This window comes from Microbispora bryophytorum, from assembly GCF_006874465.1.
GTDB classification, from domain to species: Bacteria; Actinomycetota; Actinomycetes; order Streptosporangiales; family Streptosporangiaceae; genus Microbispora; species Microbispora bryophytorum.
This window is the reverse complement of record NZ_VIRL01000002.1, coordinates 135,358-247,970: the sequence shown is the minus strand read 5'-3', so window position 1 is coordinate 247,970 and position 112,613 is coordinate 135,358. Positions and strand designations below refer to the sequence as shown.

At 70.0% G+C, this 112,613-nt stretch carries 111 protein-coding genes and 3 tRNA genes (2 of these 114 only partly in view); 51 read left to right on the top strand and 63 right to left on the bottom strand.

Annotation, left to right across the window (positions count from 1 at the left end; translation table 11 throughout):
* On the top strand, nt 1-1,499 hold the 3' portion of the coding sequence (locus FLX07_RS05440; RefSeq protein ID WP_142568334.1) for a helicase-associated domain-containing protein. It extends 889 nt beyond the left edge of the window; 1,499 of the gene's 2,388 nt are visible here — the last part of the coding sequence; its start codon lies off the left edge, out of view; the stop codon is at nt 1,497-1,499.
* Nucleotides 1,500-1,516: 17 nt separating this feature from the next.
* Here FLX07_RS05440 and FLX07_RS05435 read toward each other — a convergent pair whose 3' ends face one another.
* A complete protein-coding gene (locus FLX07_RS05435) occupies nt 1,517-2,767 on the bottom strand; it encodes an ArgE/DapE family deacylase (protein ID WP_142568333.1) in 1,251 nt (416 codons plus the stop codon).
* A gap of 94 nt (nt 2,768-2,861) precedes the next feature.
* Between FLX07_RS05435 and FLX07_RS05430 the strand changes: the two genes are divergently transcribed.
* Nucleotides 2,862-3,917, top strand: a complete 1,056-nt coding sequence (locus FLX07_RS05430; RefSeq protein WP_142568332.1) for an endonuclease/exonuclease/phosphatase family protein — start codon at nt 2,862-2,864, stop codon at nt 3,915-3,917.
* 31 nt (nt 3,918-3,948) lie between these two features.
* Here the strand turns inward: FLX07_RS05430 and FLX07_RS05425 are convergent, their stop codons facing one another.
* Complete coding sequence (locus tag FLX07_RS05425) at nt 3,949-4,311, bottom strand: hypothetical protein (protein WP_142568331.1); 363 nt, start codon at nt 4,309-4,311, stop codon at nt 3,949-3,951.
* Between the two features lie 102 nt (nt 4,312-4,413).
* Here FLX07_RS05425 and sigJ (FLX07_RS05420) point away from each other — a divergent pair, with 102 nt between their 5' ends.
* The 3 genes from sigJ (FLX07_RS05420) to FLX07_RS05410 all read left to right on the top strand — a co-directional run bounded on the left by sigJ (FLX07_RS05420) (nt 4,414) and on the right by FLX07_RS05410 (nt 6,433).
* Nucleotides 4,414-5,385 carry an RNA polymerase sigma factor SigJ gene (gene sigJ, locus FLX07_RS05420; protein WP_142568330.1) on the top strand — a complete coding sequence of 324 codons (972 nt, stop codon included), beginning with the start codon at nt 4,414-4,416 and terminating at the stop codon, nt 5,383-5,385.
* A 156-nt stretch (nt 5,386-5,541) separates the two neighbouring features.
* Nucleotides 5,542-5,862, top strand: coding sequence for a hypothetical protein (locus FLX07_RS05415; RefSeq protein ID WP_142568329.1), 321 nt, complete (start codon nt 5,542-5,544; stop codon nt 5,860-5,862).
* Nucleotides 5,863-6,241: 379 nt separating this feature from the next.
* On the top strand, nt 6,242-6,433 hold the full coding sequence (locus FLX07_RS05410) for a hypothetical protein (RefSeq protein ID WP_142568328.1): 192 nt from the start codon (nt 6,242-6,244) through the stop codon (nt 6,431-6,433).
* A 362-nt stretch (nt 6,434-6,795) separates the two neighbouring features.
* On the opposite strand, the gene FLX07_RS05405 is transcribed toward FLX07_RS05410, so the two are convergent.
* Together FLX07_RS05405 and FLX07_RS05400 are read right to left on the bottom strand one after the other, a co-directional pair.
* Nucleotides 6,796-7,242, bottom strand: a complete 447-nt coding sequence (locus FLX07_RS05405; protein WP_142568327.1) for a hypothetical protein — start codon at nt 7,240-7,242, stop codon at nt 6,796-6,798.
* Nucleotides 7,243-7,333: 91 nt separating this feature from the next.
* Nucleotides 7,334-7,618, bottom strand: a complete 285-nt coding sequence (locus tag FLX07_RS05400; RefSeq protein WP_142568326.1) for a hypothetical protein — start codon at nt 7,616-7,618, stop codon at nt 7,334-7,336.
* Between the two features lie 480 nt (nt 7,619-8,098).
* Between FLX07_RS05400 and FLX07_RS05395 the strand changes: the two genes are divergently transcribed.
* Both FLX07_RS05395 and FLX07_RS38810 read left to right on the top strand, forming a co-directional pair.
* The gene (locus tag FLX07_RS05395; protein WP_142568325.1) at nt 8,099-8,407 is read left to right on the top strand and encodes a Rossmann-fold NAD(P)-binding domain-containing protein; all 309 of its coding nucleotides are present in this window, start codon (nt 8,099-8,101) and stop codon (nt 8,405-8,407) included.
* Between the two features lie 131 nt (nt 8,408-8,538).
* A complete protein-coding gene (locus FLX07_RS38810) occupies nt 8,539-8,778 on the top strand; it encodes an Ada metal-binding domain-containing protein (RefSeq protein ID WP_142568324.1) in 240 nt (79 codons plus the stop codon).
* On the opposite strand, the gene FLX07_RS05385 is transcribed toward FLX07_RS38810, so the two are convergent.
* A complete protein-coding gene (locus FLX07_RS05385; RefSeq protein WP_142568323.1) occupies nt 8,667-9,227 on the bottom strand; it encodes a DUF1349 domain-containing protein in 561 nt (186 codons plus the stop codon). The genes FLX07_RS38810 and FLX07_RS05385 overlap by 112 nt on opposite strands.
* Before the next feature lie 356 nt (nt 9,228-9,583).
* Here FLX07_RS05385 and FLX07_RS05380 point away from each other — a divergent pair, with 356 nt between their 5' ends.
* From FLX07_RS05380 to FLX07_RS05370, 3 genes are all read left to right on the top strand, one after another.
* Nucleotides 9,584-10,195 carry an RlpA-like double-psi beta-barrel domain-containing protein gene (locus tag FLX07_RS05380; RefSeq protein ID WP_142568322.1) on the top strand — a complete coding sequence of 204 codons (612 nt, stop codon included), beginning with the start codon at nt 9,584-9,586 and terminating at the stop codon, nt 10,193-10,195.
* A gap of 62 nt (nt 10,196-10,257) precedes the next feature.
* Nucleotides 10,258-10,578 (top strand): GroES family chaperonin, encoded by a 321-nt coding sequence (locus FLX07_RS05375; RefSeq protein WP_142568321.1) that lies wholly within the window; start codon nt 10,258-10,260, stop codon nt 10,576-10,578.
* 27 nt (nt 10,579-10,605) lie between these two features.
* Nucleotides 10,606-11,778 (top strand): M20 metallopeptidase family protein, encoded by a 1,173-nt coding sequence (locus FLX07_RS05370; protein ID WP_142568320.1) that lies wholly within the window; start codon nt 10,606-10,608, stop codon nt 11,776-11,778.
* A gap of 3 nt (nt 11,779-11,781) precedes the next feature.
* On the opposite strand, the gene FLX07_RS05365 is transcribed toward FLX07_RS05370, so the two are convergent.
* From FLX07_RS05365 to FLX07_RS05345, 5 genes are all read right to left on the bottom strand, one after another.
* Nucleotides 11,782-12,204 (bottom strand): TIGR02611 family protein, encoded by a 423-nt coding sequence (locus FLX07_RS05365; protein WP_229689622.1) that lies wholly within the window; start codon nt 12,202-12,204, stop codon nt 11,782-11,784.
* A gap of 60 nt (nt 12,205-12,264) precedes the next feature.
* Complete coding sequence (locus FLX07_RS05360) at nt 12,265-13,443, bottom strand: acetate/propionate family kinase (RefSeq protein WP_142568318.1); 1,179 nt, start codon at nt 13,441-13,443, stop codon at nt 12,265-12,267.
* A 23-nt stretch (nt 13,444-13,466) separates the two neighbouring features.
* Complete coding sequence (gene pta, locus FLX07_RS05355) at nt 13,467-15,524, bottom strand: phosphate acetyltransferase (protein ID WP_142568317.1); 2,058 nt, start codon at nt 15,522-15,524, stop codon at nt 13,467-13,469.
* Nucleotides 15,525-15,742: 218 nt separating this feature from the next.
* Nucleotides 15,743-16,363, bottom strand: a complete 621-nt coding sequence (locus FLX07_RS05350; RefSeq protein ID WP_223852724.1) for a hypothetical protein — start codon at nt 16,361-16,363, stop codon at nt 15,743-15,745.
* Between the two features lie 131 nt (nt 16,364-16,494).
* Complete coding sequence (locus FLX07_RS05345; protein WP_142568315.1) at nt 16,495-19,263, bottom strand: cellulose binding domain-containing protein; 2,769 nt, start codon at nt 19,261-19,263, stop codon at nt 16,495-16,497.
* 202 nt (nt 19,264-19,465) lie between these two features.
* Between FLX07_RS05345 and FLX07_RS05340 the strand changes: the two genes are divergently transcribed.
* Nucleotides 19,466-20,293 carry a patatin-like phospholipase family protein gene (locus FLX07_RS05340; protein ID WP_142568314.1) on the top strand — a complete coding sequence of 276 codons (828 nt, stop codon included), beginning with the start codon at nt 19,466-19,468 and terminating at the stop codon, nt 20,291-20,293.
* A gap of 188 nt (nt 20,294-20,481) precedes the next feature.
* Here the strand turns inward: FLX07_RS05340 and FLX07_RS05335 are convergent, their stop codons facing one another.
* Both FLX07_RS05335 and FLX07_RS05330 read right to left on the bottom strand, forming a co-directional pair.
* Nucleotides 20,482-20,679, bottom strand: coding sequence for a DUF2795 domain-containing protein (locus FLX07_RS05335; protein WP_142568313.1), 198 nt, complete (start codon nt 20,677-20,679; stop codon nt 20,482-20,484).
* Nucleotides 20,680-20,770: 91 nt separating this feature from the next.
* Nucleotides 20,771-21,409 carry a LysE family translocator gene (locus tag FLX07_RS05330; protein ID WP_142568312.1) on the bottom strand — a complete coding sequence of 213 codons (639 nt, stop codon included), beginning with the start codon at nt 21,407-21,409 and terminating at the stop codon, nt 20,771-20,773.
* A gap of 564 nt (nt 21,410-21,973) precedes the next feature.
* Here FLX07_RS05330 and FLX07_RS05325 point away from each other — a divergent pair.
* From FLX07_RS05325 to FLX07_RS05300, 6 genes are all read left to right on the top strand, one after another.
* Entirely contained in the window at nt 21,974-22,624 is a 651-nt protein-coding gene (locus FLX07_RS05325; RefSeq protein ID WP_142568311.1) for a CDP-alcohol phosphatidyltransferase family protein, read from the top strand.
* 72 nt (nt 22,625-22,696) lie between these two features.
* Nucleotides 22,697-23,776, top strand: a complete 1,080-nt coding sequence (gene sat / locus FLX07_RS05320) for a sulfate adenylyltransferase (RefSeq protein WP_142568310.1) — start codon at nt 22,697-22,699, stop codon at nt 23,774-23,776.
* A complete protein-coding gene (gene pyk / locus FLX07_RS05315; protein WP_142568309.1) occupies nt 23,773-24,864 on the top strand; it encodes a pyruvate kinase in 1,092 nt (363 codons plus the stop codon). The genes sat and pyk overlap by 4 nt, the downstream gene beginning before the upstream one ends.
* Before the next feature lie 156 nt (nt 24,865-25,020).
* On the top strand, nt 25,021-26,358 hold the full coding sequence (locus FLX07_RS05310) for a cation:proton antiporter (RefSeq protein ID WP_142568308.1): 1,338 nt from the start codon (nt 25,021-25,023) through the stop codon (nt 26,356-26,358).
* Between the two features lie 105 nt (nt 26,359-26,463).
* Entirely contained in the window at nt 26,464-28,137 is a 1,674-nt protein-coding gene (locus tag FLX07_RS05305; RefSeq protein WP_229689621.1) for a sodium:solute symporter family protein, read from the top strand.
* A gap of 9 nt (nt 28,138-28,146) precedes the next feature.
* The gene (locus tag FLX07_RS05300) at nt 28,147-28,386 is read left to right on the top strand and encodes a hypothetical protein (protein ID WP_142568307.1); all 240 of its coding nucleotides are present in this window, start codon (nt 28,147-28,149) and stop codon (nt 28,384-28,386) included.
* Nucleotides 28,387-28,395: 9 nt separating this feature from the next.
* Here FLX07_RS05300 and FLX07_RS05295 read toward each other — a convergent pair whose 3' ends face one another.
* Nucleotides 28,396-29,373: a substrate-binding domain-containing protein gene (locus tag FLX07_RS05295; RefSeq protein ID WP_142568306.1), complete on the bottom strand. Its 978-nt coding sequence runs from the start codon at nt 29,371-29,373 to the stop codon at nt 28,396-28,398.
* Between the two features lie 278 nt (nt 29,374-29,651).
* Between FLX07_RS05295 and FLX07_RS05290 the strand changes: the two genes are divergently transcribed.
* A tRNA-Ile gene (locus FLX07_RS05290) sits at nt 29,652-29,728 on the top strand.
* Between the two features lie 410 nt (nt 29,729-30,138).
* Here FLX07_RS05290 and FLX07_RS05280 read toward each other — a convergent pair.
* The 7 genes from FLX07_RS05280 to FLX07_RS05250 form a co-directional block, all read right to left on the bottom strand.
* Complete coding sequence (locus tag FLX07_RS05280) at nt 30,139-30,462, bottom strand: DUF7701 domain-containing protein (RefSeq protein WP_142568305.1); 324 nt, start codon at nt 30,460-30,462, stop codon at nt 30,139-30,141.
* Nucleotides 30,459-30,965, bottom strand: coding sequence for a RipA family octameric membrane protein (locus tag FLX07_RS05275; protein ID WP_208762089.1), 507 nt, complete (start codon nt 30,963-30,965; stop codon nt 30,459-30,461). The genes FLX07_RS05280 and FLX07_RS05275 overlap by 4 nt, the downstream gene beginning before the upstream one ends.
* Nucleotides 30,920-31,303 (bottom strand): TIR domain-containing protein, encoded by a 384-nt coding sequence (locus FLX07_RS05270; protein WP_142568304.1) that lies wholly within the window; start codon nt 31,301-31,303, stop codon nt 30,920-30,922. The genes FLX07_RS05275 and FLX07_RS05270 overlap by 46 nt, the downstream gene beginning before the upstream one ends.
* A gap of 45 nt (nt 31,304-31,348) precedes the next feature.
* The gene (locus FLX07_RS05265) at nt 31,349-32,728 is read right to left on the bottom strand and encodes a toll/interleukin-1 receptor domain-containing protein (RefSeq protein WP_142568303.1); all 1,380 of its coding nucleotides are present in this window, start codon (nt 32,726-32,728) and stop codon (nt 31,349-31,351) included.
* A 313-nt stretch (nt 32,729-33,041) separates the two neighbouring features.
* Nucleotides 33,042-33,743: a tyrosine-type recombinase/integrase gene (locus FLX07_RS05260; RefSeq protein ID WP_142568302.1), complete on the bottom strand. Its 702-nt coding sequence runs from the start codon at nt 33,741-33,743 to the stop codon at nt 33,042-33,044.
* A gap of 435 nt (nt 33,744-34,178) precedes the next feature.
* Nucleotides 34,179-35,648 carry a helix-turn-helix transcriptional regulator gene (locus tag FLX07_RS05255; protein WP_142568301.1) on the bottom strand — a complete coding sequence of 490 codons (1,470 nt, stop codon included), beginning with the start codon at nt 35,646-35,648 and terminating at the stop codon, nt 34,179-34,181.
* 2 nt (nt 35,649-35,650) lie between these two features.
* Nucleotides 35,651-36,496, bottom strand: coding sequence for a hypothetical protein (locus tag FLX07_RS05250; protein ID WP_142568300.1), 846 nt, complete (start codon nt 36,494-36,496; stop codon nt 35,651-35,653).
* A gap of 438 nt (nt 36,497-36,934) precedes the next feature.
* Here FLX07_RS05250 and FLX07_RS36310 point away from each other — a divergent pair.
* Nucleotides 36,935-37,002, top strand: a tRNA-Leu gene (locus FLX07_RS36310).
* 314 nt (nt 37,003-37,316) lie between these two features.
* On the opposite strand, the gene FLX07_RS05245 is transcribed toward FLX07_RS36310, so the two are convergent.
* Nucleotides 37,317-37,709, bottom strand: coding sequence for a hypothetical protein (locus FLX07_RS05245; RefSeq protein ID WP_142568299.1), 393 nt, complete (start codon nt 37,707-37,709; stop codon nt 37,317-37,319).
* A gap of 54 nt (nt 37,710-37,763) precedes the next feature.
* On the opposite strand from FLX07_RS05245, the gene FLX07_RS05240 reads away from it, so the two are divergent.
* The 3 genes from FLX07_RS05240 to FLX07_RS05230 all read left to right on the top strand — a co-directional run bounded on the left by FLX07_RS05240 (nt 37,764) and on the right by FLX07_RS05230 (nt 39,457).
* Nucleotides 37,764-38,210 carry a MarR family winged helix-turn-helix transcriptional regulator gene (locus tag FLX07_RS05240; RefSeq protein WP_142568298.1) on the top strand — a complete coding sequence of 149 codons (447 nt, stop codon included), beginning with the start codon at nt 37,764-37,766 and terminating at the stop codon, nt 38,208-38,210.
* A 240-nt stretch (nt 38,211-38,450) separates the two neighbouring features.
* A complete protein-coding gene (locus FLX07_RS05235) occupies nt 38,451-38,987 on the top strand; it encodes a GNAT family N-acetyltransferase (protein WP_142568297.1) in 537 nt (178 codons plus the stop codon).
* Nucleotides 38,988-39,061: 74 nt separating this feature from the next.
* Nucleotides 39,062-39,457, top strand: a complete 396-nt coding sequence (locus FLX07_RS05230; protein ID WP_142568296.1) for a DNA-binding protein — start codon at nt 39,062-39,064, stop codon at nt 39,455-39,457.
* A 47-nt stretch (nt 39,458-39,504) separates the two neighbouring features.
* Here the strand turns inward: FLX07_RS05230 and FLX07_RS05225 are convergent, their stop codons facing one another.
* The 3 genes from FLX07_RS05225 to FLX07_RS05215 form a co-directional block, all read right to left on the bottom strand.
* Entirely contained in the window at nt 39,505-40,491 is a 987-nt protein-coding gene (locus FLX07_RS05225; RefSeq protein ID WP_167748126.1) for a DUF4232 domain-containing protein, read from the bottom strand.
* 98 nt (nt 40,492-40,589) lie between these two features.
* Entirely contained in the window at nt 40,590-41,042 is a 453-nt protein-coding gene (locus tag FLX07_RS05220) for a GNAT family N-acetyltransferase (protein WP_142568294.1), read from the bottom strand.
* A 29-nt stretch (nt 41,043-41,071) separates the two neighbouring features.
* Nucleotides 41,072-41,755: a TetR/AcrR family transcriptional regulator gene (locus FLX07_RS05215; protein WP_229689620.1), complete on the bottom strand. Its 684-nt coding sequence runs from the start codon at nt 41,753-41,755 to the stop codon at nt 41,072-41,074.
* A gap of 209 nt (nt 41,756-41,964) precedes the next feature.
* Between FLX07_RS05215 and FLX07_RS05210 the strand changes: the two genes are divergently transcribed.
* The gene (locus FLX07_RS05210) at nt 41,965-43,359 is read left to right on the top strand and encodes an MFS transporter (protein WP_229689619.1); all 1,395 of its coding nucleotides are present in this window, start codon (nt 41,965-41,967) and stop codon (nt 43,357-43,359) included.
* Nucleotides 43,360-43,866: 507 nt separating this feature from the next.
* On the opposite strand, the gene FLX07_RS05205 is transcribed toward FLX07_RS05210, so the two are convergent.
* From FLX07_RS05205 to FLX07_RS05195, 3 genes are all read right to left on the bottom strand, one after another.
* Nucleotides 43,867-44,436 carry a hypothetical protein gene (locus FLX07_RS05205; RefSeq protein ID WP_142568292.1) on the bottom strand — a complete coding sequence of 190 codons (570 nt, stop codon included), beginning with the start codon at nt 44,434-44,436 and terminating at the stop codon, nt 43,867-43,869.
* A 167-nt stretch (nt 44,437-44,603) separates the two neighbouring features.
* Nucleotides 44,604-45,374, bottom strand: a complete 771-nt coding sequence (locus tag FLX07_RS05200; protein ID WP_223852725.1) for a class I SAM-dependent methyltransferase — start codon at nt 45,372-45,374, stop codon at nt 44,604-44,606.
* Nucleotides 45,375-45,423: 49 nt separating this feature from the next.
* Entirely contained in the window at nt 45,424-46,944 is a 1,521-nt protein-coding gene (locus FLX07_RS05195) for a CynX/NimT family MFS transporter (protein ID WP_208762087.1), read from the bottom strand.
* 309 nt (nt 46,945-47,253) lie between these two features.
* Between FLX07_RS05195 and FLX07_RS36895 the strand changes: the two genes are divergently transcribed.
* Complete coding sequence (locus tag FLX07_RS36895; RefSeq protein WP_142568291.1) at nt 47,254-48,501, top strand: discoidin domain-containing protein; 1,248 nt, start codon at nt 47,254-47,256, stop codon at nt 48,499-48,501.
* A 280-nt stretch (nt 48,502-48,781) separates the two neighbouring features.
* Nucleotides 48,782-50,734 carry a Xaa-Pro dipeptidyl-peptidase gene (locus FLX07_RS05180; protein WP_142568290.1) on the top strand — a complete coding sequence of 651 codons (1,953 nt, stop codon included), beginning with the start codon at nt 48,782-48,784 and terminating at the stop codon, nt 50,732-50,734.
* 89 nt (nt 50,735-50,823) lie between these two features.
* Here FLX07_RS05180 and FLX07_RS05175 read toward each other — a convergent pair whose 3' ends face one another.
* A complete protein-coding gene (locus tag FLX07_RS05175; protein WP_142568289.1) occupies nt 50,824-51,996 on the bottom strand; it encodes a transcriptional regulator in 1,173 nt (390 codons plus the stop codon).
* Between the two features lie 166 nt (nt 51,997-52,162).
* Between FLX07_RS05175 and FLX07_RS05170 the strand changes: the two genes are divergently transcribed.
* On the top strand, nt 52,163-52,876 hold the full coding sequence (locus tag FLX07_RS05170) for an FMN-dependent NADH-azoreductase (protein ID WP_142568288.1): 714 nt from the start codon (nt 52,163-52,165) through the stop codon (nt 52,874-52,876).
* Between the two features lie 517 nt (nt 52,877-53,393).
* On the opposite strand, the gene FLX07_RS05165 is transcribed toward FLX07_RS05170, so the two are convergent.
* The 10 genes from FLX07_RS05165 to FLX07_RS05120 form a co-directional block, all read right to left on the bottom strand.
* On the bottom strand, nt 53,394-54,611 hold the full coding sequence (locus FLX07_RS05165) for an FAD-dependent monooxygenase (RefSeq protein WP_142568287.1): 1,218 nt from the start codon (nt 54,609-54,611) through the stop codon (nt 53,394-53,396).
* A 203-nt stretch (nt 54,612-54,814) separates the two neighbouring features.
* Complete coding sequence (locus FLX07_RS05160) at nt 54,815-55,141, bottom strand: antibiotic biosynthesis monooxygenase family protein (protein ID WP_142568286.1); 327 nt, start codon at nt 55,139-55,141, stop codon at nt 54,815-54,817.
* Nucleotides 55,142-55,482: 341 nt separating this feature from the next.
* Nucleotides 55,483-57,108: a flavin-containing monooxygenase gene (locus FLX07_RS05155; RefSeq protein ID WP_142568285.1), complete on the bottom strand. Its 1,626-nt coding sequence runs from the start codon at nt 57,106-57,108 to the stop codon at nt 55,483-55,485.
* Between the two features lie 41 nt (nt 57,109-57,149).
* Entirely contained in the window at nt 57,150-57,785 is a 636-nt protein-coding gene (gene phzG, locus FLX07_RS05150; RefSeq protein WP_142568284.1) for a phenazine biosynthesis FMN-dependent oxidase PhzG, read from the bottom strand.
* Nucleotides 57,786-57,912: 127 nt separating this feature from the next.
* Nucleotides 57,913-58,776, bottom strand: a complete 864-nt coding sequence (locus tag FLX07_RS05145; RefSeq protein ID WP_142568891.1) for a PhzF family phenazine biosynthesis protein — start codon at nt 58,774-58,776, stop codon at nt 57,913-57,915.
* Nucleotides 58,777-58,778: 2 nt separating this feature from the next.
* Complete coding sequence (locus tag FLX07_RS05140; protein ID WP_142568283.1) at nt 58,779-60,668, bottom strand: anthranilate synthase family protein; 1,890 nt, start codon at nt 60,666-60,668, stop codon at nt 58,779-58,781.
* Complete coding sequence (locus tag FLX07_RS05135; RefSeq protein ID WP_142568282.1) at nt 60,665-61,288, bottom strand: isochorismatase family protein; 624 nt, start codon at nt 61,286-61,288, stop codon at nt 60,665-60,667. Before FLX07_RS05135 ends, FLX07_RS05140 begins: the two co-directional genes overlap by 4 nt.
* Before the next feature lie 26 nt (nt 61,289-61,314).
* Nucleotides 61,315-62,487 carry a 3-deoxy-7-phosphoheptulonate synthase gene (locus tag FLX07_RS05130; protein WP_142568281.1) on the bottom strand — a complete coding sequence of 391 codons (1,173 nt, stop codon included), beginning with the start codon at nt 62,485-62,487 and terminating at the stop codon, nt 61,315-61,317.
* Between the two features lie 134 nt (nt 62,488-62,621).
* The gene (locus FLX07_RS05125; RefSeq protein WP_142568280.1) at nt 62,622-63,110 is read right to left on the bottom strand and encodes a PhzA/PhzB family protein; all 489 of its coding nucleotides are present in this window, start codon (nt 63,108-63,110) and stop codon (nt 62,622-62,624) included.
* A 109-nt stretch (nt 63,111-63,219) separates the two neighbouring features.
* On the bottom strand, nt 63,220-64,272 hold the full coding sequence (locus tag FLX07_RS05120) for a ParB/RepB/Spo0J family partition protein (RefSeq protein WP_229689618.1): 1,053 nt from the start codon (nt 64,270-64,272) through the stop codon (nt 63,220-63,222).
* Nucleotides 64,273-64,939: 667 nt separating this feature from the next.
* Here FLX07_RS05120 and FLX07_RS05115 point away from each other — a divergent pair.
* Both FLX07_RS05115 and FLX07_RS05110 read left to right on the top strand, forming a co-directional pair.
* Nucleotides 64,940-65,875, top strand: coding sequence for a sigma-70 family RNA polymerase sigma factor (locus FLX07_RS05115; protein WP_142568278.1), 936 nt, complete (start codon nt 64,940-64,942; stop codon nt 65,873-65,875).
* A gap of 25 nt (nt 65,876-65,900) precedes the next feature.
* The gene (locus tag FLX07_RS05110; RefSeq protein WP_142568277.1) at nt 65,901-66,296 is read left to right on the top strand and encodes a VOC family protein; all 396 of its coding nucleotides are present in this window, start codon (nt 65,901-65,903) and stop codon (nt 66,294-66,296) included.
* Nucleotides 66,297-66,341: 45 nt separating this feature from the next.
* Here FLX07_RS05110 and FLX07_RS05105 read toward each other — a convergent pair whose 3' ends face one another.
* Complete coding sequence (locus FLX07_RS05105; protein WP_142568276.1) at nt 66,342-66,938, bottom strand: sigma factor-like helix-turn-helix DNA-binding protein; 597 nt, start codon at nt 66,936-66,938, stop codon at nt 66,342-66,344.
* Between the two features lie 413 nt (nt 66,939-67,351).
* Here FLX07_RS05105 and FLX07_RS05100 point away from each other — a divergent pair, with 413 nt between their 5' ends.
* Nucleotides 67,352-67,897, top strand: coding sequence for a hypothetical protein (locus tag FLX07_RS05100; protein WP_142568275.1), 546 nt, complete (start codon nt 67,352-67,354; stop codon nt 67,895-67,897).
* Nucleotides 67,898-67,964: 67 nt separating this feature from the next.
* Here FLX07_RS05100 and qcrB read toward each other — a convergent pair whose 3' ends face one another.
* From qcrB to sigJ (FLX07_RS05085), 3 genes are read right to left on the bottom strand one after another with little or no spacing between them, the layout of a single operon-like run.
* Nucleotides 67,965-69,605: a cytochrome bc1 complex cytochrome b subunit gene (qcrB, locus tag FLX07_RS05095; RefSeq protein WP_142568274.1), complete on the bottom strand. Its 1,641-nt coding sequence runs from the start codon at nt 69,603-69,605 to the stop codon at nt 67,965-67,967.
* Nucleotides 69,602-70,753 (bottom strand): cytochrome bc1 complex Rieske iron-sulfur subunit, encoded by a 1,152-nt coding sequence (qcrA, locus tag FLX07_RS05090; RefSeq protein ID WP_142568273.1) that lies wholly within the window; start codon nt 70,751-70,753, stop codon nt 69,602-69,604. Before qcrA ends, qcrB begins: the two co-directional genes overlap by 4 nt.
* Before the next feature lie 27 nt (nt 70,754-70,780).
* Nucleotides 70,781-71,743 carry an RNA polymerase sigma factor SigJ gene (gene sigJ, locus FLX07_RS05085; RefSeq protein WP_142568272.1) on the bottom strand — a complete coding sequence of 321 codons (963 nt, stop codon included), beginning with the start codon at nt 71,741-71,743 and terminating at the stop codon, nt 70,781-70,783.
* 212 nt (nt 71,744-71,955) lie between these two features.
* Between sigJ (FLX07_RS05085) and FLX07_RS05080 the strand changes: the two genes are divergently transcribed.
* From FLX07_RS05080 to galK, 11 genes are all read left to right on the top strand, one after another.
* On the top strand, nt 71,956-72,717 hold the full coding sequence (locus FLX07_RS05080) for a DeoR/GlpR family DNA-binding transcription regulator (protein WP_142568271.1): 762 nt from the start codon (nt 71,956-71,958) through the stop codon (nt 72,715-72,717).
* Entirely contained in the window at nt 72,714-73,679 is a 966-nt protein-coding gene (locus tag FLX07_RS05075; protein WP_142568270.1) for a 1-phosphofructokinase family hexose kinase, read from the top strand. Before FLX07_RS05080 ends, FLX07_RS05075 begins: the two co-directional genes overlap by 4 nt.
* 213 nt (nt 73,680-73,892) lie before the next feature.
* A complete protein-coding gene (mtlA, locus tag FLX07_RS05070; protein ID WP_142568269.1) occupies nt 73,893-75,077 on the top strand; it encodes a mannitol-specific PTS transporter subunit IIC in 1,185 nt (394 codons plus the stop codon).
* Between the two features lie 4 nt (nt 75,078-75,081).
* Nucleotides 75,082-75,390, top strand: a complete 309-nt coding sequence (locus FLX07_RS05065) for a PTS sugar transporter subunit IIBC family protein (protein ID WP_142568268.1) — start codon at nt 75,082-75,084, stop codon at nt 75,388-75,390.
* Entirely contained in the window at nt 75,383-75,850 is a 468-nt protein-coding gene (locus tag FLX07_RS05060; protein ID WP_142568267.1) for a PTS mannitol transporter subunit IIA, read from the top strand. Before FLX07_RS05065 ends, FLX07_RS05060 begins: the two co-directional genes overlap by 8 nt.
* The gene (locus FLX07_RS05055) at nt 75,847-76,887 is read left to right on the top strand and encodes a zinc-dependent dehydrogenase (RefSeq protein WP_142568266.1); all 1,041 of its coding nucleotides are present in this window, start codon (nt 75,847-75,849) and stop codon (nt 76,885-76,887) included. The genes FLX07_RS05060 and FLX07_RS05055 overlap by 4 nt, the downstream gene beginning before the upstream one ends.
* A 49-nt stretch (nt 76,888-76,936) precedes the next feature.
* The gene (locus FLX07_RS05050) at nt 76,937-77,224 is read left to right on the top strand and encodes an HPr family phosphocarrier protein (RefSeq protein WP_142568265.1); all 288 of its coding nucleotides are present in this window, start codon (nt 76,937-76,939) and stop codon (nt 77,222-77,224) included.
* Nucleotides 77,225-77,375: 151 nt separating this feature from the next.
* Nucleotides 77,376-78,293 (top strand): helix-turn-helix domain-containing protein, encoded by a 918-nt coding sequence (locus tag FLX07_RS05045; protein ID WP_142568264.1) that lies wholly within the window; start codon nt 77,376-77,378, stop codon nt 78,291-78,293.
* On the top strand, nt 78,290-78,712 hold the full coding sequence (locus tag FLX07_RS05040; RefSeq protein ID WP_142568263.1) for a VOC family protein: 423 nt from the start codon (nt 78,290-78,292) through the stop codon (nt 78,710-78,712). The genes FLX07_RS05045 and FLX07_RS05040 overlap by 4 nt, the downstream gene beginning before the upstream one ends.
* Nucleotides 78,713-78,951: 239 nt before the next feature.
* The gene (locus tag FLX07_RS05035; RefSeq protein ID WP_142568262.1) at nt 78,952-80,613 is read left to right on the top strand and encodes a catalase; all 1,662 of its coding nucleotides are present in this window, start codon (nt 78,952-78,954) and stop codon (nt 80,611-80,613) included.
* A gap of 114 nt (nt 80,614-80,727) precedes the next feature.
* Nucleotides 80,728-81,849 (top strand): galactokinase, encoded by a 1,122-nt coding sequence (galK, locus tag FLX07_RS05030; protein WP_142568261.1) that lies wholly within the window; start codon nt 80,728-80,730, stop codon nt 81,847-81,849.
* A 66-nt stretch (nt 81,850-81,915) separates the two neighbouring features.
* Here galK and FLX07_RS05025 read toward each other — a convergent pair whose 3' ends face one another.
* From FLX07_RS05025 to FLX07_RS05015, 3 genes are all read right to left on the bottom strand, one after another.
* A complete protein-coding gene (locus FLX07_RS05025) occupies nt 81,916-82,683 on the bottom strand; it encodes an enoyl-CoA hydratase-related protein (RefSeq protein ID WP_229689617.1) in 768 nt (255 codons plus the stop codon).
* A 78-nt stretch (nt 82,684-82,761) separates the two neighbouring features.
* The gene (locus FLX07_RS05020) at nt 82,762-83,916 is read right to left on the bottom strand and encodes a nitric oxide synthase oxygenase (RefSeq protein WP_229689616.1); all 1,155 of its coding nucleotides are present in this window, start codon (nt 83,914-83,916) and stop codon (nt 82,762-82,764) included.
* Between the two features lie 337 nt (nt 83,917-84,253).
* A tRNA-Asn gene (locus tag FLX07_RS05015) sits at nt 84,254-84,326 on the bottom strand.
* Between the two features lie 262 nt (nt 84,327-84,588).
* On the opposite strand from FLX07_RS05015, the gene FLX07_RS37490 reads away from it, so the two are divergent.
* The gene (locus tag FLX07_RS37490; protein ID WP_223852726.1) at nt 84,589-84,891 is read left to right on the top strand and encodes a YtxH domain-containing protein; all 303 of its coding nucleotides are present in this window, start codon (nt 84,589-84,591) and stop codon (nt 84,889-84,891) included.
* A gap of 170 nt (nt 84,892-85,061) precedes the next feature.
* Here FLX07_RS37490 and FLX07_RS05005 read toward each other — a convergent pair whose 3' ends face one another.
* The 4 genes from FLX07_RS05005 to dnaG form a co-directional block, all read right to left on the bottom strand.
* A complete protein-coding gene (locus FLX07_RS05005) occupies nt 85,062-85,565 on the bottom strand; it encodes a hypothetical protein (protein WP_142568258.1) in 504 nt (167 codons plus the stop codon).
* Between the two features lie 197 nt (nt 85,566-85,762).
* Nucleotides 85,763-86,491, bottom strand: a complete 729-nt coding sequence (locus tag FLX07_RS05000) for a VOC family protein (protein ID WP_142568257.1) — start codon at nt 86,489-86,491, stop codon at nt 85,763-85,765.
* 298 nt (nt 86,492-86,789) lie between these two features.
* Complete coding sequence (gene rpoD / locus FLX07_RS04995) at nt 86,790-87,929, bottom strand: RNA polymerase sigma factor RpoD (protein WP_142568889.1); 1,140 nt, start codon at nt 87,927-87,929, stop codon at nt 86,790-86,792.
* 146 nt (nt 87,930-88,075) lie between these two features.
* Nucleotides 88,076-89,995 (bottom strand): DNA primase, encoded by a 1,920-nt coding sequence (dnaG, locus tag FLX07_RS04990; protein ID WP_229689615.1) that lies wholly within the window; start codon nt 89,993-89,995, stop codon nt 88,076-88,078.
* Nucleotides 89,996-90,142: 147 nt separating this feature from the next.
* Between dnaG and FLX07_RS04985 the strand changes: the two genes are divergently transcribed.
* Nucleotides 90,143-90,997, top strand: coding sequence for a M23 family metallopeptidase (locus FLX07_RS04985; protein ID WP_142568255.1), 855 nt, complete (start codon nt 90,143-90,145; stop codon nt 90,995-90,997).
* A 9-nt stretch (nt 90,998-91,006) separates the two neighbouring features.
* On the opposite strand, the gene FLX07_RS04980 is transcribed toward FLX07_RS04985, so the two are convergent.
* Nucleotides 91,007-91,792, bottom strand: coding sequence for an SDR family oxidoreductase (locus FLX07_RS04980; protein WP_142568254.1), 786 nt, complete (start codon nt 91,790-91,792; stop codon nt 91,007-91,009).
* 70 nt (nt 91,793-91,862) lie between these two features.
* On the opposite strand from FLX07_RS04980, the gene FLX07_RS04975 reads away from it, so the two are divergent.
* Entirely contained in the window at nt 91,863-92,717 is an 855-nt protein-coding gene (locus FLX07_RS04975; RefSeq protein WP_142568253.1) for a LysR family transcriptional regulator, read from the top strand.
* Between the two features lie 69 nt (nt 92,718-92,786).
* On the opposite strand, the gene FLX07_RS04970 is transcribed toward FLX07_RS04975, so the two are convergent.
* Nucleotides 92,787-94,118, bottom strand: a complete 1,332-nt coding sequence (locus FLX07_RS04970) for a deoxyguanosinetriphosphate triphosphohydrolase (RefSeq protein ID WP_142568252.1) — start codon at nt 94,116-94,118, stop codon at nt 92,787-92,789.
* 155 nt (nt 94,119-94,273) lie between these two features.
* Nucleotides 94,274-96,949, bottom strand: coding sequence for a pyruvate, phosphate dikinase (gene ppdK, locus FLX07_RS04965; protein WP_142568251.1), 2,676 nt, complete (start codon nt 96,947-96,949; stop codon nt 94,274-94,276).
* A gap of 503 nt (nt 96,950-97,452) precedes the next feature.
* Between ppdK and FLX07_RS04960 the strand changes: the two genes are divergently transcribed.
* Nucleotides 97,453-98,910, top strand: a complete 1,458-nt coding sequence (locus tag FLX07_RS04960) for an alpha/beta hydrolase (RefSeq protein ID WP_142568887.1) — start codon at nt 97,453-97,455, stop codon at nt 98,908-98,910.
* Nucleotides 98,911-99,011: 101 nt separating this feature from the next.
* Here the strand turns inward: FLX07_RS04960 and FLX07_RS04955 are convergent, their stop codons facing one another.
* The 4 genes from FLX07_RS04955 to FLX07_RS04940 all read right to left on the bottom strand — a co-directional run bounded on the left by FLX07_RS04955 (nt 99,012) and on the right by FLX07_RS04940 (nt 101,087).
* Entirely contained in the window at nt 99,012-99,614 is a 603-nt protein-coding gene (locus FLX07_RS04955; RefSeq protein ID WP_142568250.1) for an ATP-dependent Clp protease proteolytic subunit, read from the bottom strand.
* Nucleotides 99,615-99,812: 198 nt separating this feature from the next.
* Complete coding sequence (locus FLX07_RS36890) at nt 99,813-99,974, bottom strand: YciI family protein (protein WP_223852727.1); 162 nt, start codon at nt 99,972-99,974, stop codon at nt 99,813-99,815.
* Nucleotides 99,971-100,126, bottom strand: coding sequence for a hypothetical protein (locus tag FLX07_RS36885; RefSeq protein WP_208762084.1), 156 nt, complete (start codon nt 100,124-100,126; stop codon nt 99,971-99,973). Before FLX07_RS36885 ends, FLX07_RS36890 begins: the two co-directional genes overlap by 4 nt.
* Nucleotides 100,127-100,508: 382 nt before the next feature.
* Complete coding sequence (locus FLX07_RS04940) at nt 100,509-101,087, bottom strand: hypothetical protein (protein ID WP_142568249.1); 579 nt, start codon at nt 101,085-101,087, stop codon at nt 100,509-100,511.
* A 104-nt stretch (nt 101,088-101,191) separates the two neighbouring features.
* On the opposite strand from FLX07_RS04940, the gene FLX07_RS04935 reads away from it, so the two are divergent.
* The gene (locus tag FLX07_RS04935; RefSeq protein ID WP_142568248.1) at nt 101,192-101,401 is read left to right on the top strand and encodes a hypothetical protein; all 210 of its coding nucleotides are present in this window, start codon (nt 101,192-101,194) and stop codon (nt 101,399-101,401) included.
* On the opposite strand, the gene FLX07_RS04930 is transcribed toward FLX07_RS04935, so the two are convergent.
* Together FLX07_RS04930 and FLX07_RS04925 are read right to left on the bottom strand one after the other, a co-directional pair.
* Nucleotides 101,391-102,776, bottom strand: coding sequence for a glycine--tRNA ligase (locus FLX07_RS04930; RefSeq protein ID WP_142568247.1), 1,386 nt, complete (start codon nt 102,774-102,776; stop codon nt 101,391-101,393). The two genes, FLX07_RS04935 and FLX07_RS04930, sit on opposite strands and share 11 nt — an antisense overlap.
* Before the next feature lie 163 nt (nt 102,777-102,939).
* Nucleotides 102,940-103,257 carry an antibiotic biosynthesis monooxygenase family protein gene (locus FLX07_RS04925; RefSeq protein WP_142568246.1) on the bottom strand — a complete coding sequence of 106 codons (318 nt, stop codon included), beginning with the start codon at nt 103,255-103,257 and terminating at the stop codon, nt 102,940-102,942.
* 191 nt (nt 103,258-103,448) lie between these two features.
* On the opposite strand from FLX07_RS04925, the gene FLX07_RS04920 reads away from it, so the two are divergent.
* The 3 genes from FLX07_RS04920 to FLX07_RS04910 all read left to right on the top strand — a co-directional run bounded on the left by FLX07_RS04920 (nt 103,449) and on the right by FLX07_RS04910 (nt 104,963).
* Complete coding sequence (locus FLX07_RS04920) at nt 103,449-103,871, top strand: DUF6703 family protein (RefSeq protein WP_229689614.1); 423 nt, start codon at nt 103,449-103,451, stop codon at nt 103,869-103,871.
* A gap of 55 nt (nt 103,872-103,926) precedes the next feature.
* Nucleotides 103,927-104,337, top strand: coding sequence for a Fur family transcriptional regulator (locus FLX07_RS04915; RefSeq protein ID WP_142568245.1), 411 nt, complete (start codon nt 103,927-103,929; stop codon nt 104,335-104,337).
* Nucleotides 104,338-104,414: 77 nt separating this feature from the next.
* Nucleotides 104,415-104,963 (top strand): CGNR zinc finger domain-containing protein, encoded by a 549-nt coding sequence (locus FLX07_RS04910; RefSeq protein ID WP_142568244.1) that lies wholly within the window; start codon nt 104,415-104,417, stop codon nt 104,961-104,963.
* A 96-nt stretch (nt 104,964-105,059) separates the two neighbouring features.
* Here the strand turns inward: FLX07_RS04910 and FLX07_RS04905 are convergent, their stop codons facing one another.
* Together FLX07_RS04905 and recO are read right to left on the bottom strand one after the other, a co-directional pair.
* Nucleotides 105,060-105,878, bottom strand: a complete 819-nt coding sequence (locus FLX07_RS04905; protein WP_142568243.1) for an isoprenyl transferase — start codon at nt 105,876-105,878, stop codon at nt 105,060-105,062.
* Nucleotides 105,879-105,978: 100 nt separating this feature from the next.
* The gene (gene recO, locus FLX07_RS04900; RefSeq protein WP_142568242.1) at nt 105,979-106,746 is read right to left on the bottom strand and encodes a DNA repair protein RecO; all 768 of its coding nucleotides are present in this window, start codon (nt 106,744-106,746) and stop codon (nt 105,979-105,981) included.
* 266 nt (nt 106,747-107,012) lie between these two features.
* On the opposite strand from recO, the gene FLX07_RS38290 reads away from it, so the two are divergent.
* Nucleotides 107,013-108,620 carry a CDP-alcohol phosphatidyltransferase family protein gene (locus tag FLX07_RS38290; RefSeq protein ID WP_142568241.1) on the top strand — a complete coding sequence of 536 codons (1,608 nt, stop codon included), beginning with the start codon at nt 107,013-107,015 and terminating at the stop codon, nt 108,618-108,620.
* Nucleotides 108,617-109,327 carry a DUF5941 domain-containing protein gene (locus tag FLX07_RS38285; RefSeq protein ID WP_142568240.1) on the top strand — a complete coding sequence of 237 codons (711 nt, stop codon included), beginning with the start codon at nt 108,617-108,619 and terminating at the stop codon, nt 109,325-109,327. The genes FLX07_RS38290 and FLX07_RS38285 overlap by 4 nt, the downstream gene beginning before the upstream one ends.
* 156 nt (nt 109,328-109,483) lie before the next feature.
* On the opposite strand, the gene FLX07_RS04885 is transcribed toward FLX07_RS38285, so the two are convergent.
* On the bottom strand, nt 109,484-109,981 hold the full coding sequence (locus tag FLX07_RS04885) for an ATP-binding protein (RefSeq protein WP_142568239.1): 498 nt from the start codon (nt 109,979-109,981) through the stop codon (nt 109,484-109,486).
* 223 nt (nt 109,982-110,204) lie between these two features.
* Between FLX07_RS04885 and FLX07_RS04880 the strand changes: the two genes are divergently transcribed.
* Nucleotides 110,205-111,107 carry a helix-turn-helix domain-containing protein gene (locus tag FLX07_RS04880; protein WP_142568238.1) on the top strand — a complete coding sequence of 301 codons (903 nt, stop codon included), beginning with the start codon at nt 110,205-110,207 and terminating at the stop codon, nt 111,105-111,107.
* A 5-nt stretch (nt 111,108-111,112) separates the two neighbouring features.
* Here the strand turns inward: FLX07_RS04880 and FLX07_RS04875 are convergent, their stop codons facing one another.
* Both FLX07_RS04875 and FLX07_RS04870 read right to left on the bottom strand, forming a co-directional pair.
* The gene (locus FLX07_RS04875; RefSeq protein WP_142568237.1) at nt 111,113-112,012 is read right to left on the bottom strand and encodes a LysR substrate-binding domain-containing protein; all 900 of its coding nucleotides are present in this window, start codon (nt 112,010-112,012) and stop codon (nt 111,113-111,115) included.
* Between the two features lie 78 nt (nt 112,013-112,090).
* Nucleotides 112,091-112,613, bottom strand: partial view of an ABC transporter permease gene (locus tag FLX07_RS04870; RefSeq protein ID WP_142568236.1) — the 3' portion only. The gene runs 206 nt beyond the window's last position; the window shows 523 of its 729 coding nt (coding positions 207-729); its start codon lies off the right edge, out of view — the gene reads right to left on this strand; it ends in the stop codon at nt 112,091-112,093.

The following is a 112,613-nucleotide window of genomic DNA, read 5'->3' as shown; positions in this document are numbered from 1 at the left end:
CGCTGCTGAAGAACGGCGGGGTCGGCGTGCGGGAGATCAAGCGCCTGGCCAGGGAGACCGGCTGCGCCGAGGACGAGACCCGGCTGCTGCTGGAGGTCTGCGCGGTCGCCCGGTTGATCGCGATCAGCGAGGAGGCGGGCGGGCTGACGCCGGCCGGCCGGTACGACGCGTGGCGGCTGGAGGAGGCGCCCATGCGGCTGCGCGTCCTGCTGGCCGCGTGGTGGCGGATGGAGCGCTCGTCGCTGCGCCTGGTGGACGGCCGCCACCCGGCCGCGCTCGGCGACGACCCGGCCGGCGAGACGATCGCCAGGATCCGGTGGGCCCTGTTCGCGGCGCTCGCCGAGATCCCCGAGGGCAGGGCCTTCGCGACGCTGCCGGAGCTCGTGCAGCGGGTGCACTGGCGCGCCCCGCTGCTCGACCGGGAACTGCTGGACGGCTGCGCGGCGGCCGTGCTTGAGGAGGCCCGCCTGCTCGGGCTCGTGGCCTGCGACGCGCTCACCGGTCTCGGCCGGGCGCTCGCCCCGCTCGCGGCCGCGGCAGGCGACGAGAGCCGCGAGTGCGCGCCCGAGGTCGAGCACGACCCCGCGCTGGCGAAGGCCACCACGCACGCCATGGCGAGCGCGCGGCGCACGGCCCTGTTCGGCGCCGACCTCACCGCCGTGGTGACCGGCCCGCCGTCGGTCGAGCTCGCGGCGCTGCTCGACCGCGCCGCCGACCGTGAGTCGCAGGGCTCGGCGTCGGTGTGGCGGTTCGGCCCCGCGAGCGTACGGCGGGCCCTGGACGGCGGGGAAACGGCCGACACGCTCATCGCCGACCTGTCGGAGGCCGGGACGCTTCCCCAGCCGTTGACCTACCTGATCAGGGACGTGGCGCGGCGGCACGGCGAGGTCACGGTGTCGTCGGTCGGCTGCATCGTCCAGGGGTCCGACCCCACGCTGCTCGCCGAGATCGCCGCGCACCGGAAGCTGGCCAAGCTGGGCCTGCGGCTGCTGGCGCCGACCGTGCTCGCCGGCGCGGCGCCCGCCGCGGTCACGCTGGCCGCCCTCAGGGAGGCGGGCTACGCCCCCGTGCCGGTGGACGACACCGGCGAGATCACCATCCGGCGCGAGCCGCCGGGCGGGCGGCTGATCCTCCTGCCCGGCGGGCGGGTCGCCGAGCTCGAACATCCCGGCCCCCCGCTGGAGCCCCCGCCGGACCCGCGCGAGCACGCCAGGCGGCTGCTGGTCAGCGGCGGCCCGGTGGCGGCCGCGGCCCAGCCCCGCCAGACATGGGCCGTCATCGGGCGCATGGCGACCCGGCTCCCGGCGGCCCAGCAGTCGCTGCTGGGCTTCGTCGTGGACCGCGAGGTACGCGCGATGATCACGCTGGCCGACGGGGTCACCGCCACGGTGAGCCACGGCGAACTGCGCAGCGGCGTGCTCGACGCGTGGTGCGAGGAGGCCGGCGACTACCTGGAGTTCCCGCTCAACGAGATCTCCTCGGTCACCGCCGACTGCTGACAGCCGTCACAGAAATCTCAGCGGACGCCGCAGCGGCGCAGGACGAGCAGGGCCAGGGCGCGGGTGACGTCGCGGAGCTCCCGCAGGTCGACCTGCTCGCGCGGGGCGTGCGCGAAGCGGACGTCGCCCGGCCCGTAGTGCAGGGTCGGCACGCCCGCACCCGCGTACAGGCGCAGGTCGCTCCCGTACGGCGCGGCGGTGCGGCCCGGCCGCGCCCCGGTCACGTCGGCCACCGCCCGGGCCGCCTCCTCCGCCAGCGGGTGCCCCTCGGGCAGCCGGCCGCTGGCGAACTGCCCGCCCGGCCAGGTGACGCGCACGGGATTGTCCCGCAGCCAGGGGTCGTCCAGATCGGCGAGCGCCGTCTCCAGAGCGGCGCGGGCGTCGGCCGGGTCCTCGTCGAGCCGGACGCCCAGCCGTCCCTCGGCCACGAGCAGGTCGGGCACGGTGCTCGCCCAGTCGCCCGCGCGCACGGTGCCGATCTCGATCGGGTACGGCAGCGGGTTGTCCGCGAACAGGGGGCCGGGATCGGCGTTGCGCGCGCGTTCGAGCCGCCTGACGGCCTGGAGCACCGGCACGAACGCCTCGACGGCGTTGACCCCCTCGTAGCGGGTGGCGCCGTGCGCGGCTCGGCCGGCGACCTCGAGGCGGAAGGTCAGCGCGCCGGCGTTGGCGGTGATCAGCTTCCCGCTCGTCGGCTCGGTGATCACGGCCGCCTCCCCGGTGTGGCCCCTGGCCAGGGTGGCGAACGCGCCGAGCCCGCCGTCCTCCTCGCTGACGACGCAGTGGACCGCGAGGGGACGCGCGAGCCGTACGCCGGTCGCGCGCAGCGCCTGCACCACGGCGAGGTTGGCGGCCAGACCGGCCTTCATGTCGCAGGCGCCCCGCCCGTGCAGGGTGGTCGCGCCGAGGCGGGCGCCGAACGGGTCCTGCCCCTCCCACTTGCCCGGGTCGCCGATCGGCACGACGTCGGCGTGTCCCTGGAGGATGAGCGCGGGCGTGCCCTCGCCCTCGGTGACGCCGACGACGCCGTATCCCTCGGCGCGCTCCGCCTCCATGCCCGGGAACCCCTCGCGGGAACGGAGATCGTCGAGGTCGAGCTTCCACATGTCGACGTCGAGGCCCCATTCGGTCAGCATGCGGCCGCACCGGTCCTGCAGATCCGACTCGGCGTCGGTGCCGGTGATGCTCGGCACCCTGACCAGATCGGCCAGCAGGCGCACGGTCTCCGCCTCGTCGAGGGCGTCCAGGACTCTCGCTTCCACATCCATGCCGGAGACTGTACGGCCTGCCCCGACCGGCGTGGAGCCCCCGAATGCACGTGCAGACCGTCGTACGGTGGATCTTTCAGGAAGGAGTCCGGGGATGGCGAGACTGACAGCCGGCTGGGCGGGCCGCCCGGGGATCTGGCGCGGCCTGCTCGCGTGGCCGGCGGTCGCGCCGTTCGCGCTGTGGGCGCTGCTGCGGCTGGTGCCCGGCGACGTCGGCTTCCGGTGGGTGCAACTGGTGGCGTTCACGCCGTACGTCGCCCTCGCCTCGGTCGTCGCGCCGCTGGTCGCGCTGCTCGTGCGGCGCCCGGCGGCGCTGGTCGCGGGCCTGGCGGTCACCGCGACGCTGGCGGCCTGCGTGCTGCCCCGCGCGCTGTCGGACCCGTCCTCGCGGGCCTCGACCGGCGCGGGCGCGGGCGGCGCCGCCGCCCTGAGCACATCGAAGACGCAGACTCCGGCCCTGCGGGTCCTGTCGGCCAACCTGCTCTACGGCTCCGTGCCGCCCGCCGTGCTGGTGGACCTCGTGCGGCGGCTGCGTCCCGACGTCCTGACGCTGCAGGAGCTGACCCCGCAGGCCTCGGCGGGCCTGCGTGCGGCGGGGCTGACCGCGCTCCTGCCGTACGCGGACGACCGGTCCCGGGAGGGCTCGGACGGCTCCGGGCTCTTCACGCGGTTCCCCCTGCGGCCGGAGGGGTTCACGGCCGTCAACGGCCGCCGGCAGGCGGCGGGCGTCATCGATGTTCCCGGCGCGGGGCCCGTCGCCGTCGTGTCCGTGCACCCGTGCGCGCCGCGCTACGCCTACCGGTTCAGATGCTGGTCGAAGTCGCTCGCCTCGCTGCCCGACCCGGGCGAGCGCGTGCAGATCCTGTCCGGGGACTTCAACGCCACGCTCGACCACGCCCGGGTCCGGCGCCTGCTCGACGCGGGTTACCGGGACTCGGCCGACGCGACCGGCAACGGCCTGGCGGGCACCTGGCCCTACCGGAGGTCGTCGGACTTCAACGGCCTGCCGGTGCCGCCCGTCACCCTCGACCACATCCTGGTAGACCCGCGCGTCACGGTCCGGGCGTTCAGCGTCCACCGGCTGCCGATGACCGACCACCGGGCGATCTTCGCCGAACTGAGCCTGCCCTCCACCGCGCCTTCCGGCTGATCCCGGTGTGCCCCGGGACGTCGGCGCCGCGTCAACGCCGCGTCAACGCCAGCAGGCTCAGCCCGAACATCAGGACGCCCAGGGGGAGATGGACCGACGGCACGTGCGCGATGCCGAGCACGACCTGGACGGAGGCGAGGACGAGGAAGCCGGACGCGTGCCAGACGGGCCGGGGCGAGCCGCCGCCCGGCTTCCACGCCAGCACCGCGGCGAGCACGTACAGCAGCGACGCGCCGTACATCACGCGGGCTCCGGCACTGTGCAGCGTCTGTCCGTAGGACGAGGTCAGCAGCAGTCCGGCGGAGACCGCCTGAACGAAGATGGTCAGAGTCTGCAGGCTGATCGCGATCCGCAGAAACGAGAAGCCGCGCTGTGCCGTCGCCTGGGTGGCCATGCCGTGTTCCCCTGTTCCGCCCCCGGGGGCAGTCGATCGATAAGGTCTCACCAGCCCGACGACGCGGGCCCGCGAAAGGTAAGGCGAGGAGGCGCCGGGAGCATGGGGACGGCGGGGACGAGCACCGATGAGACAGCCGGGGAACGGCGTCGGCTGATCAACGTCGCCTACCGGTTGCTCGGTTCGCTGGCCGACGCCGAGGACGCCGTGCAGGAGGCCTACGCGCGCTGGTACGCCCTGCCGCGAAGCCGGCAGGAGGAGATCGTCTCTCCTGGCGCCTGGCTGACGACGGTGACCGGCCGCATCTGCCTGGACGTGCTCGGCTCGGCGCGGGCCCGGCGTGAGCGCTATGTCGGTGCGTGGCTGCCCGAGCCGCTGCCCGGGTCACGGTCGGGGTCGCTGTCGGGGTCGCTGCCCGAGTCGCTGTCGGGGTCGCTGTCCGGGCGTGCCGGGCGGGACCACGGCCCCGGCACCGACCCCGCCGACCAGATGGTCCTGGACGAGTCGGTGGCCATGGCCTTCCTGGTCGTCCTGGAGTCGATGACGCCCGCCGAGCGGGTGGCGTTCGTCCTGCACGACGTCTTCCGTTACCCCTTCGCCGAGATCGCCGGAGTCCTCGGCCGGACCCCTGCGGCCTGCAAGCAGCTGGCGGCCTCCGCCCGGCGGCGGGTGGGCGTCGCGCGAGCTCCCATGCCGGCGGCGGGCCAGGCCGACATGGTGCGGGACACGGTGCGGCGGGTCAAAAAGGCATGGGAGACGATGGACATCGCGGCGCTCGTCGACCTCCTCGACCCGGCCGCCGTGATGACCGCCGACGGCGGCGGCGTGGCCGGCACGGTCCTGCGCCCAATCGAAGGCGGCACGCGCATCGCCCGGTACATGCTCGCCATCGCCCGCACGGCTCCGGGGCTCGAACTCCTGGAGCGCCCGGTCAACGGTGCGCCGGGCCTGGTGGCCGAGCATGCCGGCGGTGTCGTGACCGTGGCCTCGTTCGAGGTCGCCGACGGCCGCGTCACCCGGATCTGGGTGGTCCGCAATCCGGAGAAGCTGCGGCTGTGGGCGCGGGACGGCTGAGCACGGCTTCCCGGCGGCACGGCCCTCGGCTCATCCATCCGCCAGTCCGGTTCGCAGTGATCGTGGCCGTTTCATCCCAGGTCACGCCGAGGTGTGTTCGCCGAGTGACCGCTGGATTCCGCCCGAGGCTGTCGGCGGTCTGTCACGCTGTGTGACGTGCTGTTGGCGTACGCGGATGAGAGCTTGACCTGTGACCGCTACTCCATGGTTGCGCTGCTGGCCCCGAAGGACCAGGCGATCTTCCTGACGCGCACCCTGGACGAGGTCGTGGCCGGGGCCGCGCAGGCGTACGGGGTCGTTCCGCCGGCGCAGTTGCACGACATGGACCTGTCGCACGGCAACCGTGGCTGGGAGCCGATCGTGAAGACGCGGCGGGTGATGATCGGGGTCTACCATGCGGCGTTCCTGGCCATCGCCGACTACGAGGCGGCTACGGGCCCGATCCCGAGGAGGCCCGCGGGGGACGATGCCGCGTGAGGGCGAGCACCGCGTGGGCGGATGAGTCGTTCCAGGAGCACGACACGACCGGCTTCTACATCATCGCTGCCGTGATCATCCCTGCTTCCGCGCAGGAGTCGGCCCGTGCGCAGATGCTGCGGGCGCAGGCCCGGCACGCCCCGGCCAAACTGCACTGGGTCGCCCGCGATGACAAGGAGCGGTTGGAGCTGGCCTACACGGTGGCCGAGATCGAGGGGTTGCATGTCGTTGCGGTCGGGTCCCCGGTCCACCAGCGTAGACAAGAGCGCGCCCGCGCCTACTGCCTTCACCAGCTGGTGCTCGAGCTGCACGGGTTCGGAGTCGAGCAGCTGTTCATGGAGGCCCGCCAGCCAACGCTCAACACTAGGACATCACCACCGTGCAGCACGCCCGATACACCCTGCCCAAGGGCACTCACTTCCGTATCGATCATCTGCCCGGCGCGGGCGAGGCCCTGCTGTGGGTCGCCGACATCGTGGCCGGCGCCGTCCGCACCGAGAAGCTGGGCGACCCTCGCTACCGGGAGATTCTCGGCGACAGAGTGATCGACTTCCCCGTGAGGGTGCTCTGATCCGAACCCTGAAACGCGCCAGGCCAGGCTCCCGGTCATGCCCCAGGTCACCTGGCCTCACGGCTTCCAGGAACCCGCGGTTCCCGGCGTCACCGACAGACTACCTCGGGTGACTACGTCACCGGAAGCGCAGCAACTCAGCCGGACCCTCAGCCGCTACAAATCAAGCGAGCCCTGGATGACTTCGATCTTTCGGCGAACACTACGGTTGACGCTGGTCGCCGGCGCGGCACGAGTCTTGAACATCACGCCTCGGGAGTTCCCGGCCCACCGGACGCTCCCCTCGCCCGGACGCAGGCGTGGGAGCGTCAACCCGGCCTTCCTGTATCTGTGCTGACCAGCGCCGTCAGATTGTGAAGATGTCAAGGTTGGCGGGAGTCGTCGCGATCGCCGGGCGCGGCCAGCCGCTGCCGCCAGTGGACTCCTCCGGGTGCGGGCCAGGTGTCTTCCGCTACCCGCCTCTCCCACCGATGCACGTAGTCCCGGAACCCGGTCTCCGTACCCGGCATGTCCAGCCACTCCTGGGCCGCTAGTCTGAACTCGCGCACGGCCAGGGCATCGGTGCCGGCGCCGTAGTCGACGGGCCAGCCGTCGAGGATGTCGTCGATTTCCATCCAGGCGCGGTAGAGCCCGCCTACCCCCCACAGGTGCTCGAAGTACGGCCGCTCCGTACAGTTCCACGCTGCTTCGAGGACGAGGCCGCGTATCTGCTCCACATCCCCACGGACGAGGACGCCCTGCATTAACGGATCAATCTTCGCGGCGAACCCAGCGAGCAACTTCAGATTCACAGGCTCGAGATCGCTCATGACTCCAGCATCGCAAGAGGTGCTGAGCTGCTTGCGGTCGGCGCGGCCAGGCCTTGGTGATCGATGGGCTCACCGGCTATGAGCTGCGATTTCAGGATGGAAGAGGCTTGCGGATGTGCCAGGTCTCTCCCTGGCACATGGGCCGTCCGTAGGTGTAGCGCTTTCCGGTCTCCGTCGTCGCCGTGAACCGGTCGTCGGGCAGTGGAGTGACCCGGCAGCGGTTTGGCGGCGGAATCTTCTCGATGGATCCGCCGGGAGGAAGGCTGGCGTACAGGTCGCCCCTGTTCCAGGTGACCACGACGTTCTCGCCAGTTTCGTTGACGATGTTGAAGATCTCGTCCCGGTAAGGCTGGCACGCAGCCAGGGCGACTGTCACCAGGACCACCGCCCCGGCCAGCGGCCAAATGCACATGCGGCTCGCGCCTGGCACCACTTGTCCTCGTCTCCGCCGACTATGTATGTCCGGGGTTCTTGCACCGCGCCGAGTTCCGTAGAGGCTCTGATGCGGCTCGGGCTCCGCCGCGCACGCACCGTTGCTCCGCACATTCGTTGCACGACCGCGCCCGGTCGTAGGACTCCCACCGCCCGATCTGCGGTCCGCGGCGGGAGCCGCGGACCGCGTGATCCACACCGGCTTCGACCACGACGACATGCCTGGCGGCCTGCGCACCGAGCTCGCCGCACTCGCGGCGTTCGGCGACGCCCTCGAAGGCTCCGGCCGCCCCCTCGTCATCAGCTCCGCCACCGGTCTGCTCACCCCCGGCCGCGTCGGCACCGAGACCGACGGCCCGGACCCGGCGGCGCTGCGGCGCCCACCGGGGCGAGGCGGAGCGGGCCGCGCTGGCCCTGGCCGGCCGTGCACCGCCTCGACGCCGCCCGGCTCTACCGTAAGGCCCTGGAGTCGGCCGAGGCCGGTGCCGTCCTGCACGCGGCCGCCGAGGAAGGCGTACCGCTGCGGGCCGTCGCCGAGGTCATCGGCCGCCGCCTCGGCGTGCCGGTGGTCTCCCTCGGCGAGGAGGAGGCGGCCGCCCACTTCGGGTGGATCCTGCGGTTCGCCCGCAACGACAACCCGACGTCGAGCACCGCGACCCGGGAGCGCTACGACTGGCACCCCCGGGAGCCCGGCCTGCTGGCCGACCTCGACCAGGATCACTACTTCGCCTGACCCACCGGGGACCGGCTCCCCGGCGGGCCGGACCGCGCGCCGGGTCAGCCGATCTTCGTGTCGGATTCCCGCCGGCATCGGCCACCCGCGTGGCCGATGCCGGACGCATACAGAGACGCATACAGAAAGGGATGCACCTCTACCGCGAGCACTGCGTACGGGCCGTGCAGTCGAGGGACGCGCGGTTCGACGGCCGACTCTACCCGGCCATCCTGACCACCCGCATCTACTGCCGGCCCAGCTCACAGGGCATGGTTCGTCAGACACCACCTGAATCCAGCGACACGCGGCTGAAGCGGGTCTCGAAGCCCTTGCCGGTCGGGGCGGCGCACATGACCCCCGCGAGGGCCGGCGCCTGCGGCGGGAAGTAGGCCAGGCGCAGCAGGTGCTCCGGCTCCGCGCCGTTCACGCCGTACCGGACCGTCACGGCGTCGCCGGCCCGTTCGAGGTCGAACGTCGCGGAGACGAGGCCGCCGGGCGCGGGCGTGACGGACCAGTCGGAGAAGCCGCGGGTGACGACGACGCTGAGCTGGTGGCCGCCGTCGACGAACTCGACCCCGGCCTTGATCCAGTTCTCCTCGTCGATCCGCAGCACGGCCCCGGCCTGGTCGTACTGCTCGGCGTAGTCGGCGTCGAACGTCACGGTCAGGCGCGCGTCCCCGGTGACCTGCCGGCCGAACATGTGGGCGGTGTCGTAGGAGTAGCCGTAGTGGGTCTTCTGCCACAGGTCGCTCTGCGCGCCGGCGACGGCCCGCAGGCCGTCCCCGGTTTGCGACCACTCCGCGGGCTCGTTGATCCACCTGAAGTCGTCGAACGCCATTGCGGCCCCTTGCCGTCGCCTTTACCGATCTTGCCATGAGAGCCCTTGGCGCCCTCCTGCGTCAAGGACGATCTACCTGGTATTTAGATCGATTTGTCCACTTTACTTGCTCTTTCCCTATACTCGTGCCTCACATCACCTTTTGCCCCCGTAAATCCCGTATATCGCAAAACCGTCGTATCCCTTCCCCAGGGAACGCGCGACCCGCTTCCAGGAGCCGTCCCTCCCTCCCCTCCGAGGGCCGCTCCGCCACACCCGGGCGCGCGTGCGGAGCCCGCCGGCCAGCCGGGCCTCCCCGCCGACGCGAGGCCCTTCCCCGAGGGCCACCCCCCAGCGACCGAGACGAAAGGAACCTCATGCGCAAGCGAGCCCGTCAGGCGGTCACCATGGCGATGGCCGGAACCACACTCGTCGCCGGTGCGGCCACCGCCGCGCACGCCTCGGTGATCCCTCAGGCTCCCTCTTCCACGCCGCTCACCCGGACGGCGCCCGCCGCATCCCCCGCCGCATCCCCCGGCACCACCCGCCCGATCCCCACAGACCTGGCCGGGCTGGGCGCGGCCTTCAACGCGGCCCTCCGCACGGCGTACGCCAAGATGAAGAAGGACGCCTCCCTGCCCTCCGGCGTCTCCACCGCCACGTCCTTCTGGGACGCCGAGACCGCGTCCGGCAAGCCGATGCGGTACCGGACCGTCGCCAGCCCCTACTGGCCCCTCGGCACCAAGGTGCGGATCACCTACAAGGGGAAGAGCGCGATCGGCGTCGTCGAGGACTTCGGCCCGGCCGAGTGGGCCGTGGCCCAGCACGACATCCCGGCGATCGTCGACCTGTCCGAGAAGATGATGGCCGACCTGACGGGCGTCGCCTCCAACACCGTCCACGTACGGTTCCAGGTGCTGAAGTGGGGCAAGGGCGGCGTCTACCGCCACTCGGGAACGGGCTACCACCTGGCCATGGGCCGCCGGTGAGCCCCCGCCGCCGGTGAACCTCCGATGACGGTGCCCGAGGCCGCTGCGCGTACACTGCCAGCGTGGCTGACCCGAAGTTCGAGATCCAGATGCTCCACGACCGCGTGATGGTCAAGGTTGAGCGGGAGCTTGAGGAACGGCGCAGCAGCGCGGGCATCGTCATCCCGGCCACGGTCAAGATGGCCAACCGCCTCGTCTGGGGCGAGGTGAGCGGCGCCGGCTCGAACGTCAGGTCGGTCAAGAGCGGCGACAAGGTCCTGTTTAACCCCGACGACCAGTACGAGGTCGAGGTCCAGGGCCAGCTCTATCTGGTGCTGCGCGAGCGTGACCTGCACGCCGTGGCGACGCAGCAGACCGACCACGGCACCGGCCTCTACCTCTGACCTCCCGACCTCGCGCCAAGGTGGACCATGACCCTCCAGGATGATCTCGTCGAGCTCCGCCGCGCGCTGCACCGGGAGCCGGAGATCGGCCTCGACCTGCCCCGCACTCAGGAGAAGGTGCTCGCGGCGCTCGACGGCCTGCCCCTGGAGACGACCACCGGCGAGCGCCTGTCGTCGGTGACCGCCGTCCTGCGCGGCGGCCGCCCCGGCCCCGCCGTGCTGCTGCGCGCCGACATGGACGCGCTGCCGGTGCACGAGAAGACCGGCGTGCCCTACCGGTCGCGTTTCGACGGCCGCATGCACGCCTGCGGTCACGACCTGCACACGGCCATGCTGGTGGGAGCCGCCCGCCTGCTCAGCGAGCGCCGCGCCGACCTCGCCGGCGACGTGGTGCTGATGTTCCAGCCCGGCGAGGAGGGCCAGGAGGGCGCCCGGCTGATGATCGAGGAGGGTGTGCTCGACGCGGCCGGGGCGAGGCCCGTCGCGGCGTACGGCATGCACGTCTTCTCCACGACGATCCCGCGCGGCCTGTTCCTGACCAAGGGCGGGCCCGTGCTGGCCGCGGCCGACACGCTGACGGTGACCGTGCGCGGCCGGGGCGGCCACGGCTCCTCCCCGCACCGCGCCCTCGACCCGATCCCCGCGGCCTGCGAGATCGTGACGGCCCTGCAGACCCACGTCACCCGCGGCTACGACGTGTTCGACCCCGTCGTGGTGACCGTCGGCAGCTTCCACGCCGGCACCACCGACAACGTGATCCCGGAGGAGGCCGTCTTCGAGGCCACCGTGCGCACGTTCTCGACCGGCGCGCGCGACCGCGTCAGGGAGGGCCTGGTCCGGCTCGCCCGAGGCATCGGCGAGGCACACGGACTCACCGTCGACTGCGCGTTCGGCATCGGCTATCCGGTGACGGTGAACAACGACGCCGAGGCGGAGTTCGCCGCCCGGACGGTGCGGGAGACCCTCGGCGAGGACCGCTACTTCCCGTTGCCCACCCCGGCGACCGGCTCGGAGGACTTCTCGTACGTGCTGGAGCAGGTGCCGGGGGCGTTCCTCGTGGTCGGCGCCTGCCCGCCCGGCATGGATCTCGCCACGGCCCCGGCCAACCACTCGGCGGAGGCGGAGTTCGACGACGCCATCCTGTCCGACGGGGCGAGGCTGCTCGGCGAGCTGGCGGTCCGCAGGCTGGCCCGCGCCTGACGGTCAGCTCAGGAGCTCGCCGGCCTCCTGGATCAGGTCGACGCCGAGGGTCAGCCGGACCGACACCCAGACGATGGCCGCGGCGCAGAGCAGGGTGAGCGCGCCCGCGACGATGCGGACGAACCAGTTCTGCCGCTTCAGCCAGTCGGTCGCCGCCCTGACCCTCGCCTTGGCGAACTCCAGCAGCCGGGACGCCCAGGAGAACTCCGTGGCCAGGACGGCGAGTCCGGCGAAGACCACCAGCCAGCCGGGCCCCGGAAAGGGCACCATGATCAGCCCGGCGACCACGAGCGCGGTGCCGATCACCCCGATGACGATCCGCAGCGTCAACCGGCCCGCCGGAGTCGCCCGGATCCGGTCCAGCCAGCCCGGTGTATGGCCGGCGTCCCGTTTCCCACCCGTACGACTGTCCTCAGCCGTCGCCACACGGCTCACCCCCATTCGCTGCCCACGATAGCCAGCCCGCGAACGCGCCGATCGGCGGGCTCACGCGTCCCCGAGGCAGGCGACCGTCTGCTCGGCGATCTCCAGTTCCTCATTGGTGGGCACCACCAGCACCGTCACCTCGGCGCCCTCCGGGGAGACCACCCTGGCCTCCGCCGACTCGGCGGCGTTGCGCTCGGGATCGATCTCGATGCCGAGCCTGGTGAGCCCGTTCACCGCGAGCGCGCGGACACGGGAGCTGTTCTCCCCCACCCCGCCGGTGAAGACGAGGGCGTCAACGCGGCCGAGCGCGGCGTAGTAGGCGCCGATATAGGCCCGCACGCGGTAGCCGTAGACGTCGAGCGCGAGCCGGGCGTCCTCATCCCCCGCGTCGGCCAGCCGCCACACCTCGCGCATGTCGTTGACCCCGCACATGCCGAGCAGGCCGCTCTCCTTGTTCAGCGCGGCGTCGACACCGGCCAGGTCCATGCCGGCGACCCGGCCGAGGTAGGCGCCCAGAGCCGGGTCGACGTCCCCGGAACGGGTGCCCATCACCAGCCCCGCCAGCGGAGTGATGCCCATCGAGGTGTCCACGCTGCGCCCGCCCCGCACCGCCGTCGCGCTCGCGCCGTTGCCGAGATGCAGCACGATCGAGTTCACCTCGTCGTACGGCCGGCCGAGCAGCGCGGCCGCCCGGCGGGAGACGTACGCCGTGGACGTGCCGTGGAAGCCGTAGCGGCGCACGCCGAGCTTGCGCGTCCACTCGCGGGGGACGGCGTAGGTGTGCGCGTGGGGCGGGATCGTGCCGTGGAAGGCGGTGTCGAAGACCGCGACGTGCGGCAGGCCGGGGAAGGCCCGCCGGGCGACCCGGATGCCCTCCAGGTTGGCCGGGTTGTGCAACGGCGCCAGCGGCGCCATCTCCTCAATGGCCCGCTCGACCTCGTCGTCGATCAGCACCGGCGTGACGAACCGGCTGCCGCCGTGGACGACCCGGTGGCCCACCGCGGTCACGCCGTCGAGCGGCGGCCCGTGCTCGGCGAAGGCCGCGAGCACCGCCTTCAGCCCCTCCTCGTGGTCGGCCACCCGGCGCTCGGTCCGCACGCCGTCGTGGGTGACCACGCTCTCGTCCTCGCCGATGCGCTCGATCAGCCCGCCGGCCACGGCCCGGCGCGTCCCCATGTCGATGAGGCGGTACTTGATGGACGACGACCCCGTGTTCAGGACGAGGACCTGCCCGCTCACCGTGTCTCCCCCCGCGCCTGCGCTCACTGAGCCTCACCGTGCGCCTGCGCCTGGATGGCGGTGATCGCGACGGTGTTGACGATGTCGCCCACGGTCGCGCCGCGGGACAGGTCGTTGACCGGTTTGCGCAGGCCCTGCAGGACCGGCCCGATTGCGACCGCGCCGGCGCTGCGCTGCACGGCCTTGTAGAGGTTGTTGCCCGTGTTGAGGTCGGGCACCACGAACACCGTCGCCCGCCCGGCCACCGCGCTGCCGGGCATCTTGGTGCGCGCCACGCTCGGTTCGGCCGCGGCGTCGTACTGGATCGGGCCCTCGACCGGCAGATCCGGCCGCAGCTCGCGGACCCGCGCGGTGGCCTCGCGCACCTTCTCCACCTCGGGCCCCGCGCCGGACTCGCCGGTCGAGTACGACAGCATGGCCACGCGCGGCTCGACCCCGAACCTGGCGGCCGTGGCGGCCGACGAGATCGCGATGTCGGCGAGCTGGGCGGCCGTGGGGTCGGGGACGACGGCGCAGTCGCCGTACACGAGGACGCGGTCGGCCAGGCACATGAAGAAGACGCTGGACACCACGCCGACGCCCGGCGAGGTCTTGATGATCTCGAACGAGGGCCTGATCGTGTGGGCGGTGGTGTGGGCGGCGCCGGAGACCATGCCGTCGGCCAGCCCGAGGTGGACCATCATCGTGCCGAAGTAGGAGACGTCGGTGACGATGTCGCGGGCCTGCCCGGCCGTCACACCCTTGTGCGCGCGCAGCCGGGCGTACTCCTCGGCGAACAGCTCGCGCAGCTCCGGATCGAACGGGCTGACCACGCGGGCGCCCTCGACGGCCAGGCCCATCGTGGCCGCCGCCAGCCGGATCTCCCGCTCGTCGCCCAGCAGGGTCAGCTCGGCCACGCCCCGGCGCAGCAGGCTGTCGGCGGCGCGCAGGATCCGCGGCTCGGCGCCCTCCGGCAGCACGATGTGCCTGCGGTCGGTGCGGGCACGGTCCAGCAGGTCGTACTCGAACATGAGCGGGGTGATCGCGGCGGCCTTGGTGACCTGCAGATTCCGCAGCAGCGCCCCGGCGTCGACGTGCTCGGCGAAGACCCCGAGCGCCGTGTCGATCTTGCCCTTGGCGTCCGGGCTGAACCGGCCCTCTGCCCTCGACAAGCTGGTCGCGGTCTCGAACGTGCCGCCGTCGGTCGTGATGATCGGCAGCCGGATGTCCATGCCCTTCAGCAGGCGGACGACCGCGTCGGGCAGTTCGAGCCCGCCGTTGAGGATGATCGCCGACAGGGCGGGGAACGTGGGTGCCTTGTGCGCGGACAGCAGTCCCGGCACCAGCGCGGCGGCCCGGTCGGCGGGGACGACGACCGCCAGGCCCTCGGTGAGGCGCTCCAGGATGTTCGGCAGCGACATGGCGCCGATCATCAGCCCGCCCGTCTCCCGGCCGAGCTGGTCGGCGTCGCCCATGAACAGCTCGCCGTCGCAGGCGGCCATCAGGTCGCTCACCGTGGGCGCGGACAGCCGCCGCACCTCCGGCAGGACGTAGGCGGGGACGCGGGCGGCGACCTCGTCCACCAGGCCGGGGGCGACCCGCGTGACGACCGTGGCCAGCTCGGTCGCGTGCCGCTCGGCCAGTTCCTTGCGCGACATCTCGACCGCCGCGGCGATCTCCTCCGGGGTGCGGTCAAGCCCGGTCACCACGTTCATCACCGGCGTGCCCAGGTTGGCGGCGAGCTCGGCGTTGAACACGAACTCGGTGGGCGCGCCCACGTCGGTGTAGTCGGTGCCGATCACCACGACCGCGTCGCACCGCCCGGCGAGTGCCCGGTAGCGGGCGAGGATCTCCCCGGCCGCGCGCTCCTCGTCGGCGTGCACCTCCTCGTAGGTGGCGCCCGTGCACATGGCGTAGGGCAGGCCGATCCCGAAGCGGCTGCGCACGGTGTTGACCAGGCTGTCCTCGCGGCCGGACCGGACGACCGGCCGGAACACACCCACCGCGCCCACCTGGCGGGTCAGCAGCTCGATCATGCCCAGGGCGATCGTGCCCTTGTTGCTCCTCGCGTCGCCGGCCGCGACGTAAACCCCGATCGCCATCGCGCAGTCACCCCTGTCCAGGCGCGGCCCGACGGCCCGCCCCAGAAAGGCTACGCGAAAGGCCCTTCGGGCATACCAGTCGGCCGTCACATCCGTAGGCCCTTTTCCCACCAGTCGTGTGCTCCCGCGGGCCCGGCGGGAGGTCCGCCGCGATCCGGCGGTGAGAACGCCTGCGGTCCCCTGCCTGGCGGACGAGCGCCTTCGCGGTGAGGCGGGCGTCAACCTCGGCGGCCGGCGGCCGGCGAGTCGAGTTCGTCCGCTCGCCGGAGGTCCTTCGGACGGCCTATGGCGCGACGCATCCGGATGAGGTCCTCCCGGCGGACGTAGTGAACCTCCAGGCCACCCGGGGCGGTCGCGGTGATCGCCCTGTCGAGGATCTCCCGGACGCGAAGGGCGCCCCACGGGAGCGCCGGGGTGCAGCAGTCGCCGCCGGCTGCGGGTGAGGTGAACTGCACTTTGGGGCGGAGCAAGGCCTCCGGATGAGTCGCCATGGGAGTGCCCGTTTCGTCGGCGAGCTGAGCGTCGACGGAGATGAGGGCGGCCGCCAGGGCCGGGGCGTGGGCGGGCGTGCCGTCCCAGAGCAGATCCAGATCGCCGGTCAGTTCGGTGGATCCGTGCATGATGCCGGCGACCTGCCCGATCACCACGGCTCGGGCGCCGTTGCGATGAAGGGCTTCGAGCAGCGGAAACGGATCGAACCCGAGGGCGCCGTCCGTGCCGATCGTGCCGACGTCGTCGTCGGCGTCCTCGTGGCCCAGGCCGGTGCCCGCCCGGCTCAGAGCGAGCTCACGGGTGCGCCGGGCGGCGGCGCGCAGTCGTTCCAGCGGTTCGTCGATCATCCGCTCCATGCAACACCCGGTGGCGCTCGGCGCGCACGCGATTTTCCCCCAGTGCCGTGGCGTGGACGCCGGACGGGCCGTGCGGATGTGCCGCCGGGGCGGCTCATCCGTACGGCCGTTGTGGTGTTATCTCACGAGGCGGTGCAGGTCACCGGCGACGGGACGGCGTTGGTCCCGTTCCAGCTCGCCTGGAACCCGAACGTGGTGGACGCCCCAGAGCCGACCGAGCCGTTGTAGCTCACGTTCGTGACCGTGACGTTCGCCCCGGACTGGCTGACCGTGCCGTTCCAGAACTGGCTGACCGTCTGGCCGTTGGCGAAGGCCCACTTGACGTTCCAGCCGCTGATCGAGGCGCTGCCGGTGTTCTTCACCGTGACCTCGCCCTGGAAGCCGCCCGGCCACTGGTTGACCACGGTGTACGTCGCCGAGCACCCCTTGCCGCCCGACGGGCTCGCCGACGGCGACGGGCTCGGGGACGGGCTGGGCGAGCGCGACGGGCTGGCCGACGGACTGGGCGACGGGCTCCGGGACGGCGACGCCGACGGGCTCGGCGACGGGCTCGGGGACGGCGACTTCGACGGGGACGCCGAGGGCGAAGCGGACGGCGACGGCGACGGGGAGGACCCGCCGTCGCGGTCGCCGTAGATGACGCCCCGGCCGTTGGTGCCGAGGTAGACCCGGCCGTAGATCCGCGGGTCGCCGGTCAGGGCCTCGCCCATGTTGCCGTACTGGTGCTGGTCGTCGTTGATGCGCACCCAGCTCGCGCCGGTGTCGTCGGACCGGAACAGGCCCTGCACGCCGTCCACGGTGCCGGCCAGGTAGAGGGCCTGGTACGTCTTGCCGGGCGCCGCCTTGCCGAAGCCGATGTTGATCGAGCTGCCGACGTTCGACAGCTTGGTGAACGAGGCGCCCGAGTTGGTGGAGTGCCACAGGCCGCCCTCGCCGGCCAGCCAGACGTCGCCCTCCTTGCCCGGCAGCGCCTTGAAGTGCACGCCGGTCGTGGGCAGCCCGGTCGCCGCCGTGGCGCCGAAGCTCGCGCCGCCGTTGGTGCTCACGTAGAACTTGCCGCCGGAGAAGGCGTAGAACTTCTGCGCGTTCACCCGGTCGGACTCGACGATCGCGTTGGCCGGAACACCGGTGGAGGCGCTCCAGCTGTTGCCGAAGCCGACGGAGTAGACGACCTGGATGCCGGGGTCGGCGGGCGACCAGACGAAGCGGCTGCCGTCGGCCGCCGCGGCGACCGTGCCGCCGTTGTTGATCCCGCCCGGCTCGGTGCCCTGGAACCAGTTGGCCCCGCCGTCGGTGGAGAAGGCCACGTGGCTGTCGTTCGGCCGGTCGGAGTCGGTGAAGTTACCGGCCCGCACCATCACGCTCGGGTTGGTCTCGGCGTAGTCGAGCGAGGTCGTGGAGGTGAAGACGGGCTGGGTGAACATCATGGACGGCACGGCGTCGAGGTTGGTGTGCCGGAAGCCGCCGATGTCGCCCAGGGCGCTGACCAGCGGGGCGCCGCTCGGCGGGCTGATCAGGTCGAGGACGGCGGTCTCCTCCAGGCCCTTCACCATCGGCTTGATCGTGAACTGGCCGCCCGAGTCCCACTTCGTGAGGTCGGTGGTGCCGTAGATCGTCGCGCCGGTGCCGTACATCATCCGGTCGGAGTTGAACGGGTCGATCTCCACCGACTCGTTCATCCAGCCGAGCTTGGGGGTGACCTCGGGCGGCTGGGGGTTCGTGCCGAAGGTCAGCCACGGAGCGGCGGAGATGTCCATCTTGTAGCGGAAGCTGCGGTCCGGGTAGGACGTCCAGTCCCAGATGCGGGTCCAGGTCGCGCCGCTGTCGGTGCTCCTGAAGAAGATCGCGTCGGGCCACCAGGAGACCTGGGTGGCGACCATGATCGTGCCGGGGTGCTGGCGGTCGATGGTCAGGCCGCTGTAGCCGAAGTAGTCGTCGCCGCTGCTGGACGGGATCGGGCTGATCTGGGTCCAGGCGCCGGTGGCGGTGGCGTAGCGCCACACGTCGCCCTTGGCGCCGTCGTACGGGCCGCCGGTGTCGCTGGTGGCAATGTAGAGGTAGCCGCTGGCCGTGTCGATCACGCCCTTGTGGGCGATGTAGCCGGTGGGCTGCCCGGACACCCGCTCCCAGGAGGTGCCGCCGTTGGTCGTGCGGTAGACGGTGTTGGCCTTGTCGGCCACGCCCACGTAGACGGTCTGGGTGGCGTTGCCCGACGTGCCGGTCCGCTTGTCGAAGGTCACCCAGACGACGCCCTGGTTGTCACCGTTGTACGCGTCCCCGGGGCTGGCGACGTAGTTGCCGGCGTTGGGGAAGTTGGTCACCTTCGACCAGGTGGCGCCGGAGTCGGTGCTCCGCCACAGGCCGTTGCCGCTGGGCGCGCCGAAGTAGAGGATGCTGTTCTTGTTCGGGTCCACCGCGAGGCGCTCGCCCATGCCGCGGCCGGGCATGTTGCCGCCCAGCTTGAACGGCAGGGGGCTCACCTGCCAGGTGTCGCCCTTGTTCGACGAGCGCAGGATTGCGCCGTTGTTGGGGTCCCAGCTGTTGGTGTACATGCCGACGGCGGCGTACACCTTGTTGGCGTCCACCGGGTCGGGGGCGATGCCGACGACGCCGTTGTAGCCCCAGTTGGACTGCCCGACCCAGTCGAGCAGCGGCGTCCAGGCCTGGGACGACTGGTTCCAGCGGTACGCGCCGCCGATGTCGGTGCGCGCGTAGATCAGGTCCTTCTGGGCCGGACTGAAGACGATCCCGGGGACGAAGCCGCCTCCGAGGATCTGCACGTTCTTGAACGTGTAGGAGTCGGCGGCGACGGCCGACACCGGGGACATTCTGATCACGGCCGTGACCAGCGCCACGGCGGCGACCACGAGCAGGGCTGCGAATCTTCGCATGGACGGTTTCCCTCCGAGCACGGACAACCGGCCATGCACGACCAGGCGGGGACCCTGACCGTCCTTCTCCTACGTGCATGGAAATCTGAAGGGAAGGTTCACACATCGGCGGAAGCGCCGTCAATAGTTTGGCGTCCAGACTAATTGGAACCGGTTTCACTAATGGCCCGAGCACACACTCCCGTGGAACATAATTCTGGTTATGACTACTGCTCTCGTGCTCGGCGGCGGAGGAGTCGCCGGCATCGCCTGGGAGGCGGGGATCGTCACCGGCCTGCGCCGCCTCGGCGTCGACCTGGGGACGGCGGACCGGATCATCGGCACCTCGGCCGGCTCGGTCGTCGGCACACTCGTGGCCACCGGCGCCGACCTGGAGGAGGCGATCGCCCACCAGGCCGTGGTGGACACCGGCCCGCCTCCGGCCGTCGACCACATGGACGAGGTGATGCAGGCGTTCGCCATCATGTTCGACCCGACCCTCGATCCGCTGGAGGCCAGGCGCAGGGTCGGGCAGATGGCCCTGGCGGCCAGGGTCGACCACTACGCCGATCGGCTCGCGGCGGTCGGCGAGAGGCTGCCGGTCAAGGAGTGGCCCGAGCGCGAGCTGCTGATCACCAGCGTGGACGCGGCCACCGGCGAGTTCGTCGTATGGGACCGGGCCTCCGGCGCGCCGCTGGTGCTCGCCGTCGCGTCGAGCTGCGCCGTGCCGATGGTCTTCCCGCCCGTGGAGATCAACGGCCGCAGGTACGTGGACGGCGGCGTCCGCTCCGCGACCAACGCCGACCTCGCGGAGGGCGCCCGCGCGCTCGTGGTGCTCGAACCGCTCGGCACCCTGACCCCCCGGGCCGTCCTCGACGCCGAAATGGCGAAGGCGGGCGCGCCCACGTCGTACGTCGTCCACCCGGACACGGCGTCGGTCGCGGTGTTCGGCCAGAACGTCCTCGACCCGGCCCTGTGGGGACCGGCCTTCGCGGCCGGGATCGACCAGGCCGCCGCCCTCGCCGAGCCGATCGCCGCCGTCTGGTCCTGACCCCCGGGCCTGCCCGCCGCACCCGCCCGTACGACGGGCGGCGTCACACCGGCGGCGTCACAGGAGCGGCATCACACGACGCGTCCCGCCGGCGGCGTCACACGGCTGGCGTCACACCGGCGGCCGGCGCGGGAACGCTCCCGCGCCGGCCGCCCGGCGCCGGGACCGGTATCTCACCGGGCCCTCTCCTACCGGGTCTCGGCGACCGCCTTGCTGACCGCGTTGGGGCCGTCGTACTGCTGGTCGGGGATGCGATCGAGCGCGTCGATGACGTCGTCGTCCGCCCCCTGGTCACGGGCCGTGCGGATCAGGTCCGACTTGCCGGCCGGATAGTCCACGCCCTTCAGGTGCTTCTGCATCTGGATCGGGTTCGGTGCGTCGGCCATGACATGCCCCCCTTCGTCGGTGTTCGTCCTGTTCTCCCTCGCGTACCCCGCCTCTCCCGCACCACACGGGAACGGCGCGGCGCGGGGCCGGTCAGGCGTTGGCGGTCTGCTGCGTGACGATGTGGACGGCGAGCCCGGCCAGCACCGTGCCCATCAGATAACGCTGCACCCTCAGCCAGGCCGGGCGCTTGTTGAGGAAGGCGGCGACGGCGCCGGCGGTGATGACGATGGCGCCGTTGACGGTCAGGGCGATGACGATCTGGGTGAGCCCGAGCAGCAGGCTCTGCTCGGCGACATGACCGCGCGCGGGGTCGACGAACTGCGGCAGCAGGGACACATAGAGGATCGCGAGCTTGGGATTGAGCAGGCAGGTGAGCAGCCCCATGGTGAACAGCTTGCGTGGCGGATCGGGCGGCAGCGGCCGGGGCGTGAAGGCCGACTCGCCCCCCGGCTTGAGCGCGTTCCAGGCGAGCCAGAGGAGATAGGCCGCACCCGCCAGCTTGATCGCCAGGTAGAGCGGCGGCACGACGGTGAAGACCGCGATGAGTCCCGCGGTGACCGCGGTGAGGTAGACCAGGAAACCGGCCCCGATGCCCGCCAGGGAGTACAGCCCGGCCCTGCGGCCCTGGAGGATCGACCGTGAGACCAGATAGATCATGTTGGGGCCCGGCGAGAGGACGAGACCGAGGGCGATGGCCGCGATCCCGAGGACCGCGCTCAAGCTGATCATTGATTGGCCTTTCCCTGTCCGATTCGGTGCGACGGTTTTCTTGGCCCGCGAATAGCGTGGCCGCCCGGCCGTTTCGAGCGTACGTCTTTCCGCCGGGAAATCCCCACCAGGGCGGGCACCCGCCCTCGCCGGTTCGGGCACACCCGATAATGGCGATCCTGGACGACCCTTGTCGCACATCTCGATTGGTGAGACGAATTTCCATCGTGATCGCCTACCGAAACCGGAACATCACCCTCCGCCAAGAACATCGATCCTCTCCCGCCGAGACCGTCAAACTCCCTCTTGACTCACGGTGAACCAACGGTAAACATTGCCTCCGGAGAGAGGGGATCTCCTTTCGGCGGGATCGGGGAATTTTAGGGGGCAACTCGTGCTCGAAATACGAGTCCTGTCATGGGAACCGCACGCGGCGGCGCGGCCGTGGCGAGCCGCGTCGATTCCGGGAAACCGTTCACGGCCGGGCACGGGCGCGGCGAACGACATCGGATCGCGGCGTGAACAGGCCGCAGGCTCGGGAACGCGGGGCGAACCGGCCATGCGCCCGGAAACGCCGGTCGTCCTGTGACCGCGCCGAAACAGGCGGCGAGCGGGACCTCGCCGACGGACAGCGACGCTGCTCCGGCGATTCTGTACTACATCCGCGACCCGGCCAACATCTGCACCGTCATCGGGCTGTCCCTCGCCGTCGTCGCGCTCTACCTGCTGCTTCACGAGCGGATTCACTGGGCGACGGTGGCGCTGCTGGCCGCGGTCGCCTGCGACCTCCTCGACGGTCAGATCGCCCGCAGGACGCCGGGGCGCACGCCCGACCACGGGCGGATCGGGGTGCAACTCGACTCACTCGTCGACATCGTGACCTCGGCCGTCGTTCCCGGGATGCTGCTGCTGGTCATGGGCGGCCGTCAGGCGGTGTTCCTGCCCGGGGCGATCCTGATCGCCGTCGCGGGCGTGCTCAGGCTCAGCTACTTCAACGTCCACAGCGCGGGCGGCGACCACTTCCGGGGGCTGCCCGTCTATTACAACCCACTCGCCGTGGCCGGCGCCGTGCTTCTGGCGCGATGGCTGGGCGTATACACGGTGTACGCCACCATTATCGCGCTCGTCGTCCTGAACCTCTCCTCACTGCGCGTGCCGAAGCAGCGGGGAATCGGGCTGTGGTGCCTGTTCGCGGCCACGTTCGCACTCATGGCCGCACTGATCGCGACCAATTGACGTATTCGTGCCCGCCCCTGAGCGGGGCACGTTTTCAGCATGCCGGAAACGGCACCATCGGGGAGGATGTGAATGACCGCGCTCGCACTCGGACGACGTCAGTATCTGGATTTGGAGAAACTCGCACTGGGCGCCTTTTCACCGGTGACCGGATTCATGGACCGGCGCGAGTGGAAAAGTGTCGTGGAGACCATGCGGCTGCCGGACGGTGAGCTGTTTCCGCTCCCGATCGCTCTGGACGTGGACTCCGCCCTGGCACGGCAGGTGGAGGGGACGGCGCGGGTGACGCTGACCTACCGGGGCGCGCGTGTGGCCGAGGTGGCCGTGAGCGACGTCTTCCGGCGGGATCTGCGGGCCGACGCCCGTGAGATCTTCGGAACGGACCGCCCGGACCATGCCGGGGTGAAAGCCTTCCTCGGCCTGCCGGGCTTCTTCATCGGCGGCCGGGTCGTCGACTTCGAGCGCGCCCCGGCCGAGGACGGCCTCGCGGAGCTGACGCCCGCCGAGAGCCGGCGCGTGTTCGCCGAGAACGGATGGGAGACGGTCGCCGGGTTCCAGACCCGCAACCCGCCCCACCGTGCGCACGAATATCTGCAACGCGTCGCCCTTGAGCACGTGGACGGGCTCCTCGTCCAGCCGCTCGTGGGACGCAAGAAGCCTGGTGATTTCGCGCCCGACGCGGTGCTGCGGGGTTATCGGGCCCTGCTCGACCACGTCTATCCGAAGGACCGCGTCCTGCTGTCGCCCATCACGGTCTCCATGTGGTACGCCGGTCCCCGGGAGGCGGTCTTCCACGCCGTCATCCGGCGCAACTACGGCTGCACGCACTTCATCGTCGGCCGCGACCACGCCGGCGTGGGCGACTGGTACGGCAAGTACGCCGCCCACGAGCTGACCAGGCGGTTCGACGGCGAGCTGGGCATCCGGATCATGCGGCTGCACGGCCCGTATCACTGCGAGATCTGCGACGGGATCGTGACGGAACGGACCTGCCGCCACGGCGGCACGGCCGCGACGACGGAGATCAGCGGGACCTGGATGAGGCGGATGCTGCAGTCCGAGACCATGCCCCCCAGCCACGTCATGCGGCGGGAAGTGGTGGCCGCCGTGCGCGGCGCCGGGCAGTTGTTCATCGAGGAGGAGAGCGCATGAGCCGTACCCGCGTCATCGCCACCATCGGGCCGGCGACGAGGTCCGCGGAAACGCTCGCGCGCCTGGCCCGAGCCGGGATGAACCTGGTGCGGCTCAACGCCTCGCACAACACCCTGGACTGGCACCGGGACACGATCGCACTGGTCCGTCGGGTGCTCCCCGCGACACCGATCCTCCTCGACGTGCCCGGGCGGAAGATCCGCACCGCGAACCTCGCGTCGGAGCCCGTGTTCGGCGTCGGAGACACGATCATCCTCACCACGCAGACCGGTGACGACGGCGGCCGGAAGGTGCCGATCAGCTCACGCCGGCTGCACCTGGACGTGTCCGCGGGCGACACGCTGCTGGCCGACGACGGCAAGTTGCGGTTCACCGTCGTCGACGTCAGGGGCCCCGACCTGCACTGCCGGGCCGAGGTGGCGGGCCGGCTGCGCAGCAGGAAGGGCATCAACGCCCCCGGCGTGGACCTCGGCGGCGAACTGGTCGGCGAACGCGACCGTGAGATGCTCGCCTTCGCCCGCGAGACCGGCGTCGACCTGGTGGGGATCAGCTTCGTCGAGTCGGCCGGGCATGTCGGGCTGGTCAGGAAGGAGCTGTCCGGCGGCCACGCCGGCATCGTCGCCAAGATCGAGACTCCCCGAGCCGTACGCAACCTGGAGGAGATCATCGACAGCGCTGACGCGATCATGATCGATCGCGGCGACCTGTCGATCGAGACGGACGTCAAGCAGATCGGGTTGCTGCAGAAGGAGATCCTGGCCCGGTCGGCGGAGTTCGACAAGCCCGTCATCGTCGCGACTGAGATGCTGGACAGCATGATCGAAAGGCCGTATCCGACGAAGGCCGAGATCCTCGACATCACCAACGCCGTCCTCGCCGGCGCGGCCGGCGTCATGCTCTCCGGTGAGACCGCGGTGGGAGCCCATCCGGTCGAGTCGGTCAGGACGATGAAACAGGTCGCCTCGGCCGCGGAGGAGTACCTGCGGAAGGCCGAGGCCTCCGACGACGCCGGACCGGCGCCCGCGCACGTCCTGACCGTCCGGCTCGCGGGCGGCTCCGCCGCCGATCCCGCCGGGCGGCAGCGGTGACGCCGCACGGGTGATTGGCACGGGTGATCGGCACGGGTGATCGCACGACCCGATCCGCCGCTGGTCCGGCGTCGGCTGACGCCGGACCGTCCTCCCCTCTTTCCGGCACGGCTCCTCGGTACGGCTATTCATCGGACACGAAAGAGGCCTCCGACCGTGACACTGAAGACCGCTGACGTCATGCACGTCCTGCTGGCTCTGACGATCCTCGTCCTCGCGGCGCACGCCGGCGCCGAGCTCTTCAGACGCCTACGCCAGCCGCCCGTGATCGGCGAGATAGCGGGCGGCCTTCTCCTGGGGCCGACCGTGCTCGGCTATCTCCTCCCCGGGGCCGGGCAGTGGGTGTTCCCGGCGGAGGGGCCGACCACGTCCGTGATGGGCGCGTTCTACCATCTCGGGCTGTTCCTCCTCGTCTACCTCATCGGCTTCGAGCTGGGCGGCACCAGGGCCGGGGCGGAGCGGCGGACCGTCATCTGGATCACGGTGGCCGGGCTGGCGGTGCCGTTCGCCTCGGGACTGCTCATCGCCCGGTCGGCGGACATGACCGCGCTCGCCGGCCCACTGGGCTCCCCCGCCACGCTGAGCCTGGTCTTCGGGACGGCCATCGCGGTGACGAGCATCCCGGTCATCTCCCGGATCATGCTCGACATCGGCATCATGCGGACGCGTTTCGCGCGGGTCGTGCTCTCCGTGGCCGTTCTCGAGGACGTCGTGCTGTACGTCATCCTCTCCCTGATCCTGGCGATGGCGCAGATCAGGGCGAGCGAGGCGTACGGGCTGTGGGCGCTGACCGGAGTCGACTCGGCGGCGCTCACGATCGCGTACTACATCCTGGCCTCGCTCGTCTTCCTGGGATTCCTCCTGTGGCTGGGCCCGCGGATCCTGGACCGCCTTTCCGCCAGCCGGCTGAACATCATCGAGACGCGCAGCCCGGTGGCGTTCCTCATCGCCGTCATCTTCCTGCTCTGCGTGCTGTGCGTGGGGCTGGGGATCGACCCCGTCTTCGGGGCGCTGATGGTCGGATTCAGCGTCGGGCGGCTCCCGACGGAGCGCACGGCGGCGGCGCACAAGACCATCAAGGGCATCTCGCTGGCCTTCTTCGTGCCGGTGTACTTCGCGATCGTCGGTCTCAAGCTGGATCTGATCCACAACTTCCCCCTGGCGTTCTTCGCCTGGTTCTTCGCCGTCGCCTGTGTGGTCAAGTGGGGCAGCGTGTGGGTCGGCGCCCGGCTGGCCGGGGAGGACCGCAGCTCGGCCACGAACCTCGCGACGGCGATGAACGCGAGGGGCGGCCCCGGCATCGTGCTCGCGTCGACCACGTTCAGCGCGGGCGTGATCAACGAGGCGTTCTTCACCGCGCTGGTCGTCTTGTCGATCATCACCTCGCAGCTCGCCGGGGTGTGGCTGACGGCGATGGTCTCCCGCGGGCACTTCCGGTCGGTCCCCGACGTCGCCCGGGACCACGGCGCGAAGGTGACGGCGGGCGCCGAGTGACGCCGATGGCCGACCCTGACCTGCGCTTACCTGCACTTTTGTCACGATTGGGTATACAGGGGCCGCCTTTGTGAGACGGGGAGACGCGCGGGTAGCTGGCATTGCGTGCCTGATGCCCAATTGCTGGCCGCACAGGATCTGCGGCTCGATGTCAACGTTCTGGACTACGCGATCCTCGCCCTGTACTTCCTCGTGGTCCTGGGAATCGGCTTCGCCGCGAAACGGGCCGTACGGACGAGTCTGGACTTCTTCCTCTCGGGCCGCGCGCTTCCCGCCTGGATCACCGGCCTGGCCTTCATGTCCGCCAACCTGGGCGCGACCGAGGTCCTCGGTATGGCGGCGAACGGCGCGCAGTACGGCGCGATGACCCTGCACTACTACTGGATCGGCGCGGTCCCCGCCATGGTGTTCCTCGGCGTCGTGATGATGCCGTTCTACTACCGGTCCAAGGTGCACAGCGTCCCGGAGTTCATGCGCCGCCGCTTCAACGGGGCGACCCAGCTGCTCAACGCCGGGACCTTCGCCGTGGCGCAGATCCTCATCGCCGGGATCAACCTGTACGCGCTGGCGCTCATCATGGACGCCATGCTCGGCTGGCCGCTGTGGCTGTCCGTCCTCGTGTCGGCCGCGATCGTGCTGGCGTACATCACGCTCGGTGGCCTGTCCTCGGCGATCTACAACGAGGTCATGCAGTTCTTCGTGATCGTCGCCGGGCTCGTGCCTGTGGTGATCATCGGCCTGACCCGGGTCGGCGGCTTCTCCGGCCTCGGCGAGAAGGTCAAGCAGAGCGTGCTCGGCGAGGGCGGGCTGCACACCTGGGCGCACACCGCCGGCACCGACAACCCGCTCAACGCCAACTGGATCGGCCTGGTCTTCGGCCTCGGCTTCGTGCTGTCCTTCGGCTACTGGACCACGAACTTCGCCGAGGTGCAGCGCGCGCTGTCGGCGCGCAACACCACCGCCGCCCGGCTGACCCCGATCGTCGCGGCCTACCCGAAGCTCGTGATCCCGGTCGTCACCGTCATCCCCGGTCTCATCGCGGTCGTGCTGTTCGGCAACCTCGGCAAGGACGGCGGGCCGACGTACAACGAGGCGATCCCGCTGCTCATGAACGAGTTCCTGCCCAACGGCGTGCTCGGCGTCGCGGTGACCGGCCTGCTCGCGTCGTTCATGGCCGGCATGGCCGCCAACATCAGCGGGTTCAACACGGTCTTCACCCAGGACATCTGGAAGGCGCACATCAACGGCGACCACCCCGACGAGTGGTACGTGCGGCTCGGCCGCATCGCCACCGTCGTCGGCGTCCTCGCCGGAATAGGCACGGCGTTCATCGCCGCCGGGTTCGGCAACATCATGAACTACCTGCAGTCGCTGTTCTCGTTCTTCAACGCCCCGCTTTTCGCGACGTTCATCATCGGCCTGTTCTGGCGCCGGATGACCGCCTGGGCGGGTTTCTGGGGCCTGCTGAGCGGCACCGTGTGCGCCTTCGCCTCGTACATCCTCTATAAGGCGGGCGTGGTCGACTTCGGCACCGAGCTGAACGCGAGCTTCTGGGGCGCCGGCATCGCCTTCGTGGTCGACGCGATCGTCTCCGTCGTGGTCACGCTCGCCACCACCCCCAAGCCGGACAGCGAGCTGCGCGGGCTCGTCTACGGCCTGAGCGACGCGTCCGTCTCCGACGACGCGCTGGCAGGCGACGCCGCCTGGTATCGCTCCCCCCTTGTCCTCGGCGCGGGCGCGGTTGTCCTCGCCGCCGCGTTCTACCTGCCCTTCCTGTAGGAGGTTTGCATGGCCGCCCCGCAACGGCTCTTCGACATCCGCCGCGTGATCGGTGGTCTGTTCCTGGCGTACGGACTGATCCTCACGGTCACCGGGCTGTTCGACGGCGCCCAGGAGATCCAGAAGGCGGAGGGCATCCGCATCAACCTGTGGGCGGGCATCGCGATGCTCGTCGTCGGCGGCGCGTTCCTGCTCTGGGAGCGCCTGCGCCCGTCCGACGCCCCCTCCCCCTCCGACGAACAGGAGTGAACCGGCGCGTCAGTGTGATCCTGTGCCCTGTCCGCGTGCGGCCCCGGGGGCGGGTGCCCCGGGAGGGGTGCCCTTCGTGACCACGGCGGGCGGAACCAGCACCGCCGGGATCGAAACCGTCGTCCCGTTGGACACGATGGCCGTGCCGTACACGGTCCTGCCGCCCGCGACCTCGACCGCCAGCCTGGCGGCGGCCGACGCCTCGGCCGCGACATCGGTGCGGACCGTGGCGGTCTGCGTGCCGGCCCTGACCCGCCCCAGCGCCGCGGGCCGCCCGCCATGCCCGATCAGCGGCACTCCGGCCATCCCGGCCCTCGCCAGCTCGGCCGCGACGGCCTCCGCCACCGCGTCGCTCGCGCAGCACACGCCCCCCACCTTCGAGGCCCCGCCGAGTGCGGCGACGGCCGCCGCCACCTCACGGGCCGCCTCGTCGGGCCGCGTCAGGTCCCGTTCCCAGCCGATCGTCACGCGGCCGTCGAGCACGGCGTGCAGGCCTCGCTTCACCGTCGCGGCGTACGGATCCGTGGCGGGGCCGTTCAGGAGCAGCACCGGCCCCGCGACCTTCATGGCGCCGAGCAGGGCCAGTGCCTGCTCCCGCCCGACGCGCGCCGGGTCCGTCGCCACGTAGGCGTCCACCGGCCCGTTCGCCAGCCGGTCGTACGCGACGACCTTGGCCCCGGACAGTTTGGCCCTGGCCACCCAAGGGGCGGCGGCCCCGGGATCCACCGCACCCAGCACCAGCACCCGCACGCCGTCGGCCAGCATCCGGCCGATCTGCCGCCCCTGCCTGGCCTGATCGCCCGCGGCGTCGGCGTACTGGACGTGGCAGCGCGGGCAGAGGGACGTCAGGGCCCGCGTGAACAGAGGCCGGTCGGGTCCCTCGCCAGGGAGCAGCAGGCCGACGGTGAAGCCCTCCCGCGCGTCGCCGACCGCTCCGAGTTCCGCTCCCGGCTGCCGCCCACCCTGCCCACAGGATGGAAGGGACATCAGGAGAAGCACGCAGACGCCCGTCAGTCGTCTCCCCACAGGGCACCCCCGATTCGTTGCGTAGCCACGTTTCGCAGAGCCGTCTTGTGGAGCGAGTCGCCTCAACAGTCACATACCCGGACATAAGCCCCACAACTCTTCTCGTGGCAGCCACGCCCCAGTGCGTGACGATCACGACAGGGCGATTGGGCCGGGATTACGCCCAGGGCCGAAGGTCGCCGCTCACCTCCGCGCACAGATCCCCTCGCCCGCTAAGTTGTGAGAGACTCCACCATTGCGGGGCGGTAGCTCAGCCGGTCAGAGCATCGGACTCATAATCCGTGGGTCGTGGGTTCAAGTCCCACCCGCCCTACCACGTTTGATCAGGGAAACCCTGCCTGAGCTGCGGTTCCTCCATTGATCATGATTACCGGGCGTGCACCCGCAGGCCACCGAGAGCCGCCGTCTGTCGCCACTCACGGCATATACGCCGGATGGCCTTGGTCGCGTTTCCCCAGTTCGCGTCGCGGTTTCCGGTGCCTCTGCGGGATGGGACCCGTCGTTGGGAACGCCGAAGGGTCCCGGAGTGACCCGAGACCCTGCGAGAGGCTGTAGGCGTTCACGAGACGAGGGCGGCCTCTATCCGCTGATTGGCGATCTCACGCTGTCCGTCGATGCACTTGGCGTAGACCCGAAGCATGACGTCAATGCCGTGACCGGCCCGATCCGCCGCCTCCTGCGGGTAGACCACCCCGCGGTGAGCCTGCGAAGGGCGTATCTCTTAGATCATGTATCAGTTGATCCAGCGGATCGGGAGGTGGGGTTGTTCAACTGGGCGGCAGTCCGGTGGATCGCACGAAGGTAAGGAAGATCCTCGTCCTGCACCATCGGCGCTAGTTCACTGAAAGGGACGAGAGCAGCGTGCACAGGATTCACCGTCTGCATCCAGGCCGCCCAGGCGTCATGAACGTCCTCCAAGGTCGTTGCTTGCCCCTTGACTTTGACGAGGACAGCGTAAAGAAGGAAAAGCAAGTTGGCACCGGCAGGCGGTCGAGCTTCGGCAGGAAGGTTATCCCTGATGCGGCGAGCGATCTCGTCCAGATAGGTCATCCGAGAAGCCTTCCCAGGAAGAGCAGGATGTGCAACGCCATGAATACAAACGGGACCCCGCGTTCACTCAAACCCAGTTCAGCGTACCGAGCACGCCAGGACCGCACTGGGTCCCGCTTAAGGGCAGCCCATTCATCCGAAAAAATCCGTACCGGAAGCTGCTGCTCGATCTTATTAATAACCTCGAACTTGGCCCGATTGAGATCGCGGTAACTCTTTAGCTGGAGCCACCAGGTGGCAGACAGGCCGATACCAGCGAGAGTGACAGCCGTTGACGCCCACAGAGACTTGGTGACGGCGGGGTTAGCCAGTCCCAGCACTGCAACAAAAGCGGTCTGCACGGACAGGAAAAATGAATTTGAGGTGCCCCTGCGGGCAGATACGCGGTCGGCCATCTCCACGGCCATCTTGTAGAGGTCGATGACTTCCGGAGAGGGGATGGGCTCGGGAGCTCGGCTCACCGGGCACCGCCGATCAGCAGCTTCAGATTCTCCCAGGTCCATTTGTACATCTTGTCGCTCATCTTTGCCGTCGTCGGCTTGAAGCAGGCCTTGTTCGTGTATCCCATGAGCAAGAAGTACTCGATCGCCTCCTCCTGCGCGATCTTGAGTTCAATGGCGACGCCTTCGGCGGTGTGGGTGTGTTCGCCACAAATGACCACTACTACGTCGCAAGCCCGGATACGCTGGCGGGCCTTCGCTCTCCAGTCCGACGAAGGCTCCTTGATCGACCAATCGTGCACCTCGAAAGGTGAACCAGAGTTTCTCGCCTGCCCAATCAGAAAATCCTTGAGCGTCTTGTCGAAGTCGTAGTCAAAGCTGACGAACACGCGCTTAGCCATCAGTTCCCTGGCCCTTCATCTGAGATGCGCCTCACTCTAGCGATCCTACTCGGACGGGGCTAATTCTATCAATTGGGGATTCCCATCCCGGAGGATGGCGCCCCACGCAGCCATCTGTTGAGGAGTGATCTGGAGGGGTTGCTGCAGCCGCTGCAGGCCTTGCATGATGCTTTGAATCTCGGCCCCTGTCGGATTGTAAAACTTGACCGCCCGCAAGCACTTTTCAGCCCCGGCTAGGTCACCACTTACGATCGAGGCGGTAGCCGCCGTGGCGTTTACCCACATGTTTCGCTCGGCAAGCCGATCGATTATTACAATAACTTGACGGTAGACATCTGCAGCTTCCTGTATTCGGCCCAACTGCAGCTGAGACATACCAAGCAGATCCGCAAGGTAATATGATTCCGGATTTACTGCGAACGCAGCCGCATAAATCCCCTCGGCCTCCAGAATGCGCCCCTGATCCCTGAACCATCGACCTTTCAACGCCGCACATTCCACATTGTCCACAAACGCGCTCGGAGCTAGCTCCTCGATACTTCGGATAATGGCGTTGGCATCCTTGTAGTTACGGCCGGCCACGTAAGCTTGCCCCAGGGAACGCAGGATGAACAGGTCGCGAGGGGACAACCTACGAGCCATTTCGAACTGCTCGGCCGCTTCCCGATAGCGCTTTGTAGCCATGTAGAGTTGGGCGAGCCTGCGGTGCAGGCGTATATCAATAGGACGTTCATCACCGCCTCCTTTTTGGCCGAATGCCACCAGCAGCCATTCGTGGACCTGACGGACCTCCGACGCCCGGTCACCTGTAGCTAGAGCGTCCAACCTCTCACACCATTCGTTCACGATCGGCTCGGCCGGAGTCAAGGGAGCGGTGCGCAATGCCTCAGCAACAGCGTCAAGCCAACGGGTCACGACTCGCTCGACGTTCTGGGCAGCCCTGATGGTTGAGGCCGGGTCGCTGCTGAACTGCTCGATGAATTCATTGAGTAGGAGCCTGACGTCGGAGGAATCATCACCTCGTGCGATATGGGCGTGACTGCTCGCTAGCGGAGAGGGGACATCGTTCATACCAATTTGGAACGCAATGGGGCGTACCGTTCGCAGCCGAGCCTGAGGTTCGGCCAGGGCTGCCCCGTAAACCGCGCCTGCCTCCCATAGAACCCATGGCTTCTGCACCGAGGCTGGCGTTAAGAGCACAAGGGTCACGGTCGCGTTCCTGACCTGCTGAGCGATCCACTGAAACCAGTTCTCCCCGAACTTGACGCCGCCACCGAGTTCGCGACTGGTCGAGTAGACAACTGAAACGGCGCCTGCTCCTAATAGCGTATCGATCGCCTCATTCACAGCGTCAGCAATCGCTTTGTCGACCTCTGTGTGGCTGATGAAAATTACAGGCTTGCCGGAGCCGTCGGCCGCGTTCATCTCGGGACCCCTCTCACTAGCAACGAAATTCACCGGCCACAGGGGTATAGTCAGGGCGGATGGCTACAAACTAAATCGAAATCTAAGGTCCCAGCAGGAGGCTCGTACGCGCCTTCAGCCGCCAGCGGGCTGCAGTTTTACAGGAGTCGGAGGCATAGGGGTGATCGGGCGGCCGAGGCAGCCACGGAGGTGCCTAGCCTAGCAAGACCTGGCGAATTAAGTGGAAAGTGCTGAGGGAGATGGACCTGCCCCTGAAACGCCTACGGGTCCTGGAGTGACCCGAGACCCCGAGACGAGACAAGGCTGTAAGAACTCACGAGACGAGGGCTACCTCTATCCGCTGATTGGCGATCTCACACTGTCCGTCGATGCACTTGGCGTACACCCGAAGCATGACGTCAATGCCGTGACCGGCGCGCTCCGCCGCTTCCGGGGCGTGAACCCCTGCATTGAGCCAGAGGGACACGGCCGCGTGGCGCAGGTCGTACGGCCGGGCCGCGAGGGGCGAGGCGACCTGCTCGGGCGTCAGCGCGTACGTCCGAGCCTCCTTCCAGATCTTCGCGTAGGCCGAGGCCGAGATGACGCCGCCCGTCCGCGTGCGAAAGAGCCGGCCATCTTTGGCTGTGCCGTAGGTTTCCAGGTGCGTGCGCAGGATCGTGACCAGTTCCGGCGGAATGGGGACGATACGCGTGGTGCCCTCTGCGCGATGCTTAAGGCCCCGTTCGTCGAATCCCTCCCCCGAGTCGGTGAACCGCTTACCGCTCTGCGGCCGAGTCTTCTCCAGCGTCAGCAGGCCCCAGCCGGACGAGGGCAGATGGCAGTCCTTCTCACGTAGCCCGGCCGCCTCGGCGGGGCGCAGGCCGCTGAAGTACATGCAGGCGAACATCGCGGCCAGCATCGGCCCGCGCGTCCGGCCGCAGTAGGTGAGCGCGACGAGGAGCTCCCGCGCCTGGGCCGGGTTGACGACGGATCGCCGATCTACCTCGCCGCTCGTCTTGGGGCGGCGCAGTTTCACCCGGTCGAGCGGATTTGCCGAAAGCCAGCAGCATTCGACGCCGCTGACGAAACTTTCCCGCCAAGCCGGTGAGTCTCACCCCGGCATTCCACCTCAAACCCAAGATCAATCCCAGAGAGCGCGAGATTAGATTCGCGACCGTTACTACAGCCTCCGGCGGGGGCGCTCCGACTCCAGGATGATCACCCTCACAGTTTCGAAGACCGTAAGGGGCTGAGGTGGAGCCTGATCACCCCGTCGCCATCGACCGGGACAAGCCGAGCGGGCCAGGGCCGGGGGGTCAGGCAGCCGAGGGCGTGCGCGGACGCGCCCTTCAAAATCCGGCACATACACCAGACACCCTTCAGGCAGCATGGCCGATTTCCGCCGAGGCGTAGCTCAGCGCGCCGCTCCCCCGCTAAGATCAAGTCCACTTACAATTCGTAGGCGGTGGGTTCAAGTCCCACCCGCCCTACTACGGGCATTGCGCGCCTCCTCAAGTTGCTGACGCGTTATCACTGTGCCATGAGGAAAGTCCGTCTCAGTGAGGGCTTCAAGGCCAGTGGCACTAGAGCTGCCCAGAACCTCGGTCGATGGGGCGGGGGCACTGATGTCGCCCAAGAGTTGATCTAGTAGATGCGCCAGGATCGTTGGGCCAGTTCCGGAGTAGCCCCATGTGTTGCCGCCGTCCCATTGGGCAGGAGCGAGGAAAAGTTGGCCGTCTTCCGTCCTGATCCACACGCTCCCGTCGAGGACTATAGAGTGCAATGGGGATACGGTAGGTAGATGTTTTGGAACGGCTGCGATCATCGCCTTATCGGCTAGCCCAATTACTGGCAGGCCAGTCCAAGGATCTTGAAGCGCGCGCCCTTCCAGTCGAGAGCTGAGGACCCGGTAGCGGGCATCGCGGGGTGCATCGACGAGCCTAGAGGTCCACTCCACCCTGACAGCCGAGCCCTCATCTTCTGGCTCAAGATGAACAACACCTGAGAAGGGAAAGTGTTTCCCACCATTCCACTGAAGTGCGGCAGAGACGCACTGCTCTGCCAGCGTATCCTCGCGTTGAAAGACTTCGGCCCAGCCCGATTCACGGACGTCCTGTGGGAGAGGATTCTCGTGGGGATCGGGCATCGGGAGGGGCTTCGCTGCAAACACGACGTCTCTCGCCACAGGCCTCTCGTAGTCGCTCCAATACTCGAGGTTGCGGTCAGCTTCAACAAAGGCGCGATGAACAATAATGTGTGCGAGCTCTCGTAGCGTTCGGGATGTTGGGTGATCATCGGAGTAGGCCGCTGCGAGCTGGAAGAGGGGGCCTGCGTTAAGCTCATGCTGCGCTTGAGCACAAACGGTTTCTATACCTGGGCGCCAGCGGAGCATCTCCTGTGGGTTCCGCATATTGATAGGCCAGTACGGCACTGGCATGCCGAGGACACGGGCGAGATCCTCCCACAGTACTCGGTACGGGCCATAAGGTTCTGCCAAGTCCAAGGCGTCCAGGTTGGGCCCTTTGGAAACCCGCCAGTCGGGCCTCAGGACCACGATGGCAGCCGCATCTGATACTACATCAGCAGCGAGCTCGTTCAGCGATACCCACCCGCCCATCAATGGGGGATAGACAAAGCTCAGTCGCCCGAATTCGGCGTCCCACGACAGGACCGTATATCCGTCAATCACTCGCGCGCCGCCGTATGGTGCTGGGTTGACTGGCACAGGCCAGTAGAGAAAGGGCACACGAGCGGCGAGATGTCGTCCAACCATCGCCGCCCATCTCAAGATCGCTACTTGGCTCCAGTACTCACGAGCACCACTTCGCTCGACTGGTTCAGGAAACCCGGGCTCTTTGCGGAGACGCCAGAGGTGTGGACGTGAGATGTTGAGTAAGGTACAGATCTCTTTCTTGTCCAGCAAGTTCGATTTGGAAGCCACGCTTACGACGATAGCCGCTGAGGGTCAGTGACCGCAGCGTCAACCACTGACCGAAGGCGTGATGTTACTTCCGCGAGGTACTCATACCTGTCGTGCTCCTCGGCGCTTGAGGAGAGGGCCTGTTCAAGCTGGCGGATGCCCTCCACGAGCGGACCAGAGGAGGAGAAGGGAGAAGAACGCTTCTCTCGGATCCGCGCGAGCACCGATCGAGCCTCGTCGATCCATGTCAGCGGGCTGACGGAACTATCGAAGAGCCCAGAGGGTGAGCCTGCGCCGACCCACTCAAGAGCCTCCTCCATCTGCAGGTGGAGCTCTGGAGTGGGGAATAGGGGCCGGCCGATTTCACGCAGGCGAGGTTCGACGTCGCCAATCAACGTATTCCAGCGCATTCGGATTTCAACTAAGGAGCCGCCGACGTCCAGGGGACTCTTCCAGCACGCGTTCCATGCTCTGATACAGCGGTCGCCCTGCGTGATTACCTGCTCCAGCCCCGAAGTAAGCCGCTGGTCAGATACGTTCAGAGCGTCGAGCCAGTCCTTGATGGCGACAACCGTCTCGCTGTGGGCTGCCCAGAAGGCGTCAGATGCAGCCTCGTGATCCGAAAGCGTGCTGTTAACGCGCAACCCCATTGCCAGCGCTGACATACGATGGGAAAGGTCCGAAGCCAGACCCGAAAGAGTACGCCACTGCTGATGATCCATCTGATAGGTGGACACGCGATGCAAGACTATGATCGCCACGGGTACGGCAAAGCAAAAACCTGTGAGCGAGGACAGCAGGTTTGTGAGGAAAGGGCTGCTTTCCCAAACCCCGATGGAGTCCCCCATAAGGCCGATCACGAGAATCATGGCACCGATGCCAACCAGCAGAAGCGCCGCGCCCCGCAGAGCGGGGGGCGTGGCTGTCCACCATTCAGCCCGGCCCTGTCTAGGCCGTTGTGAAGGTAAACGAGGCGACAAATACCTCACCCGCCTTGGGTCTTGAAGCGCCTGGGCAGAGCGTAGCGAACAGCGCGGTCATTACGAGACCAATCATGCCCGCGCACGAGTAGGACATTCGGGACATCTCCGGAGCCACCACCCGGGCGGACGATCACGACCTGAGTCGGACGGACTCTGGATGGCTGAAGCCCTGACGAACAGCAGGATGAACAGCTCTGACCGCTCCTGGGTCATTGCTGGCCTTGTCAACTGAAGAGCTGCCCAGAACTCACCACGGGGTATGCACGGGATGATCACCCCCTCGACCAGCGGGCAGCCTTATGTACTCGCAGGTCGGCGACGGCGAGGGCGAGGTAAGAGATAGTCCACTCATAATTCGTGGGTCGTGGGTTCAAGTCCCACCCGCCCTACCACGTTTGATCAGGGAAACCCTGCCTGAGCTGCGGTTCCTCCATGGATCATGATTACCGGGCATGCACCCGCAGGCCACCGAGAGCCGCCGCTTGTCGCCGCTCACGGATATACGCCGGATGGCGCAGAACACGAACGGGTGTCGTCGGGCAGTTCGATGGTCAGTGTGGTGTCGCTGACGTCCACGGTGACGATCGCGCGGGCGTGGATGGGCCGAGGGCGGCCTTCTGCTTGGCCACCGTGATGACGCCGCTGTGCCGGCTACCCGCTGCACGGTGATCCGCTCGGCCGACGGGCGGGGTGGCGGCCCGAGGGATCAGGTTCGGCGTGCGGCGACGCGGAAGGACTCCCGCATCTCGGGCGACCACAGGGCCCAGGCGAGGGTCGCGAGAAGGAGGCCGTGGACGACCTGTTCGGCGCGGAACCAGACCGGGATGACACCGGGGAGGGCGACGTTGACCGCGACCAGGGCGCAGGCGACGAGGGAGATGATCCGGAGCCGGTCATAGGTGCCCTTCGACCCCGCGAGGACGCGCTTGGTCAGGATCAGACAGATCACCGACCCCGCGAGGATGCCGCCGGCCTTGGTCCACACGTTGTTCGCCGGTTCCTGACCCAAGGCCGCGACGGCCATCGTGAGCAGGAACATGCCGACGCCGAGGCCCGCGATGGCGTAGGCGAGCCGCTTGATCAATGCGTTCTTTGTCATGGCCGTGACACTAGTTTAATTGCATGCAGCATGCAATCAACTTAGGGTGAACTCGTGCACGACCACGAGAAACCCGACGAACAGGACGTTCAACGCATGGTGGACGCCCTCCTCCTGATCAGCGACGGCATCGAACGCACCCGCAGGCGACGACCCAATGCAGGCCTGCTGCGCATGCTGCAACTCATCGCCACCACACAGTCCGTCCGCACCTCCGACCTGGCCAAAGAACTCGGTGTCCACCAGTCATCGGCCACCCGCCAGGTCCAAGCCCTCACCGAAGAGGGCAAGGTTCAGGTCCTCACCGACCCGGACGACCGCCGGGCGAACACCATCACCATCACCGAGAAAGGCCGCGCCGAACTCGCGACCCTGGAACGCATGGGCCTGCAACGCTGGATGCTGTTCACCGATGGCTGGGCCGCCACCGAAGTCCAGACCCTCGAACGGCTCCTCACCAAACTCCGCGCCTCGATCGCGGCCGCCAACCGCAAGACGTAACCGTGACGCGGAGATCGGCCGACAACGGCACCTGTCGAACATGTCCTGGGACTGATGTGTCAAGCACGTCCCGGGACAGGACAACGCTGCATTCGTCCGTCTGCGAAATGGCATGGCAGAAGTGACGGGCGGCGCTCCGCGCCGCCTCGCGGCCCCGCGCCCGCTCGCCGGTCGGCCCGAGCAGCCGACACCAGAAACCGTGAAACCTCATCCATTGCTTCACCCGTCATGATTCGGATCATGACCCGTCCCGAAGCCCGACTCCGACAGCTCCAACCCACCGACGTCGAAGCCGTCCACTCCTGGGCCAGCCTCCCCGAGGTCTGCCGGTACCAGGCATGGGGACCCAACTCCCTCGCGCAAACGCGCGCCTTCGTGGCGGAAGCCGCAGCCGCATGGCATGAAGAACCACAGACACGCTTCCCCTACGCAGCTCTCCTGGACAACGAGGTCATAGGAATGGGCGAGTTCCACATCCGCAGCCTCACGCACGCCCAAGGAGAGATCCAGTACGTCACCCACCCCCGTCTCTGGGGCCATGGCCTGGGCACCGCCATCGGTCGGCAACTGCTGCACATCGGTTTCCACCAACACGGAATGCACCGCATCTACGCCACCTGCGACCCCCGAAACGCCGCCTCCGCAGCCGTCCTGAACAAACTCGGGATGACGCATGAAGGCCACCTCCGCCACACCATGGAGCTGCGTGACGGCTGGCGAGACTCCGCGATATTCAGCATCCTTGCCACCGAATGGAGGACCAACACAAGCAGCTGACACTCAACGCCTCCGGCGGGGGCGCTCCGGCTCCAGGATGATCAGCCGCGCAGGCGTCAGGCCGGGCGCCATAGTTGCATGTCGAAACCGTCGTCCTCGACTCCCAGGGGCTCTCCGCCTGGATCGCGCAGGACCGCAAGATCCTCGCCATGTTCCACGTGTTTCATTCCATGGGTGCCGATTTCGTCATCGGCGCCAACACCATTGTGGAGGTCAGCCACACGCGAGTGGACATGCCACGGCTGCAGTGGGTGCTGTCCCGTGTGAAGGTCGAACCGTTGACCGAGAGCGCAGCGAAGAGGTCCGCTGAACTACTCAAGGCCACAGGCCTGCACGGCCACAAGCACGCGATCGACGCGACGGTCGCCGAGATGGCGTTGCGCCAACCGGGCCCGGTGGCCATGCTGACCTCCGATGTGGACGACATGATCCGCTTGTGCGGCAACCGCGTCCGGCTCATCGGCATCTGAACGCGTAACAGAGCAGCCCGACGTAGAAACCGGCACGCCGACAGGGTCTACGGAGCCTCGTCCTTCTTCCACGGGCTGACACCGAGTTTCCCGGTGGTGCCGAGATCGAGCTCCGGCGTCACCATCACGGGACGAGCACCGGCCTTGGCGTTCACCCTGACGTACGGCACGTTCACAGAAGCGTCGACGCCGGCAGCGACGGTGTTGCGCCACATCAGGCCGGCGGACGCGCTCTGGCCCGGCTTCAGGGTCACCGGCTGGGGCGGGTCGTCGAAGCCGGTCACGGTGGAGATGTCGCCACCTCCGTGCAGGATCTCGACACCGGTGACGGGCTGTCTGTCCTCGTCGAGGAGCTGGAGCTGCGGGTAGCCGTTGATGTGGTAGGCGCGGGTTGAGCAGTTCTCCAGATGGAGCCCCACGACGCGGAGCCCCATGGCGGCGTCGCCGTTGCCCAGCGTGACGCGGATGCCGGAAGGCGGACAGGGGCCCGCCGGGGCGGGCGCCTCGTCCGCCGGGACGCGCCTGACCTTGGCGATTCGCGCACCCACTGTGGGGGGCACCTTCGGGGGAAGCTCGTCCACGGCGACTGTGCGCCTCACCGTCTGACCGGGCTCGACCGCTGGGACCGTCTGTTCCGCACCTGCCAGCACCTGTCCGGAACGGGACACGAACGTGAAGGTGACGGTGTACGTGAAGGGTTCGGTTTCGTGGTTGGTGACCTGAAACTCGGCGGAGAACGGGGAGAGGCCGCAGTTGCGGGCCCGTCCGCCCAGGCCGGTTATCTCCACGCCGTCCTTCTCCAGGTCCCCGGAGCCGCCAGGAAGGACCGAAGTGCCGGAGGTGGGCGGCGTACCGGTGGACGGGGCACCGCATTCGGGGTCACCGCGCCGCTCGGCCGAGTCGGGTCCCTGGGTCCGCCGCGATCCGTCGCTCCATACGGCGACCCCCTCCGATCCGCAGGCCGACAGGAGCAGGAGGCCGGCGAGCACGGCGGAAAGGCCGAGCGAAGTGGTACGCATCCGGCCGTGACGCATGAGAAGAACCTTAGGACAGACAGGCCGCCGAGGCCCCCTCTGGGCGTGACCGTATGAGGCCGGCGGTGCGTGGTCGATGGATCAGCTACAGGCGCCGATCAGCGACGGGCAGGGTCCGGATCGCGCACCATGAACACGTCCACCTCGTCCTCGGTCTCGACCGTGAACCCGTGCCGCTCGTATAGCCGCCGGGCCGGACTGCCCTGCAGGACGTTCAGCCGGATCAGGGCGCCTTCTCGGTCGCACCGTTCCAGCAGCCTGCCCAGCACGGCGGAGCCCACGCCCCTGCCCTGCAGCTCCGGGGCCAGGTAGAAGTGCTCCAGCCAATAGTCGCCCTCGGCCGGTCGCAGCGCCACGCAGCCGGCCAAGATACCGTTCACCTCGATCGTCCAGGTGTGCGCCGGCGCGAATCCGTCGCGCAGCCGCTGCCGTACGCGCTGCTCGTCGTACCGGCCGAGCCGCTCGAGATCCGCTCGAAGCACCACGGCCCGCAGCTCGGCCACCGCCTCGACGTCTGCCGTCGAAGCAGGCCGGAGCCTCCAGTCCACCATGATCACGATCGTATCGACCGGGGCTTACGTCACGTTTCCGGCGTGGCCTGTGCGAGCAGCCCGTCGACGAGAGCCCGCAGCCCCTGGGAGTAGGTGTCCTGTGCGGACAGCGTTCGCCACTGATCGCCGACGGCGACCAGGCGTGGCATCCGCGACTCGTCGAGGCCGCTGAAGAGGGGTTCGCGGTCGGCGGGTCGCGCGGCGTCCGCCGGTTGCTGAGCGGAGTGCGCGCGGACGAGGATCTCGCCGACCGTGTAGTACCAGATGTGGCGGAAGACGTGCACGGCCTGTTCGGGTGTGCATCCGTGGTCGATGGCTCCGGCCACGATGGATTCGACCATCCACACCGATTCGCCGAGCCGGCCGACGAACCCGTCGGCCGTGAGGACCTCCGCGGCCCACGGCCAGGCCGCGAGGGCGTCGTGGATCAGGGTGGCGGTCGCGATGATGCGCTCTCGCGGCTCGCCGGGCAGGTCGGGTTGCGGGATCTGGTCCGCGTATTCGGTGATCAGCAGAAGCTGCAAGTCCTCTTTGTCGCGCACATGGTGATACAGGGTCATCGTCCCGATACCGAGCTCCGCGGCCAGCCGACGAATGCTCAGCTTGTCCCAGCCGTCCCGGCCGATGAGCCGACGAGCCGCATCCAGGATCTGCGCCCGGGAGGTCACCGGTGGACGGCCGGTGCGGCCGGGCGCAGCATCGCGTGGAGACACCGTCCCATCATTCCGCCCGGCCACTCCCTTCCGCCAACCGGGGCTTCGGCTGTCGACACCCGGCCGCATCCGCTGTACTTTCAGTACGCGTACGAGAAATGTCCCACGAGGACCGGCCAGAGGATGGAGGAACGGTGACAGACGCGAGATCAGCAAGCGGACACCCGGTCGCTCACATGGCCGCCCGGCCAGCGCTCACCCTTGCCGCGGTGGCTGTCGTGCAGTTCATGGTGTCGGTGGACCTGTCGGTCGTGAACCTCGGACTCCCGCAGATCGCCGCCGGCCTCGGCTTCAGCGCAGTGGGCCTGACCTGGGTGATCCACGCCTACGCCCTCACCTTCGGCGGGCTGCTCCTGCTGGGCGGCAAGGTCGCCGACCGCTACGGTCACAAACGGGTCCTGCTGCTCGGGCTCGCCGTCTTCGGCCTCGCCTCGCTCGCCGGCGGCTTCGCGCAGGAGCCCGGCCATCTCGTGGCCGGCCGCGCCCTGCAGGGCATCGGGGCCGCCGCGCTGTCTCCGGCCGCGCTGGCGCTGCTGGCCGTCACCTTCCCCTCCGGCAAGGCTCGGGTCCGGGCCTACGGCATATGGAGCGCGGTGAATGCCGCCGGCGGCGCCCTCGGCGTCCTGATCGGGGGTGTGCTCACCCAGTACGCGGGCTGGCGCTGGGTGATGTTCGTCAGTGTCCCGATGGCCGCCATCGCGCTGGCCCTGGCCTGGCGGGGCGTCGCCGCCGCTCCGCCCACGGCTTCCGGCGGCCGCCCGGACGTGCTGGGCGCCGTCCTGGCCACGGCGGGGATGTCCCTGCTCGTGTTCGGCGTCGTCCGCACCGACCAGTACGCGTGGACCTCGCCGGTCACCCTGGCGACCCTGGCTATCGCCGTCGCGGTGCTGACCGCGTTCGTCTACGTCGAGCGGACCACCACCCGCGATCCGCTGATCCGGCTCGGCCTGCTGACGAACCGCTCGGTCGCCGGCGCCAACTCCTACAACCTCCTCCTCGGCGCCGCCATGGCGTCATCCTTCTACTTCGCCTCCCTCTACCTCCAGCAAGTGCTCGACGCCAGTCCGACAATGGCCGGGATTCAGTTGCTGCCCTTCGCGTTCGGTGTGATCGCCGGCGCCGCGGTCGCCATCAAACTCGGCTACCGTCTTCCGCTCCGCACCATGCTGATCATCGGCGGATCGGTGACCGCGGCCGGGTTCGCCTGGTTAGGCCTGATCAGTGCCGACGGCTCTTTCCTCACCGACGTCCTGGGCCCGTCGCTCGTCGCCAGCGTCGGATTCGGGCTCTGCCTCGGACCGGTCGTCTCGGCCGCCACCGCGGGCGTCGCGCCGGGCGAGACGGGCGCCGCCTCCGGCCTGCTCTCCAGCTCACGCCAGATCGGCGCATCGCTCGGACTGGCCGCTCTCGGCACCGCCGCCCACGCGCGCACCGGCCGGAGCACCACGATCGAGGGCCTCACCGAGGGCTACGCGTTCGGCATGACGCTCGGCGCGGCGCTCCTGATCGGTGCCGTCCTCATCGCCATCGCCGTCCTGCCGCGTACGAGCGCAGCGACGCCGGCGGAGCACGGCAGCCCCGAATTGGTCCCCGAACCGGAGTAGCCGGCCGTGCCGCGCCATCTCGCGGCTGCCGCACCGCGGCCCAGACATGGTTCTGGTCGACCAGGCGGGCGGCAGCAGTGTGCGCCCCACTTCGCATGCCGCCCCACTTCGGCCATCGGCGGCAGCGGTGTCAGAGGCGTGAGAGGCAAGGGAGCGCCCATGACCGCAGGATCATGACGGCTGCGAGCCGGTGCGCGGCGACGGAGCGCGCGCCGGTCCCGGCTTCCTCGACGGCGGTCACGGCAACCTCCAGAGCCCGCGCGGTTTCGGTCAGCGGCTCACCGTAATAACCCGGAAGGGGCCGGAGACGGGAATCCGGCCGAGTACGTGCGATCACAACCAATGCGCCTCAAGGATACGGAAGGAATCCAGCCGCCCGCGCAAAGGAATTGTCGGCACAGAGAAACGGACCGACAGCATCTTCGATTGCACTTGTTTTCTGTTGCGAAAAGCGGTTGTTTGCGCATTGCTGGGTGACGGAGCCTTTCGTTACCTCTAGCGTGAGAATCAGGGTCTGGATCCACGGTTCGATGGATCGATTTGCGCTTCGTGTGTCCGGGTGTTCCCGGCGACAGTCACGGAGCCGACGGAGTGATACTCATGCTCAAAGAAGCACTGGCTGCTGGCGCGATCACGGCGTCGGCCCTCATCGTCCCGATGACGATGCAGACGCAACCGGTCAATGCGGCCGGCACCACCGCACAGGTCATGCAGAACCCGACACAGCCCTGCCCCGGAGGCAGATGCCGTGGCCGTGAGCGCCAGCGGCCGTACGGCCAATACGGTCGCGAACGCGGCCGTGAGCGGGGCCGATTCGAGGAGCGCGGACGCGAGCGCGGACGGTTCGAGGAACGCGGACGCGAACGCGGACGGTTCGAGGAGCGCGGACGCGAGCGCGGGCGCATGGAAGATCGCGGGCGCTTCGAGGAGCGCGGACGCGAGCGCGGGCGCATGGAAGATCGCGGGCGCTTCGAGGAGCGCGGACGCGACCGGAGCCGGTTCGAGGAACGCGGACCGCGGTAGCGGCATCAGCAGCAGGGAGAGCGAGGCAGCTGCAAGGACGGGATAACCGCACATCGAACCTGCTGGACCCTCCTGCCCCGCGAGGCGGCCGCCTCGTGGGGCTCTCCCTTTGCAGCAGACGGCGACACGGCCCGCTCCCCCGCATTTCAGCCGTCGCCGCGAAAACGAATTGTCACGCCCCGCGATTAGCGCGATTCAGGCCGGCGAGAGCGTCGGCCTTATTACGACGTGGTTCGGCCGGACGGGATGCGGTAAACAGACACGTGCGAACGCGACTCGGCGGTGAACTCGGTTCCGATCCAGTCCGCATGCCTGGCCTCCAGTTCGAACCCGGACAGCTGAGCCATGAGATCGAGCTCGGCCGGCCAGATGTATCGGTGGGGGCTGCGGAACAGCTCGGCCTGTCCGCTCTCGTTGAACCTGAAATGGTGCGACACGAGGTGTTGCCGAAGGAAATCGTAGGTGTCCAGGCCGATGTGGCCGGGCTCGCAATGCCACACCACCGCCTCCTGGCCCGGCGGGAGCTTGCGCAGCTCGGGCACCCAGAGCTCGATCACGAAGCGGCCGCCGGGCCTCAGGTGCCGCGCCGCGTTGCGGAAGCACGCGACCTGCTCGGCCTGGGTGAGCAGATTGGAGATCGTGTTGTAGACGAGGTAGACGAGTGAGTACTCCCCCGGAGCCACGGCGGTCGCCATGTCGCCGACGACGACCGGGATCTTCGTTTCGTCCATCTTCGTGCGTAGCTGGTCGATCATCGGACGCGACAGCTCGATGCCGGTGACGGGCACGCCACGCTCGGCGAGCGGAACGGCCACACGGCCGGTTCCGATGGCGAACTCGAGCGCCCGCCCGTCGCCCGCGAGATCGGTGAGGCGATCGACGGCCGGGCCGAGGACCTCGGGCGCGAACATCCCGGCGCCCGGCGTGTCGTAGTGCCGGGCGACGTCGGTGTTCCAGATCTCCTCCTGCCGCATGTTCCCCACGATCACCATCGACGTACGGCACTGTCCAGCGATTTTCCCCCCGGAAAGTTCAAGGAGATCAAATCTGCCGGTCGCGGCCCGCGAGGTATCCGGCGGCGATCTGCGGCACCATGAGGCACACCGCGAAGGCCAGCGGCCCCCGCCAGCCGCCGGTGTGCTGGTAGAGCGCCCCGACCAGGATGGGACCGGGGACCGACAGCACGTAGCCGACGCTCTGCGCGAAGGCGGACAGCCGGATCACCGTCGCGCCGTCCCGGCCGCGCATGGCGATCATCGTGAGCGCCAGCGGGAAGGAGCAGTTGGCCACGCCGAGGAGCACCGCCCACAGCCAGGGCGCGGCGGCGGGAGCCGCCCACAGCCCTGCGTACCCGGCGAGCCCGAACGCTCCGAGCAGGGCCGCGATGCCGCTCTGGTTCCGCAGCCGTCCGGCGACGGCGGCCAGCACGAAGGACAGTGGCACTCCGAGCACCGAGGTGACGGCGAACAGCAGGCCGGCGGTCTCGGCGGACAACCCGGCGTCCCGGAAGACCTGGGGCAGCCAGCCCATGATGACGTACGCGGAGCTGGACTGCAGGCCGAAGAAGACCGCGAGCGCCCAGGCCATGGGACTGCGGGCGACCCGCACGTGCGCTCCGGCCCCCGCGGCGGCGTCCCCGCCCGCCGCCCGCCCGGCCCGCTGCCCAGACTGCTGCCCAGACTGCTGCTCGGCCTGCTGCCCGGCCTGCTGCCCAGACTGCTGCCCGGCCTGCTGCTCGGTCAGCCCCTCGGTCAGCTGCCGGCCGTCGCGGGCGAGGGCGACCCAGGGCGGCACCGCGACGGCGGCGAGGACGGCCCAGGCGCCGAGACCGGCACGCCAGTCACCGCCGAACGCGCCCGCGAGCGGGACGGTGACGGCGGCGGCGGCTGAGGCGCCGAGGTTGAGAGCCATGGAGTAGAGGCCGGTCATCATGCCGACCCTGTCCGGGAAGCGTTGCTTGACCACGACCGGCAACAGCACGTTGGCGACCGCGATCCCGGCCAGTGCGAGGCCGCTCAGCGTGAGGAAGACCGGGGTGCCGCCGGCGAGCGGACGCAGCGCGAGCCCCAGCGCGACCGCCGCCATCCCGGCGAGGACGACGCCCTCCGGTCCGTGACGGCGGGCCAGCCGGGGTGCGGTCGAGCCGACCAGCGCGAAGCACACCGCCGGTACGGACGCGAGCAGCCCGGCGACGGCGGCGCTCATCCCGAGGGCGGCGCGGGCCTCTTCGAGCACGGGTCCGATACTTGTGACGAGGGGCCTGAGGTTGAGCGCGGCCAGCACCAGTGCGGCGACCGCCAGGCGGCGAGTCCACGTGGCGGACCGGGCGCGGCCCTGCCGCTGACTCACCGGGCTCCGCCGCGCTACCTCGGCCTTCGGCGCGGCCTCGTACTGAACCGCCACCTCGTGCTGGACCGCCGCTCTGTCCAGACCCTCTTTGGCCAGACCCTCTTTGGCCTGAACCTCTTTGGCCTGAACCGCCTCGTCCCGAACCACCACCGTGTCCCGAACCGCCTCGTCCTGAACCGCCTCGTCCCGAACCGCCACCTCGTCCCGAACCACCGGCTCATGCCGAACCACCCCGTCATGCGGAACCAGAGGGTTACCAACCGCCCGGTCATTCACGCGTTGCCATCCCGGAACCCACCTCGTCGGCCTTGAACGGTCGGTTCATCCTAAAATCAGGCGCTTATTCCGAAATCCACTGGGTCACCCAGAGCGGCAACCCTGCCGGCTCGCGATCCCGTCCGTCACATTGTTCCGGTTGGGGGCTTGACACCCCTTTTGTGACGGAAAAAACTCGGAACGCTCCCGCTCCACAGCACTCCCCCAACAGCGGCCGGTGAGCGCTCGGCCGCGAAGGAGACAGGCATGAGGCGATTGTTCGCCGTTTTCGCGCTGGTCGCAGGCTTTCTGCTGGCGCCCGCGCGGGCTGACGCCGCCGTGGCGGACGTGGCCCCGTCCGCCACCGCCTCCGCCTCCTACACCTCTCCCTGGGAGAGCGTGGCCGCCGTCAACGACGGCGTCGAACCGGCTCGGTCCGATGAAACGCGGAACCGCCGATGGGGCACCTGGCCCGAAGCCGGCGAACAGTGGGCCCAGCTGACCTGGCCGTCCGCCCAGACGATCTCCTCGGTGCAGGTCTACTTCTTCGACGACGGAGGCGGCGTCCGGCTGCCGGCCTCGTGGAAGCTCCAGAGCTGGGACGGCGACGCGTACGCGGACATCGCCGCCTCCTACCCCACCGCGGCCGACACCTACAACACCGTCACGTTCCCCGCCGTCACCACCACCCGGCTGCGCGTCGTCCTGCAAAGCGGCCAGGCGTCGGTCGGGCTGCTGGAGATCAGGGCGCTCGCCGACGCCGCGGGCCGGCCGAGCGGCTGGACCCCGCCCGCCGACCTGGTCGCGCCGCTCGACGAGGTCTGGCGACACGTCGAGTCCACGAACCCCGACCTGTACGGCTATCGCAACTACGGCTGGGACCAGATCATGGCCAACGGCGGCAGCGTCAACTACTGCGTCCGCTGGGACTCCAGGGCCCCGGTCTCCGCGGAGCTGCGCGACAAGATCCAGGCCGCGCTGGCCAGGTCGTTCAAGAAGTGGATGGACGTGATGGCGGGCCACAACGGCTGGCCGTACGCGGACGTGCCGGTGAAGGTGGTCGGCTGGGCCGTACGCGACCGCGCCACGCTGCAGTGGAACGACGACTCGGTGGACGTCTACGTCGGTGACATGCGCGAGAACGCGCCGCAGTGCGCCGAGCCGTGCGGGCGCCTGTTCGACCAGTCGGGCGCCTACTCGGGCTGCCCGGGCGGCGCCGCCCACCACTACGACATGTCGCTGTGGCTCACCGAGGGCATGGTCGGCGGCATGGGAGGCGCCTGGGGGCAGCGCGTCGGCAGCGAGTATCTGGTGGACAACCTCGGCAGCGACGACATCCACATCCTCCTCCACGAGATCGGGCACGGTTTCGGCCTGGTCGACTTCTACGACTGGACCCCGGCCGGACAGTGCTGCTTCCTCATGAAGGCGGGCTCCGCCACGTCGATCACGGAGTTCGACGCATGGATGTTGCGCGACGTCTGGAGGCACCTGAAGAGCCGCTACGGCTACTGACGCCCTTCCGGGGCGCGTGCCGGCACGACGCGCGGGCAACCGGCAGCCAGGTGGCGGCGGACGGGGCGGGCTGCGGTAGCCGCCGCCGGGCGTGCGCGTCGCATTGCGACAGATTTCTACATTTGTCGAAAAACGCCGCGATCAAGACAGAACGGTCGTACGAAGACATTCGGCACGTGCGTCCCTAGCATCGCCCCTGGGCCGAATCCTCCGGCCCACATCCCTCCGATGTCCCCCCATGTCCCCCCATGCCCCCCGATCGTTCTTGGAAGGTTTGCCGATGTCCTCATCGCGCCGGGTGACGCCTGGTCCCGTCCCGTCAGCCGCGTCACGCCGTACGGGAGCCGCACGACGGGGCGCGGCGGCGCTGGGTCTCGCCGTCGCCACGACCGTCACGGGTCTCACCGTGAACTCGGCCCCCGCGGGCGCCGCCGTCCCCGTCGGGCCGGTGATCCAGGACGGCATGGCCCAGCCGGTGTTCTCGTCCAACAGGAACGACTGGATCCGCGAGGAGGTGTGGGTCGAGACCCCGGTCGACAGCGACGGCGACGGACGGAACGACCGTGTGCACGCCGAGGTCACCCGCCTGCGGGAGACCGAGACGGCCGGCCTCAAGTCGCCCGTCGTGTACGAGGTCAGCCCCTACTACGCCGGCGGCAACGACGTCGCCAACCACGATGTGGACCACGAGCTCAACCAGGCGGTCCGCCCGGGCAAGGGCTGGCTGAACCGTGGTGGCAAGCTGCTCGACCCCGCCGCCGACGAGCGCCTGTCCGCGGCGGCGGACGACTCCGGGGCCGGCGGCGCCGACGCGTCCCTCGCGGCGAGCGGCCCGCAGCCGGTCATCAGCACCAGCCACGAGTCCAACTGGCTGCCCCGCGGTTTCGCGGTGGTCCACGCCGAGTCGCTGGGCAGCGGCCAGTCCGACGGCTGCCCGACCACCGGCGGGCGTAACGAGACCATCGGCGCCAAGTCCGTCGTCGACTGGCTGAACGGCCGCGCGAAGGCGTACGACGCCTCCGGGCGGGAGGTCGGTGCGACGTGGTCGACCGGCAAGGTCGGCATGATCGGCACCTCCTACAACGGCACCCTGCCCAACGCGGTCGCGAGCACCGGCGTCGAGGGGCTGGAGGCCATCGTGCCGATCTCGGCGATCTCCAGCTGGTATGACTACTACCGCGCGAACGGCGCCGTCGTGGCCGCCGGCGGCTACCAGGGCGAGGACACCGACGTGCTCGCGGAGTACGTCTACACGCGCGCGGACAGGCAGGTCTGCCGGAGCGTCATCGAGGAGCTCGCGAAGGCGCAGGACCGCGTCACCGGCGACTACAACGCCTTCTGGGACGAGCGCAACTACATGAACGACGTGGGCAAGGTCCACGCCGCGGTGCTGGTCGCGCACGGTCTCAACGACTGGAACGTCAAGACCAAGCAGGCCGCGCAGTGGTACGAGGCGCTCAAGGCGCGCGGGGTGCCGCACAAGATCTACCTGCACCAGGGCGGCCACGGCGGCTCCCCCAGCGTCGACGTCCTCAACCGCTGGTTCACCCGCTATCTGTGGGATTACCAGAACGGCGTGGAGAACGACCCCCGCGCCCTGGTGCAGCGTGAGGACAAGACGCTGGTGCAGTACGCCGAGTGGCCCGACCCGGCCGCCGCGAACACCGAGCTCAACCTGGCCCCCGGCGCCGGCGGCGCGGCCGGCGTCCTCACTCCCGACCGGACCCGGAAGGGCAAGCCGGTGACCGAGACGATCGTCGACGACGCCACCCAGCGGGCGCAGACCCTCGCCGACGCCGCCACCTCGCCCAACCGCCTGGCGTACAAGTCGGAGGCGCTGACCGCGGCGGCCAGGCTCAGCGGCACCCCGCGGGTGTCGCTGCGGATGTCCTTCGACCAGCCTGCGGCGAACGTCACGGCGCTGCTCGTCGACTACGACCAGAGCGGCAAGGCGAAGATCATTACCCGGGGCTGGACGGACCCGCAGAACCGCAAGTCGATCTCCCGGACCGAGCCGGTCAAGCCGGGCACGCCCTACCGCCTCGACTTCGACCTTCAGCCGCACGACTACATCTTCCCGGCGGGGCACCGGATCGGGGTCGTGCTGCTGTCGAGCGACTACGAGTACACCATCCGGCCCGCCCCCGGCGCGCGGCTGCACCTCGACACGACGAAGAGCACGGTGACGCTGCCGATCGTGGGCGGCGCCGGCGCGCTCACCCCCGAGAGCTGACCGTCGTTCCTCGCCACACCCCGTCCCCGTCGGCCTGATCGGCCGGCGGGGACGGCGTGCGTGTGACCGCAGGCACGGCGTGGGTGTGACTACAGCAGAGCCTCGCGGTGCCGCCAGGCGAGGCCCAGCACGGCCGCGCCCGCCGCCTGCATCGGCTCGTCACGGACGTACCGCCGCACCGTCTCCGCGTCGAACGGGACACTGCCGACGACCCGTCCCTCGCTGTTGGACGCGGCGACCTCGCCGAAGACGGCGTCGAACGTCTCCGCCTCCAGCACGGTCACCGTGAGGACGTCGGTGGCGAAGGTCAGCGGATCGACCCCCACGCCCAGCACGAGGCAGCGGGCCCGCCCGTCCTCGCGGGCGTCGGTCAGCAGCCGGTAGAGCGGCCAGCTCTCGTAGTCGAAGCCGTCGCCGTACTCCTCTCCCCGTCCGAGGAACTCCTCGGCGTACTCGCGGACCATGCACGTCCACAGGTCGAGGTCGGTCTTCTCCGCGCCCGCGGACTCGTGCGCGGGCTGGAACACCCCGACCGGCATGACCTGGAACAGCCCGCCGCCGTGCGCCACCCGGGCCGGGTCGCGCCAGTGCAGGACGAACGACGTCTCCCCCGTACGGGGGTCGTGGCGCAGCGTGAGCGTTGAGATCGCGCAGAGCGCGGGCCGCCGGCGCAGGTCGGTGGGATCGCCCACGAGGGCGCGGAACGGCGGCGGCCCGCCCCCATAACCGGCCGACTCGTGCCCGGCTGACCCATAACCGGCCGACTCGTACCCGGCCAACTCATGCCCGGCCGACTCATGCCCGGCCAACTCGTGCCCGGCCAACTCGTGCGCGGCCGCCTCTCCCACGCTCACGCCGTCGAAGTAGCGGGCGCGGGTGAAGGTCAGCTCCGGCCAGGCGACCTCCAGCAGCCGGTAGCAGGTGCGGTCCTCGAAGAGCCGGGGGCGGGCGAGCGCCCCCAGCGCGTCCGGGTAGGCGACGGCGCCCTCCGGGAGCAGGGCCGCCGCCTCCGGTTCGCGGCCCGTGACGGCGGGGGCGGGAGCGTCCTCCACCCAGCCGAGCCGCACCTCGCGCAGGTCGAGCGGCGTGGCCGGGATCCAGCCGTCCCGGGTGAGCAGACGGGTCGATCCGGCCCTGGGCGTCCCGGGATAGAGCCGATCCGCCGCCACGGCCAGCTCGTGCCGATGCCCGTCCAGGCGCCGCCGCACCTCGGTCCATTCCGGTCCCGAGGGACGCCCGCGCGGATCCGAATGCCCTGTCACGGGCTCAGCACCCTACTCACAGGCGCGGTTCCCCACCCCGCGCCCGGACCGAGCGCCCTCGCATCGTGACCCTGTCACCTCTTTCGACTACGCAGCGTCATAGACAGTGACGGAAAGTATCCAGAGAGGAGCTCGCGATGCACACGCGACGACAGGGGGTGAGCCCGTGACGTCCCTGCTTCACTTGGACTCCAGCGCCAGCGACTGCGATGACTCGGTCACCAGGCAGTTGACGGCGCTCTACGCGGACACGTGGCGACGTCTCCACGGGAGCGCCGGGTACCGCCACCGCGACCTCGCCGCCGAGCCGGTCCCGCTGGTCTCCCCGGCCTTCGTCTCCCTCGGTATCCGGGTGGAGAGGCACGGGGCGGTTCCGCTGCCGAAGGTGGCGGAGATGGCCGACAGCCCCGCCGAGGAGCGCGAGTGGGCGCTGACCCTTCCGCTGATCGCGGAGATGCGCGCCGCGGAGACCGTGCTGGTCGGCGTCCCCATGTACAACTTCTCCGTGCCCGCGTCCCTCAAGGCGTGGATCGACCGGGTGACCTTCCCCGGGGCGTTCCTCGACCCCGGCACGGGGGACCGCCTGCTGCGGGGAACGAGCGTGGTGGTGATCTCCGCTCGCGGCGGCTGCTACGCACCCGGCACGCCACGGGAGGACTTCGACTTCCAGACGCCCTACCTGAGGGCGTACTTCACCGAGTTGGGCGTGGCGCCGGAGAACCTGCGCTTCGTCCACGCCGAGATGACCCGGGCGTCGGACGTGCCCGCCCTTGCCCACTTCAAGCCTCTGGCGGCGAACTCGCTGGCCGCGGCGCGGACCGCTGTGTCCGAGCTGGCCCGCCGGCCGGCGGGCAGCGGGACGGCGGCCCGCATGCGGTGAGGTCCCCGCACTGCCGGGCCGGGTCCGGCTGCCGCCCGAACCGGCCGCTCGGCCCGGCCCGTGACAGCCACGGATGAGAGGTGGTGTCCGCCCGTCGGCGGACACCACCCGCAGGGCCGATGTCACCTTTCCACGGCGCGATTCGTCATAAGGACGAGGAGCAGGGACACGAACGAACAGGAGACCGTTCCGCACCGCCGGCGTCCGGCATTCGAAGCCGCGCCGGGCCCCGCCGAGCCGCATCGGACCGCATCGCGAGGCAGTCAGTCGGCATTCTGTAAATACGTTGTCAGAATGCCTGGCCCTTGCGCGCCATTATCGAATTCGATCGGGCGACATACGCGAATTCATATCGTCGTGACGCCGGAAGATCTCACGGTTTCCGCAATTCACCGGCGAGGTTTCACTCGGTCGCGGCGATCTCCGCTGCCGGCTCGGGATACGGTCCGCAGGTCGCCTCCGCCAGGAGTGACCGCCCCGGCGACGAGAGCGGCTACAGCCGGGGCGGTCCGTCTGCTCAGGCGAGAGACTGCCGCTGCTCCACGGTCATCCGGTAACGGTGAGTGATCGTCGCGAGTTCGGTGGCCTTGTCGTGTTCGGCACGACCGGCGATGGCGCGCTCGGCGCCGTCCATGTTCCGGTTGGCGAGGATGATGGCCGTCGTGGCGGGGCGCCTGGCGGCTTCGTACCGCTCCAGGGCGGCGGTCACGTCCTCGCCTCGCGTGAGTTCGGCAGCGAGCGTGACACCGTCGATGACAGCCTGCGAGGCACCGTTGGCGCCGATCGGGTACATCAGGTGAGCGGCGTCCCCGAGCAGCGTGACCCTGCCCTCACCCCAATGCGGGAGGGGGTCGCGATCGGCCATCGGGTAACGCAGGATGCGTTCGCTGCGAGCGACCAGGACGGCGGGGTTCAGCCAGCCGAAGTTCCACTCGGCCAGGTGCGGCAACACCTCTTCGATCAGTCCGGGGCGGTTCCATCCCGCGCCGTCGGACAGGCTCTTCGAGGGAGCGGCGACCATGCAGACCCAGTTCACCAACGCCTTGCCGCGCTCCGCGTGACGCCTGGAGATCGGATAGGCGATCAGCCGGGTGGCCTGCTCGTCGTTGACCAGGATCATCGTGCGCCCGTCGAGGAACTCGTCCAGCTCGGACAGGCCCCGCCACATGTCGACTCCCGCCGGGGACAGCGGGCCGTGGCCGGGGTGGAGCTGAGACCTGACCGACGAGTGCATCCCGTCGGCCCCGACCAGCGCGGCGGCCTCGAACTCGACCGCTCCGCCCGCCTCGTCGTACGCGAGGACGCGGACGCCCGAGGCCGTCTGCCGGAAGCGGTCGACGCGGAGTCCGGTCCGCACCGCGTCGGGGCCGAGCCGGTCCCGGACGGCCGCGAGCAGGAGCATCTGCAGCTCACCGCGGTGAATGGAGTATTGGGGGTGCTCGTGACCCGCGGCGACGCCCCGGGGCTCGGTCCACAGAGTGGCCCCCCTGTGGTCGAGGTAGCGGTGCTCGCGGGTGTGGATGCCGGTGGCCGCCAGCGCCTCGCCGAGCCCGAGCCCGGTCAGCGCGCCGATCGCGGCCGGCTGGATGTTGATTCCCACTCCGAGCGGCCGAAGCTCGGCCGCGGCCTCCAGCACGACCGCGTCGATTCCCCTGGCGTGCAGGGCGAGCGCGGTGGCCAGCCCTCCTATCCCCGCACCTGCGATCACGATGTCGGCGGTGTTGGCGGTCGTCATGGCGTCGCGCTCCCTGGGCCGGGAATGGCTACTCTTCGTGACTTCAGTCGGTGCCGCAGCGGTGTGGTAGGGGCCGGGCCCCGAATACGAGCCCGCTTACGGAGTGCGGGCGAGGCCCCGTCCCGCCGATGCCGAGAGGCGGGGCGGAGCGTGCCGTACCGGGGCCCGGGCCGGCTTCTGGATCCCGACGCGGAAGTTCCTGGTCAGGCGTGGTGGACGGAGACGACCTTGTAGGCCTGCGGCACCGCCTTGGCGATCTCCGCCGCCCTCTTCGCGAAGACCTGCGCCTCAGGGTCGCCCGCGGTCGCCTTGATGTCGTCCGGGCTGCGCCACTGGGCGAGGTTCACGACCCGGGTGCCGTCCACGCTGGCGAGAACGTTCACCGAGATGAAGCCGGGCCGGTGCCGCATGACCTTCTCGGCGCCCTCATCGAGAATGGCGATTAGTTCCTGCTGCTGCGAGGGGTCGACGTCGAAGACGTTGATGAATGTTGCGACCTGATCGCCGACCCGAATCACTGTCTCACTCATGACTTCATCGTATCCGACAAAGAACCAATAGAGTCAAGCCCGTTTGTTAATCCAATCGGGATTCCGAACACGAGAGTCTCTCCGAATATCTCCTACGCAGAGCAGGAAATACCGCTTATCGCAAGCGGGCATGCGAGGTCCGGACGCTGCCGCTCGCCGCCCCGAGGGAGCGAGCCCGGTGCGAGGGGCAGCGCGAGGGCCAGCGCGAGGGCCAGTGCGAGGCCGGCGCGAGGCCGGTGGGTGGGTCCGGCGTCGCGATGCCGCGCCGGCGTTCGCGCCGGACCCACCCGGAACCCGCCGGTGTCCTGTCACGGACCCCGGCGGGCGTACCCCTGCCGGCCTCAGGCCGCCGTCAGCGAGGGGCTGGCGTGCAGGTCGAATCCCTTGTAGCCCGCCTCAGCCACCTCGTCGAGCTTGAGCCGGTACGACGCGAGCCCCGCGAAGTAGAACATGACCCTGTTCTTCTTTCCGGGGATGTTGGCGCCGAAGATCCACGACTTGACCTTGGGGAAGAGCGTGTAGTCCGCGAGTTGCCTGCAGGTCTCGGTCCACTCGTCCTCGGCGTTCCCGGTGGCCTCGATCACGGTCGTGCCGTTCTCCTCCGCGGTGCGGATCAGGTCACCGATCCATTCGACCTGTGTCTCGATGCCGGGCGGGAGGTTGCTGAAGGCGCTGTTCGGGCCGAGGACCATGAACAGGTTGGGGAAGCCGTGGGTGGCGACGCCGAGATAGCTGGTGGGCCCGTCCTCCCAGTGCTCCCGGATCGTCACGCCGCTCCGGCCGCGGATGTCCATTCGCTTGTAGCTGCCGTCCACGGCGTCGAAGCCCGTGGCGAAGACCAGGACGTCGAGCTCGTGCTCCACTCCGTCCTCGGTGACCACTCCCGTGGGAGTGATCTCCTTGATCGGGTTCTCCTTGATGCTGACCAGCTCGACGTTGTCGCGGTTGAAGATCTCGTAGTAGTCGGGGTTGCAGATGGGGCGCTTGGCGTAGAGGTCGCTCGGCGTCAGCTTGCGCGCCGTCTCCGGATCCTTCACGATCTCGCGGATCTTCGACCGGATGAACTCCGCGGCGGCCTCGTTGGCCGCCGGATCGGTCGCGATGTCGGAGAACGTGCCGAACATGAAGCGGAAGCCGTTCCCCTTGTCCCAGTACTCCTGGAACACGCGCCGGCGCTCCTCCTCGGAGACGCTCATGGCGGGGACGTCGCTCTCCTCGAATCCACAGGCGACGCGGGAGCCGCGCACCTGCTCCCAGATGCGGTCGTAACCGGCGCGCACCTCCGCGACGTACTCCTCGGTGACCGGGCCGTGGCCGGACGGGACGCAATACTGCGCCGAGCGCTGGAACACCGTCAGATGCTCGGCCACCTTGGCGGCGGCGCAGGCGAACTGGGTGCCGGTGGATCCCGTGCCGACGACGCCGACGCGCTTGCCTTCGATCGTCAGGTCGTCGGGCCAGGCACCGGTGTGGACGATCCTGCCCTGGAAGCGGTCGCGGCCCTCGATCTCGGGGATGTTCGCCGTCGACAGCGGCCCGAGCGCGGTGACGACGTACCGTGCGGTGAAGCTCTCACCTGTGTCGGTGCCGACGGTCCAGACCCCACGGGACTCGTCGAACACCGCACTGACGATGCCGGTGTTCAGCTGGATGTCCCTGCCCAGGTCGTGCTTGGCGACGACCGCCTCGAGATAGGCGAGGAGCTCCCGCTGCGGGGTGTAGTTCGTGGTCCAGTTCCACTCCTGGAGCATCTGCTTGTCGAAGGAGTACCGGTAGACGAAGCCCTCGACGTCCGACATGGCGCCGGGGTAGCGGTTCCAGTACCAGGTGCCGCCCACGCCACCGGCCCGGTCGAAGGCCCGTGTCCGTAAGCCGAGCTCGTTGCGGAGCTTGTGGAGCATGTAGATTCCGGCGAAGCCGGTGCCGACGACGATCGCGTCGAAGTCGGTGTTTGTCGTGTCGGTCAAGGTTGCACTCCTTCGTGTTTCCTGTCCCTGCGGGGAGGGGGTCACGGCTGCAGCCGTGAGATGTGCCAACCGGAGGGAGTCCGGTCGTAACGCAGCCGCCGGTGCAGCCGGTCGGCGTCGGCCGACCAGAACTCGACGGCGGCAGGCTCCAGGCGGTATCCGGCGAAGCGCGCCGGGCGCGGCAAGGGGATTCCGTAGGACGACAGCCGCTCCGCCTCCGCCTTCAGCCGGGCGACGTCCTCCAGGGGTTCGCTCTGCCGGGAGACCGCCGACATCGCGTGCAGCGGCACCGGCCGGGCGTTCCACAGCCGTTCCGCCTCGGGCTCGGGCAGCATGACCACCGGGCCGGAGAAGCTCAGTTGCCGGGCGGTCTCGCGCCAGTAGAGCAGGCCCGAGGCCCAGCCGGTCTCGGCGATCTCCCGGCCCTTCCTGCTGGTGCTGTGGCTGGTGAAGGCCAGGCCCCGGTCGCCGACGTCGATGACGGCGACCATGCGGGTGGAGGCCCGGCCGCCGCGGTCGGCGGTCGCGAGCGCGAGGGCCAGCGGTTCGCGCACCCCGGCCTCCACCGCCCCGGCGATCCATCGCCGCACCAGGTCCATCGGCTCGGCGGGCGGCGTGTCGTACTCGGGGAACGCCGGGTCGATGGCGCCGGTCAGACTCTCGAACCTGCTGCTCACTGTCGCCTCCGGAGCTGTGAGGGGTGGCGGGCGATCCGCGAGGCGCGGATCGCCCCGATCGCTTGGGCGGGCGCCGCATGAGTGGGAAGGGGGTGCGGCGACGTCCGGGCCGGCCGGTCCGCGCCGTTCAGGCGTAGATCACGCCGCGGGCGACGGTCACGGCCGAGCCGCCGACCCGTACGGATGTGATGTGCTCCGCGGCGCCGTCGGCGCGGGCCCGCATGAGCGAGGGCCGGCCCATCTCGACGCCCTGTTGGATGTCGATCCACTGCCCGAACCCGATGCGCCCGTGCCGGGCGAGGTGGACCGCCAGCGGGCCCGCCGCCGATCCTGTGGCCGCGTCCTCGGCCACTCCGTACGCGGGCGAGAACATCCGGCTGCGCCAGGTCGAGCCGGAACCGGCGAAGCAGTTGGTCGCCATGTCGGGGAAGGCGGCCAGCGCACGCTGGTCCGGGTCGACCCGGGACAGCGCCGCCAGGCTCTCCAGCCCGACGAAGACGTGCCGCGGACCGTTGTGGTAGATCACGACGGGCAGCGCCGAGGAGGTCAGGCCGAGCGCCGCGAGCAGCTCCTCGGCACGGTCGAACTCCGCCCAGGTCGGGACGGGCTGCTCCATCTCAGCGGCGACGACCCTCCCGTTCACGCGCTCCAGGTCGAAGGCGATGACTCCCATCGCCGTCTCCAGCCTGAGCCGGTCGTTCCTGCGCCCCTCGCCCAGCGCGACGGCGGTGCCCAGGAGCGGATGCCCGGCGAACGGGAGCTCGTTCACCGGCGTGAAGATGCGGATGCGGACGTCGCCTCCCTGCCGGGGCGGGAGAACGAAGGTGACCTCCGACAGGTTCATCTCCCTGGCGATGCGCTGCATGCGCTCGTCGGAGAGGTCCTCGGCCTCGAAGAAGACGGCGACCGGATTGCCCTGCAGCGGCGTGTCGGTGAACGCGTCGACGACCACGTACGGACGCGCCCCCTCCAGCACGGACTGTTCAGCCATCGTCACGGCAGCAGTCCTTTCATCAAGGAGCCCAGGATGCGCGGGCCGTTCTCGGTGAGCACCGACTCGGCGTGGAACTGGATGGAGGAGAAGTGCGGGCCGCGCAACGCGTGCACCTCGCCTGTCACCGGATCGCGGCAGACCTCCACCGTGCCGAAACCGTCGATCTCGGCCCGGTCCGCTACCGCCCGGGCGGCGAAGGTGTTGTAGAACCCGACGCGCTCCCGCGCGCCGAACAGGCTGATCTCCTTCTGCACCCCCTGGTTGGGCACGTCACGGCGGTGCAGGGGGAACCCGAGCCGTGCGGACAGAATCTGATGGCTGAGGCATACGGCCAGGAAGGGGCGCCGCGCGGAGAGGAGGGCGTCCGCCGCGGCGCCCAGGTAAGCGATCTTGGGGTGGGCGCCGTCGCCGGGGTCGCCGGGGCCGGGCCCCAGCACGACGAGGTCGTACCCGTCCAGCGAGGGAGCGTCGTCGTGGCGGCGCACGGTCACCGACATGCCCAGGCTGCGCATCTGGTGGTCCAGCATCGACGTGAAGGTGTCCTCGGCGTCGACGATGAGCGTCCGCACCCCGATCAGGCGGGGGTGGGCGGCGGTGCCGGCGGTGGCTCTGCCCAGCCAGAAGCCGGCGATGTTCGCGTTGCGCCGCTCCAGTGCCTCGCGAACCTCCGGGCGGGTCCTGAGCCGGCCGCTGTCGCCGGTGTCGAGCGCCGCGAGCAGGCCGGCGGCCTTCGCCCGGGTCTCGGCCACCTCCGACATCGGGTCGGAGTGGCGTACGAGGGTGGCGCCGACGCCCATGCGCGCCCGGCCCGCGCGGTCGATGTCGGCGGTCCGGATGAGGATGGAGGAGTCGAGGGTCTGCCGGCCGTCCTCGTCACTCCCGATGAGGGCGACGACCCCGCTGTAGTACCCCCGGCCGTGCGGCTCGTGCCGGTCGATGACCCGGCAGGCGTTCTCCACCGGGCTGCCGGTGACGGTCGGCGCGAACATCGTCTCGCGCAGGATGTCTCGCACGTCCCAGCCGGTGTCGCCCTCGATGAAGTACTCGGTGTGCGCGAGCCGCGCCATCTCCTTGAGCCGGGGACCGGTCACGCGGACGCCGGGCTCGCAGATCCTGGCCATCATCTTGAGTTCCTCGTCCAGGACCATGTAGAGCTCGTCGGACTCCTTGCGGTCGGCGAGGAAATCCATCACCCCGTGCAGGGACGGGCCGGACGCCGGGTACCGGTACGTGCCGCTGATCGGGTTCATGGTGGCGACGCCGTTCCGGAGTGTCACATGCCGCTCCGGGGTGGCGCCCACGAACGTCCGCACGCCGGTGTGGACCACGAAGGTCCAGTACGCGCCGGACTCGACCTCCAGCAGGCGCCGGAAAAAGGCCAGGGCGGAGCGCGGCGTGTAGTTCCCGATGTCGGCGACGAAGGACCTCTTGATGACGAAGTTCGCCCCCTCCCCCTCGCCTATCGCCTCCTTGACGACTCTGCAGACGATCTCTGCGTACTCGTCGTCGCTCACGTCGAAGTGCCCGCCCGAGACCGCGAAGGGCAGGTCGGGGATCCGGTCCAGCGCCTCGGCGACCGGAACCGTGCCCTGTCGCGTCACCGTCATCGCGAGGAGCGGTGCGCCGTCGTCGGCGCAGGCGAAGCCCCGCTCGCGGACCTGCCGATACGGGACGACGACGAGCGCGTGGTGCCGGCCGCCCGCCACCGGCTCCCGTTGCCCGGGCAGCGGGATGTCCGCGAGCTCGCGAAGGGGCGCGACCTCACCTGTCAGCACGTCCAGCAGGCCCGGCCCGTTCGCCTCGGGCCGGTGCAGCAGCGCGAAAGCCGGCGCCCGGAGCTCCAGCACGGCGTCGAGCAGGTCGCCCCCACCGGTGTCCGGTCCGCTCACGAGAACACCTCCTTGGCCGTCAGGACGACCGCGCAGCGTTCGGCCGCGTACTCGACCGCCATGCGGTGGTAGTCGGCGGTGAAGTCGGCGACGGCGTCGGCGACCAGGAAGGTCTCCAGATCGTTGGTGAAGGCCTCGACGGCCGTCATCAACACCCCGACGTGCGCGTACACGCCGCAGACGACGAGCTGGTCGCGGCCGCTGCGCCGCATGCGCTCCAGCAGGTCGGAGCGGAAGAAGGCGCTGTAACGTAGCTTGGTGAACAACCAGTCCCCCGGTGCGGGAGCGAGTTCGTCGACGACGAGCCGGTCCTCGGGGGCACGGCGCATGCCCGGTCCCCAGAAGTCCTTGAGGAGCCCGCGTTGCTCCTCGCTCATGTCACCGGGTTGAGCCGTGTAGCCGACGGGAACGCCGAGCGCCGCGCTCCGGTCACGCAGCAGCGCGATGTTCCGGATGAGTTCGTGCCTGGTCGAGCCGGGGAACGGCCTGACGAAGTAGCGCTGCATGTCGTGGATCAGGAGCACGGCACGAGCGGGGTCGGGCGTCCATCCGGCGGGGTTCGGAGGCAGGTCGCCCGCGGCCGGAAGGAGGTAGGGCTTGATTGCGGGTATGCCGGACATAGAAGTCCTTTCTGGTTGCCGTCGCGTCAGCCGCCCCACGCCGAGATGACCGAGACCGCCTGCCAGAGGGTCAGGCGGGGGTCGCAGAAGCTCGTGTACCGGTCGCCGACCTGGCCGAAGCCGCTCTCGTCGGCGACGCATTCGGTGACGTCGTCGGGGGTGATCTCCAGATGGAGGCCGCCGGGGACCCCGTCCGCGCTCTCGACCGCGGTCACGAACTCGCGGACCTCGCGTTGCAGGGTCGGCACGAGGCGGGTCTTGTGCCCCGACGGAGTGACCAGTGTGTTGCCGTGCATGGGATCGCAGAGCCAGACGACGGGGTGGCCGGCGGACCTGACGGCCTCGACGAGCGGCGGCAGGGCGTAGGCGATCTGGTCGGCGCCCATCCGGGAGATCAGGGTGAGCCTGCCGGGCTCGCGTTCGGGGTCGAGCCGCTCGCACAGGGCGAGCAGCTCGTCCTTGCTCGTCTTCGGGCCCACCTTGCAGGCGACCGGGTTGGCGACCTCGGACAGCAGGGCGATGTGCGCGCCGTCCACCTGCCGCGTCCGCTCGCCGATCCAGGGCCAGTGCGTGGAGCCGAGGATCAGCCTCCCCGACGCGTCCCTGCGGAGCATGGGAACCTCGTAGTCGAGGAGCAGCGCCTCGTGGCTGGTCCACACGGGCGGGTCTATCGGGGACCGGACGGACGATCCGCGCCAGCCGAGGTGTTCCATGATGTCGCTGGCCGCCATGTATCCGGTGAGTATCCGCAGCGGATCGGGCTGCCTGCTGTCCGCCGTCGGCTCCGGGCCGTTGACCAGGTGCCCGCGGAACGCCGGGAGGGTGAGGTCGCCGACCTGCTCGGTGGGGCTGGAGCGCGGCTTGGAGAACTGGCCGCCGATGCGGCCGGCCCTCAGCACGGGCTTGTGTGTGATCATCTTGAGCGCGCCGGCCAGCACGTCCAGCGCCGCGGACTTGCGGCTCACGTGCTCCGGCGTGCATTCCTCCGGGTTCTCCGCGCAGTCCCCGGCCTGTACGACCAGGGCGTTTCCTGCGGCTACCTCCGCCAGGAGGGCACGCAGGGTGCGCACGTCCGCGGGCCTGACGAGCGAGGGCCGGGAGGCGAGCACTTCCTTGACGCGCTGGACCTGCGAAACGTCGCTCCACTCCGGCTGCTGCAGCGCAGCGCTCAGCCGGATGGCGGGCATCACGTCATCCACGGTTCTCCATGGGGTCGAGGCGCTCTCGGCGCCGTCGTCGTCGTCGCCCGGCCGGTGAGGCTGGGGTTGCCTGGCCGGTGAGGCTGGGGTTGCCTGGCGACCGCCGCCGACCAGGCGGCAGTTGCGGCCGGGACCTAGGTGGGGATCCCCTCACGCCTGATCTCGGGCACGGGGATGTTCAGCGCGCGCAGTTGCTCGAAGGGGTTCATGAACTCGCGCTGCAGCTTGATCTTCCCGTCCTCCAACTGGAAGGAGTGCAGGAAGTGGTTCCTGTAGTGGCCCTCGGGGTAGCCCGGGAAGCGGATCGCGCCTTCGCCGTCGCACTCCACCCAGAAGAAGTTCGGGTCGTCGGTCTCGAAGATCTGGATGTTGGTCCAGACCCAGTCGGGGAAGCACTTCAGCGACCAGACGGCGTGCTCACCGAGACGGTCGCGCCCGCGGATCGCGATCGGCTGCCCGGTGTCGTTGGTCCACAGGCCGCCGACGCCGTCCTCGGTGAACAGCAGGTGCCGCCGCAGCCGTTCCTCGCCTCTGGTGTTCATGTACCGCTCGACCGTCGCCCGGTTGGTCCTCCGAAGTTCGGTCTCCTCGTCGCTTCCCGGAAAGTGAGTCGTCTCTGACACGATGAACCCTCCAACGAATCCCGATTAATGGCGATATTTCACCCTGAGTCTTCGTACTCCAGAAGCGCCTCCGTTCCTTTCCGGCCGCCTTGGGGAAACCCGTTTCCGGTCACCCCGGGAAACCGTCCGGAACCATGCTCGCCAGTCGTTTCCATTCCTCTGATCGCTTGAGCACGACGGCGCGGATGAGCGGCAGGCAATGGGCCGGAATCGCCTCGGCGATCTCCTTCCACTGAGCCGGCCCCACCTCCGTCGCCAGGAGTATCCGCAGCAGCAGCCGCCCGGACTCGGTCGCCCGCAGAGACGGATCGCGCGCGAGCTTGCGCAGCACGGACGCCGTTTCCACGGCCTCCCCCGCCGCGTGTCCCGGCGGCCTGGTCTCGCCCCTGCTCCGGCTCCCGTCGCGCGGACGGCGGGTCTGCCCCGCACGCCGGACGGCCCCGGTCCGGGGCGCGGCCCCGTCCCGAGCCGACGTCGCCGTGCTCCGCGGCCCGGCAGCGCTCCCCTCCCTGGCGCGCAGGCGATCCGGGATCGGATCCTGACCGCGGTCGAGCCGCTCGCGCACGTCCCGGACGGTCCCCACCGAGAGCCCGGTTTTCCTCGACAGCTCACGGAGGGAGATCTCCGAGTTGGCCGCCAGCAGGGCCGCGGCACTGCGACGCCCTTCGACGCTGCTGAGCGGCCTGGCCCTGCCGTCCCTGCCCACCCGGCTGTGCTGGAGCTCCCCCGGTCCACCGAGCCGCCGGCGCACGCCGGCGACCGTCTTGGCGCTCAGCCCCGTGCTCTCGGCCACCCCCCTGTCCGACCACTGCGGATGGGAGGTGATGATCCGCCGGGCCGCCTCCTTCCGCTCGTCGAGCGTCAGCGGCAACCCGTGGCCGACGTTGAGCCGGACCGACAGGACGAACGCGTCGGCCTCGCTTCCGTCGAAGAACCGGACCGCGATCTCGCTCCTGCCCCTCAGCACGGCCGCGCGCAACCGGTGCACACCGTCGATGACACGCATCGTCGGCCGGTGCACGAGGAGCGGATCGAAGGGGCGATCCGTCTCCGCGAGCAGCCGGACATGCGCCGGGTCCTCACGTCGCTTCCGCGGCGAGAGCGAGGACGTCAGGTCGCGGACGGGCACGATCTCCCACGCCAGATGCCGGAGGTCCGCCACATCGGGGAGGCGAGTTCCGAGTTCGCGATCAGCGTCGGCTGCGGTGTGAAGTGACACTGCGGGACCTTCCTATGAAGGAACAAGGGCAGGGGCGCTTTCTTCACAGGAGCTCAACTGCGGCTCAGCTTATGTTCGGGGTAATTGCGAAACCAGAGCAGCGGGGGCCCATTCATGGCAAGTTACCCATAAATTCAATATCGGCCTTATCGCCCCGGACGGGACCATGACACGCCGTTCACATGCCATGATCGCGACTTGCGGCGAAATGGGCCGGACGGCGTCGGCCGCCTACTTCACAGAGTCATCACCCAGCTCAGCGGGCGATCGTGCGGGCGGATCCGTACGAGCCGAGCCCATGGACCCGGACGACGCGACCGGGCCCCGCACGCACCTTTCAGCGCCTCACCGGAGGCCTATTTCGGTCGCCGCCGTCGATTTTCGGAACGGCGAGAAACTATGAGCGGCCGCTGCGAGGATAGAATGCACCTCGGACGGCGGCCCGCCGATACGCTTCACTGCCGGAGAGGCACCGTTAGGTGCGTCTCCCCGTCACGTCGGTTCAAACGAACCGGCAACAATAATCAGTACGGGCACTGACGGCTCCTTGTCAAACCTGCGTTCTTCCTCTCCCACTCTTATGACGAACCGCGACGGTGAAAGGTGACCGATGAGCGACCAGGGCCAATTGGCCGAGCACTTCGACCGATCCCGAGGGCATCTGCGAGGAGTCGCGTTCCGCATGCTGGGCAGCGCGGACGAGGCTGACGACGCGGTGCAGGAGACCTGGCTGCGCGCCTGCCGCGCCGACTCCGGCTCCATCGACAACCTGACCGCCTGGCTGACGACGATCACCGGACGGGTCTGTCTCGACATGTTGCGCTCGCGCAGCCGCCGGCGTGAGGACCTCGCCGACCTGACCGAACTCGACATGCTGGCTCCCCACGACGAGACCGCCGACCCGGCGGACGAGGCGGTGCTCGCCGACTCCGTCGGTCTCGCCCTGCTCGTGGTCCTCGACACGCTCGGCCCCGCCGAGCGCGCCGCCTTCGTGCTGCACGACCTGTTCGCCGTGCCGTTCGACGAGATCGCCGTGATCGTGGAACGCTCGCCGGCGGCCGCGAAGAAGCTGGCTAGCCGCGCCCGTCGCCGGGTGCACGGCACGCCTGACATTCCCTCCTCCGACCTCGCCAGGCAGCGTGCGGTGGTGGACGCCTTCCTGGCCGCCTCCAGGGCGGGCGACATCGACGCCCTGCTGGCGGTGCTGGCTCCCGACGTCGTCCGGCGGGCGGATTACGCGGCCCTGCGCGGGCAGGCCAAGGTGCCGGCGGAGGTGCGCGGCGCGCGCGCCGTCGCCGAGGAGACGCGCACCAACATCCGCAGGGCCCGCTTCGCCTGGCCCGCTCTCGTCAACGGTGCCGTGGGGGCGGTGGTCGCCCCGTATGGGCGCCTGCGGCTCGTCCTCGAGATCGGCATCGTCGGCGATCGCATCGCGTCCATCGACGTCATCGGCGATCCCGCCCGCCTGAAGGGGGTCCGGCTCGGCCTAACCGACGTCCCGTCGCCGGCGGCCGGGCCACGCAGGCTGTCCGTGCAGGGCGCGTGAGAACCGAGGAGCACCGGGAGGCGTCATGATCGTGAATCCGCGGCTCGCCGTGCTCTACGTCGGCGACCAGGGCAGGACCCTGGAGTTCCTCACCGGGACGCTCGGCTTCGAACTCGCGGCCGACGTCCCCCTGGGGGAGGGGCGGCGCTGGGTGGAGGTGCGCCCGCCCGGCGCGCAGACCTGCGTGGTGCTCGCGACCGTCGAGCCCGAGATCCTGGAGGCGCTTCACGCCCGCGTGGGGCGGATGGCCCACGGCTGGTTCGACTGTGACGATCTCGACGCCACCTGCCTGGACCTGCGGGCGCGGGGAGTGGAGATCGTCGTGGCGCCGCAGGCCGCCCCCTGGCGGGAAGAGGGCCGGTGGGCGCAGATCCGCGGCCACGACGGCAACCTGTACGGGCTGACGGAGCGGGGCCGCTGAGCCGCATGAGTCACCGGGGCGCGGGTGGTCAACTGCGTGCTTTCCTCAGATGCACACCCCGCCCGCTTCCTCGGTGCCGCCGGCCCGTCCGAGATGGAGCACCTCGCAGCGCACCTGCGCCGTGGCCCTGGCGTCGATTCCGCGCACCCCCTCCTCGGTGAGCCCGGTCACCGAGGCGATGTCGGCGTACGCGAGCCCGAACCCGTGGTGCAGCATGAACACCGTCCGCTCGTCCTGGTCCAGCACGCCGAGGACGGTCGAAAGGGCCGCGGAGACCGACTCGGCCATCTGCAGATCGGGCTCCCCCCGCAGGGGCTCCGGCATCCAGGGACCGATGTGCTCCTCACCGTTGGCCTGGGCGACCCGCAGGCGCGTGAGCGCCAGCACGGAGACCAGCCCGATGAGCGCGTTCGGAGAGCCTGCAGAGCGGTCACCCTGACCGGCCAGCCAGCGGGCCCGGGTCTCCTCGACCACGCGCGCGGCCTCCCCACCGTCGCCGAGCATGCTGCGGGCCACCTCGTGGAGCAGCGCGGCGTGTTCCTCGAACGCCTGGGACGCCTCGAACGCCTGGGATGCCTCGGATGCCCGGGGCGCCTGGGATGCGCAGTCCCCCTCGGCCGGCCGATCCGGATTACGCTCCATACACTCTCCTCGTAGTCGTGGCCCGGCGTCCGGACGAAGCCCCCCAGTTCCGGTAACAGGCCCTCACCACTCGCCGGGAACACCTACAGGAACGGCGCCGACGCGCCCTCGCCCCACGATTCAACTGTTTCTTCCTGGCCCGCAATTTACACCCCGGGAACGGTTGCGCCCAGATTCATTTTGCTCTCTTTCGCCGCGATCCCCGCGCGAGACCTCCTCTCGCCTTTCCCGTTAAGACGAATTCGGCCTCCGTAATGTGACACAGGAGCGGCCGGTCAATTCTCGATGCAATCCGGATGTCACGTTCCGGCCCCCTGGGAACGTCTTTCTTTTGGCGGCCGGAATCAGCGGAAGCCCCATCCGCTCCACACCGTCGCCGCCTCCCCCAGTCCGCACATCGAGGTGAGCATCTGATGGTCTTCGTCCCGGACGCCTCCTACACCGATCCCAGCGCGTGGCGGATCGCCATGGACGCCAGTGAGGGAACGCTGTCGATGACGACGTCGAAGGGGCCGCGGCTCCTGCACGAACTCCCCTGTTTCCACGGCTCCTTCTATGTGAGCCCCGTCGGGCTCCTGGCGGGGTTCACGCTGCAGCTGCCGCTGCCGGTCTACCCGTCGTGGCTGCGGGAGGACGAGGCGCCCGTGCTCTTCTGGGAGTCCGTCGACCTGGAGGCCGAGGATGCCCCGAACCAGGTCCAGGGGAACGCCCGGCTGCGGCTGGGCAGGCGGGAGATCTCCGCGGTCGTGTCCGGCCTATGCACGGAGGTTCCGGTCGGCCAGTCCGGCCGTCCCTATCTGAAGATCGTGCTGGAGACCGTCTTCCCCTCGGTCAGCCTGCGCTGGCCGGTCGAGGCATGGCAGCGGCTGCGGCCCGTGACGCTCAAACTCTTCACCGAGATCCGTCCCTCCGACCCACAGGATCCGCAGTGGCCGGAGCCCGAGCAGTGGGATCGGTGACCACGACGGCGCGGCACGACGGCGCGGGCCCGGAGGAACGCCTCCGGGCCCGCCCGCGCGAGAGGGGTCAGCGCGTCAGCGCGCGGTTCTGTCCCTCCTGCAGTGCGGCCTGCCCGTCCTCGTCGTGCGGATGTCCGTTGACCGGCGGAACCTTCTCCCCGCCGTACGCCCTGGACATCCGCAGGCGCAGCCTGCCGAGCGGTCCGCGGAGCCCCTTGGGAGGGACGGTCTCGTCGTACGGCAGCACCGGCACCGGTTCCTTGCCGCGCAGGTGTGCCTCGATGTCCTCCGCCGGCCGCGAGTGGACTTCGACGTACCCGCCGTTCGGCAGCCGCTTGATCACCCCCGACTCCACGCCGTGCGCGAGCACCGCGACGTCGGAGCGCTGCAGGCCCAGGCAGACGCGGTAGGTGATCGCGTAGGCCAGGGCGGGCGCGACGAACACGAGGATCCGTCCGGCCCAGGTGGTCGTGTAGAGGCTGATGCGGAAGTTCGCCGAGATGATGTCGTTGCCGCCGAACAGCCAGAGCACGCCGTAGAAGGCGACGGCCGCCATGCCGATCGAGGTGCGGTGCGGGTTGTTGCGCGGCCGGTCCGCGAGGTGGTGCTCGCGGTTGTCACCGGTGAGCCAGCGTTCCAGGAACGGGTAGAGCGCCATTCCGACGACGATGACGCCCAGTGGCACCAGCGCGGGGATGACCACGCTGAGCGGGATCGTGCCCACCTGGGAGGTGCCGAAGAGGTTGATCTCCCAGGCGGGCATGATGCGCAGCGCCCCTTCGAGGAAGGCCAGGTAGAAGTCGGGCTGCGAGCCGGCCGAGATGTCGGCGGGCGAGTACGGCCCGTACAGCCAGACGGGGTTGATCTGTGCGAACGTGCCGAGAGCGGCGATAACGGCGAACGTGAACAGGAAGAACGCTCCCGACTTCGCCATGAAGGCCGGGTAGAAGGGCGCGCCGACCACGTTGCGGTTGGTCCGGCCCTTGCCCGGGAACTGGGTGTGCTTCTGCATCCACATGAGGATCAGGTGCGCGGTGACCAGTGCCAGGATCAGGCCGGGCAGGAGCAGGATGTGGATCGAGTAGAAGCGGGAGATGACGTCCCCGCCGGGGTACTCGCCTCCGAACAGGAAGAAGTTGAGGTAGGTGCCGACCACGGGCAGCCCGATGACCACGCCCTGGGTGACCCGGAGGCCGGCGCCGGACAACAGGTCGTCGGGCAGGGAGTAGCCGGTCAGGCCCTCGAACAGCGCGATGGACAGGATCACCACGCCGATGAGCCAGTTGAGCTCGCGCGGCTTGCGGTAGGCGCCGGTGAAGAAGACCCGCAGCGCGTGCGCCATCATGCCGGCGATGAAGACCAGGGCGGCCCAGTGGTGTATCTGCCGGATGAGCAGGCCGCCGCGGACCTCGAAGCTGATCTGCAGCGAGGACGCGTACGCCTCGGACATCGTCACGCCCCTGAGCGGGGCGTACGTGCCGTTGTAGACGATCTCCCCCATGCTCGGCTTGAACCAGAACGTCAGGAAGGTGCCCGTCAGCAGCAGGATGACGAACGAGTACAGCGCGATCTCGCCGAGGAGGAAGGACCAGTGGTCGGGGAAGACCTTGCGGATGTTGCGCCTGACGAAGCCGCCCGCGCCCAGGCGGTCGTCCAGGAATGTGGCCGGCCCGGCGATGCGCTCGGGCACGGTTCTCGGTTCGCTCAAGAGTGGCCTCCGTTCTCCCTGGCCCGCGCCTCCGCGTCGCCGCGCTCCCAGTAGCTGGGACCGACCGGGGCGGGGAAGTCGCCCAGCGCGATGAGGTAGCCCTGTTCGTCGACGCCGATCGGCAGCTGCGGCAGCGGCCGGGCGGCGGGGCCGAAGACGACCCTGGCTCCGTCCGCGGCGTCGAAGGTGGACTGGTGGCATGGGCACAGGATGTGGTGGGTGGTCTGCTCGTACAGCGCGGCGGGGCAGCCCACGTGGGTGCAGATCTTGGAGTAGGCGACGATCCCGTCGTGCGTCCAGTTCGGCTTCGTGCCGGCTCTGAGCTCCTCCGGACGGAACTTGACGAGGATCACCGTCGCCTTGGCCAGCACGTTCAGGTCGTGTTCGTATCCCTGCGGGACGACCGACAGGATGCCTCCGGGTGAGTTGAAGTCGGCGGCGCGGATCGGCTGGCCGGTGCCCTCGACGACGAGCCGAAGCGGTCTGCCGTCCTTGGTCTTCTCACCCCAGACCGTGTGGCCGAGCCGCCGGTGGAGCTGCGCGGCGGGCACACCGCTGGAGTCGAGGTCGCGCAGCAGCACCAGCGGTGCCAGGCCCAGCGGCGCCGCCGCGAGCAGCAGCGTGCGGCGCAACAGCCGGCGCTTGACGATGCCGCTCTCCCCGGTGCCGCGTACGAACGTGGCCGCGACCTCGGCCCGTACGTCCTCGGGTGAGGCCATGGGGTGGCGCTGCTGGACCAGCTCGTACTTCGGCATGATCTGGCGCACCCAGATCACGATCCCCGCGGCCAGCGCCAGCAGCGCCAGTGTCAGCGTGCCGCCGAGCGCGACGTGCGAGGCGCCCGTCGCGCTCAGGCCGCCGACCTGGAACCGGACGTAGGCCACGAGGAAGGCCACGAGGGCGGCGAACGCGAGCGTGAAGCACAGCGCCGCGATCCGCTCCGCCCTGCGCGCCTTCCGTTCGTCCTGCGGAACGACGCCGGGGACGGCGGGAAGGCCGTGGTCCACGTCGCCGGCGTCCGGGATTCCGGACGCGACGGCCCCGGAGAAGGGAGTCCCGGAGAAGGGGGTGTCGGATAAGGGGGTGCCGATGACGCGCGCGGGTCTCCGCCGCTCCGGCCGCCCGGTCTCGTGCTCGTTGTCTGTCATGACGAAAGTCGCTTCTCTCGCGGCCGGTCAGCCCGCGGCACGGATATGTCTGTTCCTCCCGGGTCGCCGGCCCGCGCCGACGCCCCTGAGCTTGTCCTGGTTGGCGATGATCCAGATGCGCGTGACGAGGTCGGCGGCGCGATCGACGTCGACCACGATGACGGCGATCGGCTCGCCCCCGGCGGTGATGAGCGCCGCGGGCCCGCCGTTGACGTCCACGATTGATCCGCCGCCGATGTCGTCGGTCTCCGCGGCCGCGATGCCCGCTGGACGCAGCACCCGACGCAGGCCGCATACGAGCAGGCGGCCGACCTTCGCCGCGCCCCCGACCGGGTTTCTCGCCACGCCGCGGCGGCCGTTCCCGTCGATGGACAAGGTGACCTCCGGGGCGAGCAGGTCGAGCAGCGCCCGCAGGTCACCGCCCAGGCAGGCGGCCAGGAAGCGTTCGGTCACCCGCCTGCGGACCTCGCGGTCCTGCCGGAACCGGGGCCGCCGCTCACCCACGTGCGAGCGGGCGCGGCGGGCGAGCTGCCGGACCGCCGTCTCGGACCGGCCGACCACCGCCGCGATGTCGGCGAAGGAGAACTCGAACGCCTCCCGCAGCACGAACACGACCCGCTCCAGCGGGGAGAGGGTCTCCATCACCACGAGCATGGCCATGGAGACCGAGTCCGCCGTCTCGGCGCCCTCCTCGATCGCGGGCCCGGTCGGCAGCGGTTCGGGCAGCCACTGCCCCACGTACGCCTCCCTGCGGGCCTTCGCCCAGCGCAGGCGGTCGAGGGCGAGCCTGGTCGTGACCCGGACGAGGAAGGACCGGGGATCGGCGATCCCGGAGTGGTCGACGCGGTCCCATCGCAGCCATGCCTCCTGCACGATGTCCTCGGCGTCGGTCACGCTGCCCAGCACCCGGTAGGCCACCCCGAACAGCAGATCCCGGCTGCTCTCGAAACTGGCGACTGGTGTGGGCTGCCCATCGGTCACCGCGGGCATCTGGCCTCCTTGTCTCCGCCTCCCCTATAGAGACGCGCCGGAGGTTCGAGACGTGACACGGAGGCGCCGGGGCGCGGGGCCGCCGGGAATTGCGGACACCCGGGCGCTACGTGCACCTTGCCCGTTTTGTTACGTTCACCGCCCTTGACCTTCCAACATAGACGGGTATAAACACATACGAAACAACATCGAAATGGCGGTGAACCAACACGATGTACGCCGAGGAGCGGCAGCAGGAGATCCTGCGGGCGGCCCGCGACGCCGGCCGGGTCGACGTGGTGACGCTGGCCGAGCGGTTCGGCGTCACGACGGAGACGATCCGCCGCGACCTGACCGCACTGGAGCGCGCGGGCGTCCTGAGGCGCGTGCACGGCGGCGCGATCCCGGTCGAACGCCTGGGGTTCGAGCCCGCCCTGGCCGCCAGGGACGAGGTGATGACGGCCGAGAAGGAGCGCATCGCCAAGGCCGCCCTGGCCGAGCTCCCCGAGGACGGCTCCGTGGTCGTCGACGCCGGCTCCACGACGAGCCGGCTCGTCCAGGCACTGCCCGCCGACCGGGAGCTCACCGTCGTCGTGAACTCACCCCCGCTGGCCACGGTGCTGGCGGCCCGCCCCAACCTGACCGTGCTCATGCTGGGCGGCCGGGTGCGCGGCCGGACGCTGGCGACCGTGGAGGACTGGGCCATCCAGCAGCTGTCGCAGCTCAACGTCGACGTGGCCTTCATGGCCACCAACGGCTGCTCGGTCGCCAAGGGCCTGACCACCCCCGACCCGGCCGAGGCGGCGATCAAGCGGGCGATGATCGCCTGCGCCGACCGCGCCGTCCTGCTGGCCGACCACACGAAGTTCTCCGGCACCTACCTGGCGCGCTTCGCGACGCTCGGCGAGATCGACGTCGTCATCACCGACGCCGGGCTCGACCCCGACCAGGCCGCCGCGCTGGCCGCCGCCGGGCCCGAGGTGGTCCGCGCATGATCCTGACCCTGACCCTGAACCCCAGCCTCGACCGGACGATCGAGGTCGGCGCGCTCACCCGCGGGGCCGTCATCCGGGCGGCCGCCACCCACCTCGACCCCGGCGGCAAGGGCGTCAACGTGACGCGGGCCCTGCTGGCCAACGACGTCCGGTCGTGCGCGGTCATCCCGTACGGCGGCAGCGAGGGACGCCGGCTCCTCGACCTGCTGTCGGCAGAGGGCATCTACATGATCCCCGTGCCGGTGGAGGGCCCCACCCGGTCCAACGTCGCGATCGCCGAGCCGGACGGCACCGTCACCAAGGTGAACGAGCCGGGCACCGCGCTGACCCCCGCCGAGCTGGACACACTGGCGGGCGCCGTGCTCGACGCCGCGCGGTCGGCCAGCTGGGTGGTCGCCTCGGGCAGCCTCCCGCCCGGCGCGCCGGTGGACGTCTACGCCGGACTGTGCCGCCGGTTCACCGACGCCGGCATCAACCTGGCGGTCGACACGAGCGGCCCCGCCCTCGTGTCCGCCGTGAACGCCGGCCCCGCGCTGGTCAAACCCAACCGCGACGAGCTCGCCGAGGCCACCGGCACGTCGATCGCCTGTGTCGGCGACGTGCTCGACGCGGTCGGCAAGCTGCGCGCCATGGGCGCGCGGTCGGTCCTGACCAGTCTCGGGGCGGACGGCGCGCTGCTGGTCGAGCACGACGAACAGGTCTGGTACGGCGAATGCGCGGTCGAGGAGCCGCGCAGCAGCGTGGGCGCGGGCGACGCCCTCCTGGCCGGCTTCCTCGCCGCGGGAGCCCGTGGCGCGACGGCCCTCGCCGAGGGCCTCGCCTGGGCCGGCGCGGCCGTGGGGCTGCCCGGCAGCCGGATGCCCCGCCCGGCCGACATCGATCGCACACACGTCAGGATCGGTCCCCCCGACCCGGCCCGGCCGCTCACGCCACCCCCTCGCCCGGCGCCAGGGGGTATCTGAGCGCGCCACACGGCGCCCGCCGGCTCACTCGCCCTCCCCCAGCCCGCTGTCGGCTCGGACTCACCCGCTCCGGCTCAAACGATTCACCCGCTCCGTCCGCTCCGCGTCACACGACACATCCGGTCCGCTCGCTCATAACCCGGGGGATGACAGCGGTCCACCCCCTCACAACCCGGCCAGCCAGGCCGGTCGCCCCCCAAAAGGAGCACGTCAATGGCCACGCCCTATACCCCCACCGTCCACGGCACCGGTGTGCGGGCCACGATCCAGCGCTTCGGCGGCCATCTCGCCGGGATGATCATGCCCAACATCGGCGCCTTCATCGCCTGGGGCCTCATCACGGCCCTGTTCATCCCGACCGGGTGGATGCCGAACAAGGCACTCGCCGAACTGGTCGACCCGATCATCAAGGTCCTGCTCCCCGTGCTCATCGGCTACACCGGCGGCCGGATGGTCCACGCGCAGCGCGGCGCGGTCGTCGGCGCCGTCGCCACGATGGGCGTGGTCGTCGGGGCGGACGTTCCGATGTTCCTCGGCGCGATGATCATCGGTCCGCTGGCCGCGCTGATCCTCAAGTACGTCGACAGGTTCACCTCCGAGCGGACCCGGGCCGGCTTCGAGATGCTGGTCGACAACTTCACCGCCGGCATCGTCGGCGCGGTCACGGCGATCGCCGGCGTCCTCGCCATCGGCCCGGTGGTGGAGAAGTTCACCGACGTGGCGGGCAGCGGCGTCGAGTGGCTCATCGCCCACTCCCTCCTGCCGATCGCCTCGGTCATCATCGAGCCGGCCAAGGTGCTGTTCCTCAACAACGCGATCAACCACGGAGTGCTCGGGCCGCTGGGCGTCGCCGAGTCGGTCAAGCACGGCAAGTCGATCCTGTTCATGCTGGAGTCCAACCCGGGCCCCGGCCTCGGCCTGCTGATCGCCTACCTGCTGTTCGGCCCGAGGTCGCTGCGTCCCAGCACCCCCGCCGCCATGATCATTCATTTCTTCGGCGGCATCCACGAGATCTACTTCCCGTACGTGCTGATGAAGCCGCGCCTGATCCTCGCGGTGGTCGCCGGCGGCGCCGCGGGCGTGCTCACCTTCCTGGTCACCGGGGCGGGCCTGGTCGCGACTCCGTCGCCGGGCAGCATCTTCGCCTACATGGCGGTGACCCCGAAGGGCGGCTGGTTCGGCGTGATCGCCGGGATCGTGGTCGCGACGGCCGTCTCCTTCGCCGTCGCCGCCGCGCTGCTGGGCTTCGGCCGCGCCAACGGCGACAAGGCGGACGACCCGGCGCAGGACGCCGTCCCGCACGACACCGACGACACCACCACCAGCACGAACGACGACAATCGCGACACCACCGGCGAGACGGCGGCCGAGAGCGTGCCCGCCACCAAGGAGGCGTAGAACCGTGTCGAGCATCGAGGGCAAGGACGTTCGCAAGCTCATCGTGGCCTGCGACGCGGGCATGGGTAGCAGTGTCATGCTGGCGAGCACGCTGCGCAGGCAGCTCAAGGGCACCCCGGTAAGCGTGGAGCACACCCCGGTCAACTCGATCCCCGGGGACGCCGACGTGGTCGTGTGCCACACCGGGCTGGCCGATCGGGCCAGGGCGAGCGCCCCCGGCGTCGTGCTCGTGCCGTTCCAGGTCTTCATCGGCGACCCGGCCGTGGCGCGGATCGTCACCGCCATCAAGAACGGGGGCACGATCGATGGCTGACCGGGCCGGCACGGCCCCGCTCCCCCTCGATCCCCGCGCCGTACGGACGGCCGCGACCGCCTCGGACGTCGAAGACGCCGTCCGGCAGTGCGGAGCGGTCCTCCAGGAGATCGGCGCGGTGGACCGGAGCTACACCGAGGCCATGCTCGAACGCGAGCGGTCGATCTCCACATACGTCGGCGAGGGCGTCGCCATCCCCCACGGCACGCTGGCCTCGAAGGAGGCGGTCCGGCACGACGCCATCTGCGTGCTGCTCCTCCCCGAGGGCGTCGACTGGCACGGCGAGCGCGTGACGGTGTGCGTCGGCATCGCGGCCCGCGGCGACGGCCACCTGCGGCTGCTGTCGCAGCTCGCCCAGATCCTGCTCGACCCGGAACGCGCCGCGGCCCTGCGCGCGGCCACCGAGGTCGACGAGGTCATCCATCTGCTGCTACCGGACGAAGAGGAAGACTCCGAGTGAAAGTCGCCCGTTTTCATGCTCCCGGGGACATCCGCCTGGAGGAGGTGCCCGAGCCCGTCGCCCACTCCGGCGAGGTCAAGATCCGCGTACGCAACTGTTCGACGTGCGGCACGGACGTCAAGATCTACCGGTTCGGGCACCACCACATCAGGCCGCCCCGCGTGATGGGCCACGAGATCGCCGGGGAGATCGTGGAGGTCGGCGAGGGCGTCACCGGCTGGAGCCCGGGAGACCGGGTGCAGGTGATCGCCGCGATCCCGTGCGGCCGGTGCGAGGAGTGCCGCCGGGGCCACCTCACGGTCTGCCCCAACCAGGAGTCGATGGGCTACCACTACGACGGCGGCTTCGCGCAGTACATGGTCGTGCCGGCCAAGGTTCTCGCCGTGGACGGGCTCAACCGCATCCCCGACGGGGTGGGCTTCGCCGAGGCGTCCCTCGCCGAGCCGCTCGCCTGCGTGCTCAACGGGCAGGAGCTGGCCCGCGTCGGCGAGGGCGACGACGTGGTCGTCGTCGGCTCGGGCCCGATCGGCTGCCTGCACGTGCGGCTGGCCCGCTCGCGCGGCGCGGCCCGGGTGTTCCTCGCCGACCTGAACGCCGAACGCCTCGCGATGGCCGCCGCCCTCGTAGGGCCGGACGCGGCGATCTGCTCGGGTGAGACCGACCTCGTCGACGAGGTGCTCAAGCTGACCGGAGGCCGGGGCGCCGACGTGGTGATCACGGCGGCGGCCTCCGGCGCGGCCCAGCAGCAGGCGTTGCAGATGGCCGCGCGGCAGGGCCGGATCAGCTTCTTCGGCGGGTTGCCGAAGGACGACCCGGTCATCGCCTGCGACTCCAACCTGGTGCACTACCGGGAGCTGACCATCGTCGGCGCCAACGGGTCGAGCCCTGCGCACAACGCCCGCGCCCTGCGGCTCATCGCCGACGGAGCGGTGCCGGTGGCCGACCTGATCACCCATCGCCTCGGCCTGGACGAGGTCATGGACGCCATCGACGTCGTCGCCCGCGGCGCCGCCATCAAGGTCACCATCGAGCCCTGAATTCGAGCCCCCGATTCGAGCCCCCGATTCGAGCCCTGAGAGGAACCCGATGCCGGAAAGGACACTGGCGGTCGCCTCGCGCTCCGGCCTGCACGCCCGCCCCGCGAAGATCTTCGTCGAGGCGGCGGCGCGGCAGGCGGTGCCCGTGCGCATCCGTGTGGGCGACGGAAAGGCCGTCCCCGCCAACAGCATGCTGGGCGTGCTCACCCTCGGGGTCGGGCACGGCACCGAGGTCACCCTGGAGGCCGACGGACCGGGAGCGGAGGAGGCCCTCGCCGCCCTCGCGGACCTGCTGTCTCGCGACCTGGACGCCGAAGGAGCCGAAGGCGCCGCCTGACCGCCGGCCGCGGACACGGGAACACCCCGCCACCCCGGCCCGCCTCGCCATGGCCTCACCACACCCCGCCCCCGCGGCCGTCGTCGCCCGCGACGATGGCCGCCGTGCGCTCCTTCGGGGAGACTGGGAGGGCAGGAGGGAGGGCCGGCCGATGGCGACACAAACACAGCGGACGACGGACGCGAACGAGCGCGACGAGGCACGCTACCTGCGCCGGCGGCCCGCTCCCGCGCTGCGTCCGCTGGTCGCGTGGTACAGCGGCTATCGCGAGGCCGGAGTTCCGCCGGCCACGCATCGCGGCCTGCCGTCGCCCTACCTGACGATGATCGTCACACTCGACGACCCGCTCGTCGTCGCGGAGCACCCCGATCCGCGCACCCCGCCCGGGTCGTACGACACGCTGGTCGGCGGGCTGCACACCACCCCCGCGCTGATCACGCACGACGGGCGGCAGTCGGGCGTGCAGCTCGCGCTGACGCCGCTCGGCGCGCGGGCCCTGCTCGGGCTGCCCGCCGGGGAGCTGTCAGGGCTCGACGTCGACGGCGCCGAGGTGCTCGGCCGGCTGGCGGGCGAGCTGCGCGAGCGCCTGCTGGAGGCGCACGGCTGGGACGAGCGCTTCGCGGTCCTCGACGGGGTCCTGTCCCGGCATGCCCGCCCCACGCGGGCCCACCCGGCCGAGGTGGCGCGAGCGTGGCAGCGGACGCTGACCGCCGGCGGGCAGGTCACCGTGTCCGGCCTCGCCAGCGAGGCCGGCTGGAGCACCAGGCACCTGAACGGCCGGTTCCGGGAGGAGATCGGCCTGTCCCCCAAGGAGGCCGCACGGGTGGTGCGGTTCGACCGGGTCCGCCGCCTGCTCCAGGGCGCGGCGGCGTCCGGACGGCGGCTCACGCTGGCCGACGCGGCCGCCGAGTGCGGGTTCTACGACCAGGCGCACCTCGCCCGCGAGTTCGGCGGCCTCGCCGGGTGTTCGCCCAGCCGGTGGCTGGCCGAGGAGGGCGGCCACGGCGGCGAGCTGTTCCGAAACGTCCAAGCCGGGGCGGGGGACGGCTCGCCAGACTCGACGGCATGAACGACACCACACCAGCACCTCAGGTATGGCCCACGCTGCGGGCCGGGGACGCACGCGCACTGATCGCCTTCCTCGTCGAGGCGTTCGGCTTCGAGGAGACCGCCGTGTACGGCGAGGGCGACCGCGTCGACCACGCCCAGCTCTCCTGGCCGCACGGCGGCGGGATCATGCTGGGCAGTGTCCGGGACACGCCGGACGACAAGTGGCGCCTCACCCCCGGCTCGTTCGGCGCGTACGCCGTGACCGACGACCCGGACGCGCTGTTCGCGCGGGCGACCGCCGCGGGGGCGCGGGTCGTCCAGGAGCCGTACGACACCGACTACGGCTCCCGCGAGTTCGCCGTCCGCGATCCGGAGGACAACCTCTGGTCGTTCGGCACCTACCGCGGCGAGCCGCGGAAGGCGGCCCCCGCGGGGTGAGGTAGACGATTCCCCGCCGTCATTTCGGCGGAGCGCGGGACGTGCGGTGCTCACCGCCGTCACCACCGAGCCACGCGGGGCGCGATCGTGCCGCCGGCCCGCCCCCGCGTGCTCCCGGCGTTATCCAGGATCTCCTCTCCTGGGGGCGCCAGGACGAATACCCCGACAAAAACCGGAAAGGGGGGTATTGCAGAGGATAAACAGCTCAAATGAGATCACATAGCGAGAGGAGCCGTCCCATGACGGACGTGTCGAGCAAGGGACCGGAGCCCGGGGACGAGCGTCCCGTGCTGACCAACCGTCAAGGGCACCCGGTCTACGACAACCAGAACCAGCGGACGGTCGGCGCACGCGGCCCGGCCACTCTCGAGAACTACCAGTTCCTTGAGAAGATCAGCCACTTCGACCGGGAGCGCATCCCGGAAAGGGTGGTGCACGCGCGCGGCACGACGTCGTACGGCTTCTTCGAGGCGTACGGCATGTGGGGCGACGAGCCGATCGCCCGGTTCACGAGGGCGAAGCTGTTCCAGGAGGCCGGCAAGCGCACCGACGTGGCGGTGCGGTTCTCGACCGTGATCGGGGGACGTGACTCGTCCGAGTGCGCCCGCGACCCGCGCGGGTTCGCCGTGAAGTTCTACACCGAGGACGGCAACTGGGACCTCGTCGGAAACAACCTCGCGGTGTTCTTCATCCGCGACGCCATCAAGTTCCCCGACGTGATCCACGCGCTCAAGCCGGACCCGGTCACCTTCCGGCAGGAGCCGAACCGGATCTTCGACTTCATGTCGCAGAGCCCCGAGACGATGCACATGATCGTCAACGTGTTCAGCCCGCGCGGCATCCCGGCGGACTACCGGCACATGCAGGGCTTCGGGGTGAACACCTACAAGTGGGTCAACGAGCAGGGCGAGACCGTGCTCGTGAAGTACCACTGGATGCCCAGGCAGGGGGTCAGGAGCATGACGGCCGAGGACGCCGCACGCATCCAGGCCCACGAGCTGGGCCACGCCACGAAGGACCTGCGCGACGCCATCGAGCGGGGCGACTACCCGGAGTGGGAGCTGCTCGTCCAGATGATGAGCGACGACGAGCACCCCGAGCTGGACTTCGACCCGCTCGACGACACCAAGGTCTGGCCGGAGGACCTCTTCCCGGCCAAGCCGGTCGGCCGGATGGTCCTGGACCGGACCGTGGACAACGCCTTCGCCGAGAACGAGCAGATCTCGTTCGGCACCGGCGTCCTCGTCGACGGGCTGGACTTCTCCGACGACAAGATGCTGGTGGGCCGCACGTTCTCCTACAGCGACACCCAGCGCTACCGCGTCGGCCCGAACTACCTGCAACTGCCGGTCAACCAGGCCAAGAACGCCGACGTGCGGACCAACCAGCGCGACGGCCTCATGACCTACCGGCAGGACCGGGCAGGCGAGAACCCACACGTCAACTACGAGCCCTCGATCAGCGGCGGGCTCCGCGAGGGGCAGTTCCCGACGCACGACGAGCAGGGCCCGCAGATCGTCGGCAGAGTCACCCGCAAGCGCATCCCGCGGACCAACGACTACAAGCAGGCGGGCCAGCGCTACCTGCTCATGGAGCAGTGGGAGCGCGACGACCTGGTGGAGAACTTCGTCGCCATGCTGTCGGAGTGCGACCGGCCGATCCAGGAGCGCATGGTCTGGCACTTCCTGCTGGTCGAGGACGACCTCGGGCTGCGCGTCGGCGAGGGGCTCGGCATCACACCCGACGACGTCAAGCACCTGGAACCGCTGGCGAGCCAGGACCTGACCGACGAGGACAGGGATCGCCTGTCCAACCTCGGCAAGAACGGCACGCGCGACGTCTCCGGCCTGAAGATGACGCACTGCGTCCCCGACGAGCGGGCGACCGTGCCCGCGATGTGAGGTCGCCGTGCGGATCAGGGCCCGGTCCGGATTTCCGAGCCGGGCCCTGGCACGTCCGCACCCGCCTGGGCCGCTACCCTACGGGGAGGCTGCGTTGTTGAGGAGTGTGCGACTATGCGGGTTGTTGATGCTTTCCGGCAGGCGTACGGCGGCGAGCCCACCGGGGTCTGGCACGCGCCCGGCAGGGTCAACCTGATCGGGGAGCACACCGACTACAACGACGGCTTCGTGCTGCCGTTCGCGGTGCCGTGGGGCGTCACCGCGGCCGTGAGCCCCCGCGAGGACCTCACCGTCCGGATCTCCTCGCTGCAGGCCCCCGGCGAGGAGCAGGTGCTGGAGGACGTCGAGCGAGCCGAGGGCTGGGCCCGCTACCCCGCCGGAGTCGTCTCGATCCTGCGCGGCGCCGGGCTGCCGGTGCGCGGCGCGGACATAGTGATCGACGGCGACGTGCCCAAGGGGGCGGGGCTGTCCTCCAGCGCGGCGCTGGAGGTGTCCGTCGGACTCGCCCTGAACGATCTCTACGGCCTCGACCTGGAGCCGATGGCGCTGGCCAAGCTGTGTCAGAAGGCCGAGAACGACTTCGTCGGCATGCCGTGCGGGATCATGGACCAGGCGGCCTCGACGCTGAGCAAGCAGGGGCACGCGCTGTTCCTCGACTGCCGCTCGCTGGCCGGCCGCGCCGTGCCGTTCGACCTGTCGGCGTACGGCCTGCAGATCCTCATCATCAACACCGGCGTCCACCACGAACTGGCCGACGGGCAGTATGCCAAGCGGCGCCAGGACTGCGAGAACGCGGCCAAGCACCTCGGCGTCCCCTCGCTGCGGGATGTCACCGACCTCGCCGCGGCCCTGTCGAGGCTCAGTGGCGACGAGCGGGCCCGCACCCAGCACGTCGTCACCGAGAACCACCGGGTGGAGGCCGTCATCGGGCTGCTGCGGGCGGGCGCCGTGCAGGAGATCGGCGCCCTGCTCAACGCCTCCCACCTGTCTCTCCGGGACCAGTACCAGGTCTCCTGCCCGGAACTGGACGTGGCGGTCGAGGCCGCCGTGCGCGGCGGGGCGCGCGGTGCGCGGATGACCGGCGGCGGCTTCGGCGGCTCGGCCATCGCGCTCGTCGCCGACGACCGGGTGGACCGGGTGCGCACCACCGTGGAGCAGGCCTACGCCGAGCGGGGCTGGGGAGCGCCGACGTTCCTGCCGGCCACCCCGGCGGCCGGCGCCCACCGCCTCCGCTGACACACCACCCCACGGACGGGAGAGCCGTCCGCCCGGCGCACGGCATCGGGCGAGGCCGCCCACCTCTCACCCCAGAGGCGGGAAGTCCGGCGGCCGGCGTTCGAGGAAGCTCGACACTCCCTCGGCGAAGTCCGGCCGCCGGAACGACTCCGTCATCAGCCGTACGGCCTCGGCTTCGGCCTCGTCGAGCCCTTCCTGCCAGCCGTCCCAGATCTGCCGCTTGATGACCGCCATCGAGGCGGGCGAGCACTGGGTGGCCAGCTCCTTCGCGTACCCGACGGCCTCGGCGAGCAGCCGCTCCCCCGGCACCGCCCGTACGGCGAGGCCCATGGCGCACGCCTGCTCACCGGTGAAGACCCGGCCGGACAGCAGCAGGTCCATCGCCCGCGCCTGCCCGGCCAGCCGGGGCAGGATCCAGCCGAGGCCGTACTCCGCGACGAGCCCGCGCCGGGAGAACGCGGTCGTCCACTTGGCGTCGCCGGCGGTGAGGACCACGTCGCACACGAGCGCGTGGACCATCCCCAGCCCGGCGCACGCGCCGTTGACGGCGGCGACGACCGGCGTCCGCAGGGTGGTGGGAAAGGTGGTGGGCCGGGGATCCCGCTCGTCGGCGTAGGTTCCCGCCTGCAGGGCCGTCAGGTCCGCGAAGTCGGCCCCGGCGCAGAAGCCCCTGCCCGCGCCGGTGACCACGATCGCCCGTACGGACGGGTCGCGGTCGGCCTCCTCCAGCAGGTCGAAGTAGCGCCGTCCCATCTCGGCGGTCCAGGCGTTCAGCCGTTCCGGCCGGTTGAACGTCAGGATCCGCACACCGCCGTCGTCCTCGGACAGCACCACCGTCGTCGCCCTCCTCCACCGCACCACAGATCTTGACGCCACGGACCGTGACCGACGGGCCTTGACCCGAACTATGTTCTACACCACGGGAGGGCGGTGAACATAGGCAGGCGTGAGCCGTACGTCCTCGTAGTAGCGGTGGAAGACCGGTGTCGCGGCGCCGGACAGGGGCGGCACGATCCAGGACCAGTCGGCAGGACAGACGCGCCCGCTGCGCTCCTCCCGCTCCAGATGGGTCAGGAACCGTCGCGCCTCGGTGTGGTGGTCGGTGATCGTGACGCCGTCCTCCGCGAAGGAGTGCAGCACGGCGACGTTGAGCTCCACCAGCGCCTGGTCCCGCCAGAGCGTACGGTCGTGGGAGGTGTCGAGACCGAGCCGCTCGGCGACCACCGGAAGCTGGTCGTAGCGGTCGCCGTCGGCGAGGTTGCGCGCGCCGATCTCGGTGCCCATGTACCAGCCGTTGAACGGCGCGCACGGATAGGCGACCCCGCCGATCTCCAGCGACATGTTGGAGATCGCCGGCACGGCGTGCCATTTGAGCCCCAGGTCGGCGAACCACGGGAAGGCCGGGTGCCGCAACGGCACCTCCAGGACCACCTCACGCGGCACCTCCCGCAGGACCAGGGCGCCCTTGGCCTCCACGACCAGCGGCAGGACGTCGAACCTCGTGCCCTCCCCCCGCCAGCCCGACCGCAGGGCGCGCCGGGTGATCTCCGCGTTCGCCGGGTCGCCGTGGACCGAGCCGTCCTCGCGGGTGTACCCCGCATACCGGATGAGCTGGTCGTTGAGAATTCGCGGCGCCCGCTCCCCCGGCCGGTCGGGGGCGAGCACCGTGACGGTGGGGCGGATCCTGCCCCTCCCGGTGGCCGCCCTGAGGTGCTCGACGCACTCCTCGGCCACACCGTCGCCGGTGTCCACGTGCCGCCGGTCACGGACCTGCAGCGACCGCCAGTAAAGGCGCCCGATGCACTTGTTGCTGTTGCGCCACGCCACCCGCGCGCCGAAGGTCAGCTCGCCCGTGGTGTGCGTGTAGGTCCCCGTCCGGTCGATCTCCGCGAAGACCTCCCGGAGGCGCCGCTCCACCGGGCCCGCCACCGGGTTCTCCGCGTGGTGGAGCCGGATGAAGTTCTCGGCCTCCCGCCTGTCGATCTCCTCCCCGCGCTCCCGTACGGGTGCGAGGGTCTTTTTCGATTTCCGCCAAGTCAGCACGACCGTCACACACTTCGCGCTCACGGGCACCCCGCGCCGGTTCCGGGCCGGCGGCGACACCCTCCCCGCAGTGGCCCTCACCCCACTGCGCCGTCCGTGGTCCGCGGCAGCCGCGACCGGTACGGCCACGGCGATCACATTTTCCGCGATGTCACGGGATTTGTCCGCCAAATCCCCACACCGGCGCATCCGAAGCGTCCCCCACCCGGGCCCCCGGACGGCAAGCAGAGGCGGTGTGCGGCGCACCGCTTGCCTGATCGGCCCCGTGTCTCGAAGGGCGCGACCGCTGCTGCGGCGACTCGCACGTAGACATGAAAAACCCCGGGGCGGTGGTCTGTGACCACCGCCCCGGGGTGAAATGCTCCCGCGATAGGACTCGAACCTATAACCTGCCGGTTAACAGCCGGCTGCTCTGCCGATTGAGCTACACGGGATCGTGCTGTGTACTGCTGTTACTGCCCTGCTCCGCTCGTTCCGGCCTTTCGGCTTTCCTTGCGGCGCGGAACTAGATTAGCGCACTCCGGGGGGTGTCTGTCACATCGATTCCGTCCGCGAGTCGTCGGGTCTTGATCGGCATACGGCAAAGAGCGCCCGGACGCCCCGGAGGCCCGCACAGGCGGGGCCGGACCGGCTGCTGTTGGATAGAGACAGGCCCTCGGGGTAGGGGGGCGGGGAACACGAGCGCGGAGGTGGAAGATGCGATACAAGGCGATGTTCGCCACCGGGCTGGCCGTCGGCTACGTCCTTGGAACGCGGGCCGGGCGTGAGCGCTACGAGCAGATCAAGCGTTTCGCGCAGCGGTTCGCGGACAGCCCCACGGTGCAGGAGGCGGCAGGGCTGGTCGGCGCCCAGGCCTCGAAGGTGGCGGGCAAGGCCAAGGACTTCGCGGGCGACAAGGTGCCGTTCCTGAAGAAGACCGAGACCTGGGAGCAGGCCGACAGGACCGACCGGGTCGGCACCGCCACCGGCTGGCCGGCAGGCGCCGAACAGATCCCCTGAACCGACCCCTGAGGCCGGGCACGTTCCTCGGCGGCCCGAGACCGGGCAGACGCCCGTCCCGAGACCGGGCGGACGCCGGTCCGGCTCCGTCTCCCCATAGAGGACCGGCCCGGACGGTGTGTGACGCGCCGTCGCCAGGCCCCCGGTGTAGCGCCGGGGGCCCGGCGCTGTCAGACGCCGAGGCTGCGGCGTACCTCTTCGAGCGCCTGCTCGGCGTGCGCGCGCAGGCCCGGGTCCTTCGCGTCGAGGCCGGGGTCGAAGATGAACTCCCAGCGCGGGGTGTCGTAGCCGGGGATCCGGCGGGCGACGAGGCGCACTCCCCCGCGTCCGTCGATGGTCACATGGCGGCTCGCGACGATCGTCGAGGTCACCCGCTCGCGGATCGTCTCCGGCAGTCTGCCCGGCTCGGGCAGGAGGGCCCGGTGGACGGCCCCGTCCGTCATCGTGACCGTCACCCCCTCCTCGTCCCACACGGCCTTGTCCATCAGGTGCCAGGGCAGGCGCGGCCCGTCGGGCAGGTGCAGCGCCCGGGTGGTGGCGACGATGTGGCCGCCCTCCGGTGTGGGCGCGTGGCTGATCGGACGCTCGCCGCTCTCCAGGGCGAGAGCCGTACGGACCTCACGGGGCAGCCGGGAGCCGAAAAAGCGGGACAGTGAAGGCTTCTGAGAGGTCAAGGGAGCACCGCCAGCGTCGTCGACCGTTAACACCCCCGAGGCTATCCGCCGCCCGCGTCCCGGCTTCGCTCCCCCCACGAGCGCGCCCAGAGCAAGCCCAGAACGGGCCCAGAGCAAGCCCAGAACGGGCCCGGAGCGGGCCCAGCGCAAGCCTCAGTGCAAGCTCAGAGCGGGCCCGGAGCGGGCCGCTTCGCATCTCAGGGGAGCCACTCCTGAAGTCCGGCGAGATGCCCGAGTTCCGATTCGACGCGCTGCCTGTCGTCGACGGTGAGCTCCAGACCACGCAGGTCGGCGAGCCAGGGATCGGCGGGCTCACCGAGGATCGTGGCCACGTCGACAAGGTGGCACAGGGCGATGGCCCGCTCGACCGGCGAGGCGGTCGCGCCGTGCCTGCGCAGCGCGGATTTGAGCGCGCGGAAGGCCTGAAGGTCGTCGTTCTTGAACTCACGCAGGATCCGGGCGTTGTCGAGCGCCCTGGCCAGGCCCGTCAGCTTCTTCGAGCCGCCGTACTCCACCTCGGCCGGCTCGTCGCGCTGGATGAAGATGATCGAGTTGCCGGACGGATCGATCAGCGTGAACCGGGACGCGCCGGGCCGGTAGCGGGTGATCCTCGGAAGGCCGGAGCTCAGCACCTTCCCGTAGACCCGGCGCATCGCCGCGACGAACGCCGCATGGTAGGGCGCCACGGCGTCGACCATGACCAGGCAGCCTCCGGACTCCTCCCGGACGGGATCCAGGCCCTTGGGCGCGGGACCGAAGTGCAGCTCGAAGCCGCTCCACCGCAGCGCCAGATAGACATAGGGCTTGCTCTGTTTGTAGGTCGCCTCGAATCCCAGGGCCTCGTAGAACGCCAGGGTCTCCTCCACTGACCCACACGGCATCAACGGCACCGTCGTCTCGTTCGGCCGAACCGCGGGCTCACTCACGTCGTCCACCTTCCGGGTCGCCCGGCGATGGTTACACTCCCCGGCGGACCTCGCATATGGATCGCTCCAGAGGCCCGGCTCCGCGTGACCGGACGTCACCGTTCACCTGGACGCGCCGAGGGCACGGGAGCACCGGGGGCACCGGGGGCACCGGGGGCACCGACGAGGTCGTCGCCGGCCTGACGACCCGGGCCGCCGCGGCGACCGGGCCGCGCATCGGGGCGGGCCCGGCGGCGGCGCGGACACGCGACGAGCGCCTCCCCGGGGGGGCGGGAGGCGCTCGTCCGCGGTCGAGGCGTCAGTCCAGATAGTCCCGGAGCATCTGGGCCCTGGTGGGATGGCGCAGCTTGGCCAGCGTCTTGGACTCGATCTGGCGGATGCGCTCACGCGTCACGCCGAACTCCCGGCCGACCTCCTCCAGAGTGCGGGGGTGGCCGTCGGCGAGGCCGAACCGCAACTGGATGATCCGCTGCTCGCGCTCCGACAACGTGGCCAGGATGTCTTCGAGCTGGTCCTGCAGCATGATGAAGGCCGCGGCCTCCATCGGCACCACGGCGTCGGCGTCCTCGATGAAGTCGCCGAGGTCGGAGTCCTCCTCGCCGATGGGCGCCTGGAGCGAGACCGGCTCCTGCGCGATGCGCTGGATCTCCACCACACGGTCGATCGGCAGATCCATCTCGGCGGCGATCTCCTCGGGGGCGGGCTCCCGGCCGAGATCCTGGTGAAGCTGCCGCTGCACACGGACCAATTTGTTGATCGTCTCGACCATGTGCACGGGAATCCGGATCGTTCTCGCCTGGTCGGCGATCGCCCGAGTGATCGCCTGGCGAATCCACCAGGTCGCATAGGTCGAGAACTTGTATCCCTTGGTGTAGTCGAATTTCTCCACCGCGCGGATGAGGCCGAGATTGCCTTCCTGAATAAGATCCAGGAACAGCATTCCGCGCCCCACATAGCGCTTGGCGATGGAGACCACGAGCCTGAGGTTGGCCTCGATGAGCCGCTGCTTGGCGCGGACTCCCTCCCAGACCAGGTCTTCCAGCTCCGGCCGGGCGAACCTGGCGGCGAGGCTCTCGCAGAGCTTGTCCTCCGCGAACAGGCCGGCCTCGATCGCCTTGGCCAGTTCCACCTCCTCCTCGGCGGTGAGCAGCGGAACCCTGCCGATCTCCCTTAGATAGATCCTGACCAGGTCGCTGGTCGGAGCGCGTTTGCCGATATCCTCCTCGTCCGGCTTGCTGGGCTCCTCGTCGCCTTGCGGCTCGAGGACCTCAACCCCGTTCTCGGCGAGCATCCGCACGACGCGCTCCAGCGCGTCGGCGGGCAACTCGGATCGGTCGAGCGCGGCGGCCACGTCGTCAACCGTGACACTCCCGCGTTCCCTTCCCTTAGCGACGAGGTCCGCCACCTGGTCTACCGATGGCGGCCTGCTTGGCAGCACCGATGCACCCACGCAACACAGTGTGCAGTAAAGGCACCACCAAATGGCAGGCCTATTTTTGTCACCCAAGGTAAGGCGGAAGTCAATACCGAATCGAGATCAAAACATATGTTTGGCGACTGTGAGATCTGGAAATGGACGTTTATTCAGGCCCCGCTGGCGCGTTCCCGCAACACCCGTCGCTGCTGTTCCAGGGCCACGAGTTCGCCGAACAGCCGGTTGTACTCCTGCTGCTCTTCGACCGGGTTGAGCCGCTGCAGGCGCGACTTCACCTGAGCGACGGCCCGGCCGACCGCGACCTCCTGGATCTTGGCCAGGACGGCCGCGCCGTACCGCTCCTCGACGTCGTTGTCGGCGCGCACGGCCTCGACCGCGAACCGGGTGACGAGCGACCTCATGTCGACGCCGGTCTCGCCGGGCGCCGCCGCGTCGGCCTGCTCCAGCAGCCGGTCGACCCACTCGCGCCCGCCCGGCCCCCCGGCGGCGGTGCCCCCCGCCGCCACGATGACCTCGTAGAGCGCGACGTGCTCGGGCAGGGTGAACGTCGCCGCGCCGAGCGCGTCGAACTCCGGCCCGAGCAGCGCGGGCCGCTGGACGGCGAGCTTGAGCGCCTCCGCCTCCAGGCGGACGGCGGGGTCCATGGGCTCCTGACGCACCGGGGCGGACCGCGCGGGCGCGCCTGCGCGCGCCGCCTGCCGGCGTCCGGGACCGTGCGCGCCCTCCTGCGTCCGCCCCACGACCTGCTGCACGCGCTGGATGACGAAGCCCTCGTCCATGAAGCCGATCCAGCGGTCGAGGTCCACCACGTAGGTCTTGCGCAGCCCCGGGTCCTTGATCGCGGCCACAACGGGCGCGGCGGCGTCGAGCGCGGCCAGGCGCCCCTCGTTGGTGTTGAGGTCGTAGCGCGACAGAGTGCTGCGGATCGCGAAGGCGAACAGCGGCTCGCGGCTGGCGACCAGGTCGCGCACCGCGCCGTCGCCCTGCTTGACCCGCAGGTCGCAGGGGTCGAGGCCGTCGGGCTGCACGGCGACGAAGGTCTGCGTGACGAACTTCTGCTCGTCCTGGAACGCGCGCAGGGCGGCCTTCTGCCCCGCCGAGTCGCCGTCGAAGGTGAAGATCACCTCACCCCGGAACTCGGCCTGGTCGAGCAGCAGCCGGCGCAGGACCTTGATGTGGTCCTCCCCGAAGGAGGTGCCGCAGGTGGCCACCGCGGTCGGCACGCCGGCCAGATGGCAGGCCATGACGTCGGTGTAGCCCTCCACGATGACGGCCTGGGACCGCTTGGCGATCTCCCGCTTGGCGAGGTCCACGCCGTACAGCACGGAGCTCTTGTGGTAGATCGGGCTCTCGGGGGTGTTCAGGTACTTGGGGCCGTCGTCGGAGTCGAGCAGCTTGCGCGCGCCGAAGCCGATGACGTCGCCCGTGATGTCGCGGATCGGCCAGATCAGCCGGCCGCGGAACCGGTCGACGGGACCGCGCCTGCCCTCCCGGGCCAGGCCTCCCTTGATCAGCTCCTGGGAGGTGAACCCGCGGGCCATCAGATGCCGCGACAGCGCCTCCCACTCGTCGGGGGCGTAGCCGACGCCGAAGTGCTCGGCGTCGGCCCGCTCGAAGCCGCGCTCGGACAGGAAGCGCCGCCCCGGTGCCGCCTCCGGGCTGGACAGCCGCTCGGCGTAGAACTCGGCGGCGGCGCGGTGCGCCTCGATCAGCCGCAGCCGCTCGCCCTGCTCGCGACCGGGCACGTAGCCGCCCTGCTCGTAGCGGAGCTGGATGCCGGCGCGCTGGGCCAGCCGCTCGACGGCCTCGGTGAACGTCAGGTTCTCGATCTTGCGGACGAACGTGATGACGTCGCCGCCCTCGGCGCAGCCGAAGCAGTAGTAGTAACCCCGGGCCGGGGTGACGTTGAACGAGGGCGACTTCTCGTCGTGGAACGGGCACAGCCCCTTCAGGTTGCCCCCGCCCGCGTTGCGGAGCTGGATGTGCTCGCCGACGACGTCGGCGATCGGCGAGCGCTCCCGCACGAGCGCGATGTCCTCATCACTGATCCGACCGCTTCGCCCTGCCACGCTGGCGAGTCTAGGGCCTGCCCCCGACAGCCCGGACGCCCCATCGCGGATCGTCGAGGACATGTCACGACTTTCCGGAACTGGTCGTGATGTGCGGCTTGGTCCGTTAGAAAGGAAAGGTTCGGTAACGTCGACCAGGTGGAGATCATGCGATCGGGGAGACTGGCCGCCCTCGCCGGCGCCGCGTTCGTCGCGGCGTCCTGCGGCGCGCCCGCCGGGGTCGCGGGAGTGAGCACGCTGCCGCCCTCACCGCCGCCGGGAGGTGGGATAACGGCCGCCATGGACGACTCCGAGCCCGGCCACATCGTGCCTCCGCCCGGGGACGAGCCGGTGCGGGTCCCGCCGCCGAAGATGTCCTCCTACACGTACGCCTTCCCCATCAAGGGCTGCAAGGTGTCGTACTCCCGCAAACTGCTCGTGCTTCCCAAGACCACCATCTGGGCGGCCAAGGGATGCGCGTTCGTGTCACCGGTCGACGGGGTGGTCCAGGAGGTCAACGTCAAGAACCTCTGGTCGCCCTCGACCAACCGGGGCGCCGACCGGGAGGGGCGGTTCGTCACGGTCAAGGGCGAGGACGGCGTGCTGTACCTCGGCGGCCACCTCGACTCCGTGGAGCAGGACATCACTCCGGGCGCCAAGGTCAAGGCCGGGCAGCTGCTCGGCCGGGTGGGCAACACGGGCAACGCGCGCGACACCGCGAGCAACCTCTACTTCGCCATCTCGTGGCCGGTCGAGCCCCAGTACTGGTGGGTGCGGCGGGGCGTGGTGCCGCCGTGGACCTATCTGGACGCCTGGGACGACGGCAACCGCACCGTCTCGCCGCGCAAGGCCATGCTCACGCTGCGCAAGAAGATGGGGGCGACCCCGCCCTGCACGCAACTGTGCGCGTCCAACTCCTCCCAGCAGCCCACGCCCACCCCGGACGAGACCAAGCCGCCGACGAAGAAAAAGAAGAAGAACGGAGGCGGCGACGACGACGACGTGGTGATCATCCCGCTCTGAGCGGGACGGTCACCACGGCACCGGTCCGTCCTCGTCGAAGAACCCGCCCGACGGTCCGTCCGCGCCGAGCGTCGCGAGCGTGACCGCGACCGCCGCGCCCTGCGCCGCCGTACGCGGCAGGGACCTGCCGAGATCCCTGGCGAAGTCGGTGTCGCACGGCCCGGGGGCGATGGCGTTGACCAGGATGCCGAGCGGGCGCAGCTGCTTGGCGTACTGCACGGTGAGCATGTTGAGCGCGGCCTTCGACGGCGGATAGGCCGCGAAACTCGGACTGTCGGTGAAGTAGTGGGCGGGGTCGGTCATGTGCGTCATCGACCCCGTGCCGCTCGACACGTTGACGATCCGGCCCGCCGCCGACCGCCGCAGCAGCGGCAGCGTCGCGTCGGTCACCCGGATGACGCCGAAGAGGTTGGTCTCGAACACCTCGCGCACGACGCCGAGGTCGACCGAGCCGGGCGTCTGCCGCGTCCCGCCCGAGATGCCGGCGTTGTTGACGAGCACGTCGAGGCGGCCGAACCGCTCCTCCACCCGCGCCACCGCCGCCCGCACGCTCTCCTCGCCGGTGACGTCGATCGTCAGCGGGTGGACCTCCAGACCCTCCGCCCGCAGCTTCGCGGTCGCCTCGTCCCGGCGTCCCGGGTCGCGCGCCCCGAGCAGCACGGTCATGCCGAGCTCGCCGAGCTGCCTGGCGATCTCATAGCCGATTCCCTTGTTCGCCCCCGTGACGAGGGCGACGGTGCCAGTGCTGCCGCTGCGAGTGTCGGCAGTGCTGTCTGTGCTGTCTGTGCTTTTCATGGGTCAAGCCCATCACCGCGTCCCCCGCCACGCCCAACACCGTCTCGGTCACGGGCGATACCCTCGCGGTATGACCCCCGGTGACGACACCGTGGAGACGCGGGAGCTGGCCTATTTCGTGGCGGTGGCCGAGGAGCTGCACTTCGGGCGGGCGGCCCGGCGGCTCGGCATCGCGCAGCCGCCGCTGTCACGGGCGATCCAGCAGCTCGAACGCCGCCTCGGCGTGCGGCTGCTGGAGCGCGACCACCGCACGGTGACGCTGACGGACGCGGGTGCGACGCTGCTGCGGGAGGGCCACACCGCGCTCGCCGCCGTGTCGGCGGCCGTGCGCAGGACCCGGCGGGCCGGCCGGAGCGAGCCCTCGCTCGTGCTCGCCGCCAAACCGGGCGGAGACGCGGATCTGCTGCCCGAGATCCTCGCGGCGTACGCCGCCACACCGGGCGCGCTGCCCGTCGACATCGTCTTCAGCGCACGGGAGCGGGGCGCGATGGTGCGGGACGGCCGGGCCGACGCCGCCCTGCTGCACGCCCCCCGCGAGGATCTGACCGGCCTCGCGGTCGAGGAGCTCCTGGTGGAGAGCCAGGTGGCGGTGCTGCCGCGCGGGCACCGGCTCGCCGGACGCGCGGAGCTGTCGATGGCGGACCTCGACGGCGAGCCGCTGCCGCGGTGGCCGAGTGCCGTCCCCGAGGGTTTCTCCCGGATCGCCGAGAGCGGCCAGCTCATGCATCTCGTCGCGCTCGGCCGGGCCGTGGCGGTCGTCCCCGAGTCGATCCGGGCGAACCTGCGTCACGACGTCGTCGGCGTGCCCGTGGCCGACGCGCCGCCGACGACGCTGGTCCTCGCCTGGCCGCAGAACACGCGGTCGCGGGCGCTGGCCGCCTTCGTGCGGGCGGCTGCGGAGGCGGCGCGTCTCAGCCGGCCCTGAGCCGACCGGCGGGTCATCCGGTTTCGAGGCGACCCGGCGGATCAGACGGCGCTGAGGTGGCGCGGCGGGTCAGCCGGCCCTGAGGCGGCGCGTGGCCGTCGACAGGCGGCGGTGCAGGCCCATGGCGGAGGAGTCGGTCAGTGAGGCGATCTGGTCGACCACCGCGCGCAGTCGTCCCGCGTCGTCGGCGGCCTGCTCGAACTGTGGCCGCAGGGCGGGCTCCAGCGTCGCCGGGGCGCCGCGCAGGATGAGGTCGCCCAGCTCTGCGATGATCTCGCGCTGCCGGGCCTGGACGGCGTGGTGGGCCTCCCTGGACATCACGTAGCGGCCCGTCACTCCCTTGAGCAGCGCGCACTCCAGGCGGGTCATCCTCGGCACCACCAGGTCGGCGTCGTACCGGTTGCGGCCGCCCGCGCCCTCCCTGCCCGCCCCGCCCTCCCTGCCTCCCGGCGTGGGGTGGCAGCCGTACGCCTCGCGCGTGGCGTTCTGGGCCGAGCGGCACAGCCGGCCGATGAGCGCGCTGGTGAGCCGCTTGAGCGCGGCGAGATCGGCGAGTCCGGCGTCGAAGGCGGCCGGCCACAGCGGCTCGGCGAGCAGCCGGGAGAAGGTCTCCGACAGTTCCTCCACGCCCGCGTCGGGCGCGTGCCACTCCCTCGTCAGGCGGCACACCTCCAGCCGCTCCTCCGGGTCGCGCAGGGCCGCCATCGTGACGTGGCCGCACGTCAGCGCGTCCTCCAGGTCGTGCACCGAGTAGGCCACGTCGTCGGCCCAGTCCATGATCTGCGCCTCGAAGCCGACCGCGTAGTCGGGCGCCCCCTCCCGCACCCAGCGGAAGACCGCCAGGTCGTCGGGGTAGACGCAGTACGGCCGGCCCTCGGCGGCGAGCGGGACGCCGGGGACCCGGCAGGAGGACCCGGCCCAGGGATACTTGCAGACCGAGTCGAGCGCGGCCCGGGTGAGGTTGAGCCCGGCGCTGCGGCCGTCCTCGGTGATGACCTTGGCCTCCAGCCGGGTCAGCAGGCGCAGGTTCTGCGCGTTGCCCTGGAACCCGCCGCACGGCGCGGCCAGTTCGTCGAGGGCGGCCTCCCCGTTGTGGCCGAACGGGGGATGGCCGAGGTCGTGGGCGAGGCAGGCGGTCTCCACCAGGTCGGGGTCGCAGCCGAGGACCCTGCCCATCTCCCGGCCGATCTGCGCGCACTCCAGGGAGTGGGTCAGCCGTGTGCGGGGGCTGTGCAGGCCGGTGCAGTCGGCGGGGGCCACCACCTGCGTCTTGGCGGCGAGCCTGCGCAGCGAGGCGCTGTGGAGCACGCGTGCCCGGTCCCGCTCGAACGCGCTCCGCTCGGGGTTGCCCGGCGGCTCCGGCACCCACCGTGCCTGGTCGTGCTCGTCGTAGCGGGCCATCCATCCCCCTTCCCTGTGGCAAGCCCCGTGGCAGCGGGGAATGGAGCGTACCCGCGAAGGTCCGGTTTCACGACAGATCCGGTTATCCGATGGGAGATTGCCCCCTTACCTGGTAAGCAGCCGCGAGTGACGCCCGGGTTCTCCCGCCAGGCGCGTCAGCATCCCGTGCCGGACCGCGCGCAGGCCAGTGCGGCGCGGCCCGCCTCCAGCCGGGCGACCGGAATGCGGAACGGCGAGCAGGAGACGTAGTCGAGGCCGATCTCGTGGCAGAAGTGCACCGAATCGGGATCCCCGCCGTGCTCGCCGCAGATGCCGAGCTTGAGGCCGGGCCGGGTCCGCCTGCCCTCCTCGACCGCGGTCCGCATCAGACGGCCGACGCCCTCGCGGTCGATGGACTCGAACGGCGAGACCCCGAAGACGCCCAGGTCGAGGTACGCGCCGAAGAAGGCGCTCTCCACGTCGTCGCGGGAGAAGCCCCAGGTCATCTGGGTGAGGTCGTTGGTGCCGAACGAGAAGAACTCGGCGGCCTCGGCGATCTGCCCAGCCGTCAGCGCCGCCCTCGGCACCTCGATCATCGTGCCGATCGCCGCCGCCACGCCCGCCTCGGCGAGGATCCGCTCCGCTTCGTCCCTGACGATCTCCAGCTCCTGCACCGCGCCGACCAGCGGCATCATGATCTCCGCCCGCGCGCCCTCCACCCGGCGGGCCGCCGCGGCGATGGCCCGCACCTGCATGGCGAACAGGCCGGGGATCGTCAGGCCGAGCCGCACGCCGCGCAGGCCGAGCATGGGGTTCTGCTCGTGCAGCCGCTTGACCGCGTCGAGGAGCCTCCGGTCCCGATCGTCCGCCCCGTCCTCCGTCCTGACCCCCGGCCTGTCCCCCGCCCTGTCCCCCGCGAGGGCCACCTTCACGGCCAGGTCGGTGAGGTCGGGCAGGAACTCGTGCAGCGGCGGGTCGATCAGCCGGATCGTCACCGGCAGCCCGCGCATGGCCGTGAAGATGCCGGTGAAGTCGCCGGTCTGCAGCGGTTCGAGCGCGTCGAGCGCGGCCTGCCGGGCCTCCGGCGTCGTGGCCAGGATCAGGTCCTCGACGAGCCGCCGCCGCTCCCCCAGGAACATGTGCTCCGTACGGCACAGCCCGATGCCCTCGGCGCCGTAGCGGCGGGCGCGGTCGGCGTCCTCGGGGGTGTCGGCGTTGGCCCGTACGGCGAGGCGGCGCGCGGAGTCGGCGTGGCGCATGATCCGGTCGACGGCCCGCACCAGCTCGTCCTCGGCGGGCTCGCCCTCGAAATACTTCGCCACCGGCGAGGCGGTGACGGGAACCTCACCGAGGTACACGGCTCCGGTGCCGCCGTCGATCGAGATGACGTCGCCCTCGTCGACGACGACCCCGCCGGGCGCGGTGAACCGGCGGGCGTGCGGATCGACCTCCAGTTCCTCGGCCCCGCACACGCAGGTCTTGCCCATGCCGCGCGCCACCACGGCGGCGTGGGAGGTCTTGCCGCCTCTGGAGGTGAGCACGCCGTGAGCCGCGATCATCCCGGCCAGGTCGTCGGGGTTGGTCTCCCGCCGCACGAGGATGACCGCCTCCCCCCGCGCGGCCAGCTCGACCGCCCGCTCGGAGCTGAAGACGGCCCTGCCCGCGGCGGCGCCGGGCGAGGCGTTCATGCCGGTGGTCAGCCTGCGGTTGCCCGCCGTCGCGGCGAAGCGGGGGAACATGAGCTGGGCGAGCTGGTCACCGGTGACCCGGGTGACCGCCTCGTCCATGTCGATCAGGCCCTCGTCCACCAGCTGGGTGGCCATGCAGAAGGCGGCGGCGGCCGTGCGCTTGCCGACCCGGGTCTGCAGCATCCACAGCTTGCCGCGCTCGATCGTGAACTCGATGTCGCATAGGTCGCGGTAGTGCCGCTCCAGCGTCGCCATGATGCCGAGGAGCTCGCGGTAGGCCCCCGGGTTGATGGTCTCCAGCTCCTGCAGGGGGACGGTGTTGCGGATGCCGGCGACGACGTCCTCGCCCTGGGCGTTGCGCAGGTAGTCGCCGTAGACGCCCTGGCGTCCCGAGCCGGGGTCGCGGGTGAAGGCGACTCCGGTGCCGGAGTCCGGGCCCATGTTGCCGAACACCATGGCGACGACGTTGACGGCGGTGCCGAGGTCGGCGGGGATGCGCTCCTGGCGGCGGTAGAGGATCGCGCGCGGGGCGTTCCAGGAGTCGAAGACCGCCCTGACGGCGAGGTCCATCTGCTCCCGGGGGTCGGCGGGGAAGTCGCGGCCCGCCCGCTCCCGGACGATGCCCTTGAAGGTCTCGACCACCCGCTGGAGGTCGGCGGCGTCGAGGTCGGTGTCGTCCCGCTCGCCCTTGAGCTCGTCCATCGCGTCCTCGAACAGCTCGCCGTCGATGCCCAGGACGGTCTTGCCGAACATCTGGATGAGCCGGCGGTAGGAGTCCCACGCGAAACGGTCGTTGCCCGACTGCTTGGCCAGGCCCAGGACGGAGTCGTCGTTGAGGCCGATGTCGAGGACCGTCTCCATCATCCCGGGCATCGAGAACTTCGCCCCCGACCTCACGCTGACCAGCAGCGGGTCGTCCGCCTGACCGAGGCGCTTGCCCATCCGCGCCTCAAGGACGGCGAGGTGCTCGCCGATCTCCCCCTCCAGCCCGTCGGGCGTGCCGCCGTGCCGCAGGTAGTGGCGGCACGCCTCGGCGGTGATCGTGAAGCCGGGAGGCACGGGGAGACCGAGGTTGGTCATTTCCGCCAGATTGGCGCCCTTGCCACCGAGTAGGTCCTTGAGGTCCTTGTTGCCCTCGGTGAAGTCGTAAACGTACTTGGGCATGCGACGCTCCTTCGCCGACTTCAATAAAACCGCGAACGCGGCCCGCAAACGGACTGTACCTGGGAAAAGCAGCACCAAACCTCACCCTTCGCCACATATGGCGTCTAAGCAGGTGGAAGGCATGGGAGAGGTCTAATCCAATTAAACAACGGCCATCTTCTCGACGATCGCGCACTGGTGTAAACCAATGCGCCGCCAAGGACGGCCCTCCAGGTTTCGCATCACGCGAGGGGAAATGGTTTAGACCATTATGCGGTAAGGCGAGTTCCGGTGAGTCGGCCGTGCGGTCGCGACGACATGCGATATAAACGAGACACCCTCCGAATACAGTCGAACACGGAGGGTTGTCAGTGTCGCGAGCGTTGTCGCGTGAGGTTCCGGAGCGAGCGATATCGGCGCGAGTGGCGGCGCGGGGAACGGCCGCGCGGAGCGGTACGTCGCAGGGAACGCCCGCGTGGATGCGGGCGGTGCGGGGAACGGCCGCGCGTAGGGTCTGGCCGGTGATGGCGGTGGCGGTCGCCGGGCTCGGTGCGATGGCGGCGACCGCCGGCTGCGGGGGCGCGCGAGTCACCCCGGAGGGGTACGCGTCGAGCACGCCCTCCCTGTCCTGGAAGGCCTGCGAGGAGACGGCCTCCTCCTCCGGCTTCGAGTGCGCCACACTCCAGGTGCCCCTCGACTACGCCAAGCCGGAGGGCAAGAAGATCGGCATCGCCCTGGTCCGGCTGCGGGCCACCGACCAGAGCCGGCGGATCGGCTCCCTGGTCTTCAACTTCGGCGGTCCCGGCGGCTCCGGGGTCACGACGCTCATCAACGCGGCCCACGCGTTCTCCGCTCTGAACAGCCGCTACGACCTCGTCAGCTTCGACCCGCGCGGCGTGGAGCGCAGCAGCGGCATCCGCTGTCTCAGCGGCCCTCAGATGGACCAGTACATGAGCAGGGAGCCCAGCGAGACCCTCGCGACCGAGACCACGCTCGTCAAGGGATTCGCCCAGGGGTGCGAGCGCAACGCGGGCTGGATCCTGCCCTACGTCGGCACCGTCAACGCGGCACGCGACATGGAGTCGCTGCGGGCGGCCCTCGGCGACCCGCGCCTCAACTACCTCGGCTTTTCCTACGGCACCCACCTCGGGGCGGTGTACGCCACGCAGTTCCCGAAGAAGGTGGGGCGGATGGTGCTCGACTCGGCCGTCGATCCCTCGGTCACCATGCTCGACATGGCCAAGACGCAGGCCCTCGGCTTCCAGAAGGCGTACGAGGACTATCTGGCCGACTGCACCAAGACGCGGACGAGTTGCCCGCTCGGCGCCGACGCCGCCGCCGCGAACGCGACCGTGCTGAAGCTTCTCGACACCCTGGCCCGCACGCCTGGCAAGGTGGGCTCCCGCACGGTCACCGAGGACATCGCGAGGGCGGGCATCACCCAGGCGCTCTACAGCAAGTACACCTGGCCGCTGCTGACCGAGGCGCTGAGCGAAGGCAGCAAGGGCAAGTACGACGGCCTGCTCGCGCTGGCCGACCAGTATGCCGGGCGGCAGCCGAATGGCACCTACTCGACCCTGCAGTTCTCGCTGCCGTCGGTGCTGTGCGTCGACAGCACCGACCGCCCCTCGGTCGCCCAGGCCGAGGAGCTGGCCCGGCGGCTGGAGAAGAGGAGCCCGATCTTCGCCTCGACCGCGATCAGCGCGGGATCGTGCAGCGTCTGGCCGGTACGCGGAGACGACGCGGCCAGGCACGTCGACGCCACCGGGTCCAATCCCATCCTGGTGGTCGGCGTCACGAACGACCCGGCGACGCCGTACCAGTGGGCGCCGCGGCTGACCGAGCAGCTGCGCACGGCCGTGCTGCTGACGCTGAACGGCGAGGGCCACGGCGCGTACGGCCAGAACCAGTGCATAGACGACAAGGTCAACGCCTACCTGCTGGAGGGGACGGTCCCGGCCAAGGGGACGCGCTGCGGCTGAGCGCGCTCCCCCGCCCGTTCACGACACCATCCACCGCGCCATCCACGGCGTCACAGTGCCGCTCACATGTGCCGCTCGCTCCGGCGATCAGTGCGCCGCTCTCACCGTGCCGTACGCAGGGCGCCGAGCCCGGCAACCACGTGGTCGACGATGCCGTACTCCCTGGCCTCCTCGGCGGTGAACCACCGGTCGCGGTCTGAGTCCGCCTCGATGCGTTCGAGCGGCTGGCCGGTGTGGAAGGCGATGCGCTCGGCCAGGGTCTTCTTCGTGTGCAGCATCTGCTCGGCCTGGATCGCGATGTCGGCCGCCGTGCCGCCGATGCCGCCGAGCGGCTGGTGCATCATGACGCGCGCGTGCGGCAGGGCGTACCGCTTGCCCGGCGCGCCGGCGCACAGCAGGAACTGTCCCATCGAGGCGGCAAGGCCCATGCCCACGGTGACGACGTCGTTCGGCACGTACTGCATGACGTCGTAAATCGCCAGACCGGCCGACACGGAGCCACCGGGGGAATTGATGTAAAGGCTGATGTCCCGCGCGGAGTCCTCCGCGGTCAGCAGCAGCAGTTGCGCGCAGATCCGGTTGGCGATGTCGTCGTCGACCTCCTGGCCGAGCACGAGGATGCGCCGTTCCAGCAGCTTGCGGCCAAGATCGCCGGAGCCGAACCGGTCGCCGGCGGGGCCGCCTGAGCGCGCGTGGTGGTCCATCTGGTCTCCCTGTTTCGATAGTCGGGTTATGCCGCGACATTAGTCCCGGAACCCGGGAAGAGGACGGTCTATTTCACTGTCAGCACATTTTCGCCATGGGCAAATTACGCTACAAGCATATTCCGCGCCGTCAGCCTCGATCTTTCGCGCGTATCGGTGGCCGAGACCGAATACGACTCCCGGCGAGGCCGAGGCCCGTCAGCCGGCAGGGTCGTACTGGAACGCGCGGACCTCCTGCACGCACCGGCACGCGACCGCGATCTTCGCGGCCCACTCCAGTGCCGTCTCGCGGGACGGCAGCTCCAAAACGGTGTAGCCGCCTTCGATCTGCCGCGTCTGAGGGTATGTGCCCTCGGTCACGGCCCCGTCCCCGTCCCCGTCCACCATGACAGGCGGAACGCTTTCGTCGATGCCTCCTGCACCACGGCGTGCGCCGCGTCCGCGGCCGCCTGCAGCTCCTCGTTGGAAAGGACCATGGCGGCGCTCGGAAACGAGATCAGATACTTCGTCATCGCGTCGACTCCCTCTTGGTTCCTCAGAGATCGCACCCATCTTCGCCGACACCGGCGCGCCAGGCGTGAGGTTGCCAGGATGAGGTTGTGCCGCTAACACGTCGCGGGCGACGGTCTCGATCACGCGGTTGGCGCCCTCAGAAGCCTGCGTCGGTGATGCCGGTGTGGATGACCGCGAGGATCTCGGGGCCACCAGGTCTCGACCGTGCTCGCCAGGCGTTCGAGTTCGGCCAGGCCGGAGGCGGCGCATCGGTCGTAGAAGCGGAACAGCCGGTCGACGATGACGGCGCACAGTTCATACAGGCCCGGGCTCGCCGAGGGCCGAGGGACCCTCCGTGAGGACGTCGAGTGCGTCCCACTACGGCAGAAGCGGAGCGTGTTGTCAGGCGGCCCTGGAATTCGCCTTCTCGATGTGCTCGACAGCGAGAGCGGCCATTCGGCGAGCCGTTTTCTGGACCTGTTCCGCTTCCTTGGCGCCTTCCGTCCCGTAGACGGAGTAATCCACGGTGATCGTCGCGTTCCCTGCACGGACGAACACCACGTATCCCGACGGCGCTTGCCTCTCCACCGCCTCGTCCCCGATGTCAGGAAGCTTGGTGACCTTCATAGAAGGGTTTGTGGGGTGGGCCATCTCGTCCAGCCAGGCTGCGGCGGCCTCCTGCCCCGAGCTCTGGGAAGTCGCAGTGCGCAGCTCGTACTTCACGTCCAGTTGGATGTCGGCGCCTGTGTCGTTCGAAGCCCACCGCGCCCAACTGCTGTCGGGCAAGTGCAGCCCGGCCTGCTTGCTCACGAAGCGCTTCAGTCGGTCGATCCCTTGGTCCCCGCTGGTGAGGAGGGCCTCGCTCCGGGGAAGCACGGCGTACGGGTCGTCACGCCCCTGATACATGGGCATGAGGAAAGACCATGCGGCCCACCCGCCAACGGCTAATACGGCCAGGACGGCCAGAGCGGCGACGAGCATGGGTTTTCCCCGCCGCCTGGTTCGCATATCCGCAGCATGTGTCACGGCTCGCTGGTGCTGGTCGGCCAATACGGGAGACCAGGCCCCCGCTGACCACGATCGACATGAACCTGCAGATCGGTGCACTGGAGATCCTCAACGAGGACGCCGAGCAACGGGCCGCCGCGACATCCAGCAGCCGAGATCGGGGCGCGCTCCGCGCCCGGCGGCGCATGCAGATCGTTGCCGTGGTCGGACGGCCCCAGACGCTCACGCAAAAGGCGCCTGTCCGGAAATTTCCGGACAGGCGCCTTGTCGCGATGATCAATCGTTGAGGTGCTGGCGCAGGTACGACTCGACCTGGTCGAGCGCGACCCGCTGCTGGGCCATGGTGTCCCGCTCGCGGATCGTCACGGCCTGGTCCTCCAGGGTGTCGAAGTCGACCGTGATCGCGAACGGCGTGCCGATCTCGTCCTGGCGGCGGTAGCGGCGGCCGATGGCCCCCGCGTCGTCGAAGTCCACGTTCCACCGGCGGCGCAGCCGGGCCGCGAGGTCCCGGGCCTTCGGCGACAGGTCGGCGTTGCGCGACAGCGGCAGCACCGCGACCTTCACCGGGGCGAGGCGGTGGTCGAGGCGCATCACGGTCCGCTCCTCCATCACGCCCTTGGCGTTGGGCGCCTCGTCGACCGTGTATGCGTCGAGAAGGAAGGTCAGCGTCGCGCGGTCCACACCGGCCGCCGGCTCGATGACGTACGGCACGTAGCGCTCGCCCGACTCCTGCTCGAAGAACGACAGGTCGGTGCCGGACGCCTTGCCGTGCGCGGTGAGGTCGAAGTCGGTGCGGTTGGCGATGCCCTCCAGCTCACCCCACTCGCCGCCGGCGAAGTTGAAGCGGTACTCGATGTCCACGGTCCGCTTCGCGTAGTGGGACAGCTTCTCCTTCGGGTGCTCGTAGAGCCGGAGGTTGTCCTTGTTGATGCCGAGGTCCACGTACCAGCGCAGGCGCTCGTCGATCCAGTACTGGTGCCACTCCTCGTCCGTGCCGGGCTTGACGAAGAACTCCATCTCCATCTGCTCGAACTCGCGGGTGCGGAAGATGAAGTTGCCCGGGGTGATCTCGTTGCGGAACGACTTTCCGACCTGGCCGATGCCGAACGGGACCTTCCTGCGGGCCGACTGCTGGACGTTGAGGTAGTTGATGAAGATGCCCTGGGCGGTCTCCGGCCGCAGGTACGCCAGGCCCGACTCGTCCTCGATCGGGCCGAGGAACGTCTTCAGCAGGCCGCTGAACTGCTTCGGCTGGGTGAAGGCGCCCTTGTTGCCGCAGTTCGGGCAGGTGATGTCGGCCAAGCCGCCCGCCGGCTCACTGCCGTGCTTGGCCTCGTACGCCTCGACGAGGTGGTCGGCGCGGTAGCGCTTGTGACACGACTGGCACTCGGTGAGCGGGTCGGTGAAGGTCTCGACGTGGCCGCTGGCCTGCCAGACCTCGCGGGCGAGGATGACGCAGGAGTCGAGGCCGACGACATCGTCGCGGCCCTGCACCATGGCCTTCCACCACTCGCGCTTCACGTTGTTCTTGAGCTCGACACCGAGGGGGCCGTAGTCCCAGGACGCCCGCAGGCCTCCGTAGATCTCGCTCGACGGAAAGACGAGCCCGCGGCGCTTGGCGAGGCTGACGATCGTTTCCAAGACGTCGGTGCGACGTGCCATCAGTGGAACTCCATCCGGCTGGGTGTCGGCGTTGAGATCGGGGTCAGCGGTGCGATGCTCGCTGAAGCGGGCGGGCCGGCCCTGCCGCGTGCCGCGGCCGCGGGACGTCCGGCCACCTGCCCGGATCCGTGCTCAAGCTTAGGGGAATCCGGCGCCCCCGCGCTCAAGCCTTGCCCACGGTCCCCGCGCTCGCCCCTTCACCCGGCAGCGCGTAGACGCCCTCGAAGGCGCTGGGCTCGTTGATCATAAGGGTCATCAGGGGATACATGACCATGCGGGCCGCCGACAGGGCGCGCCGATAGTAGCCCGCGCCCTCCCATTCGCTGACCACCGCCCACAGGGCCGGCTCGTCCACCGACCGGCCGATCTGCCCGCGCAGGTATCCCGGCTGCGCGGCAAGCAGATCGAGGATGGCGCGCGCCTGGGCGGCGAACTCGTCGGCGCGGGCGCCCGGCACCGAGTAACGGATCACGGCGAGCATGCCGCCCAGCATGCCACCCCTCGCGTACGCAGTGCCGGGGAGGGGCGGGTGGGGCACCGCGGGGAGGCGCCGCTCGGACGGCGCGACAGGGCGAACAGGCCGGGCGAACAGGCAGGGCGACGCGACAGGGCGAACGGGCCGGGCGAACAGACGGGGCGAAGATTGGCGGGATGGGCACTAGGCTCGAACGCGTGGGAAGCGAAACCGAACCGCCGCGCCGTCAGGTGCCGACCCACCCTCTGGCGAGGAGGCCTCCCGCCGGGGGGAACGCGGCGGCCCCGCGGGTGCGGCGGCCGCTGCCGCCGGGCGAGCAGTTCTTCACGCCCGGCGCCACCGGGCTGCGGGCGGCGTTCGAGCGCAGGAGCGCCGCGCCGCTGGTCTTCCTGTTCCAGCTGCCCCGCTGGGTGGTCCCTCTGGTCATGGTGGCCCTGCTGATCGCCGGGCTGGTGGTGCCCGACTGGCGTGGCGGGCTGGCCGTGCTTCCGGTGCTCGCGTTCATCGGCTGCCTGGCCTACCTGTCGTGGCCCTCGCTGCGTCCGGTGGGCCGGGTGCTGCGCGTGGCGGTCATGACGTTCCTGGTCCTCCTCGCCGCCACCCGTTTCGGCCTGATCTGACGCAGACCGACTTACTCTGGTAGGTCGTAGGGCGAAGCCGTACACAGGAGTCCTGATGACGAAGAGCCGCGACGCCGTTCACGAGATCCTCTGCCAGAGCCGGGGGTTCCGCAGCGCGCAGGACGTGTTCGCCGAGATGCGCGCGGTCGGCTCGAAGATCGGCCTGACGACCGTGTACCGAGCGCTCCAGTCCCTCTCCGACGCCGGCCGGGTCGACGTTCTGCGCACCGACGAGGGCGAGTCGGTCTACCGGGCCTGTCAGACCGACACGCATCACCACCACCTCGTGTGCCGGGAGTGCGGGCGCACCATCGAGGTGGCCGGGCCGGATGTCGAGCGCTGGGCCGAGGTCGTCGGAGCCGAGCACGGCTTCATCGACGTCACCCACACCGTGGAAATCTTCGGCACCTGTTCCTCGTGCGCGGAGGCGGCCAGGTCCCGCGCCGAGGCGGCCGGAAAGAGCTGACCCCACCCCGCGCGGGCTGCCCGAGAGGTACGCTGCCTGCGCCGCCACAGGGACCGCCGCGACAAAAGGGAGATGGCGTGCCGTTCAGCCATGACATGGTGTACTCGCTGGCGACGGTGGTGGACCTCATCAACACCGGCGCCGACGAGCCCGACGGGCTGGCCGAGGTCGGCGACCTGGAGGAGTTCGTCCGCCGGCGAGAGGTCAGCGGAGTCGAGGCGGTGACCTCGCGTGACCTCGGCGAGGTCCGGGCCCTGCGCGAGGAGTTCCACGCCGTTTTCACCGCGCCGGACCAGTCGGCGGCGGTCGGCCTGCTCAACACGCTGCTGCAGCGCACCCGCATCACGCCGCACCTCGCCGAGCACGACGGCCACCCCCTCCACGTCCACTACTTCGCGCCGGGCGCGTCGGTCGCCGAGCACCTGGCCGCCGACTGCGGCGTCGCCCTCGCGCACGTGCTCGTGGAGAACGAGCGGGATCGCCTGCGGACGTGCGCGGCCCCCGACTGCTCCAACGTCTTCGTGGACGAGTCGAGGAACCGCTCCCGCGTCTACTGTGACAGCCGCACCTGCGGGAACCGCATGCACGTCGCCGCGTATCGGGCCCGCCGCCGAGACGCCTCCTGACACCGGGCCCGCCGGCGCCGCGACTCGGCGCCGCGCCGGGGACTCGGTGCTGGGGAATCGGTGCCGTGATTCAGCACCGGGAATCGGTGCCGTGATTCAGTGCCGTGATTCAGTGCCGTGCCGGAGTTCCGGGCCGACGTTCTGCGCCGCCTCGTTCGGAATGGCCCCGCCGTATCTGCGGTCGCGCTTGGCGTAGATATCGCACGCCTCCCACAGGTCGCGCCGGTCGAAGTCGGGCCACAGCTGGTTGAGGAAGACCATCTCGGCGTACGCGGACTGCCAGAGCAGGAAGTTCGAGGTGCGCTGCTCGCCGGACGAACGCAGGAACAGGTCCACGTCCGGGATCTCCGGCTCGTCCAGATAGCGGGCGAAGGTCTTCTCCGAGACCTTGTCGGCCTTGACCCGGCCCGCGGCGATGTCGCGGGCGAGCCGCACCGCCGCGTCCACGATCTCCGCGCGGCCGCCGTAGTTCACGCAGAACTGGAGGGTCAGCGTGCTGTTGCCGACCGTCATCCGCTCGGCGTCCTCAAGCTCCTTGATCACGCTCTTCCAGAGCCGCCCGGGACGTCCGGCCCAGCGGACCCGTACGCCCATCGCGTTGAGCTGGTCGCGCCGCCGGCGGATGACGTCACGGTTGAACCCCATGAGGAAGCGCACCTCGTCGGGCGAGCGTCTCCAGTTCTCCGTGGAGAAGGCGTACGCCGACAGGTAGGGGACGCCGATCTCGATGGCGCCCTCGATGACGTCGAACAGCGACGCCTCGCCCATCTTGTGCCCCTCGGTCCTGGGCAGCCCGCGCGACTTGGCCCAGCGGCCGTTGCCATCCATGACGATCGCCACGTGTCGCGGCAGCAGGTCGCGCGGGATGGCGGGCGGGGTGGCTCCGGACGGGTGCGGCGAGGGAGGACGGACCATGTACCGAGGGTATTGCGTCCGAACCGGTCCTCAGGCGCGGGAGACGTGCGGATCCCGTGCGCATCGCGTGCGCATTCCGTGCGTCCCCCGCGAAGGCCGGTCAGATGATCCTCGCCTCGCCTGCGGTCACCTGGCCCGGCCACTCCCGTTCCACATGACGCAGCGAGCGGATGCCGTGCTCCAGGTGCCACTGCAGGTATGCGGCGACCAGGCCGCTGCACTCGGTGCGGTGCCGGGGCTCGGAGGCGTCGGCGGCCGTCCAGTCGCCGCGCAGCAGGGCGATCATCAGCGCGATCGTCTCCGCGGCGGGCACCGCGGCGCCGGCCGGGCGGCACGCGCCGCACACCACGCCGCCGGCGACGATCGCGAAGGCGCGCACGGCCTCCGCGCCGCATCGCGCGCACTCCGACAGCGCGGGGGCGTAGCCCGCGACGGCCAGTGAGCGCAGGAAGAACGCGTCGAGCACCAGCCGGGCCTCGTGACCGTCCTCGGCGAGCGTGCGCAGTCCGCCCACCAGCAGCAGGAACTGCCGCAGCGCCGGCTCCTTCTCGCCCACCGTCAGCCGGTCGGCCGTCTCCAGCATCGCGGTCCCCGCGGTGTACTTGGCGTAGTCGGCCACGATCGGCCCGCCGTACGGACGCAGGGTCTCGACCTGGGTGATCACGTCGAGCGACCTGCCGCTGTGGAGTTGCAGGTCGACATGGGAGAACGGCTCCAGCCGCGCGCCGAAGCGCGACATGGTCCTGCGCACGCCCTTGGCCACGCCGCGGACCTTGCCGGTGCGCCGGGTGAGGATCGTGATGATGCGGTCGGCCTCACCCAGCTTCTGGGTGCGCAGCACGACGCCCTCGTCCCGGTAGAGGCTCACCCCGCCATCGTATGGGTGCGCGCGAGCGGTCGCCCGGTCAGTCGGTCATTCGCCCTGTCGAGGAGCATGAATGGTGAAAATTCGGTAATGATCCGGCGACGATGCCGGGTGACGAACCCCACCCAAGCTGTACATCCAGGGACCGTACGGTAAACCTGGGATGCATCGGTTCAACCGAAAGGTCACTAAGCTTTGGCCTCCGGCGGACTTCCCCGCGCCGGTCAAGCCTGAGGGCCTGATCTCCCCCCGTTGCGTGAAAGGTTGCCATGACCCGCGTGGTCCTGCTGGGCGCCCCGCCCGGCCCGATCAGTCCCCCGCCGCTCGGCGGTCAGCCCGCCCTGCCCGCGGACATCACGCTGCAATCGCTGCCCGGGGCCCCCTCCGCGTACGACAGGCTGCTCGCGCAGGCCGCCGCTCTGGACCCCGAGCCGACGACGATCGCCCGGCCGGGGGACGCCGCCGCCTACCAGAGGCCGTACGGCCGGGTGGTGCAGAGCCGTGACGTCGCTGGCGACCTGCGCGCGCTGGCCGACGCGGTCGAGGGCGCCGAGGAGAACCTGCTGATCCTCCCGGCCGACTCGCTGGTGCACGACGAGCTGATCTACCAGATCACCAAGGCCAAGCGGGGGGCCATCGCACTGGTCGTCCGCCAGCAGCGCGAGGAAGTGGACGAGAACGCGCCGCCGGCGGAGGAGACGGAGGAGGTGCCGATCGAGGAGGCGGAGCCCGAGATCGGCGAAAAGGTCATCGAGGGGCTTCCCCAGCGCACGCGCATCGGCCGGAGCCGGATCGTCTCGGTCGGCACCGCCTACCACGCGGTGACCCGGCCGAACGCGGCACTGCTCGGGCCGCTCCACCTCCACCAGCGGCACCTGCCGACCCTCGCCGAGGTCGCCCGCGAACTGGCGGACATGGCCCACCTGTTCGGTCCCGAGGACGACGTGACCGAGCTTCTCGTGCTCGGCCTGATCCGCCGCGGTGTGTCGGTGGGCCGGCGGGGTCGCCGTGACCTGTTCTTCCGCCGCATCCGCAGCCAGGCCGAGGCCGACGAGGCGCTGGCGGAGATGGCGGGGTACAACGAGGACCGGGCCCGGCTGAACAACGCCGTGAAGGGCGCCGACGGCTTCTTCACCACGTTCTTCGTCAGCACCTACTCGCGCTTCATCGCCCGCTGGGCGGCCCGCCGCGGGCTCACGCCCAACCAGGTGACGCTGATCTCGATCGCCCTCGGTCTGCTGTCGGCCGGCGCGTTCGCCACCGGCACCCGCTGGGGGGCGGTGGCCGGGGCGGTGCTCATCTACTTCGCGTTCGTCTTCGACTGCGTGGACGGCCAGGTCGCCCGCTACGCGCGCAAGTTCGGCGTGCTCGGCGCCTGGCTGGACGCCACGTTCGACCGGTTCAAGGAATACGCCGTCTTCGTCGGCCTGGCGGTCGGCGCGACGGTGTCCGGACAGTTCGGCGACGGTGAGGGCGTCTGGACGCTGGCGCTGGTCGCGGTCGCCCTCCAGTCGGTCAAGCATCTGCTGGACTTCTCGTTCGGCGCGGCCAACCGGCGCAAGGCGCCCGTGCCGCTGCCGACGCTGGACCTGACGGTCGCCGACGACCGTCCGTTGCGGGAGGCGCTGGAGCAGCGCAGGGCGAGCCGGAACACCGGCGTGCGCGGGCTGCTGAAGCTCTGGACCAAGGCCGGCAAGTTCCGCCTGGTCCACTGGGCCCGCAAGATGATCGTGTTCCCCATCGGCGAGCGCTTCGCCGCGATCGCGATCACCGCCGCGTTCTTCAACCCCCGGGTGACGTTCCTCACGCTGATCGTCTGGGGCGGAATCGCGGCCACCTACACCCTCACCGGACGTCTCCTGAGGTCGCTCGCATGATCACTCAGCCGCAGACCATCACGCCACTGCCGGACCCGGACGAGGAGCGCCGCCGCGTCCAGACCGCGCGCCTGCTCGCCTACCGCGACGACGGCCCGCTCGCCGGCGCGCTGAAGGGCTCCCTGGGCCGGCTGCTGCCGCCCGTGCCCGCGACCGTGGTGGCGCTGATCGCGATCGTGGCGCTGGCCGTCGCCGGCACCCTCACCGACGGCCCGATCCTGTTCGTGCCCGTCGCCGTGCTGCTCGTGCTGGTCCTGCCCACCGCCGGCCGCGACCACCTGGGCCGCTTCGACTGGCTCACTCCCCCGCTGCTGCGTGCGGCCGAGTTCGGGACGATCATCCTGCTCGGGCTGGCCGAGGACACGCCCAAGTGGCTGCTGTTCGTGCTGCTCTACGTGATCGGTTACCACACGTACGACACCGTCTACCGCACCCGGCAGGGCATCTGGCCCCCTGCCTGGCTGTACCAGGCTGGGCTGGGCTGGGAGGTCCGCCTGCTGATCCTGGGGGTGGGCGCCGCCGCCGGATGGCTGACCCCCGTGGCGGCCGTCCTCACGGCGTACCTGCTGGTGCTGTTCGCGATCGAGAGCATCACGAGCTGGGTCCGGCTGGACAAGGCCTCCGCGCAGGCCCAGGCCGACCAGGATCTGGAGCAGTCGCCCGAGGAGGCCGCCGAGCAGGTCACCGGCGAGGCCGAGCAGGGCTGAGCCGGGCTGAGCCGGGCGCGCCGCGTCAGGCCCCGCGCTGCGGCAGGACCGCCACCGCTGTCTTCGCGACGCCGAACGCGATGACAGTGGTGGCGCACTCCGCCCAGCAGGCGCTCCGCTCCGCCCGCGCCCGGCCGGCGACGGATCGGGGGCCCGTCACGAGGCGCGCGAGGTGTCGAACAGCGCCCAGACCACTTTGCCGCCGCCGCCGCGGGTGAGGATCCAGCCCCACGCCGCGGTCAGCGCCTCGACCAGGTGCAGCCCCCGGCCCGACTCCGACAGATCGTTCCAGGGCGAGACCGCGGGCACCCGCTCGCTGGCGTCGCTCACGCCGCAGCCGATATGAAACCGGTGCTTCACCAGCCTCAGCCGGATCGGCGGGGCGTCCGCGGGGTCACCGGGAACGTGCCGCAACGCGTTGGTCACCAACTCGGACACCACAATCTGCACGTCCGGCACGAGGCCGGGGACGCCCCAGCCGCACAACGTCCTGGCGGTGAAGTCACGTGCCGCGGCGGCGGACGCGGCCCGCCCCTGAAAGGTGCACGTGGCCGGCGGAGGCAGGGACGAACCGGCGACGTCGTCCCGCTCGAACATCGAGGTCAACCACGGAGGCGCTGTCGCGGCTCCCGGGCCCGCCAGGTCTGCTGTCATCGCCGATCCCTCAGGTCTCACTCATTACATGATGTGAATTTCCCTGCCGTCGTGTATCTTGCCCTGTGCCTTGCGGATGCAAGCACGCGTGCACGTGCAAATGTCGCGCGTCCCCCGACTTTCCGTGGAAGTTCCTAGAAAAGACGGCCTCCCCCCGGTCCGGTAGGATGATCAATCCGATTGGTTCACCAGGAATCCTTCCGGGAGCGCCGCCAATGGAGCGATCGTGAACGCACAGGCGGGCCACACCGCCCCCGTACCCGCCGGGACCGCGCGCGGCGGCCCGACGGCCCTGCGACTCCTGCTCGGGGCCCAGCTCAGGCGGCTACGCCGGGAGAGCGGCATCACCCCGGAGAAGGCGGCCCGTGCCATCCGCGGGTCGCACGCCAAGATCAGCAGGCTCGAGCTCGGCCGGGTCGGCTTCAAGGAGCGGGACGTCGCCGACCTGCTCACCCTCTACGGGCTCACCGACCCCGACGACCGTGCCGTGCTGCTCGACCTCGCGCGGCAGGCGAACATCCCCGGCTGGTGGCACAAGTACAGCGACGTGCTGCCGGGCTGGTTCGAGTTCTACGTCGGGCTGGAGGAGGCGGCGTCCGTCATCCGCTGCTATGAGCTGCAGTTCGTGCCCACGCTGCTGCAGACGCCCGAGTACGCGCGGGCCCTCGTCCTGCGGAGCAACGCGGGCCGGTCCTCCGACGACGTCGACCGGCGCGTGGACCTGCGGATGCGCCGACAGGAGCGGCTGACCGGGCCCGAGGCGGCGACCCTGTGGGCCGTGATGGACGAGGGGGCGCTGCGCCGTCCGATCGGCGGCCGGAAGGTGATGCGGGCCCAGCTGGAACACCTCGTCGAGGTGACGAAGCAGCCGAACATCACGCTGCAGATCGTGCCGTTCGACCACGGCGGGCACGCCACGTGCGGAGGGCCCTTCACGATCCTGCGCTTCGAAGCGCCCGAGCTGCCCGACGTCGTCTACCTGGAGCAGCTCACCAGCGCCCTCTATCTGGACAAGCCCGAGGACACCGAGGCGTACACGCAGGTGATGAACGCGGTGTGTGTGGACGCCCGACCGGCCACGCAGACCGGCGCGTTCCTGGAGACGCTGCTCGCCGACCTCGGGTGAGTGAGCTACCTCCTGGAGAAGAACGCCTGACAGGTCTCGGCGAAGGCGACCGCCCGGGCGGTGGGCCGCACGCCGCGCACCGAGGCGAGCACGACGTCGAGCGTGGGCACGTCGTCGCTGATCGGGACGCACGCGACCCGGCCGCCGTCGTAGGTCTGGTCGTTGTCGGCCCGCTGGTTGAGTATCGAGTAGCCGTGCCCGCCCGCCACCAGTGAGCGCGCCGTCTCGTAGCTCGACGTGCGGAACCGCACGCGCGGCTCGGTGGGGTAGATGGCCCGGAAGTAGTCGCGGCTGCGCGGCAGGTCCAGCAGGATCATCGGCTCGCCCGCCAGGTCCGTCAGCGACACCGCCTCCGCCCGGGCCAGGGGATGCTCCGGCGGCAGCAACGCGTACGGCCTGGCCCGGGTGAGCGTCCGGATGTCGAGGTCGAGGGCGAGGTCGATGGCGTAGACGAGCGCGACCTCGCACCGCCCGTCGAGCAGGGCCGACTCCATGGCGGATATCTCGCCCTCCGCGACGCTGACCCGCACCCCGGGATACTTCTCGGCGAACTCGCGCAGCAGCCGGGACAGGTAGAACGGCGCGAGCGTGGTCAGGCAGCCGACGGCGAGCTCACCGGTCAGCGATCCCGCGAGGCCGCGCGCCGACTGGGCGAGCGCCGCGGCGTGGGACAGGAACTCCCTGGCCTCGACGAGGAAGCGCTCGCCCGCGCGGGTCAGCGACAGGCCGCGGGCGTGGTGGCGGATCAGGAGCTGGACGCCCAGCTCCCGCTCCACCTGGGCGATGGCGGCCGAGATCGCCGACTGCGCCACCATGAGTTCCCTGCTGGCCGCGGTCATGCTGCCGAGCTCGGCCGCGGTTACGAAGTAACGCAGCTGGACGAGGGTGAAGTTGACGTCCGCCACGCACCCATTGTGACCGTCCCCGTGTCCGGCGGCCCCCGCAAACGGGTATCAACTTCGAATGCCTTTTCCTACCCCTGATCAGGCGTTTTCCTTTTGGAAACGCCTGGTGCCCAGGGTAACGCCCAGGACGGCGAAGGCCAGGGACACGATGACCCCCCACAACAGGGCCGGCGAGGCGTAGGAACCGGCGAAAAGCGCGCGCAGCCCCTCGACCGCGTAGCGGAACGGCGTGAGCCGCGACACCACGTCGAGCCAGGCGGGGGCGAGCGACATCGGCAGCAGTGCGCCCGACAGCAGCATCAGGGGGACCACCAGCGTGGACATCACGGGCGCGAACAGCTCCTGTCGCAGCGTGAGAGCCGCCGTGTACGACAGCGACGCCATGCCGACCGACAGCACGGTGGTCAGCAGCAGCGCCGTCAGCACCCCCGCGAGCGGCGCCCGCAGGCCCAGCGCGTACGCGGCCACGATGATGGCCACCGCCTGGACCAGCAGCACGACGCTGTCCTTGAGCACCCGGCCGAGCAGCAGCGTCACCCTGCTCACCGGCGTGACCCGCAGCCGTTCGAGCACGCCGAACCGCTGGTCGAAGACGATGCTG

Coding starts and splice junctions, on each gene's coding strand:
- FLX07_RS05435 (WP_142568333.1), bottom strand. CDS start 2,767: ATGGATGTGGAAGCGAGAGTCCTGGACGCCCTCGACGAGGCGGAGACC.
- FLX07_RS05430 (WP_142568332.1), top strand. CDS start 2,862: ATGGCGAGACTGACAGCCGGCTGGGCGGGCCGCCCGGGGATCTGGCGC.
- FLX07_RS05425 (WP_142568331.1), bottom strand. CDS start 4,311: ATGGCCACCCAGGCGACGGCACAGCGCGGCTTCTCGTTTCTGCGGATC.
- sigJ (WP_142568330.1), top strand. CDS start 4,414: ATGGGGACGGCGGGGACGAGCACCGATGAGACAGCCGGGGAACGGCGT.
- FLX07_RS05405 (WP_142568327.1), bottom strand. CDS start 7,242: ATGAGCGATCTCGAGCCTGTGAATCTGAAGTTGCTCGCTGGGTTCGCC.
- FLX07_RS38810 (WP_142568324.1), top strand. CDS start 8,539: ATGCACCTCTACCGCGAGCACTGCGTACGGGCCGTGCAGTCGAGGGAC.
- FLX07_RS05385 (WP_142568323.1), bottom strand. CDS start 9,227: ATGGCGTTCGACGACTTCAGGTGGATCAACGAGCCCGCGGAGTGGTCG.
- FLX07_RS05380 (WP_142568322.1), top strand. CDS start 9,584: ATGCGCAAGCGAGCCCGTCAGGCGGTCACCATGGCGATGGCCGGAACC.
- FLX07_RS05370 (WP_142568320.1), top strand. CDS start 10,606: ATGACCCTCCAGGATGATCTCGTCGAGCTCCGCCGCGCGCTGCACCGG.
- pta (WP_142568317.1), bottom strand. CDS start 15,524: ATGGCGATCGGGGTTTACGTCGCGGCCGGCGACGCGAGGAGCAACAAG.
- FLX07_RS05350 (WP_223852724.1), bottom strand. CDS start 16,363: ATGATCGACGAACCGCTGGAACGACTGCGCGCCGCCGCCCGGCGCACC.
- FLX07_RS05345 (WP_142568315.1), bottom strand. CDS start 19,263: ATGCGAAGATTCGCAGCCCTGCTCGTGGTCGCCGCCGTGGCGCTGGTC.
- FLX07_RS05340 (WP_142568314.1), top strand. CDS start 19,466: ATGACTACTGCTCTCGTGCTCGGCGGCGGAGGAGTCGCCGGCATCGCC.
- FLX07_RS05335 (WP_142568313.1), bottom strand. CDS start 20,679: ATGGCCGACGCACCGAACCCGATCCAGATGCAGAAGCACCTGAAGGGC.
- FLX07_RS05330 (WP_142568312.1), bottom strand. CDS start 21,409: ATGATCAGCTTGAGCGCGGTCCTCGGGATCGCGGCCATCGCCCTCGGT.
- sat (WP_142568310.1), top strand. CDS start 22,697: ATGACCGCGCTCGCACTCGGACGACGTCAGTATCTGGATTTGGAGAAA.
- pyk (WP_142568309.1), top strand. CDS start 23,773: ATGAGCCGTACCCGCGTCATCGCCACCATCGGGCCGGCGACGAGGTCC.
- FLX07_RS05300 (WP_142568307.1), top strand. CDS start 28,147: ATGGCCGCCCCGCAACGGCTCTTCGACATCCGCCGCGTGATCGGTGGT.
- FLX07_RS05295 (WP_142568306.1), bottom strand. CDS start 29,373: ATGTCCCTTCCATCCTGTGGGCAGGGTGGGCGGCAGCCGGGAGCGGAA.
- FLX07_RS05280 (WP_142568305.1), bottom strand. CDS start 30,462: ATGACCTATCTGGACGAGATCGCTCGCCGCATCAGGGATAACCTTCCT.
- FLX07_RS05275 (WP_208762089.1), bottom strand. CDS start 30,965: ATGGACCTGGGAGAATCTGAAGCTGCTGATCGGCGGTGCCCGGTGAGC.
- FLX07_RS05270 (WP_142568304.1), bottom strand. CDS start 31,303: ATGGCTAAGCGCGTGTTCGTCAGCTTTGACTACGACTTCGACAAGACG.
- FLX07_RS05265 (WP_142568303.1), bottom strand. CDS start 32,728: ATGAACGCGGCCGACGGCTCCGGCAAGCCTGTAATTTTCATCAGCCAC.
- FLX07_RS05250 (WP_142568300.1), bottom strand. CDS start 36,496: ATGATTCTCGTGATCGGCCTTATGGGGGACTCCATCGGGGTTTGGGAA.
- FLX07_RS05245 (WP_142568299.1), bottom strand. CDS start 37,709: ATGACAAAGAACGCATTGATCAAGCGGCTCGCCTACGCCATCGCGGGC.
- FLX07_RS05235 (WP_142568297.1), top strand. CDS start 38,451: ATGACCCGTCCCGAAGCCCGACTCCGACAGCTCCAACCCACCGACGTC.
- FLX07_RS05225 (WP_167748126.1), bottom strand. CDS start 40,491: ATGCGTCACGGCCGGATGCGTACCACTTCGCTCGGCCTTTCCGCCGTG.
- FLX07_RS05220 (WP_142568294.1), bottom strand. CDS start 41,042: ATGGTGGACTGGAGGCTCCGGCCTGCTTCGACGGCAGACGTCGAGGCG.
- FLX07_RS05205 (WP_142568292.1), bottom strand. CDS start 44,436: ATGTGCGGTTATCCCGTCCTTGCAGCTGCCTCGCTCTCCCTGCTGCTG.
- FLX07_RS05200 (WP_223852725.1), bottom strand. CDS start 45,374: ATGGTGATCGTGGGGAACATGCGGCAGGAGGAGATCTGGAACACCGAC.
- FLX07_RS36895 (WP_142568291.1), top strand. CDS start 47,254: ATGAGGCGATTGTTCGCCGTTTTCGCGCTGGTCGCAGGCTTTCTGCTG.
- FLX07_RS05180 (WP_142568290.1), top strand. CDS start 48,782: ATGTCCTCATCGCGCCGGGTGACGCCTGGTCCCGTCCCGTCAGCCGCG.
- FLX07_RS05165 (WP_142568287.1), bottom strand. CDS start 54,611: ATGACGACCGCCAACACCGCCGACATCGTGATCGCAGGTGCGGGGATA.
- FLX07_RS05160 (WP_142568286.1), bottom strand. CDS start 55,141: ATGAGTGAGACAGTGATTCGGGTCGGCGATCAGGTCGCAACATTCATC.
- FLX07_RS05145 (WP_142568891.1), bottom strand. CDS start 58,776: ATGGCTGAACAGTCCGTGCTGGAGGGGGCGCGTCCGTACGTGGTCGTC.
- FLX07_RS05135 (WP_142568282.1), bottom strand. CDS start 61,288: ATGTCCGGCATACCCGCAATCAAGCCCTACCTCCTTCCGGCCGCGGGC.
- FLX07_RS05115 (WP_142568278.1), top strand. CDS start 64,940: ATGAGCGACCAGGGCCAATTGGCCGAGCACTTCGACCGATCCCGAGGG.
- FLX07_RS05110 (WP_142568277.1), top strand. CDS start 65,901: ATGATCGTGAATCCGCGGCTCGCCGTGCTCTACGTCGGCGACCAGGGC.
- FLX07_RS05105 (WP_142568276.1), bottom strand. CDS start 66,938: ATGGAGCGTAATCCGGATCGGCCGGCCGAGGGGGACTGCGCATCCCAG.
- FLX07_RS05100 (WP_142568275.1), top strand. CDS start 67,352: ATGGTCTTCGTCCCGGACGCCTCCTACACCGATCCCAGCGCGTGGCGG.
- qcrA (WP_142568273.1), bottom strand. CDS start 70,753: ATGACAGACAACGAGCACGAGACCGGGCGGCCGGAGCGGCGGAGACCC.
- sigJ (WP_142568272.1), bottom strand. CDS start 71,743: ATGCCCGCGGTGACCGATGGGCAGCCCACACCAGTCGCCAGTTTCGAG.
- FLX07_RS05080 (WP_142568271.1), top strand. CDS start 71,956: ATGTACGCCGAGGAGCGGCAGCAGGAGATCCTGCGGGCGGCCCGCGAC.
- FLX07_RS05075 (WP_142568270.1), top strand. CDS start 72,714: ATGATCCTGACCCTGACCCTGAACCCCAGCCTCGACCGGACGATCGAG.
- mtlA (WP_142568269.1), top strand. CDS start 73,893: ATGGCCACGCCCTATACCCCCACCGTCCACGGCACCGGTGTGCGGGCC.
- FLX07_RS05060 (WP_142568267.1), top strand. CDS start 75,383: ATGGCTGACCGGGCCGGCACGGCCCCGCTCCCCCTCGATCCCCGCGCC.
- FLX07_RS05050 (WP_142568265.1), top strand. CDS start 76,937: ATGCCGGAAAGGACACTGGCGGTCGCCTCGCGCTCCGGCCTGCACGCC.
- FLX07_RS05045 (WP_142568264.1), top strand. CDS start 77,376: ATGGCGACACAAACACAGCGGACGACGGACGCGAACGAGCGCGACGAG.
- FLX07_RS05040 (WP_142568263.1), top strand. CDS start 78,290: ATGAACGACACCACACCAGCACCTCAGGTATGGCCCACGCTGCGGGCC.
- FLX07_RS05035 (WP_142568262.1), top strand. CDS start 78,952: ATGACGGACGTGTCGAGCAAGGGACCGGAGCCCGGGGACGAGCGTCCC.
- galK (WP_142568261.1), top strand. CDS start 80,728: ATGCGGGTTGTTGATGCTTTCCGGCAGGCGTACGGCGGCGAGCCCACC.
- FLX07_RS37490 (WP_223852726.1), top strand. CDS start 84,589: ATGCGATACAAGGCGATGTTCGCCACCGGGCTGGCCGTCGGCTACGTC.
- FLX07_RS04985 (WP_142568255.1), top strand. CDS start 90,143: ATGCGATCGGGGAGACTGGCCGCCCTCGCCGGCGCCGCGTTCGTCGCG.
- FLX07_RS04980 (WP_142568254.1), bottom strand. CDS start 91,792: ATGAAAAGCACAGACAGCACAGACAGCACTGCCGACACTCGCAGCGGC.
- FLX07_RS04975 (WP_142568253.1), top strand. CDS start 91,863: ATGACCCCCGGTGACGACACCGTGGAGACGCGGGAGCTGGCCTATTTC.
- FLX07_RS04970 (WP_142568252.1), bottom strand. CDS start 94,118: ATGGCCCGCTACGACGAGCACGACCAGGCACGGTGGGTGCCGGAGCCG.
- ppdK (WP_142568251.1), bottom strand. CDS start 96,949: ATGCCCAAGTACGTTTACGACTTCACCGAGGGCAACAAGGACCTCAAG.
- FLX07_RS04960 (WP_142568887.1), top strand. CDS start 97,453: ATGGCGGTGGCGGTCGCCGGGCTCGGTGCGATGGCGGCGACCGCCGGC.
- FLX07_RS04955 (WP_142568250.1), bottom strand. CDS start 99,614: ATGGACCACCACGCGCGCTCAGGCGGCCCCGCCGGCGACCGGTTCGGC.
- FLX07_RS36885 (WP_208762084.1), bottom strand. CDS start 100,126: ATGACGAAGTATCTGATCTCGTTTCCGAGCGCCGCCATGGTCCTTTCC.
- FLX07_RS04940 (WP_142568249.1), bottom strand. CDS start 101,087: ATGCTCGTCGCCGCTCTGGCCGTCCTGGCCGTATTAGCCGTTGGCGGG.
- FLX07_RS04935 (WP_142568248.1), top strand. CDS start 101,192: ATGAACCTGCAGATCGGTGCACTGGAGATCCTCAACGAGGACGCCGAG.
- FLX07_RS04930 (WP_142568247.1), bottom strand. CDS start 102,776: ATGGCACGTCGCACCGACGTCTTGGAAACGATCGTCAGCCTCGCCAAG.
- FLX07_RS04925 (WP_142568246.1), bottom strand. CDS start 103,257: ATGCTCGCCGTGATCCGTTACTCGGTGCCGGGCGCCCGCGCCGACGAG.
- FLX07_RS04915 (WP_142568245.1), top strand. CDS start 103,927: ATGACGAAGAGCCGCGACGCCGTTCACGAGATCCTCTGCCAGAGCCGG.
- FLX07_RS04905 (WP_142568243.1), bottom strand. CDS start 105,878: ATGGTCCGTCCTCCCTCGCCGCACCCGTCCGGAGCCACCCCGCCCGCC.
- FLX07_RS38290 (WP_142568241.1), top strand. CDS start 107,013: ATGACCCGCGTGGTCCTGCTGGGCGCCCCGCCCGGCCCGATCAGTCCC.
- FLX07_RS38285 (WP_142568240.1), top strand. CDS start 108,617: ATGATCACTCAGCCGCAGACCATCACGCCACTGCCGGACCCGGACGAG.
- FLX07_RS04885 (WP_142568239.1), bottom strand. CDS start 109,981: ATGACAGCAGACCTGGCGGGCCCGGGAGCCGCGACAGCGCCTCCGTGG.